This is a genomic window from Cupriavidus sp. U2, assembly GCF_009663685.2.
GTDB classification, from domain to species: domain Bacteria; phylum Pseudomonadota; class Gammaproteobacteria; order Burkholderiales; family Burkholderiaceae; genus Cupriavidus; species Cupriavidus necator_C.
The window spans coordinates 1-112,483 of sequence record NZ_RCOG02000004.1 but is presented as its reverse complement, the minus strand read 5'-3'; the positions used below and the strand labels follow the sequence as shown (position 1 = coordinate 112,483).

Below are 112,483 nucleotides of genomic sequence, written 5' to 3'. Positions count from 1 at the left end.
CCCGCGCTGAACGCGGCGATGGCCGCCGCCGTCGAGCGCCCGATGCCGGGCAGCGTGACGAGCACGGCCGGATCGGTGGGAAACACGCCGCCGTGGTCTTCCATGACGGCCTTCGCACAGCGATGCAGGTTGCGCGCACGCGAGTAGTAGCCCAGGCCGGCCCACAGCGCCATGACCTCGTCGGCCGGCGCGGCAGCCAGCGCGGCCACGGTGGGCAGCGCCGACACGAATCGCCGGAAGTACTCGATCACGGCCGCCACCTGGGTCTGCTGGAGCATGATCTCCGAGAGCCAGATGCGGTACGGGTCGCGCGTGTTCTGCCACGGCAGGTCATGCCGGCCATGCTGGCGCTGCCATGCGACCACACGCATGCCGAAATCGGCAGGTACGGCGGTTTCGTCGTGGAGCACGGGCACGGGAGCAGGCTTGCGGGGCATTGCGGGAGTCTGGAAAAGAAAAGGCGCCGCTCGAAGGCGGCGCCACATGATACCAACGATGGCGGAACGGCTATGCAGCGCGGGCCGCAGCCTGGACGGGGACCTCCACCAGCTTGCGCGTGAAGGATTCGATCCGGGTGCTGCGCTCGTCCAGGCCGTTCAGCACATCCTCCAGTTCGGCGATGCGGCTTTCCAGCGTGTCGGTGGCCTCGTGGATGCGCTCGATCGAATCCACGCGGCGGCGCAGCTGCTTCTGGTGCTCTCGCACCTGCGCTTCCAGCGGCGTCATCACCGACTTGAGCCAGATCTCGATGTCGCGGTTCAGGTCGCGGAAGTTTTCCAGCACGCGGCTGGCCATCGTCGCAAACGCATTCTGGACCAGTTGCGGACGCGAACGCGTCAGCATGTTGACGGTGCCGAAGTGCGCGTTGACCAGCGCCAGCGTCTCCTGCAGTTCGGCCGCGTAGCGCGACGTCACGAACTGCATCGGCGACGGCAGCGTGAAGCCATGCTCGGCGTTGAAGCGGCGATACATGCTGTCCACCAGCTGGTGCAGGCCGGCGATCTTCTGGTCGGCGTCCTGGATCAGCCCGGCAAGCTGGCCGAACAGCGCCTCCATGTCTTCGCGCAGGCCGCGCGAGAAGAATCGCTCCTTCATCTGCTCGCGCTTGTCCCGCATGGTGCGGCGCACGTCGCGCAACTGCAGGCTCTTGATGATGTCGGCGCTGTGGCGGCCGAACACCAGGCGCAGCGCCTGGAATTTGGCGATGCTCTGCTCGAACTCTTCCTTTTCGCTCTGCACGCGCATCAGCATGTGCTTGACCATCGCGTGGTTCTTGCCGCGCAGGCCGCGCAGTTCGAACAGCTGCTCGACGATATCGCGCCGGCGGCTCTGCAGCAGCTGCTGCGCACCGCGCGACATCTCCTGCACCAGGCGATGCACCTGGTCTGACACGATCTCGCGCCGCCGCGGAATCAGCTGGTCGGACAGCACGTTCTCGAACTGCATCAGGTTGCTGCGCACCAGCATGGGCTGATCGTGCGTGACCTTGGCCACCAGGCCCTTCTGCGCCGACACCGGATACACGCGGCGCTCCTCGATGCCGAGCGTCTGCGCCGTGGTGCGAACCTGGCGCGCGATCTCGCCCGCGATCTCGGGCGACGACTTCAGCGGGTCCCACAGGCCGTCGATCTTGTTGAGCACGGCCAGGCAGCCCCGGCGATGGCCTGCGCCCACGTGGCTGCGCCACAGCGCAAGGTCGCTCTTGGTCACGCCGGCATCGGCGGCCAGCACGAACACCACCACGTGCGCATCGGGAATCAGCCGCAGCGTCAGTTCCGGCTCGGTACCGATCGCGTTCAGGCCCGGCGTGTCCAGGATCACCAGGCCCTGGCGCAGCAGCGGATGCGGGAAGTTGATCACCGCATGGCGCCAGCGCGAGATCTCGACCATGCCGTCGGCATCGACCGAATAGGCGGCATCGGGGTCGTTCTCGTTGTACAGGCCAAGCGATTCGGCCATGGCCGGCGTCACGCGCGTGGTTTCCACCACGTGCTGGAAAGCGGCCAGCATGCCCTCGGGCGACGACGGGTCCAGCGGCACCGTGGTCCAGTGCGAATTGGACGAGCCGGGCTCCATGAAGTCGGCCGTCGAGGCGTCCTGCAGGCGCGTTTCGATCGGCAACAGCCGGATGCAGGGCGGCTCGTGCTCGTCGTAGCGCAGCTCGGTCGGGCACATCGTCGTCCGTCCGGCGGACGAAGGCAGGATGCGGCGACCGTAGTCGGCAAAGAAGATGGCGTTGATCAGCTCGCTCTTGCCGCGCGAAAACTCGGCAATGAACGCCACCTTGAGGCGGTCGCTCTTGAGCACGCTCTGGATGCGCTGGGCGCGGTCGTCCGCGGTGGCGTCATGCAAGTCGTACTGTTGCAGCCAGGACTGGAATTCGGCGAGTGACTGAAGGACCCCGGTTCTCCAGGCGCCATATTGTTCGAATTGTTGGGCGAGGCTCGTCATGAGTGATTCGCTGTGTCGGCTTGGATTTATGGTGTTGGGCGCGTACTGCACGACTGGCACCGGGCTTGTCCGTTGACCCGCGGACCCGAAGCCACTCGTCTTCGCCGGACGCCGTTGTCATGGGGGCGAATCCGGCCGTTTTTGTAACTTTTTATGACTGGGCACACGATACAGGTTTCCGGACACATTTTGTGGAATTCACGTCCCTTGTTACGGTTCTGTGCACGGAGTGTTGCGCCGACCCATCGGCAATGTATTGCGACAAGGTTTCGCCATCGGATTGCCATGGTCGGCGCCGTGCCAGCCAGCGCCGGCCGTTGCCGGCTCAACAACGCCGGACGGCAGTTCCGGGGGACAGTTTCAGTGCTGGCAATGCGGGCAGTAGAAGGTGGAACGCTGGCCCTGGACGATCTGCCGGATTGGTGTGCCGCAAACGCGACATGGCTCGCCTGCGCGGTCATAAACCAGGCAGTCGAGCTGGAAGTAACCGCTGCTGCCGTCGCTGCCCACGAAGTCGCGCAGCGTGCTGCCGCCCCGCGCAATGGCTTCGGTCAGCGTTTCCCGCACGGCGGCGGCCAGCTTGTCGTACCGCGCCAGGCTGATCTTGCCCGCCGGCGTGGTGGGACGGATACCCGCGCGGAACAGGCTTTCCGAGCAGTAGATGTTGCCCACGCCGACGACGATCTCACCGGCCAGCAGCGCCTGCTTGATCGCCACCGAGCGGCCGCGCGTGAGCCGGTGGAACCACCCGCCGTCGAAACGCGGGTCGAAGGGCTCGATGCCGAGGCGCCGCAGCAGCGGGTGTTCGGACAGCGCCGCTTCGGCCAGCGGGGTCCAGATGATCGCGCCGAAGCGGCGCGGGTCGCGGAAGCGCAGCACCATGAGGGAGCCGTCTTGCACGCCACCCGGGGCGCTGGCCGGTGCCAGTGCGATGTCGAGGTGGTCGTGGGGGCCTGCCGGCGGCGCGTCGGGGTACACACGCAGCGTGCCGGTCATGCCCAGGTGGACAAGCAGCCAGCCGGGCGAATCGTTTTCGGGCCCCGGGCTTCGCCCGCCAGCAGGCGCCGGCAGGCATTCCAGCAGCAGGTATTTGCCCCGCCGTTCGATGCGGCCGATCACGCGGCCGGTCAGGCGCGCCTCGAGTTCGGGCTCCACGGGCCAGCGCAGTCCGCGATGACGCACGGTCACCTGGACGATGCGGCGCCCCACCACGTGCGGCAGCAAACCGCGCCGCGTGACTTCGACTTCCGGTAGTTCTGGCATGGCACCCCGTGATTTTCGGCCGGAATCCGGCCCCGCTTTCCCAACCTCGCAGAACCTATGGACGGCTTTTGCGCTCCAATGACGCAGGGAATTCCCTGCCGCCAGGCCTGCATGTGCGGGTTCCCATACGTAATCGCCCCGCGGGGCAAGCAGCGCATTGTAGCGGCAGGCTACAATGCCCCCATCCATTCCCACGCCCCGTGCGCCGGAGCTTTGCTTTCATGCCGGACAAAATCTTGCCCTCTCAAGCCATGCGCCCGGAACCCATCCAGATGAACACTTTCCGTTTCCGTCGCCATGCGCGCGCCCTGGGCGTGGCCGCGTGCCTGGCGTTTGCATCGCTGGCCCACGCCGCCCCGGCAACGGTCGCGCAGGACGATGACGAAGTCATCGAAGTGCCTGCGCCGTCCACCGGCGCCAAGGCCCCACGCACGCCGCTGCCGAACGTCGCGTTGACCCCGGACATCCTGTACCGCGTGCTGGCTGCCGAAATCTCGATGCAGCGCGGGCTGGTGGGACCGGCCTACCGCACCTACATGGACCTGGCGCGCGAAACGCGCGATCCGCGCCTGGCGCAACGGGCCACGGAAATCGCCTTCAATGCGCGCGTCGCGCAGCAGGCACTCGACGGGGCGCGCCTCTGGGCCGACCTGGCACCGAAGTCGCCCGCGGCGCGACAGGTCCTGTCCACGCTGCTGGTGCTCAATGGTCGCTGGGAAGACGCCGAACCGCTGCTGGTGCAGCAACTGGCAGCCGCCCCGGCCAACCATCGCGGCGAAGCGATCCTGTTGATGCAGCAGCAGATGGCCCGCACCAGCGATCCGGCTGGCGCAGTGGGCGTGCTCCAGCGCATCACGGCCAACGACGCGAAGCTGGCCGAAACGCATCTGGCCCTGGCGCGTGCGCGCGAGGCCGCCGGCGACAATGCCGGCGCGCTGGCCGAACTGGACCAGGCGCTGCGCATCAAGCCCGACCTGGAGCCCGCCGCACTGATGGCGGCCGAACTGCAGGCCGAGTCGGCCACCGACAAGTCGATCGAGGTGCTCAAGCGGTTCCTGGCCAAGTCGCCTTCGTCGGTCAATGGTCACATCACGCTGGCGCGACTGTATCTGCAGAAGAACGACATGGAAGCCGCCCGCGCCGAATTCGAGGTGCTGCGCAAGGTGGCCCCGAACGACCCCCGCGTGCCGCTGGCGCTGGGACTGACCAGCCTGCAGGCCCGCAACTACGACGACGCCGAACGCTATCTGAAGGAATACCTGCAGATGGCCGAGAAGTCGCCGGCTGCCAGCCCCGACATCGCGTACCAGTACCTGGCCCAGATCGCCGAGGAAAAGAAGGACTACCCGGCGGCCATCGGATGGCTCGACAGGATCGAGGACGGCCGCCTGGCCACCGCGGCGCAGGCCAAGCGCGGCCAGCTGCTGGCGCGCATGGGCAAGCTCGACGACGCCCAGGCCGTGTTCGGCGACCTGCTGGCCGATGCCGAGGATATTTCCGATCCATTGCAGCGCGCCCAGCGCATGACCGCGATCCGCCAGGCCGAAGTGGGCGCACTGCTCGAAGCCAAGGCCTACGATCGCGCGCGCAAGGTGCTGAACGAACGGGTGAAGGTCGAGCCCGAGAATGCCGACTGGCTCTATGAGCTGGCCATGCTCGACGAACGCGAAAAGCGTTACGACAGCATGGAAAAGGGCCTGCGCAAGGTCATCGCACTGCAGCCCGAGCAGAAGCAGGGCTACAACGCGCTTGGCTATTCGCTGGCCGATCGCAACGAGCGCCTGCCCGAGGCGCGCAAGCTGCTTGAACGCGCATCGGAACTGGGGCCCGACGATCCGTACATCATGGACAGCCTGGCGTGGGTCAAGTATCGCCAGGGTGAACTGCAGCCCGCCGCCGACCTGCTGAAGACCGCCTACAGCAAGGCGCCCGAAGCCGAGATCGGCGCGCACCTGGGTGAAGTGCTCTGGCAACTGGGCCAGCACGAGGAAGCGCGCAAGACGTGGACCGAGGCGGCCAAGGTGGAGCCCGAGAACCCCACGCTGGTCGACACGCTGCGCCGCTACAACCAGAGCGTATCGCTGTCGAAGTAGCCCGCATTTGGTATCTTGTCTGGCTGCCCGGGCCCCGCGCCCGGGCGCTGCTTTCTGGCGATCCATCCGGTGCCAGGCCATCGCCCCGGCCACCGCGTTGTGTCGCCAGCGAACATCGAACGCCGTCCAACTCCCGACATCTTGCACATGCTCCGATCCCGACGCCTGGCCCTGCTCTGCGTGGCCGCCCCGCTCTGGCTTGCCGCGTGCAGCACCATCACGCCATCCCGCAGTTTCGACGCCAGCGAGACCGCGCGCAGCGAGCACTACACCGGGCGCTTCGCCGCCAACTACACGCGCTACGGCCGCAGCGAGGGCGTGCAAGGCAGCTTTCGCTGGCAGGAACAGGGCCGCAACGTGCGGCTCGACCTGATCTCGCCGCTGGGTCAGACGCTGGCCGTGGTGACCAGCACCCCGTCCGGCGCCACGCTCGACCTGCCCAACGAAAAACCGCGCAATGCCCCCGAGGTGGACAGCCTGATGGAGCAGGCGCTGGGCTTCTCGCTGCCGGTCTCCGGCATGCGCGACTGGCTGCATGCGCGGCCCGCGCCCGGCGCGCCATCCAGCGTCACGCGCGACACCAGCGGACGGCCCGATACGCTCAAGCAAAGCGGCTGGACGGTGCGCTACGTGACCTGGCAGGACGCGCCCGAAGGCACCCCTGCCCCTCCCGCCCAGCCGCGCCGCATCGACATGGCGCGCGACGGCAACGAAGCGCCGCTGTCCGTGCGGCTGGTGATCGATCCCAAATCCGAACAATGACGCAAGCCATGACCGCAGGCACCGCCCTGCCACCCACCGAACTGCGCAACTGCCCCGCGCCGGCCAAGCTCAACCTGTTCCTGCATGTGACGGGCCGCCGCCCTGACGGCTACCACACGCTGCAAACGGTGTTCCAGCTGATCGACTGGTCGGACACCCTGCACTTTCACCGCCGCGACGACGGCGTGATCGCGCGGGTCACGGACATCCCCGGCGTGCCCGCCGATACCGACCTGGTGGTGCGCGCGGCACGCGCGCTGCAGCAGGCCTGCGGCACGCGCTTCGGCGCGGACATCGCCATCGACAAGATCCTGCCGATGGGCGGCGGCATCGGTGGCGGATCGTCAGACGCGGCCACCACGCTGCTGGCGCTGAACCATCTCTGGGGCGCGGGCGTGCCGCGCGAAGAACTGATGCGCATCGGTCTTGCGCTGGGCGCCGACGTGCCCGTTTTCGTGTTCGGCCAGAACGCCTTCGCCGAAGGCGTGGGCGAGGAACTGACGCCCGTGGCACTGCCCGAGAGCTGGTTCGTGGTTATCCATCCGCGCCAGCATGTACCGACTGCCGCAATTTTTTCGGATGAACGCTTGACAAGGGATTCCCCGATCTCTATAGTTGCGGACTTCGCTGCTTGCACAAACAAATTCGCTTTCGGTCGCAACGACTTGCAAGCGATAGCAACAGCGAAGTTCGGCGAAGTTGCCCGAGCCCTTGAATGGCTGAGACAATATAGTCCGCATGCAAGGATGACCGGTTCCGGAGCCTGCGTATTTGCCCGTTTCGAAGACGAGCAGGATGCGCGGAAGGTGATGGAAAGGTTGCCGTCCGATTGGGATGGCAGGTGTGTGAAAAGTTTGTCTCACCACCCGCTCGCAACGTTCGCATAGCAGGTTTTCGTTTGGCGAAGTACTGAAGTAAAGTTCGGTTCGGCGACAGACGTTAAAGGTTGTGTAGGGGAGTCGCCAAGTTGGTCAAGGCACCGGATTTTGATTCCGGCATTCGAAGGTTCGAATCCTTCTTCCCCTGCCATTACTTCCTATAGTGTCCAGACGGACATGCAGATATCGCTACCGGCGCTGGCCGGTGGCGCAAAGCTCCCCCAGCAGCAAGACAGGTGCCCCGAATGAGCGTCGAAGGCTTGATGGTATTTACCGGCAATGCCAACCCTAAACTCGCGGAGGCTGTCGTACAGCACCTCGGCATTCCGCTGGGCAAAGCTCTGGTCGGCCGTTTCTCCGACGGTGAAGTCCAGGTAGAAATCCAGGAAAACGTTCGCGGCAAGCACGTCATCGTGCTGCAGTCCACCTGCGCGCCGACCAACGACAACCTGATGGAACTGATGGTGATGGTCGATGCGCTCAAGCGCGCCTCGGCACGCAGCATCACCGCCGCCATGCCTTACTTTGGCTATGCGCGCCAGGATCGCCGTCCGCGTTCCGCCCGCGTGGCCATCTCGGCCAAGATCGTGGCCAACATGCTGGAAGTCGCCGGTGTGGAGCGCGTCCTGACGATGGACCTGCACGCCGACCAGATCCAGGGCTTCTTCGATATCCCCGTCGACAACATCTACGCTTCGCCGGTTCTGCTGGGCGACCTGCGCGAGAAGAACTACGGCGACCTGCTGGTGGTTTCGCCGGACGTCGGCGGCGTGGTGCGTGCCCGTGCGCTGGCCAAGCAGCTCGACTGCGACCTGGCCATCATCGACAAGCGTCGTCCCAAGGCCAATGTGTCCGAGGTGATGAACATCATCGGTGAAGTGGCCGGCCGCAACTGCGTGATCATGGACGACATGATCGATACCGGCGGCACGCTGTGCAAGGCCGCCCAGGTGCTGAAGGAACGTGGCGCGCTGAAGGTGTTTGCCTACTGTACGCACCCGGTGCTGTCGGGCGGCGCCGCTGCCCGCATCGCCGCTTCGGAGCTGGACGAAGTGGTGGTCTGCGACACGATTCCACTGTCCGACGAAGCCCGCCAGTCCGGCAAGATCCGCCAGGTTTCGACCGCCCCGCTGTTGGCCGAGACCTTCACCCGGATCGTCAAGGGTGACTCGATCATGTCGCTGTTTGCCGACCACTGATCGGTAAGCAAGCGCAGGACGGGCAAAAGCCTGCTAGAATTTTGGGTTTACCGCATTGGCCACCTCAGGGTGGCCAATGTGATTCATGCGGTACGGTTTGAGTGTCGTATCGTCAGTCGAGGCTGTCTGGTCGCGGACAGCCTTCTTCACATCTGGAGTTGAACATGAAAGTAGTAGCTTTCGAGCGTAGCGTACAGGGAACGGGTGCGAGCCGCCGCCTGCGCAATTCGGGCAAGACCCCCGGCATCATCTACGGCGGCGCCGCCGAGCCGAAGATGATCGAACTGGATCACAACGCCCTGTGGCACGCCCTGAAGAAGGAAGCGTTCCACTCGTCGATCCTGGACCTGGAAGTGGCTGGCAAGGCTGAAAAGGCTCTGCTGCGCGCATTCCAGATGCACCCGTTCAAGCCGCTGGTGCTGCACGTTGACTTCCAGCGCGTGTCGGCCACGGAAAAGATCCACGTGAAGGTGCCCCTGCACTTCATGAACCAGGAAACCGCTCCTGGCGTGAAGCTGGGCCACGGCATCGTGAACCACATCCTGAACGACCTGGAAGTGTCGTGCCTGCCGGCCGACCTGCCCGAGTTCATCGAAGTGGATCTGGCCGCAGCCGAACTGAACCAGACCATCCACCTGTCGGACCTGAAGCTGCCGAAGGGCGTGACCGCCATCACCCACGGTGACGACAACCCGGCCGTGGCCAGCATCTCGCTGCCGGCTGGCGCCCAGTCGTCGGAAGCCGCTGAAGGCGAAGGCGAAACGCCGGCTGCCTAAGCTGCCCGCGCTTCACGAAAAGACCGCCGGTTCGCCGGCGGTTTTTTTTCGTACGCGGTTTTCGCGTATCCTTTCACGCCTGCTTTTTCGCTTTTTTCAGCCCATGATCAAGCTCATCGTCGGCCTCGGCAATCCCGGGGCGGAATACGAGGCCACCCGCCACAACGCCGGTTTCTGGCTGGTCGACCAGCTCGCCCGCGTGGGCAGCACCACGCTGCGCGTGGAAGGCCGCTTCCACGGCCTGGCCGGCCGCGCCCGGCTGTGGGACCAGGACATCTGGCTGCTCAAGCCGTCCACGTTCATGAACCGCTCGGGCCTGTCCGTGGTGTCGCTGGCGCGCTTCTACAAGATCCTGCCCGACGAGATCCTGGTGGCGCACGACGAGATGGACCTGCCGGCCGGCTCGGTCAAGCTCAAGCGCGGCGGCGGTTCGGGCGGCCATAACGGCCTGAAGGACATCTCCGCCCATCTGACCACGCAGGACTACTGGCGCCTGCGCCTTGGGGTGGGCCATCCCCGCAACACACCGGGCGGCTCCGCCGGGGGGCGCGAGGACGTGGTCAATTATGTGCTGAAGCCGCCACGCAAGGAAGAACAACAGGCGATCGATGAAGCGATCGACCGCTGCATGGGCCCGCTCGGCGTCCTGGCGCGCGGCGAGAGCGAGCGCGCGATGATGGAACTGCACACGAACCGCTAGACCGGCGCGCGCCAAGGCGCCATGAAAAAACCCCGCCGACCTTGCGGTCGTGCGGGGTTTTTCGTTTCTGCCTGTCTGCTTTGTGGGGCCGGAACGAAGTGGCCGGATGTGTCTCCGGCTTCAGGCCACATGCTTGGCCGCTGTCAGCAGCCGGTAGCGTTGCATCAGCACCTCGTGCGTCTCGATGCGGTTCGGATCCTTCGGAATGCAGGCCACAGGACAGACCTGCTGGCATTGCGGTTCGTCGAAGTGGCCGACGCACTCGGTGCACTTGTTGGGGTCGATCTCATAGATCTCGGGCCCCATCGAGATGGCTTCGTTCGGGCACTCGGGTTCACAAACGTCGCAATTGATGCAGTCGTCGGTGATCAGTAGCGCCATGATGGTTCCTTCCAGCGATCCCACCCGCACCCGGACTGGCCACGTCGGCGGAATCGAAGCCCGTATTTTATTCCGGTTTGCCGATCTTCTCCTGAAGCCAGCGTTCCACTGAGGGGAAGACAAACTTGCTGACATCACCGCCGAGCACGGCGATCTCGCGCACGAACGTGCCGGAGATGAACTGGTACTGGTCGGACGGCGTCAGGAACATCGTCTCGACATCGGGCAGCAGGTAGCGGTTCATGCCTGCCATCTGGAATTCGTATTCGAAATCCGACACCGCGCGCAGGCCCCTTACGATCACGCGCGCATTGTTCTTGCGCACGAAATCCTTGAGCAGGCCCGAAAAGCCTTCGACCCTGACATTCGGATAATGGCCAAGCACCTCGCGGGCAATGCCGATGCGCTCTTCGAGCGAGAAGAACGGGCGCTTGTTGGGGCTGTGCGCCACGCCGACCACGAGTTCGTCGAAGATATTCGACGCACGACGGACGAGATCCTCGTGTCCCCGGGTCATGGGATCAAAAGTACCGGGATAGACGGCGACGACCATGTTTCCTCCTTTGGGGCTGCCCGTTGCCGGCCCGCGATGCCGGGGCCGCTCTCGAATACTGCCTGCGTGACGGGCGTTGGACAAACAGCAGCGGCGTAGTGTAACCCCAAACGCAGCTTTTGGAAGTCCGGCCGGCCGGCCTTTTTGCCGCATCGCAGCAGGCCGCAAACGCTTGCCCGGCGCGGCACCCCGCCAGGCAGTCGTCATATGACCCGCATCATCTGACGATGCGGGTTTACTGGTCCGCCCCGTTGCCGATACGGTGCTGCAGCAAGTGAAAATGCACGGCGCCGGCGCGGGCCTGGCGAATGATTTCCAGCGACGCCGGCACGGGCGCATCGGCGCCGATCAGTGCCTTGTCCGACTCGACATAGACTACGCCGCCCGGCCTGGTCAGGCGCGCCGCGTGCTCCAGAGCGGGTCCGATCCAGTCCTCGGCAAACGGGGGATCCAGGAACACCACGTCGAAACCGCTGGCCGGCATCTGTGCGGCCGCGGCGAATGCATCGGCCTGGACGATCCGCACCTGCGAAGCGTCGAGCTTGTACTGGTTGTCGCGCAGTTGCTTGGCCACGCGCGGATTGGCTTCGACCATCGTCACCGCGGCCGCGCCGCGCGAGGCGGCTTCGAATCCCAGCGCGCCCGAGCCTGCGAACAGGTCCAGGCACACCAGGCCGGCCAGATCCTGGCCGAGCCAGTTGAACAGCGTTTCCCGGACGCGGTCGGGCGTAGGGCGCAGCCCTTCGGCTTCCAGCACTGGCAGCAGCGATCGTTTCCAGCGGCCGCCGATGATGCGCACCTGGGCCGGTGCCTGGCGGGACAGAGAAGTTCGCCCGCGCGGTGCGGGCGAAGGTCGGGATTGCGGATTCATGCCGTGATTGTAGAGCCTGCCACGCCCCGGCACAGGGCCATGGCGTGTCCTGCCCAACGATCCGGCCCGAAGATCACTTTTCCGGGCCGCCGACGATGACCGTCGCCATGACATCGGGATGCACGTGGCGCTGGAAGGCGGCACGCACCTGGTCCCGCGTCACCTTGTTGATCTGCGCGGTCCAGGTATCCAGATAGTCGAGGGGCAGCCCGTACCAGCCGATGTTGGCCACGTTGGTCAGCAGCTTGCGGTTGCTGTCGATGCGCAGCGGGAAGCCATTGACCAGGTTGTCCTTGGCGGCCTTCAGTTCGGCATCGGTCGGGCCCTGCGCCACATACAGGGCCAGGATCTGACGCACCAGCCCCAGCGCCTCGTCGGTGTTTTCCTTCTTGGTCTGCAGCGTGATGCTGAACGGCCCCGCCTGCTTGGACGGCGCGAAGAAGCTGTCCACGCCGTAGGTAAGCCCACGCTTCTCGCGCACCTGATCGGTCAGACGCGAGCTGAAACCGCCGCCGCCCAGCACGTAGTTGCCCACCAGCAGGGCAAAGTAATCGGGGTCGCCACGCGCGATGGCTGGTGCGCCGATGGCCACGCTGGCCTGCTGCGCCGGGTGCGGAATGCGCTTCTCGCTGGCCGGAATCGACATCTGCACGTCGGGCAGCTTCGGTGCCGGGGTGCCCTCGGGCAGTCCGCGCGTCATATCCTCGGCAATCTGCTCGGCCTGCTTGCGGTCGATGGCACCGATCAGGGTCACCACCGCGCGCCTGGCCGTGTAATTGTCACGCCAGAACTTCAGCAGGTCATCGCGCGTGATGGACCCCACCGATTCCGGCGTGGCCGAAACGCCATACGGATGGCTCGGGTAGATCGCTTTCGACAGCGTCTTGTCGGCAATCACGCCGGGGCGCGTGTCGCCCTCGCGGATGGCGGTAATCAGGCGCTGCTTCTCGCGCGCCACGACGGCATCGGGATAGGCCGGTGCCTTGATCAGCTGCCCCGCCAGCCGTAGTGACTGCTCACGTTCCGGCGAAGCTGTCAGCGTACGCAAGCCGATGCCGCCCCGGTCGCCGCCGGCTGCGCCGCCAAAATCGGCGCCGGTATCGGCAAAGGCGTCGGCAATCTGCGCCTCGTTGCGGGCGGGCTGCCCATCCTGCGCGTTGGCGCCCTTGTCGAGCAGCGCCGCGGTCAGCGTGGCCAGGCCCGACTTGCCGGGCGGGTCATAGCGGCTGCCGGCGTCGAAATCGACGTCGAGCATCGGAATCGACGGGCTCGGCACGAAAAACACCTTGGCGCCGGTGGATGCCGTCCAGCTTTCGATGGGAATGGCGGCATGGGCAACCGAGCCGGCCAGCAGCGCGGCCGCCCCGCATGCGGCGGCAGCCAGGCGGCGCAGCAGACGTGGGGATGCAATGGTCATGGCGGACAGGGACATTGTTTCTCCTTGGACTCTGTCCTCAGTGGCGCAGCCCTTCGGGCGCGGCGGTCTTGGGCTTGTTGGGGTCGATCGGCTGCGGCAGCAGCGTGGCCACGGTCAGGTTGTCGTCGCTGAAATACTTCGCGGCAACCGCCTGCACCTGGGCCGGCGTGACTTCCTTGATCTTGTCGAGCATGCGGTCGATCTGGCGCCACGAGATGTTCGAAATCTCGGCCACGCCGATTTCCATGCCCTGCCCGAACACCGAATCGCGCTTGTAGATCTGTCCGGCCACCACCTGCGCCTTGACGCGCTTGAGCTCTTCCTCGGACACCCCGCTCTTTGCAATGCGCTGCAGTTCCTCGCGCAGCGCCTTCTCGATTTCCTCGGTGGTGTGGCCGCTGGCCGGCGTGCCGTCGAGCACGAACAGCGATTCGTTGCGGTTGATGCTGTCGTAGCCGACGTTCACGTCGTCGGCCAGCCGCTGCTGGCGCACCAGTTCGCGCGTCAGGCGGGCGTTGTCATAGCCGTTCAGCACAGCCGACAGTACCTCCAGCGCATACGGATCGACGTCCTTTTCCACGTCATGCAGGCGCGGCACCTTGTAGGCCAGCACGATGTACGGATTCTCGGCCGGCGCCTTGACCCAGATCCGCTTGATGCCCTGCTGGGGCGCCTCGAGCTGTGTCTTGCGCAGCGGCAGCGGGCGCGCCTTGAGCTTGCCGTAGTAGCGTTCGGCCATCGCGCGCACCTCGTCGGCCTTCACGTCGCCGGTCACCACCAGCAGCGCGTTGTTCGGCACGTACCAGGTCCTGTACCAGTCCTGCACGTCTTCCACGCGCATGTTGACCAGGTCGTCCATCCAGCCAATCACCGGGTGCCGGTACGGCATGGCCGTGTAGACCGTGGCCAGCAGCTGTTCGTAGACCTTGCCGCGCGGGGAGTCGTCGGTCCGCAGGCGGCGTTCTTCCATCACCACCTTCATCTCGCGGTCGAACTCTTCCTTCTTGATGATGAGGTTGGCCATGCGGTCGGCCTCCAGCTCCATCATCTTCGGCAGGTACTGCTTGGCGATCTGCTGGTAGTAGAGCGTGAAATCGCGGTTGGTCAGCGCATTCTCGCGGCCGCCCAGCAAGGCGATCTGACGCGAGAACTCGCCGATCGGCACCTTGGGCGTGCCTTTGAACATCATGTGTTCGAGCATGTGCGCCACGCCGGTGGTGCCGCTGACTTCGTCGCTGCCGCCGGCCCGGTAATAGATCTGGTGCGCCACCGTGGGCGCGCGATGGTCTTCCTTGACGATCACGCGCATGCCGTTGGACAGCCGGAATTCCGTGGTGCCGGCCTCGGTCTGGCCCACCTGGCCAGCGGTGGCCATGCCGGAAGGCGGCCCCTGCGGGGTGGTTGCGCGAGCGGTCTCGCCCTTGGCCTGCGCCCAGGCGGTGCCCGCCAGCGGGGCGGCAAGCGAGGCGACGATCAGGGTGGAAAGAAGGCGCCGCGAGAATCTGGCGGTGCCGGTGGACGGCGATGCAATGCGGGCGGCGCCCGCCTGGGACAAGTCAGCGCAATGGTTCATGCGACCCCGTCTGCTAGAATTTTGGCGATTGATTCTACCGGGGTATTGACCCCTTTCCCAATGTTTAGTTTCTGGAAGAAGCGCAAGGCCGAGCCGGCTCCCGCGCCCGTCGAGCCGCCCGCGGCTGCGCCTTCGCCCGCACCCTCGCCCGCGCCGGTACCCTCGCCGGCCCCTGCGCCCGCACCACTTCCTGCCCCCGCTCCTGCGCCCGCTCCTGTGCCGGCGCCTGTTCCCATCCCGGTGCCGGTTCCGGTCCCCGTGCCGATGCCCACGCCCGCACCGGCGCCTGCACCAGCCCCGGTGCCCGTGCCGGTGCCTGTGCCCGTGCCGGCCCAGGTGCCGCCGCCCCCGCCCGCCCCGGTTGCCTATGAGCCGCCCGTGGTCGAGGAATTGGAACTGGTGCCGCCGCCCGCGCAGACGGCCGAGGCCAAGCGCGGCTGGATGTCACGCCTGAAAGCCGGGCTGTCGAAGACCAGCCGCAACATCGGCGTGCTGTTCGTCGGCGTGAAGGTCGACGAAGCCCTTTTCGAGGAACTGGAAACCGCGCTGCTGATGTCGGATGCCGGCGTGGAAGCCACCGAGTACCTGCTGGGCGAACTGCGCCGCCGCGTGAAGAGCGATCGCATCGAGACCGCCGAAGGCGTCAAGGCCGCGCTGAAGGATCTGCTGGTGCAACTGCTCAAGCCGCTGGAAAAGACCATGGAGCTGGGCCGCGAGCAGCCGCTGGTGATGATGATTGCCGGCGTGAACGGCGCGGGCAAGACCACCAGCATCGGCAAGCTCTGCAAGCACTTCCAGAGCTACCACCAGTCGGTGCTGCTGGCCGCCGGCGACACCTTCCGCGCCGCCGCGCGCGAACAGCTGACCATCTGGGGCGAGCGCAACAACGTGACCGTGGTGGCCCAGGAAAGCGGCGATCCGGCGGCCGTGATCTTCGACGCCGTGAACGCCGCCCGCGCCCGCAAGATCGACATCGTGATGGCCGACACCGCCGGCCGCCTGCCCACGCAGCTGCACCTGATGGAAGAACTCAAGAAGGTCAAGCGCGTGATCGGCAAGGCCATGCCCACGGCCCCGCACGAATGCCTGCTGGTGATCGACGCCAACACGGGCCAGAACGCCCTGGCACAAACCCGCGCCTTCGACGACGCGCTGGGCCTGACCGGCCTGATCGTGACCAAGCTCGACGGCACGGCCAAGGGCGGCATCCTGGCCGCCATCGCCCGCCAGCGCCCGGTGCCGGTGTACTTCATCGGCGTGGGCGAGAAAGTGGAAGACCTGCAGCCGTTCAAGGCCGAGGAGTTCGCGGAGGCGCTGCTGGGGTGATACCCAGCCGGCGTTCCGGCCCTGCAAAGGCAAAGCCCCGCTGACGCGGGGCTCCTCCTCAAAATACAAGGGCACGACCAATTGCTTGGAAAACCCCTGTCTCGCTGGCGAGTATAGTGACAGGGAAGAAGAAAAGCAATTTGGGGTCTGGATGCTGCACCACTTCGCCGTACCGCGACTCTCGGCGGTCGAGAGATTTTTTTCCACACGCTCGTACAAGGACCTGATTGGCGCTTACTGCTGGAATCAGGCCGTCTCCGCGGCACTGCTGCCTATCCTCGGCGATTTCGAAGTCGCGCTCCGCAATGCACTGCATCGCGCGTTGTCACAGTACTGCGGGGGTACGGACAGCGCCCCCTGGATGACAAGACGCGATTGCATGGCGAGTTCTGGCGACCGCAAGCTTGATGCATATCATCGATTGTCCCCGCGAACCCAGCAGGATATAGAAGCGGCTATCGCGAAGAAGAAAGGTAGCCGGGGGGGCGATACCGCCGTCACGCCAGACGATATCGTGGCGGGCCTTTCCTTCGGCTTTTGGGAGCAGCTGGTCAAGGGTCTGGGGCATCCATCGCATCCCCCCGACCTCCAGGCGATCGTGCTTCGGCAGGCATTTCCCTATGCGCCCGAGACCGCGCTCACACCGCATGGTTCGAAGAACTTTCGTGAACGCCTCGTGAGATTGCTGGCGCGCGTCCGGGATATCCGAAACAGGATTGGCCACCACGAGGCCCTCTGGGCATGTCCAGAGTTCGACCTTCATGGCAACGTAGGCTTTATTCCCCGCCGACCTCGGCATACCGTTGCAAGTCTGAGTGCGGCAATGGAAAGGGTCAGTTGGATCGCCGGCTGGATATCTCCCAAGGTCGCCAACCATATCCGCGCCACCGATCACTGGTGCAAGCTTCGCTCCTTGCTGAGCCGACATGCGCTGGCCACGTACAGAACGATGGGCGGCACTGCAGGCACATATCGGAGAGTGCTCGATGCGCTATCCGAGGCAAGCGAAGTCTCGAACCACCGTTCCCGGCGATATCCCTCTCCTGCAAGCAAGCGAAGGCGGCAGCTCGCAGCGTTCCACTTCTGACAAGAAAAACCCCGGCATCTACGCCGGGGTTTTTCTTTGCTGGCCAAAACGAACCGCCGAAGCCTACTCGCTATCGGGCTGCGCGGCCGGTGCCGCCTTCTGGAACGCTTCCAGTTCCATGCAGTTGGCGTGGATCTTCGCGATGGTCGGGAACGGGGTCAGGTCCACGTTGAATCGCTGCGAGTTGAACACCTGCGGCACCAGGCACAGGTCCACCAGCGTCGGCGTATCGCCAAATGCGTAGCGGCCCACACGGCCCAGCTGCTGCAGGTTGATCTCCAGCGAGGCGAAGCCCTGCTCGATCCAGTGCCGGTACCAGCCGTCCTTGGCCTCGTCCGATACCTTCAGTTCGTGCTTCAGGTACTTGAGCACCCGCAGGTTGTTCAGCGGATGGATCTCGCAGGCGATTTCCTGGGCCAGGCCGCGCACCACGGCGCGCTCGAACGGGTCTTTCGGCAGCAGTGCCGGCTCGGGATGGGTCTCGTCGAGGTATTCGATGATGGCCATCGACTGGATCAGCGGACGGCCGTCGACCACCAGCGTCGGCACCACGCCGTCGGCGTTCAGCGCGCGGTACTCGGGCTTGAGCTGCATGCCGCCGCCCTTGAGCAGGTGCACGCCCTTGTAGTCGTAGGGCAGCCCCTTCAGGTTCAAGGCGATGCGTACGCGAAACGAGGCCGAGCTGCGGAAGTAGCTGTGGAGCGCAAGCATGGCCTCAGACCACCTTGACGGTCAGGTCGCCCACGCCGGCCACGTGGCACTGCATGACGTCGCCCCTGACCACCGGGCCCACGCCTTCGGGCGTGCCGCTGTAGATCAGGTCGCCCGGCTGCAGTTCGAACAGTTTCGACAGGTACGACACCATTTCCGGCACCGACCAGATCAGGTCCGACAAGTCGCCGCGCTGCTTTTCCACGCCGTTCACGGCCAGCGTCACGGCGCCCTTTTCCGGGTGGCCGATGGCGGACACCGGCACGATCGGGCCGATCGGTGCCGACTTGTCGAACGCCTTGCCGGTTTCCCAGGGGCGGCCGGTCTTCTTCGACTCGTTCTGCAGGTCGCGGCGCGTCATGTCCAGGCCGATGGCGTAGCCGTAGACGTGGCTGGCGGCCTGTTCCACGGGGATGTCCTTGCCGCCCTTGCCGATGGCCACCACCAGCTCCACCTCGTAGTGGCAGTTGCCGGTGCCCGGCGGGTACGGGAACGTGCCTTCGGTGTTGTCGGGCACGTAGCTGACCGCGTCGGACGGCTTGCAGAAGAAGAACGGCGGTTCGCGGTCGGGGTCCGAGCCCATTTCACGTGCATGCGCGGCATAATTGCGGCCCACGCAATAGACCCGGCGCACGGGGAAGCTAGCGCTGCTGCCACGGACCGGCACCCCGACGGGGGCCTGCGGGGCGAATACGAACTCGGTCATCCAAACTCTCCTGCTTTCTCTTTTTGATGGGACGCCGCGCCGGTGCATTCGGCGTGCCCCGGTTTCGATGCGGAAACCGGGGGCGCGGCAGGGGCAAAGCATACACCCGGCGTACGGTGGCATACAGTGCAGGCAACCCCGGCGCGAATCTTGCATATTGCAGTGCAACCAAGCGACCGTCATGAACCGCCGCACCTCGCCCCCACCTGCCAGTCCACCGCCGGCCGCAGGCTCCCGCACCCTGAGCATCCTGCTGGTGCGCGACCCGCACGACGCCGATCCGCTCAATGTGGAGACGATCCGCGCCGGATTGGCGCAGGCCGGCTTCACGACGGTGCAGACCGTGGACGCCGACCTGCGGCTGCCCGATGTGATCGCGGCCACGCTGCCCGACCTGGTCATCATCGCGTCCGAATCGGCCGCCCGCGACACCATCGAGCATGTCTGCGTGTCCACCCAGCACGCGCCGCGCCCGATCGTGCTGTTCACCGACAACGACGATTCCCAGCGCATCAAGGCCGCGCTGTCGGCCGGCATCACGGCCTATATCGTCGACGGCCTGCGCGCCGAGCGCGTCAAGACCGTGCTGGACGTGGCCTATGCGCGGTTCGAGCTCGACCAGCAGCTGCGCGCCGAGCTGGACGCCACCAAACTCAAGCTGGCCGAGCGCAAGACCGTGGAGCGCGCCAAGGGCCTGCTGATGGAGTCGCGCGGCATCACCGAGGACGAGGCCTACAAGCGGCTGCGTTCGATGGCGATGGAGCGTGGCATCAAGCTCGTGGAAGCCGCCCAGCGCGTGATCGACGTGATGGGCTGACGCCTGTCCAGACCTTCCGCCATACGTTCCGCCACACCTTCCTCCCGCTTCCCTCCCCCACACCAGCCCGGTGCATGCGCGGGCGCGGCGCTGCACCAGTTCCGCCACCCGCCGCCTTCCCCGCACGGTTTCGCGCTGACTTTCCGCTCCCGGGGACCTGCGCCGCAGGCCCCCGCGTGCACCGTCCGCACGCGTGGCGCCTCGGCCTGGTGAAAAGCGCCGCCGGCCGCACGGTGTTGTGCACCGCAACGGGCATGGCATGACGCTTGCGTAATGGCTGGCAAGGCCAACGACGGCCGGCATCACCCTGTAGTGCCCGGTATCAACCACAACATGCATGCACGCGCGCCAACGACGGCCCGCGCGGCATCGGACAACGGCGTCCTGCACCGCACCTCCCGGCTTCTGTTGAAGCCTGGGGCTGCGGTCGGGACGCCTTTTTTCTTCTCGGAGCCATCGCAATGCCCTCTCGCCTCAAGATTGCCAAGCCCAACGTCGCCGACAACGCGGCCGCCGACCGCGCTCCGGCCAGCCACGGCCGCCGGCGCGCGCTGGCCACCCTTGCCGGCGCCAGCGTGATGACGCTGGTCGATCCGCTGGTGCGCAGCGGTGCCTGGGCAGCCGGCTCCGATGCGCCCGAGAAGGCCGAAGTCAGGATCGGCTTCATCCCGCTGACCGACTGCGCGTCGGTGGTCATGGCGTCGACGCTGGGCCTGGACAAGAAGTACGGCATCAAGATCACGCCGAGCAAGGAGGCGTCGTGGGCGGCCGTGCGAGACAAGCTGGTCAATGGCGAACTCGATGCCGCGCACGTGCTCTACGGCCTGGTCTACGGCGTGCAGCTTGGCATCGGCGGGCCCCGGAAGGACATGGCGGTGCTGATGAACCTGAACCACAACGGCCAGGCCATCACGCTGTCGCAGAAGCTGGCGGAAAAGGGCGTCAAGGACGGTGCCAGCCTGAAGGCGCTGATGACCCGCGAAAAGCGCGAGTACGTGTTCGCGCAGACCTTCCCCACCGGCACGCATGCGATGTGGCTCTACTACTGGCTGGCCGCCAACGGCATCAACCCGATGCAGGACGCCAAGGCCATCACCGTGCCGCCGCCGCAGATGGTAGCCAACATGCGCGTGGGCAACATGGACGGCTTCTGCGTGGGCGAACCGTGGGGCGCGCGTGCCATCGCCGACAAGATCGGCTTCACGGCCGAAACCACCCAGGCCATCTGGAAGGATCATCCCGAGAAGGTGCTGGGCACCACATCGGATTTCGTCCAGAAAAATCCGAACACGGCCCGCGCGATGGTGGCGGCCGTCCTCGAAGCATCGAAGTTCATCGATGCATCGGCCTCGAACCGCCGCAAGACCGCCGAGACCATCGCGGCCAAGTCCTATGTCAACACCGACATGGACATCATCCTGGACCGCATGCTGGGCCGCTACAGCAACGGCCTGGGCAAGACCTGGGACGACCCCGATTCGATGAAGTTCTATCAGGACGGCCTGGCCAACTACCCGTTCCTGTCGGACGGCATGTGGTTCCTGACGCAGCAGAAGCGCTGGGGCCTGCTGAAGGACCACCCCGACTACCTGGCCGTGGCCAGGCAGGTGAACCGCATCGACGTGTTCAAGCAGGCCGCCGCCGCCGCGCAGGTGCCGCTGCCCAAGAGCGATTTCCGGACCGCGAAGCTGATCGACGGCGTGACCTGGGACGCCGCCAAGGACCCGAAGGCCTACGCCGACGGCTTCAAGATCAAAGCCGGCGCCCTCTGACCCCGCACGCGTTATTCGCGACCTGATCGCCCTCTGGAAAGGAGCCTGCCGTGAATGCCCTCGCCCCTGCCGTTACCCCCACTACTCCGCAAGGAGCCGCCATGGATGCCGATGTCCTCGATACGGAAGCCAAGGAACAGACGCGCCGCCGCGCCCAGGAGCTTGCCATCCAGGCGAAGCAGGCCGCGCGGCGCGAGGCCGTAGCCGGCTTCGTGCTCAAGTGCGTGCCGCCGCTGGCCGGCTTCGTGCTGTTCCTGCTGGTCTGGCACGGCATCGCCACGCTGATCCCGGCATTGCCGACGCCCGGTGCCACGTGGAATGCCGCCGTGCCGCTGTTTGCCGATCCGTTCTATCGCAACGGCCCGAACGACCAGGGTATCGGCTGGAACGTGCTGGCGTCGCTGGCGCGCGTGGCGGCGGGCTTCGGCCTGGCGGCGGTAATCGGCATTCCGGCCGGCTTCCTGCTGGGGCGTTTCGCCTTCCTGAACGCGATGGCGGCGCCGGTCATCAGCCTGCTGCGGCCCGTGTCGCCGCTAGCCTGGCTGCCCATCGGCCTGCTGCTGTTCAAGGCCGCCAACCCGGCCGCCATCTGGGCCATCTTCATCTGCTCGATCTGGCCGATGATCATCAACACGGCGGTGGGCGTGACGCGCGTGCCGCAGGACTACCTGAACGTGGCGCGCGTGCTGGACCTGTCCGAATGGAAGATCTTCCGCAGCGTGCTGTTCCCGGCCGTGCTGCCGTACATGCTGACCGGCGTGCGGCTATCCATCGGCACCGCGTGGCTGGTGATCGTGGCCGCCGAGATGTTGACCGGCGGCACCGGCATCGGCTTCTGGCTGTGGGACGAGTGGAACAACCTGAAGGTCGAGCACATCGTCATCGCCATCTTCATCATCGGCGTGGTCGGCCTGGTGCTGGAGCACCTGCTGCTGGCCCTGGCGCGCCGCTTCAGCTACGGCAACACCTGATCGGAGCCCCGTCATGGAAAAATTCGTCAGCATCGAACACGTCGGCCAGACGTTCAAGACGCGCAAGGGCCCGTTTGTGGCATTGCGCGACATCAACCTGTCGGTTGCGGAAGGCGAGTTCATCACGCTGATCGGGCATTCGGGCTGCGGCAAGTCCACGCTGCTGAACCTGATCGCCGGGCTGACCACGCCCACCGCCGGCGCGCTGATCTGCGCCGGGCGCGAGATCGCCGGGCCCGGGCCGGAGCGCGCCGTGGTCTTCCAGAACCATTCGCTGCTGCCCTGGCTGACGTGCTTCGAAAACGTCCACCTGGGCGTGGAGCGCGTGTTCGGCGCCACGGAGAGCAAGGCGCAGCTGAAGGCCCGCACGCACGACACGCTGGCGCTGGTGGGCCTGACCCACGCCGAAGGCAAGTATCCGCACGAGATCTCGGGCGGCATGAAGCAGCGCGTGGGCATCGCCCGGGCGCTGGCGATGCAGCCCAAGGTGCTGCTGATGGACGAGCCGTTCGGTGCGCTCGATGCGCTGACCCGTGCCCATCTGCAGGACGAACTGATCAAGATCGTGGCGCGTACGAAGAGCACCGTCGTCATGGTCACGCACGATGTGGACGAGGCCGTGCTGCTGGCTGACCGCATCGTCATGATGACCAACGGCCCGGCGGCCACCATCGGCGAGATCGTCAGCGTCGATATCCGGCGACCGCGCGACCGCGTGGCGCTGGCCGACGACAAGACCTATCACGCCTGCCGCACGGCCGTGCTGGACTTCCTGTACCGCAAGCAGCGCAACCCGGCGCTGCAGGAAGCCGCCTGAGGCCCGGTGGGACCCATTGCCGGCGGCAATCGTGGGCTATCATGAACCCCACCCCCACGATTCCGGCAGTCATCATGACCACAGCAGCAGATTCGCCATTTTTGGCGGCAAAGTACATCAAGGAAATCGGCCGCGGCGTCAACGGCGCCCGCGCGCTGCCGCGCGAGGATGTCCAGGCGCTGTTCGACGCCATGCTGGCAGGCCGCGTTTCCGACATTGAACTGGGCGCGGTGCTGATGGCGTACCGCATCAAGGGCGAGGCCCCGCACGAACTGGCCGGCATGCTTGAAGCCGCGCACCAGCATTGCCAGCCGCTGGCGGCGCCGCCCGACAAGCCCGTGGTGGTGATCCCCAGCTACAACGGCGCGCGCAAGCAGCCCAACCTGGTGCCGCTGCTGGCGATGCTGCTGGCGCGCGATGGCGTGCCGACGCTGGTGCATGGCGTGCGCGCGTTCCACGGCCGCGTGACCAGCATGGCCCTGTTCGACGCGCTGGGCGTGCCGCTGTGCGCCACCACCCAGGCCGCGCAGGACCAGCTGCGTGCGGCAACGAACCCGCTGGCCGTGCTGCCTATCGACGTGCTGTCGCCCGCGCTGTCGGCCCTGCTCGACAAGCGCGCCATCATCGGCCTGCGCAATTCGTCGCACACGATCGTCAAGATGCTGCAGCCGGTGGGCGCCCATACGCCGGCCGAAGCCCTGCGTCTGTACAGCTACACCCACCCCGAATATCGCGAAACACTGACCGATTATTTCTCGCACGAGCCGGCCAACGTGCTGCTGGGCCGGGGCACCGAGGGCGAGGTGGTGGCCGATGCCCGCCGCACCACGCGCATCGACTGGCTGCACGACGGGCATCAGCGCACGATGGTGGACCCGGTGGGCGGTTCCATCGCCGAAGTGCCGGCGCTACCGGCCGGCACCGACGTGGCCGACACGGCGGCCTGGATCCGCAAGGTGCTCGATGGCGCCGAGCCGGTGCCCGCCCCCATCGCCACCCAGATCGCCACGATCAAGGATTGCCTGCGGCAGGCCACGCGCGTGGCCTGGGCCAGCCCGCTCTGATCGCCCAACCCGGCCAGCGCGCTGATAGGCGGCGGGGGCAAGTCGGCCGCGCTGCGGCCTAACGCCGCACCGGCAGCGGGATGCGCTCCGTTTCGCCGGGCACGTGGGGGAACTGGTCGTCCTGCCAACGCTGGCTGGCTTGCTCGATGGCCTCCTTGCTGCTCGCCACGAAGTTCCAGAAGATAAAGCGGCGGCCGTCGGTCGGGTCGCCGCCAAGCAGCATCACGCGCGACGGCATGGTCGCCGTGATGGTCACCGGCTCGCCCGGCGTCAACACCACCAGATGCTCGGCGGGCAGCGTCTCGCCATCCATTTCCAGGTTGCCGTCCACCGGATAGACGCCGCGTTGCACATGTTCCGCCGGAATCACCAGGCTGGCGCCGGCATCCATCTCGATGGCCACGTAGAGCGTGCGGCTGTATACCCGCACCGGGGATTCAGCGCCGAAGGCATCGCCGGCAATCACCGTCATCCGAACGCCGGGCAGTTCCAGCTTGGGCAGCGTTGCGCCCGGATGGTGGTGGAACGACGGCGGATCGTTCTCATGGGCCAGCGGCAGTGCCACCCAGGTCTGGATGCCATGCAGGCGCGGGCCTGCCTCGCGGGCCGCATCCGGCGAACGTTCCGAATGGACGATGCCGGTGCCAGCCGTCATCCAGTTCACGTCGCCCGGCCGGATCACCTGTTCGCTACCCAGGCTGTCCCGGTGCATGATCTCGCCTTCGAAAAGGTATGTCACCGTGGCCAGACCGATATGCGGATGCGGGCGCACATCCATGCCCTGCCCCGGCGCCATTTCCACGGGGCCCATGTGGTCGAAGAAAATGAACGGCCCGACGGTCTGGGTCGTGGCGGCGGGCAGCAGGCGGCGGACGGTGAACTCGCCGATATCCCGCACGTGCGGCTTCAGCAAGTGTTCGATAGCAGACATGGAAACGTCTCCAAGGAATGGTGCAATGCGGCTGGAAAACAACTTCAGTGTAGCGAATGCCGCAATTCACCATCCCGAATTTGCAGTGAATTCGTCGGAAACCGATTGACCTTCGCCTTCTCTAATATTCCTGTCGGGCGCACGCTACCCGCCAGGCCTTGTGGGGACTCGGGCGCGAACCGAAGCCAACGACGATCGGATGCTATCGGGATTGCGGCCTCGATGTGACGGAACTATCAACCCTATCGGCCCTCTAACTTAGCACTCGTCCGGTTCGAGTGCTAATATGCGTTGCAATGCGGTGTCCTTCCGGGACACACCGGCAACCCACCGCCGGATGCGAAAGGAGTCATAGTGAACGCAGTCCTGTCTGCCGATCAAAACCAAGTTTCCCGCCGTCTGCCGACGGCGCCCCAGAGTGCTGCCGCGAACAGCCTTGCGCTGACGTTCCCGGGCACGCTGGGCAATCTGGACAGCTATATCCAGGCGGTTCATCGCATTCCGATGCTTACCCCCGAGGAAGAGCTGAGGCTGGCCCGCGACCTTCGTGACAACGATTCCGTCGATGCCGCCCGCCGTCTGGTGATGTCGCACCTGCGCCTGGTCGTGTCGATCGCCCGCCAGTACCTGGGCTACGGCCTGCCGCACGCCGATCTGATCCAGGAAGGCAATATCGGCCTGATGAAGGCCGTGAAGCGCTTCGACCCCGAGCAGGGCGTGCGTCTGGTGTCGTACGCGATGCACTGGATCAAGGCCGAGATCCACGAATACGTGCTGAAGAACTGGCGCATGGTCAAGGTGGCCACCACCAAGGCCCAGCGCAAGCTGTTCTTCAACCTGCGCAGCCACAAGCAGGGTGCGCATACCTTCACGCCCGAGCAGATCGAAGCCGTTGCACGCGAGCTGAACGTGAAGCCCGAGGAAGTGATGGAGATGGAAACCCGCATGTCGGGCGGCGACATGGCGCTCGAAGGCCAGATCGACGATGGCGAGGAAGAATTCGCCCCCATCGCCTACCTTGCGGACAACCACAACGAGCCGACCAAGGTCATCGAGGCCAAGCACAACGACCGGCTGCAGGTTGAAGGCCTGGAAGAGGCGCTGAGCAAGCTCGACCCGCGCAGCCGCCGCATCATCGAAGCGCGCTGGCTGGACGTGAACGACGACGGCTCGGGCGGCTCCACGCTGCATGAGCTGGCCGACGAATTCGGCGTGTCGGCCGAGCGCATCCGCCAGATCGAGACGGCCGCGATGAAGAAGATGAAGGGTGCGCTGGCGGCATTTGCGTGATCTGCGCCCATTTGGTAACACGCTGCAAGCGCAACAAGCAAAAGGCCGGTCGATTGACCGGCCTTTTTGTTTCCCGGCGTGCCGGCATCGCCGCCGCACGCCCGGCACGTCCGTCAGGACATCAGGACATCAGCGCCTTCAGGTCGTGGGCGATCGGCTCCGGGCCCTGGCCGTGGCGGATGAACAGCCGCAGCTGGCCGTTCTGGTCGAATACGTAGCTGCCGGCCGAGTGATCCATCGTGTAGTTGTTCGGCGAGGAACCCGGCACCTTGGCGTAGTACACCTTGAAGTCCTTGGTCACCTGCTTGAGCGCGGCCTCGTCAGCCGGGCGCAGGCCCAGGAAGCGCGCGTCGAAGGCCGGCACGTACTGGCCCAGCAGCGCGCCGGTATCGCGGTCCGGGTCCACCGTGACGAACAGCACCTGCACCTTGTCGGCATCGGGACCCAGTTGCTCCATCACCTGCTTGAGCTCGACCATGGTGGTCGGGCAGACGTCCGGGCAATGCGTGTAACCGAAGAACATCAGCACCACCTTGCCCTTGAAGTCGCCCAGCGTGCGGGTCTTGCCGGCGGGGTCCTGCAGCGCGAAATCCTTGCCGAAGTCGCTGGCGCCCGAGATATCGACGTTCTTGAACGACGGCTTCGGCTGCCCGCAGGCGGCCAGGAGCGCGGTGCACAGGGCGAGCAGGCAAAAGCGGCGAAATGTGGCGAAAAAGCCAGAGGCGGAGGTCGGCATGCGTCGGAGCGATGGGAAGCAAGATACGCCCGGAAGTATCGCCGATCACGCCGGCCGTGGACTCCGGGCGCGGCAAGATGCCGCAGGCAGACCGGTCAGACCTGCGGCACGAACTTGAAGTAGTGGTCCACCAGCAGCGCCGCGAACAGCAGCGACAGGTACAGGATCGAATAGCGGAAGGTGCGCTGCGCGAGCTGGTCCGAGTAGTTGCGGAACAGCTTCCAGGCGTAGCCCAGGAACACCAGGCCCAGTGCCAGCGCGGCCACCAGGTAGATGACGCCACTCATGCCGTAGACGAACGGCAGCAGCGTGGCCGCGATCATCACCAGCGTGTACAGCAGGATATGCAGCAGCGTGTAGCGCTCGCCGTGGGTAATGGGCAGCATCGGCAGGCCGGACTTGGCATAGTCCGCGCGGCGATATAGCGCCAGCGCCCAGAAGTGCGGTGGCGTCCACGTGAAGATGATCAGCACCAGGAACCAGGCCTCGGCCGGCACGGTGCCCGCCACGGCGGCCCAGCCCAGCGCCGGCGGCATGGCGCCCGACAGCCCGCCGATCACGATGTTCTGCGGCGTGGCCGGCTTCAGCAGGATCGTGTAGACCACCGCGTAGCCCAGGAACGTGGCGAAGGTCAGCCACATCGTCAGGTCGTTGGCGAACACGTGCAGCAGCCACATGCCCGCGCCCCCGAGGATGGCCGAGAAGATCAGCGTCTGCGTGGTGGTGATCTCGCCGGTGGCGGACGGGCGCCAGGCCGTGCGGCGCATCAGCGCGTCGATCTTCTGTTCCACCAGGCAGTTGATGGCGAAGGCCGCGCCGGCCAGCAGCCAGATACCGGCGGCGCCGCCGATCAGGACCGACCAGGGCACCATGCCCGGCGTGGCCAGGAACATGCCGATGACCGAGCAGAACACGGCCAGTTGCGTCACGCGCGGCTTGGTCAGTGCGGCGTATTGGCGGGCCAGGTGACGAATCCGGCCCACGGAAGAGTGGGGGTGGGTAGCGGTAACCACGGGGGGCATCTTGTCCTTCATGTGGCGCGCGCCGCTATTGCGGACTGGGCGGCGGCGCCTGCGGAGCGGGTCGCGAGGCCGATATTGTAGTTGAGACGGAGCAACAGCATCAGCAACAGGGCTGCTCCGCCGTTATGTGCCACCGCCGCCACCAGCGGCCAGTCGAACACGATGTTCGACATCCCGGTGGCCAGTTGCAGCGCCAGCACGGCCAGCAGCCACTTGCCGTGGCGCGCCAGCCCTTCCAGCCGGCGGGCGCGCAGGCCGAACCACAGCAGGTAGCCCAGCACCACGAACGCAAAGCCGCGATGCACCCAGTGGATGGCCACCAGCGCCGTGTGCGGGATGTAGTCGCCATCGGCCGTCATGCCCAGCTGGCGCCACAGCGTGAAGCCATGGCGGAAGTCCATCTCGGGCACCAGCTGGCCGTTGCAGAGCGGGAAGTCGGTGCAGGCCAGCACTGCGTAGTTGGTGCTGACCCAGCCGCCCAGGAAGATCTGGACCCCCAGCAGCACGATGGCCAGCAGGCCCGCCCAGCGCAGGGACGCCGCCTGCGGTGCCACCACGTGCGGCTGGTCGTTGCGCGAGCCCAGCCAGATCAGCGATGCCAGCAGCAGCATGGCCAGCATCAGGTGCGTGACCACGATGATCGGCTGCAGCTTCATGGTGACCGTGAGCATGCCGAAGGCACCCTGCACACAGACCAGCACGAAGACGCCCGTGGCAAACCATGGCGACTGCCTGAGTTCGCGCCGCCTCACCCAGGCCAGTACCATCAGCGAGATGATCAGCACACCCACCGCCATGGCGAAATAGCGATGAATCATCTCGATCCAGGCCTTGACCAGCGTGACCGGGCCGCTCGGCAGCGCCGTCTCGGCCGCGCGGATCGGCTCCATCGCCGCATGCGGGTTCGAATGGCCATAGCAACCCGGCCAGTCCGGGCAGCCCAGGCCCGAGTCGGTCAGCCGCGTAAAGCTGCCGAACATGATCAGGTCCAGCGTCAGGAACGCCGTGATCCACACGAGCTTGCGGTATTTGTCACGGCTGCCGCGCACCATCACATAGGACAGTGGCAGCAGGGCGATCAGGATGCCGATGATGGCGAGCTGGAGCAGCATTTGGGTACAGCCGGTAATTCAACGAAAAAACGATCGGGATGGGATCGGTCGGTGCGCCAGGATGGTTCCGGCGCGCGTCAGCCGATGCGCGAATACTTGAGCAGCTTCTTCAGGTCGCCGCTCACCTTCTTCGGGTCGGGGTCCTTCGGCCAGCGCATCATCAGATTGCCCAGCGGATCGACCAGGAACAGCGTGTCCTCGACGCGGCCGCCTTCCTGGGCCGGCAGCCATTGCGCGATGGCCGCACGGTCCATGCGCAGGAAGCGCACGCCGGCATAGGGTTCGTTGTAGGCGGTAGATAGCCGATCGTCCACTTTACCGGCGTCCTGGATGAGCCAGACCGGCACGATCCGCTCGCGGTCCTCGCCCTGCCCCGCGCGGATCTGGCGCATCGTGAACAGCTTGCGCGCGCAGGCTTCGTCGCAGGCGGACGGATCGGTCATCAGCATCAGCCACTTGCCGCGCATCGACGTCAGCGGCACGGCCTCGCCGCGCTCGTTGACCAGTTCGACGGCCGGCATCGGGCGCTGCGGGTCCACCAGTGCGCCATAGTTGGTGCTGCCGCCGGTCGGCTTGATCACGTAATAGGTGAAATACGAGAACAGCACCGGCGATGCGCACACCAGCAGCAGCATCAGCATTTGCAGACGGCCACGGCGCGTGCGGGCATCGATGCGGGGGTCGGGCGTGGCCGAGGGATCTTGCTGCGGCATGGAGGATGTCTGTACGTTCATCGTTCGATCAATCTGATCACTCTCGGGTCATTCGGTGGCCGTGGCCGGTCCTGCCTCGCGCCGGGCACGGCGCCACCCCAGCACGGCCACCAGCACCACGGTCAGGGCGGCCAGGCCGAACCACTGCGCGGCGTAGCCATAGTGGCGGTCGGCGCCGGAATCGGCGGGCGCCCAGTCGCGCGCCAGCCCGTCGCCCGTATCGCTCGACTGTTCCAGCACCACTGGCAGCAGTGGCGTACCGATCTCACGCGCATACGCGGCAAGGTCGATATTCTGACGTATCTTGCGGCCGGCTTCCGCGGCGGGGTCCTGGCCGAGGCTGTACACGCGCGGCACGGCGGCCAGCGCGGTGCCTTCGAGGGTGACCTCGCCGGCCGGCGTCGGGAAAGGCGCGATGCGCGTGCGGTCCTGCGCGTCGCGTGGCAGCCAGCCGCGCAGCACCAGCACCTGCCCACCCGTGGCCAGCCGCAGCGGCGTCAGCACCAGAAATCCGGCACGGCTGTCGGTGCCGTTGCCATGCGGCCGGTTGTCCAGCAGCACGGTGCGGCTGTCGTCGAAGCTGCCGCGTGCGCGCACGTGGCGATCGACCAAAGCCGCGGGATTCCCCTGCCCTGCTGTCAGATCGACCGGCGCCTGCGCCGCTGCCGCCGCCAGCCGCGCGGCGCGGCCGGTCTTCTCGTGCGCACGGCCCAGCTGCCAGTTGCCCAGCGCGCAGGTCACCGCGATCACCACCAGCGCGGCAATCGTCGGCACCGCGCCCGGCGCGCGCCACCGCCTGCGGGTCGTCACGGGTTTCCTCCGGCGGCGGCGATGCCATAATGGGCGCTTGCCGAAAAGAGCCCCCACATGCGCTTTGTCATCATCGTCGCCTTTATCCTGATCATCGGCAGCCTGGCGTCCGCGCTGTTCTTCATGATGCGCGACCGCGGCCGCACGCCCAACATGATGCGCTCGCTGATGCTGCGCGTTGGCTTCTCGATTGCACTGTTCCTGTTCATCCTGTTCTCGCACTGGATGGGCTGGATTCAGAGCACCGGCATCCACATGTCCCCCTGAGCCGTCCGGATGCCAAACAAAAAGCGCCGCTGAGTCTGACCTCACGCGGCGCTTTTCGTTTGTGGCTGGCTGGCTTCGCTCTCCCGCCGCGCGGGAGAGCGGCTGGGGGAGCGCGCAGACACCACCCGGTGTTACAACCAGTACACGACCACGTACAGACCCAGCCAGACCACGTCCACGAAGTGCCAGTACCAGGCGGCGCCTTCGAACGCGAAGTGGTGGTCCGGCGTGAAGTGGCCCTTGAGCACGCGGCCCAGCACCACCGCCAGCATGATCGCGCCCATCGTCACGTGGAAGCCGTGAAAGCCCGTGAGCAGGAAGAACGTCGAACCATAGACACCCGACGTGAGCTTCAGGTTCAGCTCGTGGTAGGCGTGCATGTATTCGTAGACCTGCAGGCACATGAAGATCGCGCCCAGCAGGATGGTCAGCACCAGGCCCTGGATCAGCTGGTTGCGCTTGCCGGCCAGCAGCGCGTGGTGCGCCCAGGTCAGCGTCACGCCCGAGGTCAGCAGCAGCGCCGTGTTGATCGTCGGGATCGGCCACGGACCCATGGTCTGGAAGGTTTCCACGGTGCCCGCCGGGCCCGTGTTCGGCCACACGGCCGAGAAGTCCGGCCAGATGATCTTGTTGTTCAGGTCGCCCAGCCACGGCATGGCGATGGTGCGGGCGTAGAACAGCGCACCGAAGAACGCCGCGAAGAACATCACTTCCGAGAAGATGAACCAGCCCATCGACCAGCGGAACGACACGTCGATGTTCTTGCCGTACAGCCCGCCCTCGGATTCGCCGATGGCGTCGCCGAACCAGCTCTTGAGCACGAACAGGAACCAGATCAGCCCGAAGCCGCACAGGTACGGCGCCCACGGCTGCCCGTTGACCCAACCGGCCGCTCCCGCGCCGGTCATCAGCAGGCCGAACGCCGCCGTGATCGGATGGCGCGACGGGCCCGGCACGAAGTAGTACGGGGCGTTTGCGCGATTCGCACTCATTCTTCTATCTCCAGCTCAAAGTCTCGATTCATGTTATCCGCCCGTCCGGCCCCGACATCTGGCCGGCGGCGTGCTTGCTTTGTATCTGCTGCCTTGCTATGCCTGGCTGACCACGACGCGCACGATGGCGATCAGTACCGCCACGAACACCGCTGCCGCAATCAGCCCGGCGATGATCACATGCACCGGGTTCAGGCGCGCCATGTCGGATTCATGCTCCGACCCCTTGCGCAGCCCGATGAACGACCACAGCACCGCGCGCACCGTCTGTACGAATGACGCCTTGCGATGCACCGGATCGTCCGTCGCCATGCCCAGCCTCCTCAGCTGCCCTGCTGCGTTGCCGTCACCCCGGCTTCCGGGGCCTGCGCCACCGGCGTGCCGATCTCGAAGAACGTGTACGACAGCGTGATGACCTTCACATCCTTCGGCAGCTTCGGATCGACCACGAAGACCACCGGCATCTCGCGCGCCTCGTTCGCCTTGAGCGTCTGCTGCTTGAAGCAGAAGCACTCCACCTTCTTGAAATACTCCGTGGCCTGCTTCGGCGCGTAGCTCGGGATCGCCTGCGCCGAGATGTCGCGCGACTGGCCATTGGCCACTTCGTAGACGATCGTCGTCAGCTCGCCCGGGTGCACCTCCATCGAATGCCTGACCGGCCGGAACGCAAACGGGCCGCGCGCATTCGAATCGAACTCCACGGTAATCGTGCGGGTCGTGTCGACCTGGGTATTTTTTACCGCCGCGCCGGCGCCATACAGGTCGCGCGTGGTCACCACGTTCAGCCCGGTGATGTCGCAGATGGCCTTGTACAGCGGCACCAGCGCGTAGCCAAAGCCGAACATCAGCGTCACCACGACCAGCAGCCGCATCATCATGCCGCGGTTGAAACGCTTCTCGAGGGCTTTGTCCTGCGCGTCCACTGCCTTGTCTCCGGCGATTGCCTTGTTCTTATCGGATCAGCCGCCCAGGAACTTCATCTTGGCGACAAATCCCAGGAAAAAAACCAGCGCCACCGACAACAGGATCCATCCCAGGCGCCGGTTGGCGGCTTTCTGGCTGGCCTGGCGTTCCAGTTGCGACGGGCTTTTTGCTGAGGGCTGCATGATTCGGATCTCGCTGGCCGGACGCCCGTGGGCATCCGGCCGGTTCGCGCTACTTCGCAATATTTCGTAAAACTACGACGTCCCTGCGCTTACTTCACCACCGGCGGCTCTTCGAAGGTGTGGAACGGGGCCGGCGACGGCACGGTCCACTCCAGGCCTTCGGCGCCATCCCACGGCTTGTCGCCGGCAGCCTGGCCGCCACGGTACGATGGCAGCACCACGGCGAAGAAGAAGTACACCTGCATCAGGCCGAAGCCCAGCGCACCCAGCGACGCCACGGCGTTGAAGTCCGTGAACTGGGTCGGGTAGTCGGCATAGCGACGCGGCATGCCGGCCAGGCCCAGGAAGTGCATCGGGAAGAAGGTCACGTTGAAGAAGATCAGCGAGCCCCAGAAATGGATCTTGCCGCGCATCTCGTCGTACATGAACCCGCTCCACTTCGGACCCCAGTAGTAGAAGCCCGCGAACAGCGCGAACAGCGAGCCGGCCACCAGCACATAGTGGAAGTGCGCCACGATGAAGTATGTGTCCTGCAGCTGGATGTCGATCGGCGCCACGGCCGGCATCAGGCCCGTGAAGCCGCCGATCGTGAACACGAAGATGAAGCCGATCGCGAACAGCATCGGGGTCTCGAACGTCATCGAGCCGCGCCACATCGTGGCAATCCAGTTGAAGATCTTCACGGCCGTGGGCACCGCGATCAGCATCGTCGCATACATGAAGAACAGCTGGCCCGTCACCGGCATGCCCGTGGTGAACATGTGGTGGGCCCACACGATGAACGACAGGATGGCGATCGACGCCGTGGCGTACACCATCGAGCTGTAGCCGAACAGGCGCTTGCGCGCGAAGGCCGGCACCACGTGCGAGATGATGCCGAACGCCGGCAGGATCATGATGTACACCTCGGGGTGCCCGAAGAACCAGAAGATGTGCTGGTACATCACCGGGTCACCGCCGCCGGCGGCCGAGAAGAAGCTCGTGCCGAAGTGGCGGTCTGTCAGCACCATCGTGATGGCGCCAGCCAGCACCGGCATCACGGCGATCAGCAGGTAGGCGGTGATCAGCCACGTCCAGCAGAACATCGGCATCTTCATCAGCGTCATGCCGGGGGCGCGCATGTTGAGGATGGTCACGATGATGTTGATCGAGCCCATGATCGACGACGCGCCCATGATGTGCATGGCGAAGATGGCCATGTCCATGCCCGGGCCCATCTGCACCGACAGCGGCGCGTAGAGCGTCCAGCCGGCGGCGGTGGCGCCGCCCGGTGCGAAGAAAGAGCCCACCAGCAGCAGCGCGGCCGGCGGCATCAGCCAGAAGCTGAAGTTGTTCATGCGCGCGAACGCCATGTCCGAGGCGCCGATCTGCAGCGGGATCATCCAGTTAGCAAAGCCCACGAACGCCGGCATGATCGCGCCGAACACCATGATCAGGCCGTGCATCGTGGTGAACTGGTTGAACAGTTCGGGGCGGAAGAACTGCAGGCCCGGCTCGAACAGCTCCAGGCGGATCAGCAGTGCCAGCGCGCCGCCCGACAGCAGCATCGTGAACGAGAACAGCAGGTACAGCGTGCCGATGTCCTTGTGGTTGGTCGCGAACAGCCAGCGGCGCCAGCCATGCGGATGATCGTGCGCGTGATCGTCATGGCCGTGACCATGGTCGTGATCGTGCGCGTGGTCGTGCGGATGGCCCAGTGTCTCCGGGGTAGCGGTACTCATCGCAATGACTCCATCAATTCCTGAATGCGGGGCTGCCGCGGGTCAGCCTGCGACGCGGTTGCCCGCGAGGCTGGCCTGCTTGTCGTTGGTCGGCGTGGCGGCCTTCCTCGGGGCCGTGTCGCCGGCTGCGGCCTGTGCGCCGCCGCCTTCCGGGAACTTGCCGGCGCGGGCTTGCGAGAAGTCCGCCGGCTGGATCACTTCGCCGGTCTTGTTGCTCCAGCTGTTACGCGTGTACGTCATGACCGCGGCCAGCTCGGTATCCGAGAGCTGCTTCCACGACGGCATGCCGCCCTTGCCTTCCAGCAGGATGTGCATCTGGCCGGCCTTCGGGCCGTTGACGACCTTCGAGCCGTCCAGCGCCGGGAACGCGCCCGCGCCCTTGCCGGTCGGCTGGTGGCAGACCGCGCAGTTCGCGGCGTAGACCTTCTCGCCGCGCACCTTGATTTCGTCGAGCGTCCAGGTCTTGTTGGGATCGTCGGCCGCCGCGGCCATCAGCTTCTTCTTGTCGTCGACCCACTTGGCGTATTCGCCATCGGACACCACGCGCACCACGATCGGCATGAACGCGTGTTCCTTGCCGCACAGCTCGGCGCACTGGCCACGGTAGACGCCGGTCTTCTCGGCGCGGAACCACGTGTCGCGCACGAAGCCAGGGATCGCATCCTGCTTGACGCCGAACGCCGGGATCATCCAGGCGTGGATCACGTCATTGGCGGTCGTGACGATGCGGATCTTCTTGTTGACCGGCACCACCAGCTCGTTGTCCACCTCCATCAGGTAGGTGTTCGACTTTTCCTGCTGGTTGTTGATCTGCTCGCGCGGCGTGGTCAACGTGGACACGAACGAGATGCCCTCGCCCTGGCCCTTGAGGTAGTCGTACCCCCATTTCCACTGGTAGCCGGTGGCCTTGATCGTGATGTCGGAGTTCGTGGTGTCCTTCATCGCCACCACGGTCTTGGTCGCCGGCAGCGCCATGGCGATCACGATCAGGAACGGCACGATGGTCCAGACCACTTCCACGGTGATGCTTTCGTGGAACGAGGCCGACTTCGCGCCCTTGCTCTTGCGGTGCTTGAAGATGGAATAGAACATCACGCCGAACACGGCGATGAAGATCACCGTGCAGATGATCAGCATCATCCAGTTCAGCCAGTGAATCTGTTCGGCGATCTTTGTAACGGGTTCGGCCAGGTTCAGCTGTCGGACGGCTGGGCCACCCGGCATGTCACTGACCGCGGAGGCCGCCTGGCTGACAAGCAGGGACGTGCCTGCAAGACATGCTGCGGATGCCTTCTTCCACATTTTCATTGTTTATCTACCCAATTTACAGATTCAAATCTGTCCCCGCCCTGCGCCGCACCCCGTCCGGTCCGGACGTCATGCAGGGCCGCTGCGAGTTCCTGCGCGAACTTGCGCCGCCGGTGCGGGTCCAGATACGACCCCACCCGCACGGTGCGCTTGCCCGACCGCAGAACCACGAGCGCCCGGAACGATTCACCCAGTTCAATCCGCACCCACTGTGGATTGAAGACTTCCCGCGTGACCCGACTGGCGCTGGCTGTCTCCACGACCAGCATGCCGTCGGTCACACTCACGCGTTCATGATCCGTCGCATGGCGCGCATACGCCAGCAGGGCAATCCCCAGCCCGGTCAGTTCCAGGCCAGCAAACGGCAGCACGAGCCAGGCCCCATGCCACACGGTCAGAAACGCCGCGATGGCAATGGAAAAACATGCGATGGAGAAGTAGAACCAGCCGACCTGGCGCGGAGAGAGCGAACAATTCCGCTTCATCAGCCAGTCGTTGGCCGGCAAGGGGGTACGTCCGCCGGGATTTCCGCCGGAGTCACCTACTGCCGTCTGGAATGCGATACCCAAGTCTTGCATCGCCAACCACTCTGCATCGGATGCACGCCCGGGACGAAATCCGCCCCAGGAGCGCACGTGCGGAGTGCCTTCCAGGAACGTTCTTGTGCCAGGGGACCACTGCGACAAACCGGCCCATTATATGGCGCTTCGCATACTCGAACAACATAGGATTTGACCGAAGTGCTTGCCATCGGCACAAATTTGTGCATGAGCTTTTTAGCCCCGATAGGCAACACAAACGGCAAGCCCCGATTGTCGGGCAACCGTCCTGCTGGCGCGCCTCAGCGGCGCGCCTGGGCGCGGCCGATCTTGTCGACGGGGATGATCGCGCGGCCCTGATCGTCGGTGGCCTGTTTGCCGCGGGCCGGGATTTTCCATGCATGGCCGTAGACAATCTCGAACGTCAGCGGGATCACGCCATCCTCGTTGCGCATGCGATGCAGGGCAGCAATCACGGCGCGGTGCCACTTGCGCCCGCGCAGCCCGACCGGGCCCGGCCGGCGCATGCCGCCGAAGGCGCGCACTTCGTCCAGCAGCTTTTCGGGCGATTCGTAGGTGACGGTCAGCGTCTCCATGTCCATCACGGGCGTGGACCAGCCGCTGTGCACGAGCATGTCGCCGATGTCGTGCATGTCGACGAAGCGCAGTGTGTGCGCGTCGAGGTCCACGTCGGCGAATGCGGCACGCAGTTCCTTCAAGGTGTCGGGGCCAAACAACGAGAACATGACGAGCCCGTCGTCGGCGGTGACCCGATGCCATTCCGGGAACACGCGGTGCGGCTCGGGATGCCAGTGCAGCGCCAGATTCGACCACAGCAGGTCGAAGCTGGCCGCGCCAAAGGGCAGTGTGGCAAGATCGCCCTGCACCAGGTCGAACATCGGGCGCTTGCCCAGCAGCCGCCCCACCCAGCCGGGCCGGCGCTGTGGGTCTCGCCCGGCGGCCTGCTGCAGCATCGCGCCGGAGATATCGATCCCGGCAATCTGCGCATCGGGAAACCGCGCGCGCAAACCCGCCAGACCCTGGCCATGGCCGCAGCCGATATCGAGCGCGCGGCCCGGCGACAGCTTGACCACTTCCATCCGCTCCTGCATGCGCTGGCCTATCTCGCCAAGCAGGAAATCGAGCTGGCCGAAGCGCGGGCTACGGCGATCGAAGGCAAGCCGGGTCAGCCGCGCGGGCGGCAACCAGGCATCTGGGGAGTCGGAGGCATGCAGGGACACGGACAGGCGAGGCAGCAAGGGTCGAATCAGCAGGTGCGGCAAAGTGTCGCACCCTCGGAGACCGCACGGGGCGGGCCGGCGGAAGTATACGCGCCGGGACCCATGCGTGCCCGAAGGGTCTTTGCCGGACCGGCCGCGCGGTTGTGGCGCGCGCTGTTGCCATCGGCCTGCCTGGTCTGCGCGGCCGTGCAGCGCGACGTGGTGTGCGCCGCATGCGCCGATGGGTTGACGCGGCCCGTATCGCGCTGCCCCCGGTGTGCCACGCCGGGCAGCCACGGGGCTTGCGGGCTGTGCGCGGACGACGATCCGCTCGATGCCACGCTGACGCTTGGCGACTACGCCGCACCGTTCGACCAATTGATCCTCCAGCTTAAATTCGGCGGCCGGCTGCCCGCTGCGGGATGGATCGCGGACCGCCTGGCCACGGTGGCCCGCACCGGCCACGCCACCGACCTTCCCAACCTGCTGGTGCCGATCCCGCTGTCACCGGCCCGCCTGGCAGAACGCGGCTTCAACCAGGCCTGGGAAATCGCCCGCCCGCTGGCGCGTCACCTGGGCGTCCGCGCATCGGCCACGCTGCTGTCGCGTCGTCGCGACACAATCAGCCAGCGCACGCTGGACCTGGCCGCGCGCCAGGCCAATTTGCGACAGGCGTTTGTCGTCAGCCACAACACGTCACCGCACGGGCTGCATGTCGGCCTGATCGACGATGTGATGACCACCGGCGCCACGTTGCGCGAAGCCGCGCGGGTGCTGAAAGCGCACGGCGCGGCCCGCGTCACCGCGCTGGTGGCCTTGCGCACGCCGTGACACGACGGGGCGCACGCGGTAAGCTGCGCTCCGGTTTTCTGCTGCCATCCCATGTTCAACGTCGTCCTTGTCGAACCCGAAATCCCGCCGAATACCGGCAATGTGATCCGCCTGTGCGCCAATACGGGCGCACAGCTGCATCTGGTCAAACCGCTGGGATTTCCGCTGGAAGACGCGCGCATGCGGCGCGCGGGGCTGGACTATCACGAGTACGCGACGATGCGCGTGCACGAAAGCTGGGACGCGCTGATGGCGGCCGAACAGCCCGACCCCACCCGCATGTTCGCGCTGACCACGCACGGGTCCACGCCGTTCGGCCAGGTCAGCTTCCAGCCGGGCGACTGGTTCGTGTTCGGATCGGAAACGCGCGGCCTGGCGCCCCAGCGGCGCGAGTGGTTTCCCGCCGCGCAGCGCATCCGCCTGCCGATGCGCCCCAACAACCGCAGCCTCAACCTGTCGAACACGGTCGCCGTGGTCGTGTTCGAGGCCTGGCGCCAGAACGGCTTCGCGGGCGGCGCCTGAGCGCGCCCACGCCAGACGCGTCCGGCGTCAGTCCTCCGGCTGCACGTTGGCCGCGCGGATCACCTTGTCCCAGCGTGCCTTCTCGCTGACCATCGTCTGCCGCAGCGATGCCGGCGCCGTACCGGCCGGCACGAAATACTGCGCGCGCATCTTGTCGCGCACGTCGGCGCTGCCGATGATCGTGACCAGTTCGCGATAGAGTCGGTCCACGATCGGCGCCGGCGTCCCGGCCGGCGCAAGAATGGCCTGCCACGAGATCGCCTCGAAGCCCGGATAACCCGACTCCGCCACCGTCGGCACCGAAGGCAGCAAGCCGGTGCGCCCCGACGACGTCACCGCCAGCAGCCGCAGCTTGCCGGCCGTCACGAGCGGCATGGCAATCGCCGGCACCATGAAGCCCGCCTGCACCTGGCCGCCGACGATTGCCGTCGTGATCTGCGGAAATCCCGCATAGGGCACGTGCTGCAGGTCGATGCCGGCCATCGCCTTGAGCTGCTCCATCGCCAGGTGCGCCGCGCTGCCGTTACCGACCGATCCATAGTTCATCACGCCCGGCTTCGACTTCGCCAGCGCCACGAACTCGCGCAGGCTGTGCACGGGCAGCCGGGCATCGATGACCAGCACGTTGGGCGACGTGGCCACCAGCGTCACCGGGGCCAGCTGCTTCATCGGGTCATAGCTCAAATGGCGATACAGCGACGGCGCCGTCACCAGCGGGCCATTGATCGTGAACAGCAGCGTGTAGCCATCGGGCGCGGCCTTGGCCACCAGCCCCGTGCCGATATTGCCGCCCGCGCCGGGCCGGTTCTCGACCACCACGGCCTGCCCGAGCACGGCAGCCAGTTTCTCGGTGACGATGCGGGCGATCAGATCCGGCGACGAGCCGGCCGGAAACGGCACGATCATGCGGATCGGCTTGGCGGGCCAGGTGTCGGCCTGCGCCAGCGCGGGCCACGCGAGCGCGGCGGCGCAGGTGGTCAGGGCCTGAAGCGCCCGGCGGCGAGTGAATATGTCCATGCGGTTCTCGATGCGCTGGCCCTCTCCCCCGGCCCCTCTCCCGCCAGGCGGGAGAGGGGAGCCAACCGGCAGCCTTTGCTATGCGTCCTGTGTGCTCCCCTCTCCCGCGCGCGGGAGAGGGGCGGGGGAGAGGGCCGGCCGTTCCATCACCCGATGCGTTACTCGTCCCGGGCGTCGCGCTGCAACAAGCGGTCGACGGCATCGGCCGCCGGCAAGCCGTCGAACAGCACCGCGCACACCGCCCGCGTGATCGGCATCTCCACGCCCTTGCGCGCGGCCAGTTCGGCCACCGCCCGCGCGCAGCGCACGCCTTCGGCCACGTGGCCCAGGTCATGCAGGATCTGTTCGAGCGTCTTGCCGCTGGCCAGTTGCTGGCCCACCTTGCGGTTGCGCGACAGGTCGCCCGTGGCGGTCAGGATCAGGTCGCCCATGCCCGCCAGACCCATGAAGGTCTCCATGCGGCCGCCGAGCGCCAGGCCCAGGCGCGTCATTTCAGCCAGGCCCCGCGTCACCAGCGCCGCGCGCGCATTGAGGCCCAGTCCCAGCCCGTCGCTGGCGCCCGTGGCGATGGCCAGCACGTTCTTGACCGCACCGCCGACCTCGACGCCGATCAGGTCGTCGCTGCCATAGATGCGCATCGCGTGATGGTGGAACGCCGCCTGGGCCCGATCCGCCAGCGCGTGCGTCGAGCCCGCCACGGTCAGCGCGCACGGCAATCCCTGCGCCACCTCCCTGGCAAAGCTCGGCCCGGTCAGCACGCCGTATTCGATCTCGCCGGGCGCCACGCCCAGCGCGTCGAGTTCCTCGCGCACCATCTGGTGTGGCAGCGCGTGGGTATCGGCCTCGAAGCCCTTGCACAGCCACAGCATGGCCAGCGGCCCGCGGCGGCGCGCCGCCAGCCGGCGCGTCATCTCGCGCAGGCCCGATACCGGCGTGGCCACCACCAGCAGGCCCTGTGCGTCGGCCAGCGCATGGTCGACGGCGCGGTCGAAATCGGCTTCGCAGGCCAGCCGGGGTGACAGCGTCACGCCGGACAGGTAGGTCGCGTTGGTACCTGTGGCGGTGATGTCGGCCAGCTGGTCCGCATCGCGCCCCCAGAGCACCACGTCGTGGCGGGTATCGGCGGCAGCGTGGCTGGCCAGAGCGGTGCCCCATGCTCCGGCGCCCAGGATGGTCAGTTTCATGGCAGATCGAGGATCGGGCCGCACGGATGCGCGGTCATGCAGACAGTATGGATGTCACGGGACCGTGGGCCATCAGAAAGCGCAAACGGGGCCGAAGCCCCGTTTTTCGTCTAATCCGGCCGTGGCGCGGATCAGTGGCGAGCCTGGCTGCCGTCCGGCAGCACGATGCCCGAGTTGCCGCCCTGGGCTTGTGCCTCTTCCATGGCAGCCTGCAGGCGTTGCTCGTACAGCGCCTGGAAGTTGATTTCCGACAGGTGGATGGCCTGGAAACCGGCACGCGTGATCACGTCGGCGATGTTGCCGCGCAGGTACGGGTACAGGATGGTCGGGCAGGCGATGCCCAGCAGCGGGTCCAGCTGCTCGGCCGGCACGTTGCGGATATCGAAGATGCCGGCCTGATGGGCTTCCACCAGGAATGCCACCTTGTCCTGCACCTTGGTCGTCACGGTGCCCGTCACCACCACTTCGAAAATGCCTTCCTGCAGCTGAGCCGCGCCGACGTTGACCTGCACTTCCACCGACGGGGCTTCCGATTCGAGGAAGATGGCCGGCGAGTTCGGCTGCTCGAGCGACATGTCCTTCAGGTACACGCGCTGGATGTTGAAGAAGGGCTGGTCGTCCTGCTGGGTGGCTTGTTGCTGGTCGCTCATGAAAGGCTTCCGGATGGATCGGTTTGGGCGCGCTGCGCCATGCGCAGCCGGATGCCGAAGCCCCGGCTGTTTGGAAAGCGCATATGGTACATGACGCCGATGGCGAATTCACCGTGCTGCGGCATTATCAGATTTATCGCTTGATCTGCTGCAGCGCAGCGAAGCCGGCGCCCCTGCACCCCGCCGCGAGCTTCCGGCCGGCTCAGGCGGCCAGCAGCGGGACGAGGCCGCCCTGGCGATCCAGCGCGGACAGGTCGTCGAAGCCGCCCACATGGGTTTCGTCGATATAGATCTGCGGCACGGTACGACGGCCCGTACGGGTCATCATTTCCTCACGCCGGCCCGGCTCGCGGTCGATCAGGATCTTCTCGATCGTTTCCACGCCACGCTGCTTGAGCAGGCGCTCTGCCATCTGGCAATAGGGGCACACAACCGTGCTGTACATGACGACGCGGGCCATGCGGATTCTCCTTGACTAAAAAACAGCGGCGCGGACCGCCCAGGGCAGTACCGCGCCGCGTGCTGCATGTTGAAGGGGGCTGTTGAATTACTTGATCACCGGCAGGCCGGCCTGCTGCCACGCAGCCATGCCGCCTTCCAGCGCATATACCTCACTGTAACCGGCTTCCTTGAGGGCTGCTTGCGCCTTGCTCGAACGCTGGCCGTTCTGGCACACCACGATGATGGGGACCGCCTTGTCCTTTGCAAGGCCGGCCGCGCGGTTGCCGATATCGGCAAGTGGCGCACTCTTGGCCTGGGGCAGATGGCCCTTGGCAAATTCGGCGGCGTCGCGGATGTCCACCACCACCGCGTTGCGCTTGTTGATCAGCTGCGTGGCGGCAGCCGTATTGACGCGCTTGCCGCCCGTGCCGGCCTTGATTTGCGGCCAGGCCAGCAGGCCGCCCGAGACCACGGCGATCGCGATCAGGGCCAGGTTGTTGTAATCGGCGAAGAAATTCACGTTGGCATTCCGTTGGGTTGGGTCGGCGGCATTATAAAATACGCGGTTTCGCGCCAGCGCCGATTATTTCGGGCGGCGCCTGCCACGCCCGGGCGTGACGCAGGCGCCGCGCGCCGCAGGTTACTTACTACCCTGGAAGCTGCAATGTACAAGCTCGTCCTCATCCGCCACGGCGAATCCACGTGGAATCTCGAAAACCGCTTCACCGGCTGGGTTGACGTCGACCTGACCGATACCGGCGTGGCGCAGGCCAAACAGGGCGGCCAGCTCCTGAAGGAAGCCGGCTTCACCTTTGACGTGGCCTACACGTCGGTGCTCAAGCGCGCCATCCGCACGCTCTGGCACGTCCAGGACGAAATGGACCTGATGTGGATTCCGGTGCGCAACGAATGGCGCCTGAACGAACGCCATTACGGCGCCCTGGCCGGCCTGAACAAGGCGGAAACCGCCAAGAAGTATGGCGACGAGCAGGTGCTGGTGTGGCGCCGCAGCTACGACACGCCGCCGCCCGCGCTGGAGCCGACCGACGAACGCGCCTCGTTCAACGACCCGCGCTACGCCAATGTGCCGCGCGAGCAGGTGCCGCTGACCGAATGCCTGAAGGATACGGTCGCCCGCGTCATGCCGCTGTGGAACGAATCCATCGCTCCAGACATCAAATCCGGCAAGCGCGTCGTGATTGCCGCCCACGGCAACAGCATTCGCGCGCTCGTGAAGTACCTGGATCAGATTTCGGATGACGATATCGTCGGCCTCAATATCCCCAACGGCACCCCGCGCGTCTACGAGCTGGACGCCGACCTGCGCCCCCTGCGCCACTACTACCTGGGCGACCAGGAAGCGATTGCCGCTTCGCTGGCCGCCGTGGCCAACCAGGGCAAGTCCCGCTGACCGCCGCTGGTGCGCGCACGCGCCGGCCCGGGCAGCATCCGGGTAGGCGCGACACGGCCTTGTGTGGCCGCCCCCACCATGGTGTGGTGGCCCGCGGGTCTTTTTCTGCGCACCCTCTTATACTGTCGGTCAATCCGCGCCGGGCGTAACCCCTCCGGCCACGGATTTCCCTTTCGCATCATCCACAAAAGCTCAGGCAGCCCTCATGCGTAAGACGCTCAAGAACATTAGCCTCGTCTCAGTCGGCGTCGTCGCCGGCGTGCTGGCCACGCTGCAAATCTCGGCCACCGCGCAGAACAGCTCGGGGCCGCTGCCGCTCGACCAGTTGCGGCTGATGTCCGACATCTTCGGGCAGATCAAGCGCGAGTACGTGGAGCCGGTCGACGACAAGAAGCTGCTGACCGAAGCCATCAAGGGCATGGTCGCCAGCCTCGACCCGCACTCGGCCTACCTGGACGAGAAGGACTTCAAGGAACTGCAGGAAGGCACCCGCGGCCGCTTTGCCGGCCTGGGCATCGAGATTTCGCAGGAAGAAGGCCTGGTCAAGGTCATCAACCCGATCGAGGACACCCCCGCCTTCCGCGCCGGCATCCAGCCGGGCGACCTGATCACGCGTATCGACGACAAGCCCGTGCGCGGCCTGCCGCTGGAACAGGCGGTCAAGCGCATGCGCGGCGAGCCGGGCACCAAGGTCACGCTGACCATCTATCGCAAGAGCGAGGAACGCACGTTCCCGGTCTCGATCACGCGCGCCGAAATCCGCGTGCAGTCGGTCAAGACCAAGATGCTCGACAACAACACCATCGGCTGGGTGCGCCTGACGAGCTTCCAGGAACGCACCGTGGCCGACCTGGGCCGCCGCCTGAAGGACATGGCGGACAAGAACCCGAACCTGAAGGGCATCATCCTGGACCTGCGCAACAACGGCGGCGGCGTGCTGCAGGGCGCGGTGGGCGTGGCGGCAGCGTTCCTGCAGGACGACGCGACAGTGGTGTCCACCAACGGACAGGTGCCCGATGCCAAGCGCGTCTACAAGGCCACGTTCAACAACTACCGCCTGTCGTCGCTCGAGGACGATCCGCTCAAGGACCTGCCCGCGCAGTTCAAGAAGCTGCCGATGATCGTGCTGACCAATGCCTACTCGGCATCGGCCTCGGAAATCGTGGCCGGCGCGCTGCAGGATCACAAGCGCGCGCTGATCATGGGCAAGACCACGTTCGGCAAGGGTTCGGTGCAGACCGTGCGCCCGCTGACCAACGACACCGGCATCAAGCTGACGATTGCGTACTACTACACGCCGTCGGGCAAGTCGATCCAGGCCAAGGGCATCCGCCCGGACATCCCGGTCGACCAGAACCCGGAAGGCGATCCGGATGATGCACTGATCACGCGCGAGATCGACACCGAGCGCCACCTGCACAACAAGCAGGAGTCGGAAGAGCCGGAAATGAACGAGCGCGAACAGCGCCGCGTGGACGAGCTGCGCCGCCTGGAAGAGGAAAACGCGAAGAAGACGCCGGAAGAACGCGAGAAGGATCGCAAGAAGAAGCCGGTGGAATTCGGTTCGGCCGAGGACTTCATGCTGCAGCAGGCCATCGCCCAGCTCGACGGCAAGCCGGTGCAGAAGTCGAAGTCGCGCCTGGAAGCCACGGGCACGGCCGGCAAGCCCGACACCAAGGAAGAAAAGGCAGGCACGGCCCCGGCCAAGCCGGCCGCCAAGCCCGCTCCGGCCCCGGCCAAGCCCGCGCCGGCCAGCCAGCCGCCCGCGAGCGCGCCGATCGGCCAGCCCTTGGGCACGCCGACCGGTCAGAAGTAACGGACCCGCGCCGCCCGCGCTGGGCGCGCGGCGCGCTTTCCCCTCATCCTGCGGCCCGCGGCATGCCACCGTCGGGCCGTTTTTCATTTGCCGCCAAACCATGAACGACGATCAGCTGCTGCGCTATTCGCGCCATATCCTGCTGGATGAAGTGGGCATCGAGGGCCAGGAGCGCCTGCTGGCTGGCCATGCGCTGGTGATCGGCGCAGGTGGCCTCGGTGCGGCCGCCCTGCCCTACCTGGCGTCGGCCGGCGTGGGCCGCATCACGATCGTCGACGACGACGATGTGGACCTGACCAACCTGCAGCGCCAGATCCTGCATACCACTGCCAACGTGGGGCGGCCCAAGGTGGAGTCCGCCCGGGAAGGGCTGCTGCGCATCAATCCGGACGTCGATATCCGGCTGGTGGCGCAACGCGTCGGCGATGTGGAGCTTGATGCACTGGTAGCACAGGCCGATGTCGTGCTCGATTGCTGCGACAACTTCGCCACGCGCCAGGCCGTCAACCGGGCCTGCCTGAAGCATCGCCGGCCGCTGGTTTCCGGCGCGGCGCTGCGCTTCGACGGCCAGGTCAGTGTGTACGACCTGCGCAACCCCGACGCGCCGTGCTACGGGTGCCTGTTTCCGCCATCCGAACCCGCCCCGGAAGCGGCCTGCGCCACGATGGGCGTGTTCGCGCCGCTGGTCGGCATGGTCGGCACCGTGCAGGCGGCCGAGGCGCTGAAGCTGCTGACCGGCGTAGGCGAAACGCTGGCCGGCCGGCTGCTGATGGTCAATGCCATGACGATGGAATGGACCACGATGCGCCTGGCGCGTACGCCCAGTTGCGAGGTCTGCGGACAGGCGCACTAGGACCAAGCGAGGCCGAACCGCGCAGGAAAACGGAAAAACGCAGGAATGTTGCCTGGAAACCTGGCGACCCGCGGTGGAGCCCCCTCCCCGCCGGGTCGCCATTTTTTTGGCGCAATGTGACTGGATGGAGACAAGAATCCGAATGAGAAGGGTTACCAACCCGCTCCACACCGGGGCGTGGCGCCATCCCGCGCCACGCGCTTGCCCGGCCGCGCCCGCCGGTGATCGGTCAGGCCGCGGCTGGGTCGGAAGCCAGCGCGCTTATTGCTCGCCCGGTTCCAGCTGCGACTGCAGGTAGTTCTGCAGGCCGACCTTGTCGATCAGGTCCAGCTGCGTCTCCAGGTACTCGATATGCTCTTCGGTGTCCGTGAGGATATCGACCAGGAGTTCGCGGCTGACGTAGTCGCCAACGGATTCACAGTACGCAATGCCTTCCTTGACCGTGGCGTGCGCGGTCTGCTCCAGCTTCAGGTCGCACTTGAGCATTTCGGGCGTGTCTTCGCCGATCAGCAGCTTGTGCAGGTCCTGCAGGTTGGGCAGCCCGTCGAGCATCAGGATGCGGTCGATCAGCCGATCGGCGTGCTTCATTTCGCCGATCGACTCCTTGTACTCGACATCACCGAGCTTCTTCAGGCCCCAGTGGCGGTACATGCGTGCGTGGAGGAAATACTGGTTGATCGCGGTCAGCTCGTTCTTGAGCTGTGCGTTCAGATGCTGGATGACCTTCTTGTCACCTTTCATTCGGGGCTCCTGATGCGGATGTTGCAGACAACAAACGAACCCGGCGAATGGACGAAGGCGACGAAATGCAGCGAGATGCAACGGTCTGGAACGACAAAACGCGCCGCGGACGAATCCGTGGGCGCGCTTTTCAATTCACGCGTTGTTCGGTGTGAACGCTTCCTGAATCAGGCAACCAGCGCGTTACGCTGGTCGTTCGCGACTGCCGGGTCACGAGCGTCCATTATGGCATGTGACGCAGCCGGCGAACAGGCTGAAATGTCAACGATCTGGATGGTCTTCACGGCGGCAACGCCTTCGCAAAGCACTTGCTGCGCGCAGTCGCGGCAGCGGCCGCAGCAGGTTCCCACGCCTAGCGTTTCGGCCAGCTCGTCGAGCGTGGTCACGCCAAGATGAGCGGCACCATGAATCTCATGGTCGGTAACCTGATTGCAGATGCAGACGTACACAACTTGCCTCCTGAGGGCTGGCGGCACCGGCATGCCGCACGCGATGAGAGGCAGAATAACAGAGATCGAAAATGATAACAATTCCCATTAATCCACATGGGAAGCGTCGTGCACAGCGCCATTGAAATGACCGGAAAAGGCATCCGGCACGCCACTTTTCGTATGGAAAAGTGGCGTAATATCCGCCAAGACGGCGGCAAAAACCCTAAGGATTTAAGGGTTGTGCTATGCCGACAAGAGCTTCAGGGCCGCCGCCTGTTCCTCGGGCTCGTAGCAGGTCAGGATCTGGTCCACGACCTTGCACAGCCGCCCGCAATCGGCGTGGATGACTTCCTGCTTCACCCGCAGCAGCTGGGCCGGATGCATCGAGAATTCGCGCAGGCCCATGCCCAGCAGCAGGCGGGTCATCGCCGGATCGCCTGCCATTTCGCCGCAGACCGCCACCGGCACGCCGGCGTGGTTGGCGTCACGGATGGTGCGTGCAATCAGCTGCAGCACCGCCGGATGCAGGGGGTCGTACAGGTGGGCCACGGCGTTGTCGGCGCGGTCGATCGCCAGCGTGTACTGAATCAGGTCGTTGGTGCCGATCGACAGGAAATCCATCCGCTTGAGAAACAGCGGCAGCAGCAGCACGGCAGCGGGGATCTCGATCATGGCCCCGATCTTGATGCCAGGATCGTACGGCTGGCTGCGCTCGTCCAGCTGGCGCTTGGCCTGCTCGATCAGGTCCAGCGTCTGGTCGATCTCGCTGGCGTGGGCCAGCATCGGGATCAGCAGCCGCACCGGCCCGAACGCCGACGCCCGCAGCAACGCGCGCAACTGGGTCAGGAACATCGCCGGTTCCGACAGCGACCAGCGGATGGCCCGCAGCCCCAGCGCCGGGTTCAGCGCGGTCTCGAAGTCTTCGCCCAGGCCGTCCAGCGGCTTGTCGGCCCCCACGTCGATCGTGCGGATCGTCACGGGCAGGCCGTGCATGGCCTCCACGGCATTGCGGTAGGCCAGGAACTGTTCGTCCTCGTCGGGCATTTCGTTCCGGCGGTTCATGAACAGGAATTCCGAGCGGAACAGGCCCACGCCGACCGCACCGGCGGCCAGCGCGGCACCGGCATCCTCGGCCAGTTCGATATTGGCCAGCAGCTCGATTTCCAGCCCGTCCAGCGTGACGGCCGGCATGTGCCGCAGCCGCTGCAGCCGCTTTTTCTCCAGCGCGCGTTCGCTCTGGCGGTGGCGGTATTCCTCCAGAATGATGGCCGACGGATCAACGATGACCAGGCCGGCATCGCCGTCGATGATGATCCAGTCGTCCTGGCGGATCAGCTCGCTGGCGCTCTTGACGCCCACGGCGGCCGGGATGTCCAGGCTGCGCGCCACGATCGCGGTATGCGACGTGCGCCCGCCCAGATCGGTCACGAACCCGTGGAACACCGTGTGCTTGAACTGAAGCATGTCGGCCGGGCCGATGTCGTGCGCCACCACGATCACGCCGGGCGCGGCTTCGCCATCGGGGGCCAGGGCCGGCACCGGCGCGGGGGCCAGCACGGGCGCGCCGGCCAGCACCTTCAGGATCCGTTCCACCACCTGCTGGATGTCGGCCTTGCGCTCGCGCAGGTACTCGTCCTCGATTTCATCGAACTGGCGCATCAGTTCTTCAAGCCGCGTGGTCAGCGCCCACTCGGCGTTGTACCGGCGCTGGAGGATCAGTTCCTCGGGCTCGCGCGACAACGCCTCGTCGTCGAGGATCATCGCGTGGACGTCCAGGAACGCGCCCATTTCCTCGGGCGCGTCGCGCGGCAGGTCGCGCTTCAGGGTCACCAGTTCCGCCCGCACGGCCGCGCGCGCCGCGCGTAATCGCTCCACCTCGGCGTCGAGACGGTCTTCGTCGACCAGGTAGTGCGAAACATCCAGCGCAGCCGGCGCCAGGATATGGGCCCGCCCGATGGCGACCCCACGAGAAACCGGAATGCCGTGCAAGGCAAAGGGCATGACCCGCTCCGTCAGGAACGTTAAGGAATTCTGGGTGTGGCGCCAGGCCTCACTCGCCTTCGCCGAAGCGGTTGGCAATCAGCGCCAGCACGGCGTCCATCGCCTCCTGCTCGTCGGGGCCGTCGATTTCGATCGTGACCGTCGAGCCAATGCCGGCAGCCAGCATCATGACGCCCATGATGCTCTTGGCATCCACCTGGCGGCCGTTCCGGGACATCTTGACCTGGCTTTTGAAATTGCCCGCCAGCTGCGTCAGCTTGGCGGATGCGCGGGCATGGAGCCCGAGCTTATTGATGATGGTGGTGTCCCTCTGCAGCATATTTGTCGGGATGATTTGCGGTTTGATTCTGGACGGCGGTCGTGCCAATCTGCAGCACCCCTTGCGAGCCGCCGGCCAATGCCTTGGTGGCCAGCTGGTCAAGCTTTTCGGCGCGATAGCAGATCGCGCGCACGAGCATCGGCAGGTTCACGCCAGCCAGCACCTTGACGCGGCCCGGCTCGGCCAGGCGCGCGGCAATGTTGGCGGGCGTGGCACCAAAGATATCGGTCAGCACCAGGGCACCGTTTTCTTCGCATACCGCGGCCAGGCTGCGCTGGGCCTCGGCCAGCACCGCGGCCGGATCGGCGTCGGCGACGACGTCGATGGCTGCCAGCCGGGGCGGCTGGCCACAGTAGACGTGGGCAGCGCAATCGCGCAGCGCCGAAGCTAGCGGCGCGTGCGCGATGATCAGAATTCCTGCCATGATGGTGAATCCGTTGGACTGCCCAAATTGTAGCAGGCAGCCTTGCGGCCTCTCCCGTGTTTATGTGCGCCCCCGCGACTGTGGCGCCTTCGCATCAACCCCGGCGTACCGCGCCCTGCCGGCTCAACGGCGGTCGCTGGCCACGGCCTCTTCCAGCGCGTCGATGAACATCGCCCCCACGTTGAAGCCGGTCTGCTGGGTGATTTCCTGAAAACAGGTCGGACTCGTCACATTTACCTCGGTCAGGTAGTCGCCGATCACATCCAGGCCCACCAGAAGCAGGCCCTGCTTGAACAGCCCCGGCGCCAGCGTCTCGGCGATCTCGCGGTCGCGCGCGCTCAGCTCCTGGGCCCGGCCCACGCCGCCGGCGGCCAGATTGCCGCGAATCTCGCTACCTTGCGGAATGCGCGCCAGCGAGTACGGCACCGGCTTGCCGCCGATCAGCAGGATGCGCTTGTCGCCCGCCTTGATTTCGGGGATGTACCGCTGGACCATCAGCGTGCGGGCGCCGTTGTCGCTGAGCGTCTCGACGATCGAGCCCAGGTTCATGCCGTCGGCCCCCACGCGGAAGATGCCCATCCCGCCCATGCCATCGAGCGGCTTGACGATGATGTCCTTGTGCTCGGCGTGGAAGGCGCGGATGCGGCCCGCGTCGCGCGTGACCAGCGTCGGCGTGACGAACTGCGGAAACTGGGCAATCGCCAGCTTCTCGGAGTGGTCGCGGATGGCCTGTGGCTTGTTGAACGCGCGCGCGCCCTGCTTTTCCGCCAGTTCCAGCAGCCAGGTGCTGGTCACGTATTCCATGTCGAACGGCGGGTCCTTGCGCATCAGCACCGCATCGAAGGTGGCCAGCGGCAGCAGCGCGGCCTCGCCCAGGCGGAACCAGTCGTGCGCATCGTCAAGCAGCGTCAGCGGCCGCGCCACGGCCTCGACCACGCCGGCCGACAGCGACACCTGCGACTGCAGGCAGAAGAACAGCTCGTGCCCGCGCGCCGCCGCCTCGGTCATCATGGCGTAGGTGGAATCCTTGTACGTCTTGAAGGTTTCCAGCGGGTCGGTGATGAAAAGGATGCGCATGATGGCTCGTCGCGTTGGCGTCAGGTGAAAAGCGTCCGGCGGGTTCGGATCGACCGCGCCGGACCGGGGGCGTGCGTGACAGGCGGCGGGCGCCGCAGGTCAGAGGATCGGGTTGGGATCGGTCTTCTCGAGCTCCACCGAGGCTGCCAGCAGCGCCAGGCGAGCCACCACGCCATACATGTAGAAGCGGTTCGGCACCGCCGCGCCGGGCTTGGCGTGGCTGTCCGGAATACCGTTCGGGGCAAACGCCAGCGGCACGAAATGCATGCCCGGCGCATTCAGGTTCTCGTCGTTGCCGCGGCCCGTGTGCACGCGGTAGAAACCGCCCACCACGTAGCGGTCGATCATGTAGACCACCGGCTCGGCCACGGCCTCGTTGACCTTCTCGAACGTGTGCACGCCTTCCTGGATGATGACGTCGGAGACCTCCAGGCCTTCCTTCACCACGCTCATCTTGTTGCGTTCCTTGCGGTTCAGGCCCTTGATCTCAGACGGGTCGCGCACGGTCATGATGCCCATGCCGTACGTGCCCGCATCGGCCTTGACCACCACGTACGGCGTTTCCTTGATGCCGTACTCGCGGTATTTCTTGGCGATCTTCTTGAGCACGCCTTCGACGGAATCGGCCAGTTCTTCCTCGCCGATGCGCTCGTGGAAGTTCACGCCCGACTGGCGCGCGAAGTACGGATTCACCATCCACGGGTCGATGTCGATCAGCTTGGCGAACTTCTTGGCCACTTCGTCGTAGGCGGCAAAGTGGCTGCTCTTGCGGCGCGTGGACCAGCCGGCATGCAGCGGCGGCAGCAGGTACTGCTCGTTGATGTTCTCCAGGATCGGCGGAATGCCGGCCGAGAGGTCGTTGTTGAGCAGGATCGAGCAGGGATCGAAATCCTTGAGCCCCAGGCGGCGGCCCTTGGTGCCCAGCCGCGCCAGCGGCTCGACCACCAGCGTCTGGCCGTCGGGCAGTTCGATCGGGGTCGGTTCGGTGATTTCCTCGGACAGCGAGCCCAGCCGCACGTTCAGGCCGGCCTGGCGCATGATGAGCGACAGCCGCGCCACGTTCTGCAGGTAGAACATGTTGCGCGTGTGGCGTTCCGGGATCAGCAGCAGGTTCTTGGCGTCCGGGCAGATCTTCTCGATCGCGGCCATGGCGGCCTGCACGGCCAGCGGCAGCATCTCGGGCGCCAGGTTGTTGAAGCCGCCCGGGAACAGGTTCGTGTCGACCGGGGCCAGCTTGAAGCCGGCATTGCGCAGGTCGACGGAACAGTAGAACGGCGGAGTATGTTCCTGCCATTCCAGCCTGAACCAACGCTCGATGGACGGGGTAGCGTCCAGGATCTTCTTTTCCAGTTCGAGCAGCGGACCGTTCAGCGCGGTGATGAGATGCGGGACCATATCCATCCTAAGGAATCAGCTTTATTGTCCGCCCCGATTGTAAGGGAACGGCTATCTGGCTGCAGGCTCGCCTTGCATAACCTTATGCGGAACCTGGCCAGGGATGGGGATATGGGGCTGATCGGCGGTTTTCAAACCCCGGGGCCCCAAAGGGCCGCAGGCAAAAAAAAAGCGCGGCGTGGTGCCGCGCTTTCAAATGGCCTGACAGATACGGGGAGCGTTCTGCAGGTGGAGGAAACTGCCTCACTGGCACTCTATGCGCGCACCCCATTAAATACAATTGAGACTTTTTAAGATCCGATTTAAGCACCCTGCGAATAGGGCCGGCAGCCCTTGTCCCGCTTGAGGTCTGCACATCGGGCGGTTCCGCAACGCGGAATGTCGGCCGGCAATCACACACCAGTTGCGCACCTGCCAATAAAAAAGCCCCGGCGCAAGGCCGGGGCAAAACTCCTGAGAGAAGATTCCCAATCAGCTCTCCAGCACAACTCTGTTGTGGATATCAGCCTTCATAGGCGGTTTCGCCGTGCGAAGTGATATCCAGGCCTTCGCGCTCTTCCTCTTCCGGCACGCGCAGACCAATCAGCATGTCCACCAGCTTGTAGGCCACCAGCGACACCACACCCGACCACACGATCGTGGTCAGCACGCCTTCGAACTGGATCCACAGCTGGCCGGCGATCGAATAGTCGTCGGCCACCTTGTTGGCCACGTAGTCGTAGATGCCCACGCCGCCCAGGCTCGGTGCCGCGAACACGCCGGTCAGCAGCGCGCCGACGATACCGCCCACGCCGTGCACGCCGAACACATCCAGCGAGTCGTCCATGCCCAGCATGCGCTTCAGGCCGGTCACGCCCCACAGGCACAGCAGGCCAGCCACCAGGCCCATCACGATGGAACCCATCGGGCCGACGAAGCCGGCTGCCGGGGTAATGGCCACCAGGCCCGCCACGGCGCCCGAGGCACCGCCCAGCATCGACGGCTTGCCCTTGCCAATCCACTCACCGAAGGTCCAGGCCAGCACGGCGGCGCAGGTGGCCAGCAGCGTGTTGACGAAGGCCAGCGCGGCACCGCCGTTGGCTTCCAGGCCCGAACCGGCGTTGAAGCCGAACCAGCCGAACCACAGCAGCGACGCACCCACCATCGTGAAGGTCAGGCTGTGCGGGCGGATTGCCTCGCGGCCGAAGCCGATACGCTTGCCGAACATGAAGGCACCCACCAGGCCCGCCACGGCGGCGTTGATGTGCACCACGGTACCGCCGGCGTAATCCAGCGCGCCCTTCTGGAACAGCCAGCCCGACTTGGCCGTGGCTGCGGTTGCGGCAGCGGCGTCGGTGTAGGCGTCCGGGCCCGGCCAGAACCAGACCATGTGAGCCATCGGGATGTAGGCGAACGAGAACCAGAGCACCACGAACACCAGTACGGCCGAGAACTTGGCGCGCTCGGCGAAGGCGCCGATGATCAGGCCGCAGGTGATGCAGGCGAACGCGCACTGGAACGCGAAGAACACCAGTTCCGGGATCACCACGCCCTTGCTGAAGGTGGCCGCCACGGCATCGACGTTCAGGCCCTTCATGAACAGCCGGTCCGTGCCGCCGAAGAACGCGTTGCCCTCGGTGAACGCGAAGCTGTAGCCGTAGATGGCCCACAGGATGGCCACCAGCGAGAAGATCACCAGGCACTGCATCAGCACCGACAGCATGTTCTTGGACCGGACCAGGCCGCCGTAGAACAGCGCCAGGCCGGGCAGCGTCATCAGGATCACGAACGCCGTGGCCACCAGCAGCCAGGCGGTATCGCCCTTGTTGGGAACAGGGGCCGGCGCGGCGGCGGGCGCGGCTTCGGCCGGCGCGGCGGCGGCCGGAGCCGCTGCCGCCGCAGCCGGGGCCGCTGCGGGCGCGGTGGCCGCTGCCGGGGCCGAAGCCTCGGCGGCGGGCTTGTCCTGCGCCGCGGCATGGGTGGACAGGCCGAGGCCGGCCGTGCCGAGCGCCAGCGTCATCGCGCCAGCCGTCAGGAATCGCTTGAACCAGGTTTTCATGGGTCTAACCTCTGTCTCTCGTAGTTCTGTTGTCACAGCGCATCGCCGCCGGTCTCGCCGGTGCGGATGCGGATGACCTGTTCAACGGGGGCGACAAAGATCTTGCCGTCGCCGATCTTGCCGGTGCGGGCCGACTTCTCGATGGCCTCGATGGCGCGTTCCACCACATCGTCGGGCACCGCCACCTCGATCTTCACCTTGGGCAGGAAGTCGACGATGTACTCGGCGCCCCGATAGAGTTCGGTGTGGCCCTTCTGGCGGCCAAAGCCCTTGACCTCGGTAACCGTGATGCCCGATACGCCCACGTCCGAGAGGGCTTCGCGCACCTCGTCGAGCTTGAACGGCTTGATGACTGCAATGATCAGTTTCATTGGGGTTCTCCTTGAGGCAGCCCGATGGGCTCGGGCTGCCCGGCTGGGATGTGTGCTGTTTGCGTTAGAACGTCTTGGTGATCGATGCCCAGGCGGCTGCCTTGCCCAGGTAGCGGCCACGGTTGGCGCTGGTGTAGAACGACTCCTTGGCGTTGGTGTCCACATAGGCCACCGACAGCGCAAAGCCCTTGCCCAGGTCCTTGGTCAGGCCGATCTTCCAGTCCGTGTACGACGCATCGCTGTGATGCGTCACGCCCTGGTAGCCCACGTGCGCGTTCAGGGTCAGATCCCAGAAATTCAGCGGCACGTTGGCGGACAGGTCGACGTAGTAGCTGTTCTTGCTGTCGTCGATGCCGAACAGGTTGGTCACCGCGTGCGAGTACTTCAGGAACACCGGGCCCCAGCCGATGCCGGCGTAGAGTTCGGTCGTGTACGGGCGGGTGGTCGTGTAGCCGCCCGGGTAGTAGTACTGCAGCACGCCGACGTCGTAGTTGAATTCCTCGCCGCCGACGCCGAACTTGTTCTTGTAGCCGCCGTAGAAGTCCATTTCCACGGGCGCCGAAACCGACGAGTCCGCATCCTCGAGCCAGCTGATGCTCGAGTTCCAGTTGCCGACGTAGAAGCCGCTCTCGTGCGAATAGTCGAACCCGCCCTGGATGGCCGGACGCAGGTTGGTCTGGCTGATACCGCGATAGCGGTAGTCAGACACCAGCGACACGTTGGCACTGAATGTGTGGGGCGATGCCGGCTCGGCGGCGGGTGCGGCTGCGGGCGCGGCGGTGTCCGGGGCGGTCTGCGCGAACGCCATCGGGGCTGCCAGGCTCAACAGGACCGCAGCGGCGCTGACTGCGAGGCTCGACGTCTTCATCTGGTTCTCTCCTTTTCCTTGAAATCTTCGCGGGCTCGTTTTGAGGATCTGCTGCTTTATTGCTTTGTGGTGTTGACGCTCCTGGCAATCGGTACTGCAACTGCCGTGCCAGCTATCGTCGCCCTGCTGCAGCGCATGCCGGCCGCGGCGTTGGCGCGGCTCTGGAACCACATGGAAGGCGACCGGGCAGTGCCCTCGGCCGCGCCCGGAAAGCGTTAAAAGATGTGACCAGCCCTTGTCAGAGCTTTCATGGCGGGCGCCGAAGCGCCATAATCCGCGTCATGACGGGTCAAGTGCTGCGTGCGTGGCGTTCCGGTGAGACAGCAGGGCCAGCCCGGCGGGCAAGCGGCGCGATACGCCCCAGTCGGGTGCATCGGCCTGCTGGTCCCGTGTGCCAGGCGCCCCGCGCCTCCGCCCCAATGCGGTGCATGGCTGGCCGATTCGCCACTGCCGGGCGCGTGGGCCATTGCCTGCCCGGCGCGGCCTGACCCGAACGATCCATTGGTCACAACAGGAGCTTCACCATGAAACCGACCGATCTCTTCAACGACCTGCAGCAAAAGGTCAGCGAGGCGCTGCGCAATTCGCCGGCCAAGGACATCGAGAAAAACGTGCGCAGCATGATGACCCAGGGCTTTGCGCGGCTGGACCTGGTCACGCGCGAGGAATTCGACGTGCAATCGCAGGTACTGGCACGTACGCGCGCCCGGCTGGAGGAACTGGAGGCCCGCGTGGCCGCCCTGGAAGCCCGCGCCGGCGTCAATCCGCCACCTTCTACCGGGGTATGACCCCAAGGCGCCAGCCGCCTGCCCCGCATCGCCAGAAAGGCCACCGTCACCCGGTGGCCTTTTTCTTTAACAAATCCGCAAACGTATGAGCCTTGCAGTCCTGCGCAGCCGCGCGCTGAGCGGCATCGACGCGCCGCCGGTGTCGGTGGAGATCCATCTTGCCAATGGCCTGCCCGCATTCAATATCGTCGGGCTGGCCGATACCGAAGTCCGCGAAAGCCGCGAGCGCGTACGGGCGGCGCTGCTCAACAGCGATTTCGAGTTTCCGAACCGGCGCATCACGGTCAACCTTGCGCCCGCCGACCTGCCGAAGGAGTCGGGGCGCTTCGACCTGGCCATCGCGCTGGGCATTCTGGCCGCTGGCGGACAGTTGCCGGTGGAAGGGCTCGATGCGTTCGAGTTTGCCGGCGAGTTGTCCCTGGCTGGCGATCTGCGCCCCGTGCGCGGCGCCCTGGCCATGGCGATGGGCCTGGCGCGCGACAACCGGGCACGGGTGGCCGCCGGCCAGCCCCCGCGCGCGTTCATCGTGGCCATGGAAAACGGCCCGGAGGCTGCGCTGGTGGAGGATCTGACGGTCCATGCCGGCGCCACGCTGCGCGAGGTGTGCCATCACGTGGGGCTGCCGCCGGAACAGGCACTACGGCGCGCCCGTCCGCCGCAACGGGTGGCCGATACGGGCGATGCGCCCGACCTGCGCGACGTGCGCGGGCAACTGCAGGCCCGGCGTGCCATGGAAGTGGCTGCGGCGGGCCAGCATTCCGTGCTTCTGGTGTGGCAAAATCCCCCACATGACACCGAAAGCCTACAGCTACATTAGATTCAGCTCTCCCGAGCAAGCACGCGGGCATTCCAAGCAGCGCCAGATTGACGCCTGCGATGCCTATTGCGCGAAGCATGGCCTTGCTCTGGCACGCGAGCAGGAATACTCATTCTTTGATGAAGGCAAATCCGGCTTCAAAGGCGATCATGTTGGGAGTAACGGTCAGCTTGCTCGTTTCCTCAGCATGGTCGAGCAAGGCAAGATCAAAAAGGGCTCCTACCTAATCGTTGAGAGTTTGGACCGGCTCAGCCGCGAGCACGTCATGACGGCGCTACCACGCTTCATCGACCTACTCAACGCGGGTATTAATGTTGTCACCTTGGCAGATGACCGTGCCTACGTCAGCGGGAAGGTCAACGAGATGGAGATCATGTATTCGCTCATGATCATGGGCCGAGCGCATGAGGAAAGCACCACCAAACAAATGCGCGTAGGTGCTGCGTGGAGGGCCAAGCAAGATAAGGCGCGGGAAGGCATTGCGGTTGCCAAAACGCTTCCGTCTTGGATCAGCTACAAGGATGGCGAATACCAAATCATCCCTGACCGTGCGGCGACAGTGCGGCGAATTTTCGACCTTGCCCTAGATGGCTACGGTAAAGGTAGGATTGCGATGATGCTCAATGCTGAAGGCATCCCGTCCTTCAAAGCTGGCTTGGGTAAGTTCTCCGGCACATGGGGCACGAGCAGCATAGACAAAGTGCTAAGCAATAAGGCCGTCTTCGGTGTGTACCAGCCAAAGTCCCGTAATGGCGGTGAAGGCAAGTTGGAGGCCACCGGCGATGCTGTGGAGAACTACTTCCCTGTCGTTGTACCCGCCAACACCTACTATGCCGCTCGTGATGCCATTGAAGCGCGTAGGACCACAAGGGCGACCAAACAGTCCGACAACTTTAACGTTTGGCAAGGAATTGCACGGTGCGCCCTATGCGGGGCTGCCCTGCACATGACAGACAAGGGTAGGCCACCAAAGGGCAGTAAGTACCTTAGCTGCGCCAACAAGCGCAAGGGCACCTGCAGCGCCTCTCTCATCCGCCTAGACCAGTCTGAGCAACTGTTGCCGCTGATCCTGGCTCGTCTGGATTCGATGGCGCTGGTAAAGGACTCTGGTGGGAAGCTGACCAAAGATTTGGCAGAGATCGATGGGCGAATTTCTGAGCAGCAGGCGAAGCTGGACAAAGCTGTGAAAGCCTTCGAGTCAGAGCCGTCCCCTGACATTGCCGCGTCCGTTCGCCGTATGCGCGATGCCATCAACGAACTTGGAAGCCAGCGTGAGCACGTCCAAGGGGAGTTGGCAGCAGAGGATGCCATCGGGTTCGATACGTTCATGCAACGACTTGACCTAGCTAGCCGGAATGGTCGCCACCGGGCTAATTCGCTACTGAAACGTCTGGGTGTGCAAGTGTTCGGCGCAGGCCCGCGCGCGATGGTCGCGCAGGATGGATATCTACGCTTTGGCGTTGCGTACTTCGATGGGAAGGCCGGGTATCTCGAACTTAGCGCGTGGAAGTCTCAACGCCAGTCTCCCGACGATCCTGTGCATGTGGCCGCGCTGAAGGCATTGAAAGCCATCAATACGATTCACTACATTCCTCCTTCGCAGGCTGGGGCTGGTGCGTACGGACAGGAGGAAGACGGAGACCAAGCGCGCCAAGATGCATTAGAGGACGAAGGCCAGAGACTCCAACCCGGCGAATACTGAAAAGGCGGTATTGCTACGCCTCCCATCGGCTAGGGACTGGTGGCCCGCTGCGTTAAGGAACAAACATGAATCAACAAAGAGCAACCCGACGCGCCCTGACTGGCGACCGCAACCAGTGCCCGACATGCGGCGAGTATTTCAACAGTATGTCGGCCTTCGATAAGCATCGCATCGGTGAGTTCGGTACCGACCGCCGCTGCATGACGGAAACTGAGATGAATTCGGCAGGCATGGTCAAGAACGCCGAAGACTTTTGGCTGACAAGAGCCCGCACCCAGCAATCCGTTTCTAGCCTTACCCGCAAGGCAAAACAGCCACGATCAGAGGTGGGCCGGTACTACCCTACGTGCTCGGCAAATCGAGGCTCAAATGCCATGTTTGCCCACAGCATCACCCGGGCTACGGTGCAGTCTCCTGCAGACCATCTCCCGTAGTTACAACGACGCCAGATTTGACTACCTGAATTGCCTTCCATGCCTTGCCATGCTTGAGCTTCAGGGCGCTCGACCCACCCTGATTCGCCTGTAGCCCAAGGGTTCCGGCAACTCCCTGCAACCCCATATCCCACAACGGCTACCCTTCGTATGCACGTATCCGTCGCGCTGCGTCATATGGAAGAAGGCTGAGGCTTTGCTTAGGGATGTCCTAGGGCTGAGCCAAGGCTACCGCTTGAACACAACAAAGGAGAACCAGACCCACAGATGACAACAGCAGTAACCGAGAAACAGCTAGTCCACTACATACCCACCATCGAGGGGAAAAAGTGGGTAACGAGGAACACTAGGAATCACGGTGGCATCCACCGGCAGGAAGAGTTCAAGAAGGGTATTGAGATGCTGGAATACTGCGCCCACCACTGGCGCAACCCTCGCCTCTTCCATCTTTGCTTTACCGGCGCTGACCTAGCCATCTACCAGCTTGCGATGACCCGCTTCTGCCGGGTGCTCACTGCCGAAGGCATCGACTATCGCTACAAGGCCGCCGTTGAGAAGGACAGCCAGAAAGGGGAACACTTCCACGTCATGATCGTACTGGGAGCGGGAGACAGGCAAACCCACCGCTTCATCACCTCCGTCAACGAAGAAGGAAGGCACGAGAACGTATCGGCATTGCGGAAGGCCATCATGCACACGTGGAACGAGTGCCAGACGCTCAAATGCCGGGTCAATCCACCGCGAAGCTCCAGCGGTAGAACAGCCTTCCTTCAGTTCAACCAGTCAAACATGGACAAGTTCCATGAGGCTGCTGAGTGGATGAGCTACATCTACAAATCGCGGTCCAAGCCTGCCAGCGGCACGGTCTATTTCTCTGGGCGCCCGGCCCGCAGTGTCAGCCAAGCGTGATGGTGCCTCCATTGGTCACAGTCACCGGCCCGGGGGTCACAGTCACCGGCCCGGGCGAGCGGCACGTGACATTTTCTGTCACCCAGAGCCCTCGATTGTCAGACGGCAAGTGCTGAAGTGACAATTTTTGTCAGCCCCGCTCGTACAAACGGTTACAAATTGACAGAATTTGTCACCTATCCCTCAAGTTGTGGGGTGGCACATCAGTTGCTTAAGTATTCCCGACAGCGCAGTTTTGCTGTTCCAACTTAATAAAGGGGTCAATCCATATGAAAAAAGCACGGATGGGAATCAAACAACGGGTCCAGAGGGGTTTCACGCTGATCGAACTGATGATCGTGGTCGCGATCATCGGTATCTTGGCTGCCATCGCAATTCCGCAGTACCAAGACTATGTGTCAAAGTCGCAGGTTGCACGTGCCGTGAGCGAACTGTCTGCATATAAGACTGCTGTCGAAGATCGTCTAAACCAAGGTGACGTCACCATTAGCAACGATGACCTTGGCTATACGGTTTCGAACCTCACGACCGGCGCTCTTGCAACCAACATCGGCGCGTTTAACGCTGACGGCTCGGGCACTTTGGTCGTTACTCTTGGCAATCAAGCCAACAAAGCGATTTCGGCTGCTGTGATCACGCTGAGCCGCGACAAGACTGGCGCATGGACCTGCGGTATCTCGAAGAAGACCGCCGCTTCGTTCAAGGACAGCTACGGCCCGCCGAATTGCACGGTTGGCGCGTAAGTGTGAATCAGCGCGCTGCGCCAGCAGCGTGCTACCCTAAAAGAGCGCCACTATTGGCGCTCTTTTTCATTGGAGTGAAGTGTGGCATTACCGACAACGACGGAGCTTATCGAGTCACTGGACGACGAACTGGTCGACCTGCTGGCAGAGCGCATGCGCCTGGTTGCCGCTTTGCCGTCTACCCGAAGCGCAGCCGAGCTAGACGAGTTCGTTAGCCGCATGCGTAGCAAGGCGCTCGTGTACGGCGTCCCCCCTGATCTGGTTGCTTCAATTGCACGTACTCTGGCAGACCACGAACGCAATAAAAGCTGAACACGGCCAGCAAGGATGAATTCGCCAATTGGCTAAGTAACTCCGCATCCCTTTTCTTCGTGATTTTGTCCCGAGACGCGTCCACCGGACCCCAGACCGCCCGCAAACCGTTGCTACACCGTGCCTCAGGGCTGGCAAACGTGCTCGCACGTACCAAAATCATCGGTATAAAACGCCATAAAATCAATGATTTAGTGCGAAATCTAGCTGTTTTCATGACCCACAAACCCGCATTTCACGGTTAAATAACCCGGGTAAAATGGCCCATGCAGATAAATGACCCATTGGTCATTTATCGCACATCGGGTGTCAGGCTGAGGTAAAGCCTAGACAGGCGTCAGGCGTACTATCCGCACAGCGTCAGATTAGGGTCTATTTCACATTTTCTTGACACTCACGCACAAGGGTCTTAGACTCTATCCTGACAGTTCACACAGGAGATGGGACATGCAAGCACGTGTGGGGTACGTAAGGGTTAGCTCGGTGGACCAGAACACCGAACGCCAGCTAGACGGCGTACAGGTAGACAAGACCTTTACGGACAAGGCCAGCGGCAAGGACACCGACCGTCCACAACTGCAAGCTGCCCTAGAGTTTGCACGTGAGGGAGACACCCTTGTCGTACACAGCATGGACAGGCTGGCCCGTAACACTGAAGACCTGTTGCGCATGGTGCGTGAGCTAACAGGCAAGGGTGTGAGTGTGCAGTTCGTGAAGGAGAACCTAACGTTCCGTGCTGACACCGAAGACGCTATGGCTACCCTGATGCTCACCATGCTCGGTGCCTTTGCCACCTTCGAACGTGCATTGATTCGTGAGCGTCAGCGCGAAGGTATCGCCATTGCAAAGACCAAGGGTCTGTACCGTGGCCGCAAGGCTGCACTATCGGACGAGCAAGCCGCCCAGCTTCGCCAACGGGTGGCCGCTGGTGAGGCCAAGGCCGCTGTAGCCCGTGACTTTGGTATCAGCCGGGAGACGTTGTACCAGTACATCAAACAGGCCACCGCCTGATACGTGCTAGGAACGCTCTACAGCCTCGTGGAGCGTCTGTCGTGCGTGGGGGTAGGCTGGGCTAGGGCCGACGATCCTGGCCCGCCTCAAATATTCCTACGGCTTAGCCAGCCGATTTGCCCGGTGCCGGTTCGCGTTAAGTGCCGTCACGCCTCGCGCAGATATTCCCGGCCAGCCACACCAGACACACCCCCCCACCCCTAAGGAGTTCGCGTCTCGAAATTTTCAGGTTCTGCCCTTCCGGCAGGTGGCAATCAGTGCTTGCTTGTCGGGTGCGCCTTCCTTCTGCGCAAGGACACGCTCCACTCGCTGAATCTGTCCGACGCACTGGTCAAAGGCTTTGCCAATCTCGTCTGAGTTTGCTGACGACATGCCTTGGAGCACCTTGAACCTTTCGTCAAGAATCTCCCTCTGCGCGGTGGCGTACTTGCACCACTCTGCCGACAACTGATCGGCAGACATGTCCTTCAATTCTTGATAGTCCAGCGGAACGCATGATGCGGCAAACGCAGACAGCGAACTCGCAGACAGAGCAACAGCTACAGCCCACTTTCTAAACCGACGACCCATGATGTATTTGTGAGGATGATGGAGCCTCAAAGGCTACCAATACATCACATGGATTCAAACCCTACTTTGGTCGTTGGGTGTACTCGGTCAGAGCAAGCACTAATATGACTACCCAAGGGCTTTCTCTGCTTCCACCAGAAATACGATGGTTGCGGCAGCCATATGCAATACGTACGACACGATGTGCAACGGGACTTCGACAACCTCGGTCCCTTGCCCGTGCCCGCCAAGTCTATTGCGAACAGTAGGGACACCACTTTCCAACGTACTACGGATTCCAGAAAAGTGCTTAGCCCAGAATTCAGGAATCAGGCCATTCTTAATACACACCTCTATTAACGGGTTAGCCGTCGCATTCGCAGGATAATCCCATTTACGCTTATCACAAATGGCCTTCATCGTGCTTTCCAAGGACTTCAGCGCCTCCGCCAAAGCCTCCTTGGTATTCCCGTGCCGATAATGCTCGTGTGCGCCAAGAAATTCGGCCTGCGCTCCGGCGTACTCCTTCCCACGCAGCAGCGCCAGTGCAGGCTTTACTACTTCGGCGTGCAGCAGTTCAGAATCTACGCGGATTACCTCGCCGTTGTTAATCTGATAACCTACACCGTGCTCACGAAAACGGGTATTTAGTTCTTCTATCGCACCCTTTGCAATCATTGATGCGTTAGCATTCCTCAGATATTCGTACTTGGAGGTGTATCTTTCAATAATGTAAGATGCCAACTCAACGGCATCCATTATTTTCTCCGCAGTCGGTTCAACTAAAATAAAATCGATAAGCTCCTTTCGATAATTTCGATTATCGCGCTGCGCACCATTCAACGTAAATAATCCGTACTCACGGCACAGCTTTTCAACAATATTCCGGTAAACCGTTTTCACCTCATTACCATAACCATGGTAATCGTTCTGATCGCCGAGGGTTTCTTCGAAAATATGGACGATTTGTACGCGCAACGGCTTGGGAATGTCGTCATAGGTGTAGACATCGGGTGCTTCACCACGCAAACGGCTTTGACGTTTTGAGAAGAGATCGATGATCACAAGCGCCTCTTAGCTGGCTCGTTATTGATGTAGCGACTCTAGCACGCACCCCACTGCCTCATTGCCGAACGGCGTAATCCTTTACTCTAGGCTGCTGGTGGGCCCGCCCGGCACGGGGAAGTCGATGCTGGCCCAGCGATTTCCGGGGCTGCTGCCGCCCATGACCGAGGCCGAGGCGCTCGATGCCGCTGCCGTGCTGAGCCTGACGCCGGGCGGTTTCCAGCCATCGCAATGGGGCCGACGGCCGTTCCGCAGCCCGCACCACACCGCGAGCGGGCCCGCGATGGTGGGCGGCGGCGGCAATCCTCGCCCCGGAGAGATATCGCTGGCCCACCATGGCGTGCTGTTTCTGGACGAATTGCCAGAGTTCGAGCGCCGCGTGCTGGAAGTCCTGCGCGAACCGCTGGAAACCGGCCACATCACGATTTCCCGCGCGGCGGCGCAAATCGACTTCCCGGCCCGCTTCCAGTTCATCGCGGCAATGAACCCGTGTCCGTGCGGCTACCTGGGACATCCCACCCGCATGTGCCGCTGCACACCGGACCAGGTGCAACGCTATCAATCGCGGATCTCGGGCCCGCTGCTCGACCGCGTGGACCTGCAGATCGAGGTGCCCGCCCAGGGCCAGCACGACATCCTGGACGGCCCGCCCGGCGAACCGAGCGAAACGGTCCGCGCCCGCGCCGTGACCGCCCGGGACCGCCAGCTGGCGCGCCAGGGCATGCCCAACAGCGAACTGTCCGGCCGGGCCATCGACACCCACTGCCCGCTCGACAACGCCGCGCAGACCCTGCTGCGCGGCGCGATGGACAAGCTGGGCTGGTCGGCCCGCGCGTACTTCAGGGTGCTGAAAGTGGCCCGCACCATCGCCGACCTGGAATGCGCCGAAGTACTGAACGCCGCCCATGTGGCGGAGGCGATCCAGTATCGGCGGGTGTTGCGGGCGGCTTAGCTTGGGGATTGAACGATGACTACTTTCGTTGCATTCGAATGGTTTTCCGAGTTCTGGTGGTGGATCGTGTTCGCGACGATCCTGACGGCAGCGAGGTGTTTAGCTGGCTCTTCAACGCCGCGTGCTATCGCGCGCTAATCGATACACCATTTATCCAGATCAAACCCCTGCTGTTGCGAGCGTGGCACTGTGCCACGGCAAGCCAGCGCGACTGGCTTGTCGCCGCGCTCACGTCCGAGGACGATCTCGAGCGCGTGCGTCAGGATCCGGAATTCTCTGCCCTTGTCTCAATATTCAAAAGGAATGCCACATGAGCGACACCCCTCCGACCCATTAAGCATGACGTCTCCCCAGAAAAAAAGCCCGCATCGCGGGCCTTCGTCATGTCACACCGGCGGTTCCAGCGGCGGTGGGGGCGGCTCCTCGATGGGCGGCTGGTCCGCCGGGAAGCCGGGCGGGGGTGGCTCGTCGGGAGGGGGTTCGCGGTGGGCAGTCAGGGGGGCATCGTGCATCGGGGGCTCCATGTACGCCGGGTCACTCCCCATTGAAGCAAACGCTGCCGCACTACGCCAGCCATTCGGCCGCCGGGGTGGCTTCAGGTGTGATGCCGGCGCACAAAGAACAGCGCGGTGCCCACCGCCACCAGCACGCCGCCGAAAAAGCGGTTCTGCCAGCGCACGGCGCGGGCATTGCGGAACAGGCCTTGCATGCGCGACGCCAGCAGCGCGTAGCCGTGCATCACGATCAGGTCCACAAAGCACATCGTGGCGGCCAGGATGGCCAGTTGCACGCCCAGCGGATGGCCCGGATCGATGAACTGCGGCAGTACCGCCACCATGAAAATGATGCCCTTCGGATTAGTGACATTGGTCAGCAGGCCCGTGGCAAAGCGGCGCCGACGGCTCATGACCGCCGTGCGTACCGCGCCGCCCTGGCCGTTTGCGCCGTCCTGCGGGGTCGTCTCCACTTTGGATCGCCATTGCTGAATGCCCAGGTAGATCAGGTACATCGCGCCAATCGTCTTGACGACCAGGAAGGCTTCCTCGGACGCCAGCAGCAGCGCGCCAAGGCCACCGCCGGCCACCAGCAGGATGATGACCAGGCCGGTCTGCAGGCCCAGGATCGTTGTCGACGTCTTCTTCAGGCCATACGACAGGCCATGGCTCATCGACAATACCGCGCCCGATCCTGGCGAAACGGCGATCACCCAGCACGCGGCAAAATAAGCCAGCCACACTTCCCAACGCATCACTGCACTCCTGAAGGTAACAACGGTTAAAGGCAAAAGGCTCAAAGCGGTTCAATCGGATCAAGCGGTCGAGTCTGCCTCAGAACGGGTGGAATCCGGTCAGGAACTGTTCGACCTGCTCGGCCTGGCGCGTATCGCGTGCGGCATCGCCCGCTTCCAGCACCACGGCCTGGTAGACGCGGGCGCCCGACGCCACCAGCCGCGCGGTGAGGCGGCGCGGCGCCTTGTCCTGCGGCGATACGCCGGCCACCGACACTTCCACGCCAGCGAGCGACACAGGCGGCTGGGCTGCCGACATCACCGTGACGGGGTGCGCCTGGGCCGGTGCCCCGGGGTGCGCACCCAGGTTAGCCACCAGTCCCGCCTGCATGGCGTCCATGGCTTCGCGACGCATGGCGACATCGTCGCTGGGCAACGTCACCACGCCCACCGCGAACAGCGTGCCCTCGATGTTTGCGGCATCCATGGTCATCGGCAGCTTGTGGCCGGCAATCGATACATCGCGCGCGGCGCTGGTCGGCTTGGCCGGATACATGGCGGTGTACTTGCCGTCGTTCGAGACGATGGTCCGCCAGTCATAGCGCGGCGAGCAGCCAGCCAGTGCCAGCCACAGCAGGGCGAGCAGCGGCAGCAGGCACTGACCGGGGCGCAGCAGGCCGGGACGGGACGAGCTGGACGAATTCGACGAACCGGACGTACGGGGGCGGAGCGTGGATGGGGGCATCGGCATGGGCGGCGCATTCGTGCGCAAGCCGGTATTATCCGGGAAGCCGCCCGCCCGCGCATGTCCGACCCGTGGCTTTCATCGCCCATCGTCCCTTGCCGACCACCCAGGCGCCGGCCGGCCCGTTTTCCCGTGAGGTGACCATGCCCTTCCGTTCCCTGCCCCGTCTTGCCGCACCGTGGCTGGCCAGTCTGGCCGCAGTGGCCGGCTTCAGCGCCGTGGCTGGCACCGCGCACCTGCCTCCGGTGACCGATATCGGCGCCCAGTCGGCCGCAGCCGCCAGGCAGGGCGAGCCGCTGGTGGTGCTGGTCAGCCTGCCCGGCTGTACCTATTGCGAGACGGTGCGCCGCAACTATCTGGGCCCGCAGGTGGCGGCCGGCGACATTGCCGCGCGGGAAATCGACATGACGGCCGATACGCCGATCCGTGACGTCGATGGCACGATGACCACCGCCAAACGCTGGGCGCAGGCCCACAACATCTCGGTCGCCCCGACCGTGATGTTCCTGGACCCGCACGGCCGCAACCTGGCCAAGCCGCTGCGCGGCATGCAGCCCGATTTCTATGGTGCCTACCTGGAGCAGGCCATCGACGAGGCCCGCGCCAAGGTGGCCGCCCGGCCCGGCGCGCAGCAGTAGCGCCGGCGCAAGCTTCCATATTGCGGCGAATTGCCGCAGCCCCGGCGGGCTTGACCGTCCACGATGCCGGCTTCCACGCCCGGCAGTAGAATAGCCGCTGTCCGATGGCTGTCCCGGTACCGTTATCCCATGACCAATACTGCTGCTTCCGCCACTTCCCCGCGCAAACGCTGGCCGCTCGCCATCGCGGTCGTGATCGTCGCCCTGCTTGGCGTCTTTGGCTATCGCGCCATGTCGCCAGCCAGCAAGGTGCCCGATGCCACTTTCACGCTGCTGTCGGGCCAGAAAGTCAGCACGGCCGATCTGAAGGGCAAGGTCTACCTGGTCAACTTCTGGGCCACCAGCTGCGCCACCTGCGTCAAGGAAATGCCGCAGATGATCGACACCTACAAGCAGTTCAAGGACAAGGGCCTGGATTTCGTGGCCGTGGCCATGAACTATGACCCGCCGATGTACGTGGCCAACTACGCCAAGACGCGCGAACTGCCGTTCAAGGTGGCCATGGATTCGGACGGCTCCGCGGCCAAGGCGTTTGGCGACGTCCAGCTCACGCCCACCACGTTCGTGGTCGACAAGCACGGCAAGATCCTAAAACGCTACGTGGGCGAGCCCGAGTGGGATGCGCTGCACAAGCTGCTGGACGGTGCGCTGGCCAGCGCGGCCTGATTGCCTGCCGTTCCCGGTCGAAAAGGTGCCCATGCGGCACCTTTTTTGTTGCCCGAACGCCGCGCAGGCACGTCCGGCTTGCCAGTCGAAGCTGTATGGATATACAGTGGGCGCCAGATTTTTCTCAATCCTCCCCTCTGCCCTTCCCGCTGTGCTACCGGATCTCGCCCCTGAAGCCGACGTGCCCGCCGACCTCTCTCCGGAGACGGGCGACGCGGCTGCCTACCTGTCCAAGCTGAATCCGGAGCAGCGCGCCGCCGTGGAATATGCCGGCGAGGCGCCGCTGCTGATCATTGCCGGCGCGGGCTCGGGCAAGACCAATACGCTGGCGCACCGGGTCGCGCACCTGGTGGTAGGCGGCGCAGACCCGCGGCGCATCCTGCTGCTGACCTTCTCGCGCCGTGCGGCGTCCGAGATGGGCCGCCGCGTGGAGCGCATTGTCGATCAGGCACTGGGCATCCAGTCCGGCGCAGGGCGTGCGGCGCTGCAGTGGTCGGGCACCTTCCACGCCATCGGCGCCCGGCTGCTGCGCGAATACGCCGAGACGCTTGGCCTGGCGCCGAGCTTCACGATCAGCGACCGCGGCGATTCGGCCGACCTGATGCACGTGGTACGCCACGACCTGGGGCTGTCCGAGCAGGCGTCGCGCTTTCCGCGCAAGGAAACCTGCCTGGCCATCTATTCGCGCGTGGTCAACACCCAGTTGCCGATCGAGGTGGTGCTCAAGACCCAGTTTCCGCGCTACGCGATGTGGGCCGACGCGCTCAAGACGCTGTTCGCCGGCTATGTCGAGGCCAAGCAGAAGCAGCAGGTGCTCGATTACGACGACCTGCTGCTGTACTGGGCGCAGGCCATGACCGAGCCCGCGCTGGCGCAGGACATGGGCGCGCGCTTCGACCACGTGCTGGTCGACGAGTACCAGGACACCAACGCGCTGCAGGCGTCGATCCTGCTGGCGCTGAAGCCGCAGGGCCGTGGCCTGACCGTGGTGGGGGATGACGCGCAGTCGATCTACGCCTTCCGTGGCGCCACGGTGCGCAACATCCTCGATTTCCCGACGCAGTTCACGCCGGCGGCCGAACAGGTCACGCTGTCGCAGAACTACCGTTCCACGCAGTCGATCCTGCAAGCCGCCAACGCAGTGATCGGCCTGGCGGCCGAACGCTTCACCAAGGACCTCTGGTCGCTGCGCGAGTCGGCCGAAAAGCCCGGCGTGGTGGTGGTCAACGACGAAGCCGACCAGGCGCGTTTTGTGGTCGAGCAGGTGCTGGCGCGACGCGAATCGGGCCTGGCGCTGATGCAGCAGGCGGTGCTGTTCCGCGCGGCCGACCACAGTGCGCAGGTCGAAATCGAACTGGCCCGGCGCAACATCCCGTTCGTGAAGTTCGGCGGCCTGAAATTTCTGGAATCGACGCACGTGAAGGACGTGATGGCCGTGGTGCGCTGGCTGGAAAACCCGCGCGACCGCATGGCCGGCTTCCGCACGCTGCAGCTGCTGCCCGGTATCGGGCCGAAGACCGCCGCGCGCGTGCTCGAAGGGCTGGAGGCGGCCACCGAGCCCCTGCTGGCGCTGGAGGCGTTCGAGGCCCCGCCCGCTGCCGCGCCCGCGTGGGACGACCTGCTGACGCTGGCCCGCACGCTGATGGCCCCCACGTCGCCGTGGCCGTCAGAGTTCGAGCAGGTGGTGGCGTGGTACGCGCCGCATCTGGAGCGCATGCACGACGATGCCGCCGCGCGCCAGGCCGACCTGCAGCAGATCGAGCGCATCGCGGCCACCTATGCGTCGCGCGAGCGTTTTCTGACCGAACTGACGCTGGACCCGCCCAGCGCGTCCAGTGACGAATCGGGCGTGCCGTCGCGTGACGAGGACTACCTGATCCTGTCCACCATCCATTCGGCCAAGGGCCAGGAATGGAAGGCCGTGTATGTGCTCAACGCCGTGGACGGCTGCATGCCGTCCGACCTGGCCACCGGCACCACCGAGGAAATCGAGGAAGAACGCCGCCTGCTGTACGTGGCCATGACGCGCGCGCGCGACCACCTCGACGTGATCGTCCCGCAGCGGTTCTACGTGCACAACCAGGTGGGTTTTGGCGACCGCCATGTCTACGCGTCGCGCACGCGCTTCCTGCCGAACCGCGTGATGCCGAATTTCTACAGCCGGTCGTGGCCGCCCCCGCCGATGCCGGGCGAAGGGCAGGATAAGGCATCCTTGCCGCAGGTCGATCTGGCATCCCGCATGCGCAACATGTGGAAATAGGCGGCCATCAGGCCAGCGCCACGCCCGCCTGGCGCACCACTTCCACCAGCGCCCCGTCGCGCAGCAGCGCGGCCACGCGTTCGATCTCGTCGGTCATGTAGCGGTCCATGTCCAGGAACGGCACGTGTTCGCGCACGAAGGCGAAGACCGCGCGGCCGGCAGGCGACAGGTGCTCGACCGCGCCGGCCAGTTCCGCCGCCTGGCACGCGGCCAGCAGTTCCAGCGCCAGGATGTACTGGTTGTTGTCGAGGATGCGGCGCGCGTTGCGGGCCGAGATCAGCCCCATGCTGACCACGTCCTGGTTGTCGCCGTTCGACGGCACGCTCTGGATGCTGGCCGGGCTGCAGATCGTGCGGTTCTCGGCCACCAGCGCCGTGGCCGGGTACTGGGCGCCGGCAAAGCCGCACGACAGGCCTTCGTTGGCGGCGGCCAGGAAGGCCGGCAGGCGATTGTTCAGGTGCGGGCTCAGCAGACGGTTCAGGCGGCGTTCGGCCATCACGCCCAGTTGCGTGGCGGCGATGGCCAGGAAGTCCATCGCGAAGGCCACCTGCTGGCCGTGGAAATTGCCGCCGTGGAACAGCGCGTCATCGTCAAAGAACAGCGGGTTGTCGTTCGATGAATTGAGTTCGCGCGTCACCACGTTGGCACAGTGATCCAGCGTATCGCGCACGGCACCGAGCACCTGGGGGATGCAGCGCAGCGTGTAGGCCTTCTGGATGAACACGCCCGTGCCGGTGTTCTTTTCGTCGCCGGCGCGATGCTTCATCTCCGCGCTGAGCGTGTCGTGCCCGGCCAGCCGCGTCGAGCCGGCCAGCAGCGCGCGCAGGTTCGCGGCGGAGCTGACCTGGCCCGGGTGTGGCTTGGCGATGTCGTGGCCGTGCGCCATGAACGCATCGGCCGATGCCGACAGCCCTTCCAGCGCCAGCGCCGCAATCGCTTCGGCCTGCCGGACCTGCGCGCGCAGCGTCTCCAGCAGCAGGCACGACACCCCGGTCATGGCCGAAGTGCCATTGATCAGCGCCAGCCCTTCCTTGTACGCCAGCGTGATCGGGGCAATGCCGTGCTGTCGCAGCACGTCGGCAGTGGGCGCCGTGCCGCCATCGGCGGTCAGCACCTTGCCTTCGCCGATCAGCGTGATGGCCACGTGCGACAGCGGCGCAAGGTCGCCGCTGGCACCGAGCGATCCCACCTGCGGCACGGCCGGCGTGATGCCGGCGGCCAGGTATTTGAGCAGCTGTTCGATCACCACCGGGCGCACCGCCGAATAGCCACGCGACAGCGCGTTGGCGCGCGCCACCATCATGGCCCGCACTTCATTGCGCGAGAACAGCGGCCCCACGCCGGCGCAGTGGCTGCGCAGCAGGTTTTCCTGCAGCGCGCGGCCGTGCTCGATATCGACCCAGTTGTGGACCAGTTCGCCAAACCCGGTGGACACGCCGTAGATCGGCACATTGGTGGCAGCGACCTGCTCGAAGCGGGCCCGGGCGTCGCGCACCTTGTCGAGGACGCCGGCAGGAACTTGCGCGGTCAACTTGCCTTGGGCGATGGCGGCGACGGCTTCGGGGCGGAGCTGGTAGCCGTCGATGGCGGCTTGGGATGCGGTGTGGGTCATGGGGCGTGCGGTAGGGATCAAGGCCGGGCGAGAGTGTACCGCGCCCGATTCGCCCTGCTGCAGCCGTTACAGTCCGTAGCGTTTGATCTTGTCGTAGAGCGTCGCCTTGCCCACCTGCAACAGATCGGCAGCCTGGCTGACGGCGCCGCCCGTGCGCGCGAGCGTATCGGCGATCACGGCGCGCTCGTAGCGTTCCATCCGCTCGCGCAGCGGAATCGATTCGTCGCCGCCTTCGGCCTTGCCGGCATGGCCACCCTCGGGCACGCCCAGCACCAGGCGGTCTGCCGCGTTGCGCAGCTCGCGCACGTTGCCGGGCCACGGGCGTTGCATCAGCTGCTGGCGCTGCATCTCGGACAGGATCGGCGCAGGCCGCTGGTAGCGCACGGCGGCCACAAGCATGAAGTGCTCGAACAGCGGCACGATATCCTCGCGACGCTCGCGCAGCGGCGGCAGCGGAATCGTCACCACATTGAGGCGGTACAGCAGATCCTGCCGGAACGCGCCCTGCGCCACCAGCGATTCCATGTCGCCCTTGGCGGCGGCGATGATGCGCACATCGATCGGCAGCGATGCGTTGGAGCCCAGCCGCTCCAGCGTGCCCTCCTGCAGCACGCGCAGCAGCTTCACCTGCAGCGCCAGCGGCATGCTCTCGATCTCGTCCAGGAACAGCGTGCCGCCCGACGCATGTTCGAGCTTGCCGATGCGGCGCTTGCCCGCGCCCGTGAACGCGCCCGCCTCGTGGCCGAACATCTCGCTTTCGAAGATCGATTCCGGCACCGCGCCGCAGTTCAGCGCGATAAACGGCGCGTCGCGGCGCGTGGACAGCGCGTGCAGGCTGCGCGCCACCAGTTCCTTGCCGGTGCCGGTCTCGCCGTTGATCATCACCGGCACATCGGTTTCGGCCACATTGGCGATCAGCCCGCGCACCTGGCCAATGGCCGGCGACCGGCCGATGATGCGCGTGCCGGCCGCCGGGCCGGCCAGTTCACGGCGCAGCGCCACGTTTTCGAGTTCCAGTGCGCGGCGCTCCAGCGCCCGGCGCACGGTATCGGTCAGGCGGTCCGCGCCGAACGGTTTCTCGATGAAGTCGTAGGCGCCCTCGCGCATCGCCTGCACCGCCATCGTAATATCACCATGCCCGGTCACCAGGATCACCGGCAGGCCCGGCGCCACGTTGCGGCAGTGGTGCAGCAGGTCCAGCCCCGACGCGCCGCCCAGGCGCACGTCGGTCACCAGCACGCCCGGGAAGTCGGCGCTCAGGTGCGGCATCGCCGCCTCGGCCGACGGCAGCGCCAGCACCGCGAATCCGGCCAGTTCCAGGCTCTGCGCCGTGGCCTGGCGCACCAGCGGTTCGTCTTCGACAAACAGCACGCGCAGCCCGTCTTGCATCGCAATCATTTCGCTTTTCCTCATCACGCCGCCACGGGCTGGCGCGCCCGCCGCAGCGTCACCACAAATTCCGCGCCGCCACCTTCGGCATTGCCGGCCACCAGCTGGCCGCCGAACTCGCGCACGATCGACGACGAGATGGCCAACCCGAGTCCCAGGCCCTGGCCGATTTCCTTGGTCGTGTAGAACGGCTCGAACAGGCGCGGCAACGCGTCCGGCGCAATGCCGGTGCCATTGTCGCGCACCGCGATACGTACCTGCTCCTCGGTGGCGGCGACGTCGATGTCCACCCGGCCATCGGGCCGGCCCACGGCGGTAATGGCGTCGAGCGCGTTGCCCACCAGGTTCAGCAGCACCTGTTCAAGCTTCAGCTCGTCGGCCCACACGGCCAGGTCGGCGGATTCGCCATCCAGCCCGCGTATGCGCAGCATCACCTGGCCCAGGCGCGGGGCGATCAACTGCAGCACATGGTCCAGCGCGGCACGCACCCGCACGGCATTGCGGCGCTGGCGCGCCTTGCCGGCAAACAGCTTGAGCTGGCCCGTGATCTTGCCCATGCGCTCGGTCAGGTCGGCGATGGCCGACAGGTTGCCCGTCGCGGCATCGAGCTGCCCACGCTCCAGCAGCACCCTGGTGTTGTCGGAGAACGTGCGCAGCGCCGCCAGCGGCTGGTTGAGTTCGTGCGTGATGCCCGCCGCCATCTGGCCCAGCGCGGCCAGCTTGCTGGCCTGCACCAGTTCGTCCTGGGTCGCGCGCAATTCGCCTTCGGCGCGCGTGCGCTCGGCCACCTCGCCTTCGAGCTGCTCGTTGATGGCCATCAGGTCGGCGGTACGGGCCTCGACGCGGCGTTCCAGTTCGTCGTAGGCCGCTTCCAGCAGGCGGCGGCTGTACAGCATGTCGCGCGCGCGCTGGCGGCGCTGGCGCAGGTTCACCAGCAGCAGGCAGATGCACGCGTACGCCAGCGCGGCGCCGATGGTTGCGCTGCGGGCATTGGCCAGCACCGGGTCCAGCGGCGCCATGACCTGCATGTTCCATCCGGCCGGGCCCACCGCGCGGTTGATTTCAAGGTAGCGGTCGCCCCCGGTGTCGGCCAGGCCGAAGCCCAGGCCCGCACCCTCCCCGCCATCGGACGCGCCCTCGCCATCGCGCCGGCCGGTCGGGCCTACCCGCACCAGGCGCTGGCCATCGGACAGCGTGTTGTCGGCCAGCCAGCGCATGACGGGCGACGTCAGCGACTGCATCGGCAGCGGCGTGACGTCCACATCGTGGTACTGCCGCGTGCGATGCAGTTCGGCCTGCAGCGCCGGCGGCAGCGGGCGCAGCGTGCGGTACTGCCAGCCGGGCACCGACGACAGGAAGATCACGCCGTGGTCGTCGGACACCATCAGCGGCTCGCCCCGGCCCGAGCCGGCGCGCTGGAACCATTCCAGGTTCAGCTTGACCACCGTCACGCCGATCACCTTGCCGCCGGACTCGATCGGCTGGGCGATGTAGTAGCCCGGTTCGTCGCTGGTGACGCCGATGGCGTAGAAGCGGCCCACCTCGCCGCGCGAGGCCATCTGGAAATACGGACGGAAGCGATAGTCGGTGCCGACAAAGCTGCCCGGCTCGCCATGGTTGCTGGCGGCCAGCGCCAGGCCGTTCGCGGCGATCACGTAGGTGGCCGATGCCCGGGCGCGCCGGTTGACCTCCACCAGGTAGTCATTGACGGCCGCGATGCGTGCCGGGTCTTGCGGCGAGGCCAGCAGCGCACGCACGGACGGGTGCAGCGACACCAGCGCAGGCAGGAATTCGTAGCGGTCGAGCGTGGATTCGAGAGTGCCCGCGTACCGGTCGGCACGCATGGCCGTGGACTGCTGCAATGCGACGATGCCGCGCTGCACCGACAGCAGCCAGGTCAGCGTGCACAGCACCAGCAGGCCGGCCAGCAGCGCAACGGCAAAGCCCCACCAGCGCGAACTGTGCTCCGGCGCGTGCACGGAGTCAGGCGGTGCGGGGTCATGCACGGCAAGGAAGTCGTCGGAATGGGGCATCGGCGCGGGCGAAAGCTCTCGCACCGATGATACCCGCTGGCCGCCCTGAGGCGCTCCCGAGCCAGCGGAGGGATGCTGCGGGGTGCCCGCGACGCCGTTCAGCGGGTCGGCGGGCACCTGGCCAGACATGTCAGGCGCTGGCGTCGGCGAGTTCGACGTTGTCATCGCCACCACCGCGCAGCACGCGGTTCAGGCGGGCGCGGTCAAGCTCGCGTTCCCAGGCCGACACCACCACGGTGGCCACGCCATTGCCGATGATGTTGGTCAGCGCGCGGCATTCGCTCATGAACCGGTCGATGCCCAGGATCAGCACCATGCCGGCCACCGGGATGGTCGGCACCACGGCCAGCGTGGCCGCCAGCGTGATGAAACCCGAACCGGTCACGCCGCTGGCGCCCTTGGACGTCACCATTGCCACGGCCAGGATGGTCAGCTGCTGCATCAGGGTCAGCTCGATGTTCGTCGCCTGGGCGATGAAGATCACGGCCATCGTCATGTAGATGTTGGTGCCGTCCAGGTTGAACGAGTAACCGGTAGGCACCACCAGGCCGACCACCGACTTCGAGCAGCCCAGCTTTTCCATCTTCTCCATCAGGTGCGGCAGCGCGGCCTCCGACGAGCTGGTACCCAGCACGATCAGCAGCTCTTCCTTGATGTACGCGACGAAGCGGATGATCGAGAAGCCGGTCAGGCGCGCCACGGTGCCCAGCACCACCAGCACGAACACGATGGCGGTGAAGTAGAACGTGCCGATCAGCTTCAGCAGCGGGATCAGCGAACCCAGGCCGTACTTGCCGATCGTGAAGGCCATGGCGCCGAACGCGCCGATCGGGGCCACCTTGGTGATCACGTGCACGATGTGGAAGAACACCTTCGACACCTGGTCGACCATGTCGTGGATGATCTGCGCGCGGTCGCCGATGATGGCCAGGGCCGAGCCGAAGAACAGCGAGACCAGCAGGATCTGCAGGATGTCGCCATTGGCGAACGCGCTGAAGATCGTGTCCGGGATGATGTGCATGAAGAACTCGACCGTGCTCTGGCCGTGGGCCTTCGACACGTACTGCGAGATCGTCTTGGTGTCCAGCGTGGCCGGATCGATGTTGAAGCCCACGCCGGGCTTCAGCACGTGCGATGCGATCAGGCCGATCAGCAGCGCGAACGTGGACACGATCTCGAAGTACAGCAGCGCCTTGCCGCCCACGCGGCCCACCTTCTTCATGTCGCGCATGCCGGCAATGCCGGACACCACGGTACAGAAGATGATCGGCCCGATGATCATCTTGATCAGCTTGATGAACGCGTCACCCAGCGATTTCATTTCCACGCCGGTGGCCGGCGCGAAATGTCCCAGCAGGATGCCCACGGCAATCGCGAACAGGACCTGCACGTACAGGATCTTGTAAAAGGGTTTCCTCATGATGTCGTCCTCGGTGTTTTGACCGGTGCCGGGCGCTCGGAAGGCGCCCACGTTGCACGCCTGGCCCGCGATGAGCGGGCGGCGCGTCTGGAAGTAACTATTTGCAACAGCCGTGCCACGCACGCCGGTGCCGCCAAGTCCTTGATTTGCAAGGGAAGACATCCGTACCGGCGGGCGGATCGATCCGGGAGTCCGGAAATCCGGAATCGGCGCCTCCGGGAATTCGGACGGCTACCGGCCGATTTCGGCCCACAAAGTGGCGCGTCAGGCACGCGAGAGGCGGTCTCTGGCCGCCGGAGCCCTCGCCGGGCGGCCACGCGCATCGCGATTTCCGGCATTCCGGGCAGCGCCGCCGCGCGGAACGGCGCGCGCGACCACGTATAATTCCGAGCTTCCTCGATTCATGCCGCGCCAGGCGCCCGCGTTACCGCGGTCCGGCGCCACGCAGTCCAGTTCGCCGCCATGAGCAGCTACTACAAGCACCACGTTTTCTTCTGCCTGAACCAGCGCGACGACGGCAAGGCCTGCTGTGCCGACCATAATGCCAAGGCCATGCAGGAATACGCCAAGAAGCGCTGCAAGGAACTGGGCATCGCCGGCGCCGAAGGCCGCGTGCGCATCAACAAGGCCGGCTGCCTGAACCGGTGTGAACTTGGTCCTGTGCTGGTGGTCTACCCCGAGGCAGTCTGGTACACCTTCGTCGACGAGCAGGACATCGACGAGATCATCGACAGCCATCTGATTCACGGCAAGCCCGTCGAACGCCTGATGGTCGATCGCTGATCCGGTACCCGCCGCGCCGCGCCGGGCCGCCTGCCCGGTTTTTTGTTGTGCTGCTTTTGTCGTGCCGCTTTTGTCGTGCTGTTGTTGTCGCCGAACCTTCCTGCCCCCTCGCCATGAACGCGCATACCCAGGTCACCACCATCGCCGGCCCCGTCGGCGCCATCGACATCTCGATCGATCTGCCGCAGAACGAGCCGGTGCGTGGCCTGGCGCTGGTGGCGCATCCGCACCCGCTGTTCGCCGGCACCAAGGACAACAAGGTGGCGCAGACGCTGGCACGCACGTTCGTGGCGCTGGGCTATGCCACGGTGCGGCCGAACTTTCGCGGCGTGGGCGGCACGGCCGGGGAGCATGACCAGGGCATCGGCGAGCAGGACGACCTGCTGGCCGTGATCGACTGGATGCGCACCCAGACCGCGTGGTCGCCGGACGTGGCCGCGCTGCCGCTGGCGCTGGGCGGCTTCTCGTTCGGCAGCTTCGTGCAGACGCACGTGGCACGCCGCCTGGCCGAAGCGGGCACGCCGGCGCAGCGGCTGGTGCTGGTGGGCACGGCCACCAGCCGCTGGGACGTGGCCACCGTGCCGGCCGACACCATCGTGATCCACGGCGAACAGGACGACACCGTGCCGCTGGCCAGCGTGCTCGACTGGGCCCGTCCGCAGGAACTGCCGGTCATCGTCATTCCCGGCGCCGACCACTTTTTTCACCGCAAGCTGCACCTGATCAAGCAGCTTGTCGTCAACGCGTGGGAACGGTGAACCGTCCCGCCCGCGCCATCCCTTTATCGTTGGAACACTACCCATGCTGAACAGAGCCACGCCGCATTTCGCATCCGCCCTTGCTCCCGTTGCCGTCGCCGCGACGCTTGCCACCGTGCTTGCCGCCGCCCCCGCCGCCGTCCTGGCGCAGGGCGTGCCGATGCCGCAGGTGGCCGCCAAGTCGTGGATGCTGTACGACGTGACCAGCGGCCAGGCCCTGGCGTCGCAGAATGCCGACCTGCGCATCGAGCCCGCGTCGCTGACCAAGCTGATGACCGCCTACCTGGTGTTCGAGGCGCTCAAGGAAAAGCGCCTGACGCTGGACCAGACCGTCACACCGACCGAGATCGTGCGCAAGGTCAAAAGCGATGAGTCGCGCATGTTCATCGAGGCCGGCAAGCCGGTCAGCGTGAACGACCTGCTGATGGGCCTGATCGTGCAGTCGGGCAACGACGCGTCGCTGGCGCTGGCCGAGGCCGTGGGCGGCTCGGAAGAAGGTTTCGTGGCGATGATGAACCGCGAAGCGCAGCGCATGGGCATGAAGGGCACGCACTTCACGAACACCGACGGGGTGCCCGATCCGAACCACTACACCACGGCGGTCGACCTGGCCACGCTGTCCACGCGCCTGATCAAGGACTTCCCCGAGTACTACGGAATGTACTCGCAGAAGGAGTTCACCTATAACAAGATCAGGCAGCCCAACCGCAACCGCCTGCTGTACATCGACCCGACCGTGGACGGTCTGAAGACGGGGCACACCAAGTCCGCCGGCTACTGCCTGATCTCGTCGGCCCAGCGCCCGCTGGCCAATGTGCCGAATGGCACGCGCCGGCTGGTGTCGATCGTGATCGGCACGGCCACCGAGCAGATCCGCACCCAGGAAAGCCTGAAGATCCTGAACTACGGCTTCCAGTTCTTCGACACGCTGCGCCTGTACGACAAGGGTCAGGTGCTGGCCACGCCCGACATCTACAAGGGCCGTGCCAGCACGGTCAAGATCGGTGTGGCCAACGAGACGTTCGTGACGGTGCCCAAGGGCACGGGCGGCCGCCTGAAGCCGGTGCTGGAGCGCCAGGAACTGCTGATCGCCCCGATCGCGGCGGGCCAGCAGGTGGGCACGGTCAAGCTGATGGACGGCACCAACAAGGTGGGCGAATTCCCGGTGGTGGCACTGGAGGAAGTGCCCGAGGCAGGCTTCTTCGGCCGGCTGTGGGATACGATCCGCCTCTGGTTCAAGCGCAAGTAAGCGCAAGCAGGCGCAATGAAGCGCGCACAAGGTTACGCAAGATGACGACAGATTCCAGCAACGGTCCGCTGATCCCGGGTGACATCCCGCCCGAGCAGTCGCTGATCGAATACCCGAGCGAATTTCCGATCAAGGTCATGGGCGCCATGCAGGACGGCTTTGCCGAGGCCATCGTGACGCTGATCCAGGAATTCGACCCGAACTTCCACGCCGGCAAGATGGAGATGCGTCCGTCGCGCAATGGCAATTACCTGGGGCTGACCGTGACCGTGTACGTCACGAGCCGCGAGCATCTGGACAGCGTGTACCGTGCGCTGACGTCGCACCCGATGGTCAAGGTGGTGCTGTAACCACATGAACGTCATCACCCTGAAGCCCGGCAAGGAAAAATCCCTGCTGCGGCGCCACCCGTGGGTCTACGCCACGGGCATCGCCTCCACCGAAGGCCGCTGCGAGGCCGGCTCGACCGTGGTCATCCGCAGCGCGGACGGCCGCTTCCTGGCGCGCGGCGCCTACAGCCCCGAATCGCAGATCCGGGTGCGCGTATGGACATTCGACGAAAACGAGCCGGTCGACCACGCCATGTTCAAGCGCCGCGTGTCGGCCGCGCTGGCCCATCGTCAGCGTTGGGTCAGCGACACCAGCGCGGTACGCCTGATCTTCGGCGAATCCGACCGCCTGCCGGGTCTGATCGTCGACTACTACGGCCAGGGCGAGACCGGCCAGCTGGTCTGCCAGTTCAACGCCGCGGGCGTGGAGCAATGGAAGGACGCGCTGGTCCAGGCGCTCATCAAGGAAACCGGCTGCCCGAACGTCTATGAACGCTCCGACGCGGCCGTGCGCCAGCGCGAAGGGCTGGAACTGGTCACTGGCGTGCTGGCCGGTGCCGAGCCCGATCCGCAGCTGTCGGTGACCGAACACGGCGTGCGCTACTACGTGGACGTGCGCAACGGCCACAAGACCGGCTTCTACGTCGATCAGCGCGACAACCGCAAGCTCGTGGGCGACCTGGCCGAGGGCCGCGACGTGCTGAACTGCTTCTGCTACACGGGCGGCTTCTCGCTGGCCGCGCTGCGTGGCGGTGCGAAGTCGGTGACGTCGATCGATTCGTCGGGCGAGGCGCTCAAGATCGCGGCCAGCAACGTGACGCTGAACGGCTTCGACGCCGGGCGCGCCACCTGGCTCGATGCCGACGTGTTCAAGATGCTGCGCGAGTTCCGCGCCGAAGGCCGCCAGTTCGACCTGATCGTGCTGGACCCGCCCAAGTTCGCGCCGTCGGCCCAGCACATCGACCGTGCCGCGCGCGCCTACAAGGAAATCAACCTGGTCGGCATGCAGCTGCTGCGGCCGGGCGGCCTGCTGTTCACGTACTCGTGCTCGGGTGCCATCAGCATGGAGCTGTTCCAGAAGATCGTGGCCGGCGCCGCCACCGATGCCCGCGCCGACGCCCGCATCCTGCGCCGCCTGTCGGCCGGCACCGATCACCCGATGTCGGCGGCCTTCCCCGAAGGCGAATACCTGAAGGGTCTGCTGCTGGAGAAGATCTAGTCAGGGCCGGGAAACGCGTCCGGTTACGGGTTTTCCGGAATTGCCTCGGAACTGTCTTCCGGTGGTCATATTCACCCTCTAAGATTCGTCTCACGGTAAGGCATTGGCAGGTGTCTGACCGTCTCTTCTTATCAGTCTTCGTGGTAATCGCCCCGCTAACCCAGCGGGGCTTTTTTTGCCCGTCGCCCTTCTTTCTCCCCTCTCCCGCTGCACGGGAGAGGGAGCGCATAGCTGCCGGCATCGCATAGACTGGAGCCTCTACCCCGACTCCGCGCCCCGCGAAACTCCCTATAATCGAACGACCGTGCATTTCGCACCGCTTGTCCGCGTCATTTCATCAGACGGATTCGAGGAGACACCATGCCTGCCGCCAAACACATTCCGCCAGCCCTGCAGAACCTGGCCCTGCCCGTCATCGCGTCGCCAATGTTCATCGTCAGCTATCCCGAACTGGTGCTGGCCCAGTGCAAGGCCGGCATCGTCGGATCGTTTCCGGCGCTCAACGCGCGCCCGGCCGAGTTGCTCGACGAATGGCTGACGCAGATCCAGGAAGAACTGGCGGCATTCCGGGCGGCCAATCCCGGCAAGCCCGTCGGCCCGCTGGCCGTGAACCAGATCGTGCACGCGTCCAACGCGCGGCTGGAACATGACGTGAAGGTGTGCGTGGAGCACAAGGTGCCGATCTTCATCACGTCGCTGCGGGCGCCGCCCAAGGAAATGATCGACGCCGTGCACAGCTACGGCGGCATCGTGCTGCACGACGTCATCAATATCCGCCACGCCGAAAAGGCCATCGAGGCCGGCGTGGACGGGCTGATCCTGGTCGCGGCCGGCGCCGGCGGCCATGCCGGTACGCTGTCGCCATTCGCGCTGGTCGGCGAAGTGCGCAAGATCTTCGACGGTCCGATCGCGCTGTCCGGATCGATTGCCACCGGCGATGCGGTGCTGGCCGCCCAGGCCATGGGCGCGGACTTCGCCTACGTGGGCACGCGCTTCATCGCGTCGCAGGAAGGCCATGCCAGCGCCGAGTACAAGCAGTCGATCACCAGTTCGGCCGCTTCGGACATCATCTACACGAACCTGTTCACGGGCGTGCACGGCAACTACATCCGCGAAAGCATCGTCAACTCGGGCCTGGACCCCGAAGACCTGCCCGTGGCCGACAAGAGCAAGATGGATTTTTCGAGCGGCAGCTCGAAGGCCAAGGCCTGGAAGGACATCTGGGGCGCCGGCCAGGGCGTGGGCCAGATCCACGACATTCCCACCGCCGGCGAGATCGTGGCGCGCATGAAGGCCGAGTACGATGCGGCGCGCGCCCGGCTGGGGCTGGTAGCATAAGGGCGTTTTGGCGCCCCTTTTCCTGAACCGTTGCCCTCTTCCGACCCCGAAACACCGACCGGCCCCGCCGACCTGCCCGGCACGCTCACGCACCGGGAGCGCGTGATCCGCGCATTCTGGGTCACGCTGGGCGTCATCAGCCTGGTGCTCGGCTTTATCGGCATCTTCCTGCCGCTGCTGCCGACCACGCCGTTCGTGCTGCTGGCGGCGGCGTGCTTTGCGCGCGGGTCGGAAAAATTCCACAACTGGCTGATCACGCACGAGCGATTCGGGCCGCTGGTGCGTGACTGGCAGGCCCATCGCAGCATACCGTTCCGTGCCAAGTGCCTGGCGCTGTCGATGATGTGGACGTCGATGAGCATCACGGCCTGGCTGCTGCGCGCACGGCCCGTGTCGTCGCTCACGCTGATCGCCATCGGCATCGCCGTGACGGTCTGGATGGTACGGCTGCCCACACGGCCGCGCGGCGGCTATCCCGAGGCCAGCGACGGCCCTTCGTCGCAAGCGTAGGGCCGCCGTCGGCCTTGCCCCACGGTAATCAGTCGTAGCTGCGCGCGTCCTCGATCGATTTGCCGTCCTGCGGCAGCGACCCCGGCGGGACGAAGCGCACGTCTCCCCGCAGCCGCATTACCTCGCGCATCGAGTCGGCCACGGCAAGCGCCAGGCCCTCGTCAATGCGCGTGGCATCGCAATGGAGCGTCATCACGTCGGCGCCAATCGTGCCGGTTACCACCAGCCGCGCCGCGCGGATTTCGGGGTGGCGCCGCACCACTTCGGCCACCTGCCCCGGATGCACGAACATGCCCTTGACCTTGGTGGTCTGGTCGGCGCGCCCCAGCCAGCCCCTCAGCCGGATATTGGTCCGCCCGCACGGGCTGGCGCGGTGCGACGATTCGGCCACGATGGCCGACAGATCGCCGGTGCCGAAACGGATCAGCGGGTAGTCGCTGTTGCCCAGCACGGTGACCACCACCTCGCCCACCTCGCCCTCGGGCATCGGCTTCGTGCCGCCCGGCTCGACAATCTCGACCAGTACGCCCTCGTCCACCACCCAGCCGTCGCCGCCGTCGGTCTCGAAGGCGATCAGTCCGACATCGGCCGTGCCGTACATCTGGCGCGCCGTGACGCCGTGGTCCTGCAGCCAGCCCCGCAGCGCGGGCGGGCAGGCCTCGCCCGACACCAGTGCCTTGGACAGGCTGGCGCACGGCAGCCCCATCTCGTCACCTTTCTCGATCAGCAGCTTCAGGAACGAGGGCGTGCCCGCGTAGGCGGTGGGCTGCAGGCTTGCCAGCGCCTGCACCTGCGATTCGGTCTGGCCGACGCCCGCCGGGAACACGCAGCACCCCAGCTTGTGGGCGCCCGATTCCATCATCATCCCGGCCGGCGTGAAGTGATACGAAAACGTGTTGTAGACCAGCTCGCCGGACCGGAAGCCGGCCGCGAACATCGCGCGCGCCGTGCGCCACCAGTCGGCGGCAAAGCCATCGGGCTCGTGGATCGGCCCCGGCGACTGGAACACATGGCGCAGGCCACCCAGCGCCGTGGCATTGAGCCCGCCCAGCGGCGGCACCACGCGCTGGCGCGCACTCAGTTCGGACTTGCGCGTGACCGGCAGCAGCGCCAGCGCATCGCGCGAGGTGATCTCGCGTGCCTCGAAGTCGCACAGGATTTCGGCAAAATACGGTGCATGTGCCTGCGCATGCGCGACCTGGCGCGCCACGGCGGCAAGCAGCGCGGCCTCGCGCTCCGCAGGCGCGCGCGTCTCCAGCGAATCGAAGTATTCAGCCATATCGGTGTCCAGGGGAGATTCAGGCCAGCCAGCGTTTGCGGCGGCGATAGCTTTTCACGTCGCGGAACGATTTGCGCGCGCCGCCTTCGGGGTCGTTGGCGGCCACGCCCAGGTAGAACTCCTTGACGTCCTCGTTCGTGCGCAGCGATTCGGCTTCGCCGTCCATCACCACGCGGCCGTTTTCGAGGATGTAGCCGTAGTCGGCATAGCGCAGCGCCACCATCGTGTTCTGCTCGGCCAGCAGGAAGCTCACGCGCTCGCGCGAGTTCAGGTCGCGCACGATCTCGAAGATCTCCTCCACGATCTGCGGCGCCAGGCCCATCGACGGCTCGTCGAGCAGGATCATCGACGGCTTGGCCATCATGGCCCGCCCAATCGCGCACATCTGCTGCTCGCCCCCCGAGGTATAGCCAGCCTGCGACTTGCGGCGCGTCTTCAGGCGCGGAAAGTAGTCGTAGATCTTCTCCAGCGCGTCGCGCGTCTCGCCACGCGACAGGCCGCGCGTATAGGCCCCGGTCAGCAGGTTTTCCTCGATGGTCAGGTGCGCGAAGCAGTGGCGGCCTTCCATCACCTGGATCACGCCGCGCTTGACCAGGTCGTTGGGCGTGAGCTGGTCCACGCGCTGGCCGCGGTACTCGATCGATCCCTTGGTGACATCGCCGCGCTCGGCATGCAGCAGGTTCGAGATGGCCTTGAGCGTGGTGGTCTTGCCCGCGCCGTTGGCGCCCAGCAGCGCCACGATGCGGCCCTCTGGCACATCGAGCGACACGCCCTTGAGCACCAGGATCACGTGGTCGTAGATGACTTCGATGTTGTTGACGGATAGAAGGGTCATGTCTCGTCCCTGTACTGTTTTTCCCCCTCTCCCGCGCAGCGGGAGAGGGGAGAAAACCGATGGTGCTTCAGATGCTGCTGATTCCACTCCCCTCTCCCACTTGTGGGAGAGGGGTTGGGGGAGAGGGCCCGGCGCATCAAGACTCGGCACGTCGCAATTTGAGCCTCAATGCCCTCTCCCCCGGCCCCTCTCCCGCGCGGCGGGAGAGGGGAGAAAACCGAAGGTGCTTCAGATGCTGCTGATCCATTCCCTCCTCCCGCTTTGCGGGAGAGGCGAGAAAACCGTCGGCAAGCCGACACTACGACTTCATGCAGGCCGGCGTGATGCCCTTCTCCTTCGCGTACTGCGCGGCCGTGGCCTTGAACAGCGGGTGGATCAGGTTCTTGTTGCCTTCGATCCAGTCCGACACCACCACCCACTTGGTGCCGTCCCACTGCTGGATCTTCACCTTGCCCGATCCCTCGTGGTTATCGCAGCTGGTCTTGATCTCGGGCAGCAGGCCTGTGGCGCCCAGTTGCTGCAGGCGCGCGCTGGTCAGGTTCAGATTCTCGAAGGCCCAGCGCATCTCGTCGCCGGTCATGACCTTGCCCTTGCCGAACTTGGCCTGCGCCACGCGGATCGCCTCCACCGTCACCACCGCCGCCGACACGCCGCGGTTATAGAGCACCGAGCCCACCTTGTTGCGGTCCTGCATGTTGCCCTTGTTGGCGCCGTAGACCACCTTCTCGATATCGGCGATCAGCGGCACGCTCTTGCCGGCCACATTCCATGTGGCGCTCATGTAGCCCTTGGCAGCGTCGCCGGCCGGCGTGGTGTCTTCCTCGGAGCCGGCCCACCACGACCCGATCATCTTTTCCCGGGGGTAGCCCACCTTCTGGGCCGCCTTCAGCGCGGTCTGGTTCATCACGCCCCAGCCCCAGAAGATCACGTAGTCGGGATTTTCCTGACGGATCTTCAGCCACTGCGCACCCTGCTCGTTGCCCGGGTGCGCCACCGGAATCTCCACCAGGTTGAACTTGCCGAGCCGGGCCTCGGCCTCCAGCGCGACGATCGGTTCCTTGCCGTAGGCCGAGTCGTGATACAGGTAGACGATCTTCTTGCCAGCCAGCGACCCGCCGTTCTTCGACGCCAGATACTTGACGATGGCCGACACCTGCATCTGGTACGTGGTGACCAGCGGGAACGCGTACGGGAACACCGAGCCATCGACGGCATCGGTGCGGCCGTAGCCCATCATCACCAGCGGCACCTTGTCGGCGGCGGTCTTGTCGACCAGCGCGTACGAAATGCCGGTAGACATCGTGTGGTACGCAGTGCCCTTGCTCTGGCCGTTCTTGGCCTTCAGGCGCTCGTAGCACTCCACGCCCTTGGCGTTGTTGTACTCGGTCTCGCACTCTTCCCACGACAGCTTCACGCCATTGACGCCCCCCTCCTTGAGGTTGACGTAGTTCAGGTAATCGACAAATCCGCCGTAGAACGATTGCCCGTTCGAGCCATACGGGCCGACGCGGTAGCTGGGCAGCGCCACGAACTGGTCATTGGCCTGGGCCAGTGCCGGCAGGGCCGGCGCCAGCAGCGCAGCCGCGACGCTGACCACCAGGGCGGCGCGCTGCACATTGCGGAATACGGTTGTCATCACAGTCTCCTTCACCTCGAACGGGCGTTGTTATGGGAACGACTAATGCGGGAATGGCCAGAGGCGGAGCTTCTCCTTGGCAATCTGCCAGAGCCGGGCCAGGCCATGTGGCTCGACGATCAGGAAGAAGATGATCAGCGCGCCGAATACCATGAGCTGGATATGCGACACCGTGGCGTTGGTGAACGGCAGGTGCAGCAGCGCGGCCAGCGTCGGCAGCACGTTATCGAGAAAGATCGGCAGCAGCAGGATGAATGCCGCGCCCAGGAACGACCCCAGGATGCTGCCCACCCCGCCGATGATGATCATGAACAGGATGCGGAACGACAGGTCCAGCGAGAAGCCGTCCGGCTCCACCGATCCCAGGTAGCAGAACGCGTACAGTGCCCCGGCCACGCCGCAGTAGAACGAGCTGACGGCGAAGGCCAGCAGCTTGGTGCGCATCAACGGGATGCCGATGACCTCGGCGGCCACGTCCATGTCGCGCACGGCCATCCAGGCGCGGCCCGTGGCCGAGCGCACCAGGTTCTTGGCCAGCAGCGCCAGCACCGTGACGATGGCCAGCACGAACAGATACTTCCTGATCGGGGTATCGATCGCCACGCCGAACAGGTCCAGCCGCTGCGCCGTGATCACGCCCGACGAGCTGTTGTTCGAGAACCAGGGAAACTTGGTCAGCGCCCACACCACGAAGAACTGCGCGGCCAGCGTGGCCACGGCCAGGTAGAAGCCCTTGATCCGCAGCGACGGCAGCCCGAATGCCACCCCCACCAGCGCCGACGACAGTCCGGCCAGGATGAACGTCAGCACCACCGGAATGCCTTCGATCCGCAGCTGGAAGTTGTAGGCGGCATAGGCCCCCACGGCCATGAAGGCCGCCGTGCCCAGCGACAGCTGTCCGGCATAGCCGGTCAGGATGTTCAGGCCCAGCGCCGCCAGCGAGAAGATCAGGAACGGCGTCAGGATGGCGTTGAACCAGTATTCGCTGCCCGCGAACGGGATGACCACGAACGCCACCACCATCAGCAAAGCAAAGAAAATACGATCTTGCCGGATCGGGAAGATCTGGCTGTCGGCGACGTAGCTGGTCTTGAACTGTCCGGATTCGCGGTAGAGCATGAAATTCTCCGATCTCGGCATGCGTGACGGCAACGCGGATGCTTTGGCTTCCGGCCGTCGCGGCGCGACTTCAATTTGCTACGCAGAGCCGGCCTTCGCCGGCAACACATGGCCCGCTATACGCGGTCGATGTGTTTTTCCCCGAACAGCCCCTCTGGCCGCACGAGCAGGAACAGCAACGCAAACACATACGGGAACCAGCCTTCGATCCCGCCGAAGTTGCCCCCGAACGCCGACTGGAACACGGGCGGGATATAGATCTCGGCCAGTTTTTCCGATGCGCCGATGATCAGCCCGCCGACGATGGCGCCCGGCACCGACGTAAAGCCGCCCAGGATCAGCACCGGCAGCGCCTTGAGCGCGGTCAGCGTCAGCGCGAACTGCACCCCGTTGCGCGATCCCCACAGCATGCCCGCCACCAGCGCGACAAAGCCGGCCACGCCCCAGACGATGGCCCAGATGTTCTGCAGCGGAATGCCCAGCGACAGCGCCGCCTGGTGATCGTCGGCCACCGCGCGCAGCGCGCGGCCCACCTTGGTGTACTGGAAGAACAGCGCCAGCACCGCCACCAGCACGGCGGCAATCAGCGCGGCGGCCAGGTCGAACTTCGACACCACGATATTGAAGTGGGTCAGGATCGATTCGATGGGCTCATCGACGATACCCAGCTGGATCGGCCGCACCTCGTTGCCGAACAGCAGCGGTCCCAGGCCTTCCAGAAAAAACGACAGGCCGATGGTGGCCATGAACAGCGTGATCGGCGGCTGGTTCACCAGCTTGCGCAGCACCAGCCGCTCGGTGCTCATGCCGACCACGATCATGACGATAAAGGCGCCGATCACGGCCGCCCACATCGGCAGGCCCTTGTCCATCAGCCCCACCACCGCCAGCGCGGCAAAGTACACCATCGCCCCCTGCGCGAAGTTGAACACGCCCGACGCCTTGTAGATCAGCACGAAGCCCAGCGCCACCAGCGAGTACATCAGCCCCGAGAGCAGCCCGCCGATCAGGATTTCGAAGAAGAATGTCATCGTAGTTTCCTGATTTCTTCAGTGGGAAGTACCCAGGTAGGCCTTGATCACGTCGGGGTTGGCCTTGACCTCGGCCGGCGTGCCGTCGCCGATCTTCTTGCCGTAGTCGAGCACCACCACGCGGTCGGAGATATCCATGACCACGCCCATGTCGTGCTCGATCAGTACGATGGTGGTGCCGAACTGCTGGTTCACGTCCAGGATGAAGCGGCACATGTCCTGCTTCTCTTCCACGTTCATGCCGGCCATCGGCTCGTCCAGCAGCAGCATCGACGGTTCCGCCGCCAGCGCGCGCGCCAGCTCCACCCGCTTCTGCAGCCCGTACGGCAGGCGCCCCACCGGCGTCTTGCGGATGGCCTGGATTTCCAGGAAGTCGATCACTTCCTCGACCTTGCGGCGATGCCGCATTTCCTCGGCGCGCGCCGGGCCCCACCACAGCGCATGCGCCAGCAGGCCGGTGCGGAACTGTGTGTTGCGGCCCGTCATGATGTTGTCGAGCACCGTCATGCCCTTGAACAGCGCGATGTTCTGGAACGTGCGCGCGATGCCCTGGCGGGCGGCGGCCGTCGGATGCATCTTGCGGCGCTCCTGCCCCCGGAACACGATGCGGCCCTGCTGCGGGTGATACACGCCGTTGATCACGTTCAGCATCGAACTCTTGCCGGCGCCGTTCGGGCCGATGATGGCGCGGATCTCGTGCTCGCAGACATCGAACGAGATATCGGTCAGCGCCTTCACGCCGCCAAACGACAGCGAGATGTTCTGCAGGTCCAGAATCACGTCGCCGCGCGTGCTGGCGTGGGCCGGGGCGTCGGGCCGATGGGCGTCGCCGGTGCGCGGGCTGTCGCCGTGGAGCGTGTCCGCTTGGCCGGGCGGGGCGAGGGTGCCGGGCGACGCCATGGCGCCCGTGGCATCGACGCGGGTCATGCCGCCCTGCCACGCTGTCTGGGTTGCCGTCATCTGTGCGTCTCCCTGTCTCACGCCGCGCGCGCCCCGCCCACGGGCGGGAATCGCTTGACGTCCACCAGCTTCAGCGTGGCCGACACACTGCCCTCGCGGCCATCCTCGAACTTCACGCGCGTGTCGATGAACTGCTCCGGCTTGCCCGCGAACAGCGCGTCCACCAGCGCCGCGTATTTCTCGGCGATAAAGCCACGCCGCACCTTGCGCGTACGCGTCAGTTCGTCGTCATCGGGGTCCAGCTCCTTGTGCAGGATCAGGAAGCGCGCCACCTGCGAGCCGGCCAGCATCGCGTCGGCGGCCAGGTCGGCGTTCACCTGCTCCACGCATTCGGCAATCATGGCGATGACATCGGGCTGGCCCGCCAGGTCCACGTAGCCGGCGTATGGCAGGTGGCGGCGCTCGGCCCAGTTGCCCACCGCATCGAAGTCGATATTGATGAACGCGCAGACGCGGTCGCGGCCGGTGCCAAACGCCACCGCCTCCTTGATGTACGGGAAGAACTTGAGCTTGTTCTCGATGTACTTGGGCGCGAACATCGACCCGTCGGCCAGCTTGCCCACGTCCTTGGCGCGGTCGATGATCTTCAGGTGCCCGTCGGCATCGATCACGCCGGCGTCGCCGGTCATGAAGTAGCCCTCGTCGTTGATGGCCTCGCGCGTGGCATCGTCGCGCTTGTAATAGGCCTTGAGCAGCCCTACCCCGCGCACCAGCACCTCGCCGTTGTCGGCGATGCGGATCTCCATGCCCGGCGCGGCCGGCCCCACCGAATCGAACTTCACCTGCCCGTCCGGCTGCAGGCACACATAGGCGCAGGTCTCGGTCTGGCCGTAGAACTGCTTCAGGTTGATGCCGATCGACCGGTAGAAGCGGAACAGGTCCGGCCCGATGGCCTCGCCCGCCGTGTAGCCCACGCGGATACGGCTCATGCCCAGCACATTGCGCAACGGGCCGTAGATCAGAATTTCGCCAATTCCGTAGCGCAGGCGATCCAGCAGCGGCACGGGGCGCTTGTCCAGGATGTCCGACCCGCACCGGCGCGCCACGCCCATGGCCCAGTGGAACAGGCGGCGCTTCACCCAACCCGCGTCTTCCATGCGGATCATGACCTGCGTGAGCAGCCCCTCATAGATCCGTGGCGGTGCAAAGTAGTAAGTGGGCCCGATCTCGCGCAGGTCGGTCATCACGGTTTCGCGCGATTCCGGGCAGTTCACGGTGAAGCCGGCCACCATGGCCTGCGCGTACGAGAACAGGTTGTCGCCTACCCAGGCCATCGGCAGGTACGACAACACGTCGTCATCGGCGCCGAGCCCGTCGAACTGGCAGCCGTTGCGCGCGGCACCAATCAGGCCCGCATGCGCATGGCAGACCCCTTTCGGCTTGCCAGTGGTGCCCGACGTATAGAGGATGATCGCGGTGTCATCGGGCGCGCCCGCCTGCACCTGCGCATCGTAAAACCCTGGATTTGCCTGATCGAATTCGCGGCCGATTTCCTGCACGCGTGCGTACGACAGCAACGACGGATGATCGTAGTCGCGCAGCCCGCGCGGGTCTTCGTAGATGACGTGGCGCACGGCGCGGCCGCGCGACGCCAGTTGCGATTCCACTTCCAGCAGCTTGTCGACCTGTTCCTGGTCTTCGACGATGGCGAACTCGATCTCGGCGTCGTCGAGCACGTAGACCATCTCGCCCGCGATGGCGTCCTGGTAGAGCGGCACGGGCACCCCACCCAGCGCCTGGGCGGCGGTCATCGCCCAGTACAGGCGCGGACGGTTGTCGCCAACCACGGCCAGGTTCATGCCCCGGCGAAAGCCCAGCGCCGCCAGGCCGCAGGCCAGCGCGCGCACCTCGGCCGCTGCCTGCTGCCAGCTGTAGGTCTGCCAGATACCGAGATCCTTCTCGCGATAAGCCGGATGATCGGGCCGCTGCCGGGCATGCGCCAGCAGCCATCGCGGAAAGGTCGTTGCCGACGATTCCTGCATCGCTGTCTCCTCTCCCCTTCGAATGGCCTAGGGACCATGCCGGGTATCAAGCCGCCAGACCGGTCGCTATACTGGGCGCCTTGTCCGGTGCGACGATTGCCGCACCGCATCACGCCCGCCTTGCCTTGTTGGGTGAGGAATGCTGGCAGGGGCGGTTCCGGGTGATCGTAAGATAGCCGATGCCATTCCGCCGGGTTGTCGCGCCGGCGACAATTCCGGGTTAATCCCTACGGGAGCGCAATGCCTGCCGCCGACCCCTTCTCGTTCATCGACCGCTGCGCCTGGGCCGCCGACCTGAGCCCGGAACAGCGCGACCGTGTCAAACGTGTGATGACCGTGCGCGAATACGCACAAGGTGATTACGTCTGTCACAAAGGTGAAATGGCCGAGCACTGGCTGGGCGTGGTGGAAGGCATCGTCAAGATCACCACCGTGTCGCCGTCGGGCAAGTCGGTCACCTTCACCGGCGTGCCAACCGGCGGCTGGTTCGGCGAAGGGGCCGTGCTCAAGCAGGAAATCCGCAAGTACGACGTGATGGCGCTGCGGCGCTCACGTATCGCTTTCGTCCCACGCGAGACTTTTCAGTGGTTGCTGGATACCAGCCTGCCGTTCACGCGCTTCCTGCTGATGCAGTTCAACGAGCGGCTCGGCCAGTTCATCGCGGCGGTCGAATACGAACGGCTGCTGGACATCGATTCGCGCGTGGCCCGCGCGGTGTCATCGCTGTTCAACGAACACCTATATCCCAGCATCGGCTCGACACTGGAAATTTCGCAGGAAGAGATCGGCCTGCTGGCCGGCATTTCGCGCCAGCGTGCCAACCAGGCCCTGAAGGTGCTGGAACAGCAGGGCCTGGTGCGCGTGGACTATGGCGTGATCGACGTGCTCGACCTGGAGGGGCTGCGACAGTACGGGGAGTAGTGGTTTCTCCCTTTCCCGCAAGGCGGGAAAGGGGAGCAAACAATCGGTGAACGACGCCTACTTGCTGTACACGTACACGCCGCGGCCGGTCTTGCGGCCCAGGTAGCCGGCGGCCACCATTTCGCGCATCAGCATCGCCGGGCGGTACTTCGGATCGGCGAACTCGGTGTACAGCACTTCCATCACCGCCAGCATCGTATCCAGGCCAATCATGTCGGCCAGGGCCAGCGGGCCGATCGGATGGTTGCAGCCCAGCTTCATGCCTTCGTCGATTTCTTCCGGCGACGCCAGGCCTTCGCCCAGCACGCAGAACGCCTCGTTGATCATCGGGCACAGGATGCGGTTGACCACGAAGCCGGGGCTGTTCTTCACCGTGATCGGGTACTTGCCCAGTTGCTTCGCCAAGGCTTCGACATCGGCGTGCGCGGCGTCGCTGGTCTGCAGGCCGCGAATCAGTTCCACCAGGGCCATCATCGGCACCGGGTTGAAGAAGTGCATGCCAATGAAGCGGTCGGCGCGCGACGTCACGGCGGCCAGCTTCGTGATCGAGATCGACGACGTGTTCGACGCAATGATCACGTCCGGGCCGACGAGGCCGTCGATCTGCTTCAGGATCTTGACCTTCAGGTCGAAGTTTTCGGTGGCGGCCTCGATCACGATGTCGGCGCGCTTCAGATCGTCGTACGACGTGCTGCCGTGGATGCGCGCGAGCGCGGCCGCCTTGTCGGCCTCGGTGGCCTTTTCCTTCTTGATCAGGCGGTCCATGCTGCCGGCCACCGTGGCGATGCCCTTCTGCACGGCGGCATCGCTGATATCGACCATCACCACGTCCAGGCCCGCCACCGCGCAAGCCTGCGCAATGCCGTTGCCCATCGTGCCGGCACCCACGATGCCCACTGTCTTGATTGCCATGTCTCGCTTCCTTGCTATTTCACTGATTGGATTGGTCTGCTTGATTCGGTGCGGCCGAAGGGCGCCGTTCAGCCCTGCAGCTTCGCCAGGGCCGCCACCACGCGTGCGGCATGCTGCTTGAGCAATTCCATGTCCTGCTGCTGGCGGGCATGGCCGCGCAGGGACTGGTCCGCATAGCGCGGCACGATATGGAAATGCACGTGCGGCACGGTCTGGCCGGCCGCCGCGCCGTTGAACTGGCTGATCACCACGCCGTCGGGCTGGAAGGCCTCGCGCACGGCGCGCGCCACGATCTGGGTGGCGCGGATCGCCGCGGCCGCGCCCTTTTCGGAAAGCCCGAACAGATCCACGGCAGCCTCCTTCGGCACCACCAGTGCGTGGCCGTCGGACTGCGGCATGATGTCCATGAACGCGATGGCGTCGGCGTCCTCGTAGATCTTGAAGCACGGGAGTTCGCCACGCAGGATGCGGGCGAAGATGTTGTTGCTGTCGTACTCGGCTTGCATGGGTGTCTCGGGAATGGATGGCCTGACGGCGACGGAGCAAAGAGTGTAGCCCCAGTGCTCCGTGCCGTGAACCGGCCGCCCGCCATTCACGGCGGCTTTTTCACATGTTGCGACGGTACTGGCCGCCTACCTCGAACAGCGCATGCGTGATCTGCCCCAGCGAGCACACGCGCACCGCATCCATCAACACCGAGAATACATTGGCATTGTCGATCACGGCCTGGCGCAGCCGGTCAAGCATGGCCTGGGCATCCCCGGCATGGCGGCGGTGAAATTCCGCCAGGCGGGTCAGCTGGCTCTGCTTTTCCGCCTCGCTCGACCGCGCCAGTTCCAGCGTTTGTGGCGTCGGGTCGCCATTCGGGTTCCGGAAGGTATTCACGCCGATGATGGGCAGCGTGCCGTCGTGCTTGAGCTGCTCGTAGTACAGCGATTCCTCCTGGATCTTGCCGCGCTGGTAGCCCGTTTCCATCGCGCCCAGCACGCCGCCGCGCTCGGCGATGCGCTCGAACTCCTGCAGCACCGCCTCTTCCACCAGGTCGGTCAGCTCTTCGGTCAGGAAGCTGCCCTGGTTGGGGTTCTCGCACTTGGCCACGCCCCATTCGCGGTTGATGATCAGCTGGATGGCCAGCGCCCGGCGCACCGATTCGGCCGTGGGCGTGGTGATCGCTTCGTCATAGGCGTTGGTGTGCAGCGAGTTGCAGTTGTCGTAGATGGCGATCAGCGCCTGCAGCGTGGTGCGGATGTCGTTGAAGTCGATCTCCTGCGCGTGCAGCGACCGGCCCGACGTCTGGATGTGGTACTTGAGCTTCTGGCTGCGCTCGTTGGCGCCGTACCTGTCGCGCATCGTCACGGCCCAGATGCGGCGCGCCACGCGGCCCAGCACGCTGTACTCGGGGTCCATGCCGTTCGAGAAGAAGAACGACAGGTTCGGCGCGAAGTCGTCGATATGCATGCCGCGCGCCAGGTAGGCTTCCACGAAGGTGAAGCCGTTGGCCAGCGTGAAGGCCAGCTGCGAGATCGGGTTGGCGCCGGCCTCGGCAATGTGATACCCCGAGATCGACACCGAATAGAAGTTGCGCACCTGGTGGTGGACGAAATATTCCTGGATATCGCCCATCACCTTCAGCGAGAACTCGGTGCTGAAGATGCAGGTGTTCTGCCCCTGGTCTTCCTTGAGGATGTCCGCCTGCACCGTGCCGCGCACATTCTGCAGCACCCAGGCGCGAATCTTGGCCTCTTCGTCGGCGGTCGGCTCGCGCTGGTTATCGGCTCGGAATTTGTCCAGATTCTGGTCGATGGCCGTGTTCATGAACATGGCCAGGATGGTTGGCGCCGGGCCGTTGATGGTCATCGACACCGACGTGCTGGGGCTGGTCAGGTCAAAGCCCTCGTACAGCACCTTCATGTCGTCGAGCGTGGCGATCGACACGCCCGAGTTGCCCACCTTGCCGTAGATGTCTGGGCGCTCGTGCGGGTCTTCGCCGTAGAGCGTGACCGAATCAAACGCGGTGGACAGGCGCTTGGCGTCCATGCCTTCGGACACCAGCTTGAAGCGGCGGTTGGTACGGAATGCGTCGCCCTCGCCCGCGAACATGCGCGTGGGGTCTTCCCCCTCGCGCTTGAACGCGAAGACGCCGGCCGTGTACGGGAAGCTGCCCGGCACGTTCTCGCGCATCAGCCATTTCAGGATCTCGCCTTCGTCCTCGAAACGCGGCAGCACGACCTTGCGAATCTTCGTACCGGACAGCGTGGTCGTCACCAGGCCGGTGCGGATTTCCTTGTCCCGGATCTTGACCACGTACTCGTCGCCGCTGTAGGCGGCCTGCATCTGCGGCCACATCGCCAGCAGCTTGCGCTCCACGCTGCCCAGCGACGCCTCGCGCTCGGCGGCCAGCGATTCCAGCGCCTGCCCGTCGGCATCGCTATTCGACGATTTCAGCATCGCACCGGCTGCGCGCAGTTGCTGACGTTCGCGCGCCAGCCGGCTCTGTTCGGCCACGCGCCGATGGTAGGCGCGCACCGTATCGGCAAGCTCGGCCAGATAGCGGTTGCGCGCCGGCGGCACGATGACGTTCTGGCCCGTCGAAATTCGGCCGTCCAGCTTCGGCAGCACGCCCGGCCCGACATGCAGGCCGCGCCCGGCCAGCGACGCCACCAGGCCCTGGTAGAGCATGGTCACGCCGTCGTCGTTGAAGCGCGATGCCTGCGTGCCGTAGACCGGCATCTCGTCGGGCCGGGCGTGCCACTGCTCGCGGTTGCGCTGCACCTGCTTGGCCACGTCGCGCCAGGCGTCCTGCGCGCCCTTGCGGTCGAACTTGTTGATCGCGACGAAATCGGCAAAGTCGAGCATGTCGATCTTTTCGAGCTGGCTTGCCGCGCCAAACTCGGGCGTCATCACGTAGAGCGACAGGTCCACATGCGGCACGATGGCCGCGTCGCCCTGGCCGATCCCGGACGTTTCGACGATCACCAGATCGAACGCGGCCGCCTTGCAGGCCGCGATCACATCCGGCAGCGCCTGCGAGATCTCCGAGCCGGCATCGCGCGTGGCCAGAGACCGCATGAAGATGTTCGGATGGTTGATCGCATTCATGCGAATGCGGTCGCCCAGCAGCGCGCCGCCGGACTTGCGCCGCGACGGGTCGATCGAGATCACGGCAATGGAAAGCGCGTCCTGCTGGTCCAGTCGGAAGCGGCGGATCAGTTCGTCGGTCAGCGACGACTTGCCCGCGCCGCCCGTGCCGGTAATACCCAGCACCGGCGTGGTGGATGCCCCGGCCCGCTCCTGCAGCGCGCCGACCAGCGCCGGCGCGGCCTTGCCGTTTTCCAGCGCGGTGATCAGTTGTGCCAGCGCGCGACGGTCGCCAGCGGTCACCGCATCGAGCGTGGACGGCGCGTAGCGCGTCAGGTCGATATCGCACCGCTGGACCATGTCGGCGATCATGCCGGCCAGGCCCATGCGCTGGCCGTCTTCGGGGCTGTAGATGCGCGCCACGCCGTAGGCCTGCAGTTCGCGGATCTCGTCGGGCACGATCACGCCGCCCCCGCCGCCGAACACCTGGATGTGTTCGCCGCCGTGCTGGCGCAGCAGGTCGATCATGTACTTGAAGTATTCGACGTGGCCGCCCTGGTAGCTGGAGATGGCAATGCCCTGCACGTCTTCCTGCAAGGCGGCGGTCACCACCTCGTGGACAGAGCGGTTGTGACCCAGATGGATCACTTCGCAGCCATGCGACTGCAGGATGCGCCGCATGATGTTGATCGATGCGTCATGGCCGTCGAACAGCGACGCGGCGGTGACAAAGCGCACCTTGTTGGCCGGGCCCTGCCCCTGGGTCGCCGGGGTCGCCCGCGGCCGGGCGGCCGCCGTCCTGCTCACATCCGAAAGATCAGTCATGGTCTCCACCGCTCTGTTATGTGGCTGGCTGCCCATGCTGGCGATGCGCCGGCGGTTCTGCGACCGCGCTGACAGGGGCCGGACGATTATATGACGTTTACGTTAACGTAAGTCCAGGGGCGCGGGAAAGCACCGATGGCATGGCTGGCATCGTCGCACAGCGTCAGGGACGGAAAAAGGGGGAAGGCGTGGAATACAGGGGAAGAATGCGCAAGAAGGGCCCGGAAGCCGCCGCTTCGCCGCGGGAGGTCGGCGAAGGTGACGATGGCGGCTCCGGATCCCAGGAGAGCGTGCCTGACGCCCGGTCAGGCGTGGATTTGCGGGCAGTCGCCGAAGGCGTCGGTCTTGCGGGCGTCCCAGCGGCGCTTGAACTGGCGGAGGACGCACCAGGCGCGGCGCAGCGACCATGGCGCCGGCGTCTCGGCCAGCAGGAAGCGGGACACCGGCGCCTCGCCGGACAGCCAGACGCGCTCGCCTTCGACCAGTGCGTACACATCGCCGGGGCGCAGCCAGATGTCGGCCCTCTGCCCTTCCAGGGTCAGCCACAGGCAGCCTTCCAGCGCGGTCACGCTCTGGCCGTGGCGCGCACGCCAGCTGACGGGCCGGCCCGGTTCGTCGAGTTCGAAAGTCCTGAGTTCACGCATGGGTGTCTCCTTGTCTTGCCGGTGCAGCCGCTCTGGATCAAGGGATCGGAGGCAAAAAGGGGGCGCCGCACCACGCTTCCATTATTCATGGCGGGGACTACAATCCCATGCACAGTTCCGAACAGTTTTCGTTGAACTGTTCAGTAGTTTTGACTGACAGTTGCCGTCCTCGTCACCCATGAAACTCGTCATCGATTCCTCTACCGGCGTGCCCCTGACCGAGCAGATCGTGCTCGGGGTGAAGGACTGGATCCGCTCGCGCGAGGCCGCGCCGGGCGCCCGCCTGCCGTCGATCCGCGCACTGGCCGCCGAACACGGCATCAGCCGCTTTCCGGTGATCGAGGCGTACGACCGGCTGGTTTCGCAAGGTCTGGTCGATTCGCGCCAGGGTTCGGGCTTCTACGTGGCCGAAAGCGCGCTGACGGGGCGCCGTGGGCGCGGATGGTCCGACCCGAGCCTGGCCGAAGACCTGTCGCTGCATATCATCGACCAGTTCCACCATCCCAGCGGCACGCTGAAGCTGGCGGGCGGCTTCGTGCCCGAGGAATGGCGCGATGTGGAGGGGCTGACGCAGGCCATCCGCCATATCACCCGGCACGACATCGACAGCGTGATCCACTACGCCACGCCGCTGGGCCACCCGGCGCTGCGCAAGCATGTGCTGACCCGCGCGCGGCAGGTGGGGATCGAAGCGGAACTGTCGCAGGTGCTGATCACGTCGGGCGCCAGCCAGGCGCTGGACCTGATCGTGCGCCACCTGCTCAAGCCCGGCGATACGGTTTTCGTCGAGGACCCGGGCTACTACAACCTGTTCGGGCTGCTGCGCATGCATGGCGTGCAGCTGGTGGGGGTGCCGCACACGCCGAACGGCCCCGACCCCGAGGCCTGCGAGCGGCTGCTGCGCGACCACAAGCCCAAGCTGTTCTTCACCAACAGCGTGCTGCAGAACCCCACCGGCTCCACACTGGCGCCGCCCGTGGCGTTCCGCCTGCTCGAACTGGCGCGCCGGCACAACTTCCGCTTCGTCGAGGACGACATCTTTTCGGACTTCCAGCTCAATTTCACCGACCGGCTGGCCACGCTGGACCAGCTCGAACACGTGATCTACATCGGCGGATTTTCGAAGACGGTGTCGGCCGCGCTGCGCGTGGGCTATATCGTCGCGGACAAGGCGCTGATCAAGGACCTGATCGACGTGAAGGTGCTGACCAGCGTGGCGGGATCGCATTTTGCCGAAGCCGTGACGGCGACGATGCTGGAGCGCGGCGCCTATCGCAAGTACGTGGAGCGGCTGCGCGTGCGCACGCGCGAGGTAACGGCCGATGCCGTGAAGATCCTGGGCCAGTACGGCTGGGAGGTGTTCTGCGAGCCGGCCGGCGGCAACTTCCTGTGGGCCCGCTCGCCCGCGATCGAGGACTCGCGCGACCTCGTGGCGATGGCCGAGACCCATGGCATCTCGCTGGCACCAGGGCATTTCTTCCGCCCCGGCGGCGAGACATCGGCCTGGGTGCGCATCAACTCGGCCTACGCCGGCGAGCCGCGCTCGCGCGCCTTCTTCGAGCAGGCCGGCGCGCGCTGATCAGCCCTGCGCGTCGCCGCCGTGGTTGTGCAGCACGGCGTTGCGGCGCGAATAGGCGAAATAGATCACCAGGCCCAGCGCGAGCCAGCAGAGGAACGCCATCCACGTCAGCGTCTGCAGGTGCGCCATCAGAAATAGACAAAACGCCACGGACAGCAGCGGCACCACGGGCACGCCGGGGCAGCGGAACGTACGCGGCAGGTGCGGCTGCGTACGGCGCAGGACCAGCGTGGCGATCGAGATCAGCGTGAAGGCCGACAGCGTGCCGATGTTGATCAGCTCCGCCAGCACGTTCAGCGGCACGAACCCGGCGATGGCCGAGAACACGATGCCCACCGTCCACGTGGCCGTGAACGGCGTGGCATGAACGGGGTGGACGGCCGACAGCGCCTCGGGCAGCAGGCCGTCGCGCGACATCGCAAAGATGATGCGCGTCTGGCCGTAGGTCATGACCAGGATCACCGTGGTCATGCCCAGGATGGCGCCCAGGTCCACAAACCCGGCCACCCAGTTCTGCCCCGCGTACTGCAGCGCCAGCGACACCGGATGATCGACGCCCTCGAATTTCATGAACGGCACGATGCCGGTCATGATGGCCGCCACCGCCACGTACAGGATGGTGCAGACCGCCAGCGATCCGATGATGCCGATCGGCAGGTCGCGGCCCGGGTTGCGCACTTCCTCGGCCGCCGAGGTCACGGCATCGAAGCCGATGAACGCGAAGAACACCAGCGCCGCCGCATTGAAGATGCCCGTGAAGCCGAACGGCGCGAACGGCTGCCAGTTGGCCGGCTTCACATGCCAGATGCCCACCACGATGAACAGCAGCACCACGGTGATCTTGATGGCCACCATCACGTTGTTGAGCCGCGCCGACTCGCGCACGCCGTACGACACCACCCACGTGATCGCCAGCATGATCAGGATGGCGGGCAGGTTCACCAGCGTATGGACGCCCGGCACCGAGCCCGGCGCGGCCGTGATCGCGGCCGGCAGGTGCAGCCCGAAGCCGGCCATCAGCGACTGGAAGTAGCCCGACCACCCCACCGACACCGCCGAGGTCGCCAGCCCGTATTCGAGCAGCAGGTCCCAGCCGATCATCCACGCGATGATCTCGCCCAGCGTGGCGTAGCTGTAGGTGTAGATCGATCCGGAAACCGGAATCGCGGACGCAAACTCTGCGTAGCACAGCGCTGCAAAGCCACAGGCCATGGCCGCAATCACGAACGACACGGTCAATGCCGGCCCGGCCGTCAGCGCGCCGGTGCCGGTCAGCACGAAGATGCCCGTGCCGATGATGGCGCCAATGCCCATCAACACCAGATCCACCGGCCCCAGCACCTTGCGCAATCCATCATGCTCGCTGACATCCAGCATGGATTCGATGTTCTTGGTGCGGAAGAGACTCATGGGCGGCTCCGGGCGAAAGTCCGTGCATTGACTATAGGTTGTACAAGTCGCACCGGCGGCCTGGACCGCACATCTTTTGGATCGTGGGAAGACAGGGGCGCCGGCGGAAGGGCGCGATGATACGCGCCGGCGGCCGCGTTGTCATGGCGGACCGGCCTCACCGCGATGCCCGCCACCGTGCCCGAGCACGAAAAAAAAGCGCCCTGTTCAGGGCGCCTTCAGGACGACGATGCCAGCCGGCATCGGGAAATCAGAGAAATCAGGAATCTGCGATCTACTTCGCCACCGGCATGGTGAATTCCGCGCCCTTGGCGATGCTGTCGGGCCAACGCTGCATCACGCTCTTGTAGCGCGTGTAGAAGCGCACGCCTTCCTCGCCGTAGGCGTGGTGGTCGCCGAACAGCGAACGCTTCCAGCCGCCGAACGAATGCCAGGCCATCGGCACCGGAATCGGCACGTTGATGCCGACCATGCCCACCTGGATCTGGCGCGCGAACGCGCGGGCGATGCCGCCGTCGCTGGTGTAGCACGACACACCGTTGCCAAACTCGTGACGATTGATCAGGTCCACCGCCTCGGCAAAGTCGTGCACGCGTACCACCGACAGCACCGGGCCGAAGATCTCTTCCTTGTAGATCGTCATGTCCGGCTTGACGTTGTCGAACAGCGTGCCGCCGACGAAGAAGCCGTTCTCGTGGCCGTCCACCTTGTGGCCGCGGCCGTCGGTGACCAGCTTCGCGCCCTCGGCCACGCCCTTGGCGATATAGCCCTCGACCTTGGCCTTGTGCGCGGCCGTGACCAGCGGACCCATCTCGGCGTCGCCTTCCATGCCGTTGCGGATCTTCAGCGATGCGGCACGTTCGGCCAGGCGCGGCACGAGCTTGTCGGCGACCTCGCCCACCGCCACGGCCACCGAGATCGCCATGCAGCGTTCGCCGGCCGAACCGTAGGCGGCACCGATCAGCGCATCGACGGCCTGGTCCAGATCGGCATCGGGCATCACCACCAGGTGGTTCTTGGCGCCGCCCAGTGCCTGTACCCGCTTGCCGTGCCTCGTGCCTTCGGTGTAGATGTATTCGGCGATCGGCGTGGAGCCCACGAACGACAGCGCCTGCACGTCGGGGTGCGCCAGCAGTGCGTCCACGGCCACCTTGTCCCCCTGCACCACGTTGAACACGCCATCGGGCAGGCCCGCCTGCTTGAGCAGGTCGGCGATCAGCAGGCTCGGCGACGGGTCGCGCTCCGACGGCTTGAGCACGAACGTGTTGCCGCACGCCAGCGCCACCGGGAACATCCACATCGGCACCATCACCGGGAAGTTGAACGGCGTGATGCCGGCCACCACGCCCAGCGGCTGGCGCAGGTTCCAGTTGTCGATGCCACCGCCGATGTTGTCGGTGAAATCGGTCTTGAGCAGGTTCGGAATGCCGCAGGCGAACTCCACCACCTCGATGCCGCGCGTGACTTCGCCCTTGGCATCGGAAAACACCTTGCCGTGCTCGCGCGTGATCAGCGCGGCCAGGTCGTCGTGGTGGCGGTCCAGCAGTTCCTTGAACTTGAACAGGATGCGCGCGCGGCGCAGCGGCGGCATCTCGGCCCAGGCAGGCCAGGCCGCCTTGGCGGCGGCCACGGCGGCGGCCACGTCATCAGGCGTGCCCAGGGCCACGCGGGCAGCCACGTCGCCGGTGGCCGGGTTGAAGACATCGGCAAAGCGGTCCGTGCCGGCGCGCTGCACGGTGCCGCCGATGTAGTGATGGATTTCGGCAATCTGCCGGTTTTCTGCGATGTTCACTGCGGTCTTCCTCTATGTCTCGGGCGGGTCTTACTGGATGCTCTGCAGGGCCTGGCGCACGGTATCGAACAACTGGTCGATCTCGGCCTCGGCAATGATCAGCGGCGGCGAGAACGCCAGGATGTCGCCGGTGTAGCGTACCAGCACACCGAGCTCCAGGCATTTCAGGAACGCCTCGTATGCGCGCGCACCCGGCGCGCCGGGGCGCGATTCCAGTTCCACGCCGGCCACCAGGCCCAGGTTGCGGATGTCCTTCACATAAGGCGCGCCCCGCAGCCCGTGCACGGCGGCCTCGAATTTCGGCGCCAGTTCGGCCGCCCGCTCGAACAGCTTGTCGCGCTTGTACAGGTCCAGCGTGGCGATACAGGCCGCCATCGCCAGCGGGTGGCCGGAATACGTGTAGCCGTGCGGCAGTTCGATGCCGCCCTGCGGCGTGGCGTTGATCACGGCGTCGTGGACTTCGCGGCGCACGGCCACGGCACCCATCGGCACGGCGGCATTGTTGATGGCCTTGGCCATCGTGATCAGGTCCGGCGTGACCTTCAGGCGCTCTGCCGCGGTGGCGGCGCCCAGGCGGCCAAAGGCGGTGATCACCTCGTCGAAGATCAGCAGGATGCCGTGCCTGCTGGTGATCTCGCGCAGTTTCTCCAGATAGCCGACCGGCGGAATCAGCACGCCGGCGGAACCCGCCATCGGCTCGACGATCACGGCGGCGATGTTCGACGCATCGTGCAGTGCGATCAGCCGCTCCAGGTCATCGGCCAGATGGGCACCCCATTGCGGCTGACCCTTCGAGAACGCCGCCTCGGCAATGTTCAGCGTGGCCGGCAGGTGGTCGGTGCCCGGCATCACGTTGGCCGACCACATCTTGCGGTTCGGGCCGATGCCGCCCACCCCCAGCCCGCCGAAGCCGACGCCGTGGTAGCCACGCTCGCGCCCGATGATGCGCGTGCGCTGGCCTTCGCCGCGGGCCCGATGGTAGGCCAGCGCGATCTTCAGCGCCGTGTCGACCGACTCCGAACCCGAATTCGTAAAGAAAATACGATCCAGCCCCTTGGGCATGAGGGCTGCCACCTTGGTGGCGGCCTCGAATTCCAGCGGATGACCCATCTGGAACGGCGGCGCATAGTCCAGCGTGGCCGCCTGCTGCGCGATCGCGTCGACGATCTCCTTGCGCGAATGGCCGGCAGCCACGCACCAGAGACCGGCGCAGCCATCGAGAACCTTGCGGCCATCGTGGGTCGTGTAGTACATGCCGCTGGCCGATGCCAGCAGGCGCGGGGCGGCCTTGTACTGGCGATTGGCGGTAAACGGCATCCACAGGGCTTCGAGATCGGGAATCACGGTCTTGGCGGCGTCCATAGGTTCTCCTGGTGCGGTATGCAGGGTGGCGCGCGAAATGCGGCGCCGAGGTTTCCGGCAACTCTACCGGCGGGGTTCGGCGTAAAGAATATACGGTCACGAGATCGCCGCCTTACCGTACAGTTTAGTCATCGGCAACCGTACAGGCATGCACGCCGCGCGCGGCACGGCCGCACTGCGGGCCGTACGCTGTGACAGCCCTGAAACCAATCAGGCACAAGGCCCGCCCGTTGCAGCGCACCAATTCGGGCATCCTGCCTGCGAGCCAGTACACTGTACAGGTTTCGCACCTTGCAGCCGTCCCATGCTGAACCTGAACCTCGCACGAAGCCGCCGTGGCGGTGAAACCCTGACCGAACAGATCGTGGCCGGCATTGCCGGGCTGGTGGACCAGCGCGCCCTGCGTGCCGGCGCCCTGCTGCCATCGGTGCGGCGCTTCGCGCAGCAGCACAACGTCAGCACCTTCACGGTGGCCGAGGCCTATGGCCGCCTGACCGCGCTGGGCTACCTGACCGCGCGGCCTGGCTCGGGCTACACCGTGGCGCATCGGCATACGCCGGCCGGCCAGGCGCGCACGTCGCAGTGGGAGGCCCCGGCGCTCAACGCCGCCTGGCTGCTGTCCGATGTCTTCGCCGACCATTCCGTGCCGATCAAGGCCGGCGCCGGCTGGCTGCCCGGCGACTGGCTCAACGAAGAAGGCCTGCACCAGGCCATGCGCAGCGCGGCGCGCGTGCCGGCCGCGCAGGTGTCCGGATACGGCCACCCGTACGGCTTCGGCGCCTTGCGCGAACACATCGCCACGCATCTGAGCCAGTACGGCATGCCCGTGCAGGCACAACAGGTGGTGCTGACGCAGGGCGCCACGCAGGCGCTGGACCTGGTGGTGCGCACCCTGCTACGGCCCGGCGACACGGTGCTCGTGGAATCGCCGTGCTATTGCAATCTGTTGCAGATCTTGCGGCTGGCCGGCCTGCGCGCCGTCGGCGTCAATCGTACCGAGGCCGGCCTGGACACCGATGCGCTCGAAGACGCCATCCGCCAGCACGCGCCGCGCGCCCTGTTCGTCAACACGGTGCTGCAGAATCCGACCGGCGCCAGCCTGACCAGCATGAACGCGTTCCGGGTGCTGCAACTGGCAGAGCAGCACCGGCTGCTGGTGGTGGAAGACGATATCTATCGCGAACTGGCGCCGGCCGGGTCGCCGATGCTGGCGGCCATGGATGGCCTGTCGCAGGTGATCTACGTCAACGGGTTTTCGAAGACGATCACGCCGTCGCTGCGGGTGGGCTACCTGGCGGCCAGTCCGGACCTGGCCAAGGCGTTTGCGCAGACCAAGATGGCGGTGGGCCTGACTTCATCGGAAGTCACCGAACGGCTCGTGTATTCGGTGCTGACCAGCGGCCACTACGGCCGGCACGTGGCCGCACTGGCCGAACGGCTGCGCGCGCAACAGGATCGCGTGGGGGAAAGGATGGAAGCGCATGGTCTGGAGATCATGCTGCGGCCCGACGGCGGCATGTTCGCCTGGGCCCGCCTGGCGCACGAAGATGGCGCGCCGGCACTGACTGGCAACCAGCTGGCAACGCTGGCGCTGGAGCACGGCATCTGGCTGGCGCCCGGTTCGTACTTCGAACCCGATGAAACCGATTCGCCGTGGATCCGCTTCAACGTGGCCACTGGCGATGCGCCCCAGCTGTGGGCGTTTTTCGACGCGCTGCGCGGCGGCCGGGCCCGCACCCGGGCCGCCTGACGCAGGCAATCAGAAGCGATAGCGCACGTAGCCGGTGTAGAAGTTGCTGCCCGGGTTCGGTTCCTTGATGCCGGCATTGGAAATGTGCTGGAACCGGAAACCGACTTCGGTATTGGCGTTCTTGCCAAAGCCCACGCCCACGCCAAGCATGTCGGAGAACTGGAACGCGCTGCCCATGCGATGCTCGTCCGACGTACCGGTGTGCGTCAGCACGCGCACGCCCACCGAGGCCTCGGCGAACGGCACGAAGTAGCCACCGCGCTTTTCGACGCGCAGGATCGGCGAAATGCCAAATTCGAACAGGTTTTGCTGGTTGGTGCCCCCACGCGCGTCCCAGCCGGCCACGTTGAACTCGGCCTGCAGCCTGAACAGCCAGCCTTGCGGGTTGCCGTACTGGATCGGCGTGTTGAAGTTGACGCCCAACTCGTACTTGTTGACGTCGTGGCTGGTATCGCGGCCATAGGCCACGTGCACGGCCGGATGGGCCCAGCCCACCAGCTCTTCGGCGCTGGCGGCCGAACTGGCACCAGCGACGGCTGCGGCAACGGCCAGGGTACGGAGGACGAACAGGGATCGGGGTGACTTGGCGAGATGCATGCGGCGTTCTTGTTGTGCTGTCTTCATGGTGAAGACATCGAAGAGAGTGACTCGGCAACTAGACGAAATCGACTGCCGGCCCCGCCGAAGCACCTTGGCGCCAGGGACGGGTCAGGCCCAGAGCCGCTCCACCACCCAGCTCGCGGCAACACAGATCCCGAGCCAGATGGCGAGGCAGCTTGCAATAAATCGGTACGTCATTGTGGGAATTAACAGCTGAGGAGAAGTTTTAACTGGAATTTTTGCGACGGATTATACATACATTCACGAATGCATGTAAATCGCCCAGCAGGCTGCCGATGTGCGGGCAACGCGGCAATTCCACTAAAAACATCCTCCAGCTCGCGATGATGCCAGCACATGGCCATCCGTGCAGACCGAAGGTGAAACAGGCGTATCGACGCATACGGCATCGCAACGCTGCCGGATGTGCCGCGAGCACCTCATCAGCGGGTCGCGCAGAGGCCGGCGAATGAGGCCTGTCCTGGTCCGCGCACGCAGCCGGGCGGCCGCGGCGCGCAAAGAAATCTCTGAGAAATCAGAGAGTTGCCGATCGTCAGTCGCGCAGGAACGGCAACACTTCGGCCAGCAACAGCTCCGGCGCTTCCTCGGCGATGTAGTGCCCGCACGGCATGGCGTGACCCGTCACCTTGCGTGCGACCTTGCGCCATTCTTCCAAAGGTGAAAAACACTGTTCCACGGCACCGTTGGCGCCCCACAACGCCAGCATGTCGCATTCGACCTTTCGGCCCGCCTCGATGTCGGCGCGGTCGTGCTCCAGATCGATGCCCGCGCTGGCCCGATAGTCCTCGCACAGGCCATGCGCGGCGCCCGGCAGCTTCAGGCAGCGCAGATATTCGGCCAGTGCGGCGTCGGTAAATGGCGTCATGCCCGCACTGCGGCCGCCCATGGTCTGGCGCAGGTACAGCGCCGGATCGGCCTCGATCAGCGTTTCGGGGAACGGCGCCGGGCGGATCAGGAAGAACCAGTGGTAGTAGGCCCGCGCAAAGGCCTCGGTGGTCTGGTTGTACATGGCCAGCGTCGGCGCGATGTCCAGCGTGACCAGCTTTTCCACGGCCTGCGGATGATCGACCGCCAGCCGGTGCGCCACGCGGGCGCCCCGGTCGTGCGCCAGCACCCGGAACCGCTCGAAGCCAAGCTGGCGCATGACGGCCAGCTGGTCGGCCGCCATCACGCGCTTGCTGTAGTTGCTGTGGTCCGGCAGCCCGGCTGGCTTGCCGCTGTCGCCATAGCCGCGCAGGTCGGTGGCTACCACCGTGAAATGGCGCGCAAGTTCGCCCGCCACCTTGTGCCAGATCACGTGCGTCTGCGGGTGCCCGTGCAACAGCAGCAGCGGCGGCCCCTCCCCGCCCACCACGGCGTGGATCTGCACGCCATCCTGGTCGATCCGTTGCGTCTTGAAACCTTCGAACATCGTCCTGTCTCCTTAGCCCGCCAGTCGCGCCATGGTAGTGCGGGCCACATCGCGAAGCCAAGGGCTGGCCGCATGGTGGCGGCCTGCGAATGCCGCAATGGCGTCGGCGTGGGTCAGCGACATGCCAATGATGTCCAGGCCGCGCCGGAACATGTCGAGGTGCCGGTCCGACAGCGTGAACGGTGCAGTGAAGTCGCCCGCGGCCACGGTCATCGTGTCCAGATCGATGCGGATCGATGCCGGTGCCGCCGGGTCGCTCACGGCGCGCATCAGCACATCCACCTGGGCCTGCGGCAGCATCACCAGCAACAGGCGGTTGTTCATGGCGTTCGAGTAGAAGATCTCGCCGAAGCTCGGCGCGATGACCGCGCGGATGCCGTACTGCTGCAGCCCCCAGACCGCGTGCTCACGGCTGGAACCGCAGCCGAAGTTGGGGCCGGCCACCAGCACGCCGGTATTGCGCCAGGCCGGCTGGTTCAGCACGAAATCCGGGCGCGGCACGCCATGCTCGTCGAAGCGCATGTCGTAGAGCAGGCCACGGTCCAGCCCGGCCTTGTCGATGCCCCGCAGGAACTGCTTGGGCATGATCTGGTCGGTGTCCAGGTTCGGCAGCGGCAGCGGCGCGCCGGTGCCTTCGATCAGGGTGAATGCGGACATTGTGGGTCTCCGGTCAGCGGGAATGGCCAAGCTGGCGCACGTCGGTGATGCAGCCCGTGATGGCGGCCGCGGCGGCCATGGCCGGGCTCATCAGGTGGGTGCGGCCCGCCCGGCCCTGGCGGCCCTCGAAATTGCGGTTGGTGGTGGATGCGCAGCGTTCGCCCGGCGCCAGCACGTCGTCGTTCATGGCCAGGCACATCGAGCAGCCGGGCTTGCGCCATTCGAAACCGGCTTCCCGCAGCAGCGCGGCAATGCCCTCGGCCTCGGCCTGCTCGCGCACGGCACCCGACCCTGGCACCACCATCGCCCGTACGCCGTCCGCCACCTTGTGCCCGCGTACCACATCGGCCACGGCGCGCAGGTCTTCGATCCGCCCGTTGGTGCACGAGCCGATGAACACGCGCTGCACCGGCAGGCCCTGCAGCCGACTGCCGGGCGCCAGGCCGATATAGTCGAGCGCACGCTCGGCCGAAGCCCGTGCGATGTCGTCCGCGGCGTCCGCCGGATGCGGCACGGCGGCGCTGACGGGGATGGCCTGGTCCGGGCTCGTGCCCCAGGTCACATAGGGTTCCACTACCGAGGCATCGAACACCAGTTCGGCGTCGAAGCCGGCATCGGCATCGGATACCAGTTGCGCCCAGGCCGTGCGCGCGGCCTGCGCCATGGCCCCGTCGATATCGGCGGCGCGCTCCAGCACATAGCTCACCGAGGTGGCGTCCGGCGCGATCAGCGCGCCACGCGCGCCGGCCTCGACCGTCATGTTGCACAGGGTCATGCGCGCCTCCATCGACAGGGCGTGGATGGCGCTGCCCGTGAACTCCACCACGTAGCCGCGCGCTCCCTGGGCGCTGATGCGCGAGATGATGTGCAGGATCAGGTCCTTCGACGTGGTACCGGGCGGCAGCAGGCCGTCCACGCGGATGCGCATGTCGCGCGCCAGGCGGTAGACCAGCGTCTGCGTGGCCAGCACGTGCTCCACTTCGGACGTGCCGATGCCAAACCCGAGCGCGCCAAAGGCGCCATACGTGGTGGTATGGCTGTCGCCGCACAACACGACCATGCCGGGGCGGATCATGCCGTGCTCGGGCGTGATGACGTGCTCGATGCCCTGCAGCGGGTCATTGGTATCGAACAGCGGAATGCCGTGCAGATCGCAGTTGCGCTTGAGGTTGCGCGCCTGCAGCGCCGACGCCGGGTCCTGGATCACGCGCGGCGACTCCGCATGCGTGGGGATGATGTGGTCGACCACGGCCAGCTGCTGGCCCGGCGCCAGTACCTTGCGGCCGTGCTCCGCCAGCCCCGCGAAAGCCTGCGGGCTGGTGTACTCGTTCATGATGTGCAGATCGGCGTAGAGCAGCACGTTGTCAGCGTCCAGCGTGACCACGGTGTGCGACTCCACGAGCTTGCGATACAGCGTGCGTCCGGCCATGTTGCTTGCCTGCCTGTTGTGGGGATGGAATGACAGGCAGTCTAATCGCGGAATCCATCGCTATAATTTCGCGAATCGCATTTCATTCGTGCCATAAATTCACCAGTCTTGCGGATGGATTTCCAGCACGATCCCCGCCATGGACACCTTTTCGGACCTCGCCTTCTTCATCCTGCTGGTCAAGCGCGGCAGCCTGGCCGGCGCCGCGCAGCAGCTTGGCCTGACGCCCTCGGCCGCCAGCAAGCGGCTAGCTGCGCTGGAGGCCCGCCTCGGCGTGCGGCTGCTGAATCGCACCACCCGGCGCCTGTCGGTGACGCCCGAGGGCGAGGCCTACCTGGACCAGGGCGCGCGCATCCTGGCCGAACTGGAGGAACTGGAACAGGGGCTGGGCGGCAGCCGGGTGGCGCCGCGCGGGCTGCTGCGGGTGAATGCCACGCTGGGCTTCGGCCGCCGGCATATTGCGCCGGCCGTGGGAGATTTCCTGCAGGCGTATCCCGATGTCGAAGTCCAGCTGCAGCTGACCGACCGCGCGCTGAACCTGGCCGAGGAAGGATTCGATGTCGGCATCCTGGTGGGCGACCTGCCCGATGCCCGGCTCAATGCGCGCAAACTGGCGCCGAACAGTCGGCTGCTGTGCGCCGCGCCGGCCTACCTGGCGCGCCATGGCGAGCCCGCGTCGCCGCGCGCCCTGCAGCAGCACCGCTGCATCGTCATCCGCGAAAGCGAAACCGCGTACGGCACCTGGCACCTGCAGGCGGCGGGCCGTCAGGAGACGGTCAAGGTGCGCGGGCCGGCGGCCACCAACGATGGCGAGGTGGCCGTGAACTGGGCGCTCCAGGGGCACGGGATCGTGCTGCGGTCCGAATGGGAGGTGGCGCCGCTGCTGCGCTCCGGGCGGCTGCGGCAGGTGCTGCCCGAGTGGTCGGCGCCGTCGGCCGATATCTACGCGGTGTACCTCTCGCGCGACAAGCTGTCGGCCCGCGTGCGCGCCTTTGTCGACTTCATGGCCGACCACTTTGGCGGGTACGACACGGCGGCCGATTATCACGGCTGGTAGCAGGCCCCCGCGCCGCGCACAACAACCCCCGCGCCCCCATGGTTGTCAGATGACTGTCGGGATGCGGCTGCTACCCTAGGGACAATACTGTTCAGATAGTATTTTTAAAGCCATAATCCTCATCCATCGAAGCTTCAATGGATGAGGGTGATGGCCAGAACACGCAAGACGCTGCCGTCGAGAGTTGACGTTGCGCATTTGATCAGCGCCGGGGTGCTGGCCAGCGTGTGTCCACGGACGTTGATCGAAGAAGTGTTGGCCGAGACCGGCAAGGCCAGCCAGCGGGAGCGGCTGCTGCCCGCGCCGGCAGTGGTGTATTACGTGATGGCGCTGGCGCTGTGGCGCGAAGCGCCGCTGGAGGAAGTGCTGCGCGTGGTGTGCGAAGGCCT

108 protein-coding genes, 1 tRNA gene and 2 pseudogenes (1 of these 111 cut by a window edge) are annotated in these 112,483 nt (G+C 65.5%); 45 read left to right on the top strand and 66 right to left on the bottom strand.

Features of this window, described 5'->3' with window-relative positions; all coding sequences use genetic code 11:
• The 3 genes from mutY to mutM form a co-directional block, all read right to left on the bottom strand.
• A protein-coding gene (gene mutY / locus D9X30_RS05625; RefSeq protein WP_153948991.1) for an A/G-specific adenine glycosylase crosses the window boundary here: on the bottom strand, positions 1–437 show its 5' portion. 727 nt of this gene lie to the left of the window's left edge; the window shows 437 of its 1,164 coding nt (coding positions 1–437); the start codon lies at positions 435–437; its stop codon lies off the left edge, out of view.
• 70 nt (positions 438–507) lie between these two features.
• Positions 508–2,451, bottom strand: coding sequence for a dynamin family protein (locus tag D9X30_RS05620; protein ID WP_153948992.1), 1,944 nt, complete (start codon positions 2,449–2,451; stop codon positions 508–510).
• Positions 2,452–2,811: 360 nt separating this feature from the next.
• Entirely contained in the window at positions 2,812–3,714 is a 903-nt protein-coding gene (gene mutM, locus D9X30_RS05615) for a bifunctional DNA-formamidopyrimidine glycosylase/DNA-(apurinic or apyrimidinic site) lyase (RefSeq protein ID WP_153948993.1), read from the bottom strand.
• 272 nt (positions 3,715–3,986) lie between these two features.
• Here mutM and D9X30_RS05610 point away from each other — a divergent pair, with 272 nt between their 5' ends.
• The 7 genes from D9X30_RS05610 (at position 3,987) to pth (ending at position 10,122) form a co-directional block, all read left to right on the top strand.
• Positions 3,987–5,807, top strand: coding sequence for a tetratricopeptide repeat protein (locus D9X30_RS05610; RefSeq protein WP_228771001.1), 1,821 nt, complete (start codon positions 3,987–3,989; stop codon positions 5,805–5,807).
• A 147-nt stretch (positions 5,808–5,954) separates the two neighbouring features.
• Positions 5,955–6,569, top strand: coding sequence for a lipoprotein insertase outer membrane protein LolB (lolB, locus tag D9X30_RS05605; protein ID WP_153948995.1), 615 nt, complete (start codon positions 5,955–5,957; stop codon positions 6,567–6,569).
• Positions 6,570–6,577: 8 nt separating this feature from the next.
• Complete coding sequence (ispE, locus tag D9X30_RS05600; protein WP_153948996.1) at positions 6,578–7,456, top strand: 4-(cytidine 5'-diphospho)-2-C-methyl-D-erythritol kinase; 879 nt, start codon at positions 6,578–6,580, stop codon at positions 7,454–7,456.
• 65 nt (positions 7,457–7,521) lie between these two features.
• Positions 7,522–7,598 (top strand) — tRNA-Gln (locus D9X30_RS05595).
• Between the two features lie 94 nt (positions 7,599–7,692).
• Positions 7,693–8,646: a ribose-phosphate pyrophosphokinase gene (locus D9X30_RS05590; protein WP_153948997.1), complete on the top strand. Its 954-nt coding sequence runs from the start codon at positions 7,693–7,695 to the stop codon at positions 8,644–8,646.
• A gap of 164 nt (positions 8,647–8,810) precedes the next feature.
• On the top strand, positions 8,811–9,422 hold the full coding sequence (locus D9X30_RS05585) for a 50S ribosomal protein L25/general stress protein Ctc (protein ID WP_153948998.1): 612 nt from the start codon (positions 8,811–8,813) through the stop codon (positions 9,420–9,422).
• Positions 9,423–9,525: 103 nt separating this feature from the next.
• Positions 9,526–10,122, top strand: coding sequence for an aminoacyl-tRNA hydrolase (pth, locus tag D9X30_RS05580; protein WP_153948999.1), 597 nt, complete (start codon positions 9,526–9,528; stop codon positions 10,120–10,122).
• A 120-nt stretch (positions 10,123–10,242) separates the two neighbouring features.
• Here pth and D9X30_RS05575 read toward each other — a convergent pair whose 3' ends face one another.
• The 5 genes from D9X30_RS05575 to D9X30_RS05555 all read right to left on the bottom strand — a co-directional run bounded on the left by D9X30_RS05575 (position 10,243) and on the right by D9X30_RS05555 (position 14,917).
• Positions 10,243–10,503, bottom strand: coding sequence for a YfhL family 4Fe-4S dicluster ferredoxin (locus tag D9X30_RS05575; RefSeq protein WP_153949000.1), 261 nt, complete (start codon positions 10,501–10,503; stop codon positions 10,243–10,245).
• Between the two features lie 67 nt (positions 10,504–10,570).
• On the bottom strand, positions 10,571–11,056 hold the full coding sequence (coaD, locus tag D9X30_RS05570; RefSeq protein ID WP_066739714.1) for a pantetheine-phosphate adenylyltransferase: 486 nt from the start codon (positions 11,054–11,056) through the stop codon (positions 10,571–10,573).
• A 235-nt stretch (positions 11,057–11,291) separates the two neighbouring features.
• Positions 11,292–11,927, bottom strand: coding sequence for a 16S rRNA (guanine(966)-N(2))-methyltransferase RsmD (gene rsmD, locus D9X30_RS05565; RefSeq protein ID WP_153949001.1), 636 nt, complete (start codon positions 11,925–11,927; stop codon positions 11,292–11,294).
• A gap of 73 nt (positions 11,928–12,000) precedes the next feature.
• Positions 12,001–13,359, bottom strand: coding sequence for a M16 family metallopeptidase (locus D9X30_RS05560; protein WP_153949002.1), 1,359 nt, complete (start codon positions 13,357–13,359; stop codon positions 12,001–12,003).
• Positions 13,360–13,381: 22 nt separating this feature from the next.
• Positions 13,382–14,917 carry a M16 family metallopeptidase gene (locus D9X30_RS05555; protein ID WP_153949003.1) on the bottom strand — a complete coding sequence of 512 codons (1,536 nt, stop codon included), beginning with the start codon at positions 14,915–14,917 and terminating at the stop codon, positions 13,382–13,384.
• Positions 14,918–14,977: 60 nt separating this feature from the next.
• Between D9X30_RS05555 and ftsY the strand changes: the two genes are divergently transcribed.
• Both ftsY and D9X30_RS05545 read left to right on the top strand, forming a co-directional pair.
• Entirely contained in the window at positions 14,978–16,243 is a 1,266-nt protein-coding gene (ftsY, locus tag D9X30_RS05550; RefSeq protein WP_153949004.1) for a signal recognition particle-docking protein FtsY, read from the top strand.
• Between the two features lie 151 nt (positions 16,244–16,394).
• On the top strand, positions 16,395–17,330 hold the full coding sequence (locus tag D9X30_RS05545; protein ID WP_153949005.1) for an Abi family protein: 936 nt from the start codon (positions 16,395–16,397) through the stop codon (positions 17,328–17,330).
• 63 nt (positions 17,331–17,393) lie between these two features.
• Here D9X30_RS05545 and maiA read toward each other — a convergent pair whose 3' ends face one another.
• A complete protein-coding gene (maiA, locus tag D9X30_RS05540; RefSeq protein WP_153949006.1) occupies positions 17,394–18,041 on the bottom strand; it encodes a maleylacetoacetate isomerase in 648 nt (215 codons plus the stop codon).
• 4 nt (positions 18,042–18,045) lie between these two features.
• Positions 18,046–18,747, bottom strand: a complete 702-nt coding sequence (locus D9X30_RS05535; protein ID WP_153949007.1) for a fumarylacetoacetate hydrolase family protein — start codon at positions 18,745–18,747, stop codon at positions 18,046–18,048.
• Positions 18,748–18,928: 181 nt separating this feature from the next.
• On the opposite strand from D9X30_RS05535, the gene D9X30_RS05530 reads away from it, so the two are divergent.
• From D9X30_RS05530 to ybiB, 5 genes are all read left to right on the top strand, one after another.
• On the top strand, positions 18,929–19,564 hold the full coding sequence (locus tag D9X30_RS05530) for an ANTAR domain-containing response regulator (protein WP_153949008.1): 636 nt from the start codon (positions 18,929–18,931) through the stop codon (positions 19,562–19,564).
• Positions 19,565–20,025: 461 nt separating this feature from the next.
• The gene (locus D9X30_RS05525; protein ID WP_153949009.1) at positions 20,026–21,336 is read left to right on the top strand and encodes a CmpA/NrtA family ABC transporter substrate-binding protein; all 1,311 of its coding nucleotides are present in this window, start codon (positions 20,026–20,028) and stop codon (positions 21,334–21,336) included.
• Positions 21,337–21,437: 101 nt separating this feature from the next.
• Positions 21,438–22,307, top strand: coding sequence for a nitrate ABC transporter permease (ntrB, locus tag D9X30_RS05520; protein ID WP_153949010.1), 870 nt, complete (start codon positions 21,438–21,440; stop codon positions 22,305–22,307).
• Positions 22,308–22,320: 13 nt separating this feature from the next.
• The gene (locus D9X30_RS05515) at positions 22,321–23,124 is read left to right on the top strand and encodes an ABC transporter ATP-binding protein (RefSeq protein WP_153949011.1); all 804 of its coding nucleotides are present in this window, start codon (positions 22,321–22,323) and stop codon (positions 23,122–23,124) included.
• 74 nt (positions 23,125–23,198) lie between these two features.
• Positions 23,199–24,188, top strand: coding sequence for a DNA-binding protein YbiB (gene ybiB / locus D9X30_RS05510; RefSeq protein WP_153949012.1), 990 nt, complete (start codon positions 23,199–23,201; stop codon positions 24,186–24,188).
• A gap of 58 nt (positions 24,189–24,246) precedes the next feature.
• Here the strand turns inward: ybiB and D9X30_RS05505 are convergent, their stop codons facing one another.
• Positions 24,247–25,119: a pirin family protein gene (locus D9X30_RS05505; protein ID WP_153949013.1), complete on the bottom strand. Its 873-nt coding sequence runs from the start codon at positions 25,117–25,119 to the stop codon at positions 24,247–24,249.
• Between the two features lie 354 nt (positions 25,120–25,473).
• Between D9X30_RS05505 and rpoH the strand changes: the two genes are divergently transcribed.
• A complete protein-coding gene (gene rpoH, locus D9X30_RS05500; protein ID WP_249640895.1) occupies positions 25,474–26,409 on the top strand; it encodes an RNA polymerase sigma factor RpoH in 936 nt (311 codons plus the stop codon).
• Positions 26,410–26,530: 121 nt separating this feature from the next.
• Here the strand turns inward: rpoH and D9X30_RS05495 are convergent, their stop codons facing one another.
• The 5 genes from D9X30_RS05495 to D9X30_RS05475 form a co-directional block, all read right to left on the bottom strand.
• Positions 26,531–27,145: an SCO family protein gene (locus tag D9X30_RS05495; protein ID WP_153949014.1), complete on the bottom strand. Its 615-nt coding sequence runs from the start codon at positions 27,143–27,145 to the stop codon at positions 26,531–26,533.
• A 95-nt stretch (positions 27,146–27,240) separates the two neighbouring features.
• Positions 27,241–28,167, bottom strand: a complete 927-nt coding sequence (cyoE, locus tag D9X30_RS05490) for a heme o synthase (RefSeq protein WP_194946565.1) — start codon at positions 28,165–28,167, stop codon at positions 27,241–27,243.
• A gap of 8 nt (positions 28,168–28,175) precedes the next feature.
• Positions 28,176–29,279 (bottom strand): COX15/CtaA family protein, encoded by a 1,104-nt coding sequence (locus tag D9X30_RS05485; protein WP_153949016.1) that lies wholly within the window; start codon positions 29,277–29,279, stop codon positions 28,176–28,178.
• A 77-nt stretch (positions 29,280–29,356) separates the two neighbouring features.
• A complete protein-coding gene (locus D9X30_RS05480; protein WP_228771002.1) occupies positions 29,357–29,992 on the bottom strand; it encodes an SCO family protein in 636 nt (211 codons plus the stop codon).
• A gap of 48 nt (positions 29,993–30,040) precedes the next feature.
• Positions 30,041–30,802, bottom strand: coding sequence for an SURF1 family protein (locus D9X30_RS05475; RefSeq protein ID WP_249640894.1), 762 nt, complete (start codon positions 30,800–30,802; stop codon positions 30,041–30,043).
• Between the two features lie 57 nt (positions 30,803–30,859).
• On the opposite strand from D9X30_RS05475, the gene D9X30_RS05470 reads away from it, so the two are divergent.
• Complete coding sequence (locus D9X30_RS05470; protein ID WP_092603143.1) at positions 30,860–31,069, top strand: twin transmembrane helix small protein; 210 nt, start codon at positions 30,860–30,862, stop codon at positions 31,067–31,069.
• Between the two features lie 131 nt (positions 31,070–31,200).
• On the opposite strand, the gene D9X30_RS05465 is transcribed toward D9X30_RS05470, so the two are convergent.
• From D9X30_RS05465 to D9X30_RS05430, 8 genes are all read right to left on the bottom strand, one after another.
• Positions 31,201–32,061 carry a cytochrome c oxidase subunit 3 gene (locus D9X30_RS05465; RefSeq protein ID WP_092603141.1) on the bottom strand — a complete coding sequence of 287 codons (861 nt, stop codon included), beginning with the start codon at positions 32,059–32,061 and terminating at the stop codon, positions 31,201–31,203.
• A 96-nt stretch (positions 32,062–32,157) separates the two neighbouring features.
• Positions 32,158–32,373, bottom strand: coding sequence for a DUF2970 domain-containing protein (locus D9X30_RS05460; RefSeq protein ID WP_092603139.1), 216 nt, complete (start codon positions 32,371–32,373; stop codon positions 32,158–32,160).
• A gap of 11 nt (positions 32,374–32,384) precedes the next feature.
• Positions 32,385–32,984, bottom strand: coding sequence for a cytochrome c oxidase assembly protein (locus D9X30_RS05455; RefSeq protein ID WP_092603137.1), 600 nt, complete (start codon positions 32,982–32,984; stop codon positions 32,385–32,387).
• A gap of 36 nt (positions 32,985–33,020) precedes the next feature.
• On the bottom strand, positions 33,021–33,167 hold the full coding sequence (locus D9X30_RS05450; protein ID WP_175460007.1) for a cytochrome oxidase small assembly protein: 147 nt from the start codon (positions 33,165–33,167) through the stop codon (positions 33,021–33,023).
• Between the two features lie 89 nt (positions 33,168–33,256).
• Positions 33,257–34,888: a cytochrome c oxidase subunit I gene (gene ctaD, locus D9X30_RS05445; protein ID WP_092603135.1), complete on the bottom strand. Its 1,632-nt coding sequence runs from the start codon at positions 34,886–34,888 to the stop codon at positions 33,257–33,259.
• Between the two features lie 42 nt (positions 34,889–34,930).
• Complete coding sequence (gene coxB / locus D9X30_RS05440; protein ID WP_153949018.1) at positions 34,931–36,196, bottom strand: cytochrome c oxidase subunit II; 1,266 nt, start codon at positions 36,194–36,196, stop codon at positions 34,931–34,933.
• The gene (locus tag D9X30_RS05435; protein WP_153949072.1) at positions 36,193–36,774 is read right to left on the bottom strand and encodes a DUF2244 domain-containing protein; all 582 of its coding nucleotides are present in this window, start codon (positions 36,772–36,774) and stop codon (positions 36,193–36,195) included. The genes coxB and D9X30_RS05435 overlap by 4 nt, the downstream gene beginning before the upstream one ends.
• A gap of 263 nt (positions 36,775–37,037) precedes the next feature.
• Entirely contained in the window at positions 37,038–37,976 is a 939-nt protein-coding gene (locus D9X30_RS05430; protein WP_249640893.1) for a methyltransferase domain-containing protein, read from the bottom strand.
• A gap of 102 nt (positions 37,977–38,078) precedes the next feature.
• Between D9X30_RS05430 and D9X30_RS05425 the strand changes: the two genes are divergently transcribed.
• Positions 38,079–38,786: a ComFC family protein gene (locus D9X30_RS05425; RefSeq protein ID WP_153949019.1), complete on the top strand. Its 708-nt coding sequence runs from the start codon at positions 38,079–38,081 to the stop codon at positions 38,784–38,786.
• 51 nt (positions 38,787–38,837) lie between these two features.
• Positions 38,838–39,308, top strand: a complete 471-nt coding sequence (gene trmL / locus D9X30_RS05420) for a tRNA (uridine(34)/cytosine(34)/5-carboxymethylaminomethyluridine(34)-2'-O)-methyltransferase TrmL (RefSeq protein ID WP_153949020.1) — start codon at positions 38,838–38,840, stop codon at positions 39,306–39,308.
• 27 nt (positions 39,309–39,335) lie between these two features.
• On the opposite strand, the gene D9X30_RS05415 is transcribed toward trmL, so the two are convergent.
• The 5 genes from D9X30_RS05415 to D9X30_RS05395 form a co-directional block, all read right to left on the bottom strand.
• Entirely contained in the window at positions 39,336–40,319 is a 984-nt protein-coding gene (locus tag D9X30_RS05415) for a Bug family tripartite tricarboxylate transporter substrate binding protein (protein ID WP_249640897.1), read from the bottom strand.
• A gap of 164 nt (positions 40,320–40,483) precedes the next feature.
• On the bottom strand, positions 40,484–41,509 hold the full coding sequence (locus D9X30_RS05410; protein ID WP_153949022.1) for an NAD(P)H-dependent glycerol-3-phosphate dehydrogenase: 1,026 nt from the start codon (positions 41,507–41,509) through the stop codon (positions 40,484–40,486).
• A gap of 131 nt (positions 41,510–41,640) precedes the next feature.
• Positions 41,641–42,159 carry a protein-export chaperone SecB gene (gene secB / locus D9X30_RS05405; RefSeq protein WP_153949023.1) on the bottom strand — a complete coding sequence of 173 codons (519 nt, stop codon included), beginning with the start codon at positions 42,157–42,159 and terminating at the stop codon, positions 41,641–41,643.
• 202 nt (positions 42,160–42,361) lie between these two features.
• A complete protein-coding gene (gene grxC, locus D9X30_RS05400; protein ID WP_066739793.1) occupies positions 42,362–42,619 on the bottom strand; it encodes a glutaredoxin 3 in 258 nt (85 codons plus the stop codon).
• Positions 42,620–42,706: 87 nt separating this feature from the next.
• A complete protein-coding gene (locus D9X30_RS05395; RefSeq protein WP_249640892.1) occupies positions 42,707–43,120 on the bottom strand; it encodes a rhodanese-like domain-containing protein in 414 nt (137 codons plus the stop codon).
• 144 nt (positions 43,121–43,264) lie between these two features.
• Between D9X30_RS05395 and gpmA the strand changes: the two genes are divergently transcribed.
• The 3 genes from gpmA to D9X30_RS05380 all read left to right on the top strand — a co-directional run bounded on the left by gpmA (position 43,265) and on the right by D9X30_RS05380 (position 46,680).
• Positions 43,265–44,011, top strand: coding sequence for a 2,3-diphosphoglycerate-dependent phosphoglycerate mutase (gpmA, locus tag D9X30_RS05390; RefSeq protein WP_153949025.1), 747 nt, complete (start codon positions 43,265–43,267; stop codon positions 44,009–44,011).
• Between the two features lie 205 nt (positions 44,012–44,216).
• Entirely contained in the window at positions 44,217–45,827 is a 1,611-nt protein-coding gene (locus D9X30_RS05385) for a S41 family peptidase (protein WP_153949026.1), read from the top strand.
• A gap of 100 nt (positions 45,828–45,927) precedes the next feature.
• A complete protein-coding gene (locus D9X30_RS05380; RefSeq protein WP_153949027.1) occupies positions 45,928–46,680 on the top strand; it encodes a HesA/MoeB/ThiF family protein in 753 nt (250 codons plus the stop codon).
• Between the two features lie 261 nt (positions 46,681–46,941).
• On the opposite strand, the gene bfr is transcribed toward D9X30_RS05380, so the two are convergent.
• From bfr to D9X30_RS05330, 10 genes are all read right to left on the bottom strand, one after another.
• Positions 46,942–47,421 carry a bacterioferritin gene (gene bfr / locus D9X30_RS05375; RefSeq protein WP_092603115.1) on the bottom strand — a complete coding sequence of 160 codons (480 nt, stop codon included), beginning with the start codon at positions 47,419–47,421 and terminating at the stop codon, positions 46,942–46,944.
• Positions 47,422–47,588: 167 nt separating this feature from the next.
• Positions 47,589–47,870 (bottom strand): (2Fe-2S)-binding protein, encoded by a 282-nt coding sequence (locus D9X30_RS05370; protein ID WP_249640891.1) that lies wholly within the window; start codon positions 47,868–47,870, stop codon positions 47,589–47,591.
• 225 nt (positions 47,871–48,095) lie between these two features.
• Positions 48,096–49,853 (bottom strand): phosphoenolpyruvate--protein phosphotransferase, encoded by a 1,758-nt coding sequence (ptsP, locus tag D9X30_RS05365; protein ID WP_153949028.1) that lies wholly within the window; start codon positions 49,851–49,853, stop codon positions 48,096–48,098.
• Between the two features lie 49 nt (positions 49,854–49,902).
• Positions 49,903–50,172: an HPr family phosphocarrier protein gene (locus D9X30_RS05360; protein WP_092603109.1), complete on the bottom strand. Its 270-nt coding sequence runs from the start codon at positions 50,170–50,172 to the stop codon at positions 49,903–49,905.
• Positions 50,141–50,596, bottom strand: coding sequence for a PTS sugar transporter subunit IIA (locus D9X30_RS05355; RefSeq protein ID WP_153949029.1), 456 nt, complete (start codon positions 50,594–50,596; stop codon positions 50,141–50,143). The genes D9X30_RS05360 and D9X30_RS05355 overlap by 32 nt, the downstream gene beginning before the upstream one ends.
• 123 nt (positions 50,597–50,719) lie before the next feature.
• Positions 50,720–51,673, bottom strand: a complete 954-nt coding sequence (gshB, locus tag D9X30_RS05350; RefSeq protein ID WP_153949030.1) for a glutathione synthase — start codon at positions 51,671–51,673, stop codon at positions 50,720–50,722.
• A gap of 99 nt (positions 51,674–51,772) precedes the next feature.
• The gene (gene gshA, locus D9X30_RS05345) at positions 51,773–53,068 is read right to left on the bottom strand and encodes a glutamate--cysteine ligase (protein WP_066739913.1); all 1,296 of its coding nucleotides are present in this window, start codon (positions 53,066–53,068) and stop codon (positions 51,773–51,775) included.
• 502 nt (positions 53,069–53,570) lie between these two features.
• Positions 53,571–55,106: an ammonium transporter gene (locus D9X30_RS05340; protein WP_153949031.1), complete on the bottom strand. Its 1,536-nt coding sequence runs from the start codon at positions 55,104–55,106 to the stop codon at positions 53,571–53,573.
• A gap of 32 nt (positions 55,107–55,138) precedes the next feature.
• Complete coding sequence (locus tag D9X30_RS05335; protein ID WP_066739826.1) at positions 55,139–55,477, bottom strand: P-II family nitrogen regulator; 339 nt, start codon at positions 55,475–55,477, stop codon at positions 55,139–55,141.
• Positions 55,478–55,541: 64 nt separating this feature from the next.
• Positions 55,542–56,345, bottom strand: coding sequence for a TorF family putative porin (locus D9X30_RS05330; protein WP_153949032.1), 804 nt, complete (start codon positions 56,343–56,345; stop codon positions 55,542–55,544).
• A 524-nt stretch (positions 56,346–56,869) separates the two neighbouring features.
• On the opposite strand from D9X30_RS05330, the gene D9X30_RS05325 reads away from it, so the two are divergent.
• From D9X30_RS05325 to D9X30_RS05295, 7 genes and pseudogenes are all read left to right on the top strand, one after another.
• Positions 56,870–57,133: an accessory factor UbiK family protein gene (locus D9X30_RS05325; protein WP_066739835.1), complete on the top strand. Its 264-nt coding sequence runs from the start codon at positions 56,870–56,872 to the stop codon at positions 57,131–57,133.
• Between the two features lie 85 nt (positions 57,134–57,218).
• Positions 57,219–57,938 (top strand): annotated as a pseudogene (locus D9X30_RS05320) (magnesium chelatase domain-containing protein); the annotation flags it as partial.
• The gene (locus D9X30_RS05315; protein WP_194946562.1) at positions 57,922–59,652 is read left to right on the top strand and encodes a recombinase family protein; all 1,731 of its coding nucleotides are present in this window, start codon (positions 57,922–57,924) and stop codon (positions 59,650–59,652) included. The pseudogene D9X30_RS05320 and the gene D9X30_RS05315, both read left to right, overlap by 17 nt.
• A gap of 65 nt (positions 59,653–59,717) precedes the next feature.
• Positions 59,718–60,086: a hypothetical protein gene (locus tag D9X30_RS05310; RefSeq protein ID WP_153949034.1), complete on the top strand. Its 369-nt coding sequence runs from the start codon at positions 59,718–59,720 to the stop codon at positions 60,084–60,086.
• A 267-nt stretch (positions 60,087–60,353) separates the two neighbouring features.
• Positions 60,354–60,995, top strand: a complete 642-nt coding sequence (locus D9X30_RS05305; RefSeq protein WP_153949035.1) for a hypothetical protein — start codon at positions 60,354–60,356, stop codon at positions 60,993–60,995.
• 269 nt (positions 60,996–61,264) lie between these two features.
• The gene (locus D9X30_RS05300) at positions 61,265–61,738 is read left to right on the top strand and encodes a pilin (protein ID WP_153949036.1); all 474 of its coding nucleotides are present in this window, start codon (positions 61,265–61,267) and stop codon (positions 61,736–61,738) included.
• Between the two features lie 759 nt (positions 61,739–62,497).
• Positions 62,498–63,061 (top strand): recombinase family protein, encoded by a 564-nt coding sequence (locus tag D9X30_RS05295; protein WP_153949038.1) that lies wholly within the window; start codon positions 62,498–62,500, stop codon positions 63,059–63,061.
• Positions 63,062–63,286: 225 nt separating this feature from the next.
• Here D9X30_RS05295 and D9X30_RS05290 read toward each other — a convergent pair whose 3' ends face one another.
• Positions 63,287–63,523 (bottom strand): hypothetical protein, encoded by a 237-nt coding sequence (locus D9X30_RS05290; RefSeq protein WP_153949039.1) that lies wholly within the window; start codon positions 63,521–63,523, stop codon positions 63,287–63,289.
• Positions 63,524–63,739: 216 nt separating this feature from the next.
• A complete protein-coding gene (locus D9X30_RS05285; protein ID WP_249640890.1) occupies positions 63,740–64,675 on the bottom strand; it encodes an abortive infection family protein in 936 nt (311 codons plus the stop codon).
• 82 nt (positions 64,676–64,757) lie between these two features.
• Here D9X30_RS05285 and D9X30_RS05280 point away from each other — a divergent pair.
• Positions 64,758–65,627 (top strand): annotated as a pseudogene (locus D9X30_RS05280) (YifB family Mg chelatase-like AAA ATPase); the annotation flags it as partial.
• A gap of 8 nt (positions 65,628–65,635) precedes the next feature.
• A complete protein-coding gene (locus tag D9X30_RS05275) occupies positions 65,636–65,941 on the top strand; it encodes a hypothetical protein (protein ID WP_194946563.1) in 306 nt (101 codons plus the stop codon).
• Positions 65,942–66,013: 72 nt separating this feature from the next.
• On the opposite strand, the gene D9X30_RS29685 is transcribed toward D9X30_RS05275, so the two are convergent.
• The 3 genes from D9X30_RS29685 to D9X30_RS05265 all read right to left on the bottom strand — a co-directional run bounded on the left by D9X30_RS29685 (position 66,014) and on the right by D9X30_RS05265 (position 67,606).
• Positions 66,014–66,139 carry a hypothetical protein gene (locus D9X30_RS29685; protein ID WP_283780736.1) on the bottom strand — a complete coding sequence of 42 codons (126 nt, stop codon included), beginning with the start codon at positions 66,137–66,139 and terminating at the stop codon, positions 66,014–66,016.
• An 83-nt stretch (positions 66,140–66,222) separates the two neighbouring features.
• On the bottom strand, positions 66,223–66,876 hold the full coding sequence (locus D9X30_RS05270) for a LysE family transporter (RefSeq protein ID WP_153949041.1): 654 nt from the start codon (positions 66,874–66,876) through the stop codon (positions 66,223–66,225).
• A 79-nt stretch (positions 66,877–66,955) separates the two neighbouring features.
• The gene (locus D9X30_RS05265) at positions 66,956–67,606 is read right to left on the bottom strand and encodes a hypothetical protein (RefSeq protein ID WP_228771003.1); all 651 of its coding nucleotides are present in this window, start codon (positions 67,604–67,606) and stop codon (positions 66,956–66,958) included.
• Between the two features lie 137 nt (positions 67,607–67,743).
• On the opposite strand from D9X30_RS05265, the gene D9X30_RS05260 reads away from it, so the two are divergent.
• The 3 genes from D9X30_RS05260 to D9X30_RS05250 all read left to right on the top strand — a co-directional run bounded on the left by D9X30_RS05260 (position 67,744) and on the right by D9X30_RS05250 (position 71,164).
• Complete coding sequence (locus D9X30_RS05260) at positions 67,744–68,238, top strand: thioredoxin fold domain-containing protein (RefSeq protein WP_153949042.1); 495 nt, start codon at positions 67,744–67,746, stop codon at positions 68,236–68,238.
• Between the two features lie 129 nt (positions 68,239–68,367).
• Complete coding sequence (locus D9X30_RS05255; protein ID WP_153949043.1) at positions 68,368–68,904, top strand: TlpA disulfide reductase family protein; 537 nt, start codon at positions 68,368–68,370, stop codon at positions 68,902–68,904.
• Positions 68,905–69,055: 151 nt separating this feature from the next.
• Positions 69,056–71,164: an ATP-dependent helicase gene (locus D9X30_RS05250; RefSeq protein WP_249640889.1), complete on the top strand. Its 2,109-nt coding sequence runs from the start codon at positions 69,056–69,058 to the stop codon at positions 71,162–71,164.
• A 7-nt stretch (positions 71,165–71,171) separates the two neighbouring features.
• On the opposite strand, the gene cmdF is transcribed toward D9X30_RS05250, so the two are convergent.
• The 4 genes from cmdF to D9X30_RS05230 all read right to left on the bottom strand — a co-directional run bounded on the left by cmdF (position 71,172) and on the right by D9X30_RS05230 (position 77,618).
• On the bottom strand, positions 71,172–72,776 hold the full coding sequence (gene cmdF / locus D9X30_RS05245; RefSeq protein WP_153949044.1) for a tyrosine 2,3-aminomutase: 1,605 nt from the start codon (positions 72,774–72,776) through the stop codon (positions 71,172–71,174).
• 66 nt (positions 72,777–72,842) lie between these two features.
• A complete protein-coding gene (locus tag D9X30_RS05240; RefSeq protein ID WP_153949078.1) occupies positions 72,843–74,165 on the bottom strand; it encodes a sigma-54-dependent transcriptional regulator in 1,323 nt (440 codons plus the stop codon).
• Between the two features lie 23 nt (positions 74,166–74,188).
• Positions 74,189–76,198 (bottom strand): sensor histidine kinase, encoded by a 2,010-nt coding sequence (locus D9X30_RS05235; RefSeq protein WP_153949079.1) that lies wholly within the window; start codon positions 76,196–76,198, stop codon positions 74,189–74,191.
• Between the two features lie 130 nt (positions 76,199–76,328).
• Positions 76,329–77,618: a dicarboxylate/amino acid:cation symporter gene (locus D9X30_RS05230; RefSeq protein WP_153949045.1), complete on the bottom strand. Its 1,290-nt coding sequence runs from the start codon at positions 77,616–77,618 to the stop codon at positions 76,329–76,331.
• Between the two features lie 462 nt (positions 77,619–78,080).
• Between D9X30_RS05230 and D9X30_RS05225 the strand changes: the two genes are divergently transcribed.
• The 7 genes from D9X30_RS05225 (at position 78,081) to D9X30_RS05195 (ending at position 83,804) form a co-directional block, all read left to right on the top strand.
• Positions 78,081–78,401, top strand: a complete 321-nt coding sequence (locus tag D9X30_RS05225) for a (2Fe-2S) ferredoxin domain-containing protein (RefSeq protein ID WP_092603084.1) — start codon at positions 78,081–78,083, stop codon at positions 78,399–78,401.
• Positions 78,402–78,514: 113 nt separating this feature from the next.
• The gene (locus tag D9X30_RS05220) at positions 78,515–79,159 is read left to right on the top strand and encodes an alpha/beta hydrolase (RefSeq protein ID WP_153949046.1); all 645 of its coding nucleotides are present in this window, start codon (positions 78,515–78,517) and stop codon (positions 79,157–79,159) included.
• A gap of 43 nt (positions 79,160–79,202) precedes the next feature.
• Positions 79,203–80,408, top strand: a complete 1,206-nt coding sequence (locus D9X30_RS05215) for a D-alanyl-D-alanine carboxypeptidase family protein (RefSeq protein ID WP_153949047.1) — start codon at positions 79,203–79,205, stop codon at positions 80,406–80,408.
• Between the two features lie 41 nt (positions 80,409–80,449).
• The gene (locus D9X30_RS05210; RefSeq protein WP_092603078.1) at positions 80,450–80,758 is read left to right on the top strand and encodes a DUF493 family protein; all 309 of its coding nucleotides are present in this window, start codon (positions 80,450–80,452) and stop codon (positions 80,756–80,758) included.
• Between the two features lie 4 nt (positions 80,759–80,762).
• Positions 80,763–81,956, top strand: a complete 1,194-nt coding sequence (locus tag D9X30_RS05205; RefSeq protein ID WP_153949048.1) for a class I SAM-dependent rRNA methyltransferase — start codon at positions 80,763–80,765, stop codon at positions 81,954–81,956.
• 360 nt (positions 81,957–82,316) lie between these two features.
• Complete coding sequence (locus tag D9X30_RS05200) at positions 82,317–83,294, top strand: NAD(P)H-dependent flavin oxidoreductase (RefSeq protein ID WP_092603074.1); 978 nt, start codon at positions 82,317–82,319, stop codon at positions 83,292–83,294.
• Between the two features lie 30 nt (positions 83,295–83,324).
• Positions 83,325–83,804 (top strand): YbaN family protein, encoded by a 480-nt coding sequence (locus tag D9X30_RS05195; protein ID WP_228771005.1) that lies wholly within the window; start codon positions 83,325–83,327, stop codon positions 83,802–83,804.
• Positions 83,805–83,832: 28 nt separating this feature from the next.
• On the opposite strand, the gene D9X30_RS05190 is transcribed toward D9X30_RS05195, so the two are convergent.
• From D9X30_RS05190 to D9X30_RS05160, 7 genes are all read right to left on the bottom strand, one after another.
• Positions 83,833–85,083, bottom strand: coding sequence for a phenylacetate--CoA ligase family protein (locus D9X30_RS05190; RefSeq protein WP_153949049.1), 1,251 nt, complete (start codon positions 85,081–85,083; stop codon positions 83,833–83,835).
• Positions 85,084–85,102: 19 nt separating this feature from the next.
• Positions 85,103–85,918, bottom strand: a complete 816-nt coding sequence (locus D9X30_RS05185) for an ABC transporter ATP-binding protein (protein ID WP_153949050.1) — start codon at positions 85,916–85,918, stop codon at positions 85,103–85,105.
• Between the two features lie 298 nt (positions 85,919–86,216).
• Positions 86,217–87,554, bottom strand: coding sequence for an ABC transporter substrate-binding protein (locus D9X30_RS05180; RefSeq protein ID WP_153949051.1), 1,338 nt, complete (start codon positions 87,552–87,554; stop codon positions 86,217–86,219).
• Positions 87,555–87,596: 42 nt separating this feature from the next.
• Complete coding sequence (locus D9X30_RS05175; RefSeq protein ID WP_153949052.1) at positions 87,597–88,673, bottom strand: branched-chain amino acid ABC transporter permease; 1,077 nt, start codon at positions 88,671–88,673, stop codon at positions 87,597–87,599.
• A 116-nt stretch (positions 88,674–88,789) separates the two neighbouring features.
• The gene (locus D9X30_RS05170) at positions 88,790–89,704 is read right to left on the bottom strand and encodes a branched-chain amino acid ABC transporter permease (protein ID WP_092603043.1); all 915 of its coding nucleotides are present in this window, start codon (positions 89,702–89,704) and stop codon (positions 88,790–88,792) included.
• 18 nt (positions 89,705–89,722) lie between these two features.
• On the bottom strand, positions 89,723–90,664 hold the full coding sequence (locus tag D9X30_RS05165) for an ABC transporter ATP-binding protein (RefSeq protein ID WP_153949053.1): 942 nt from the start codon (positions 90,662–90,664) through the stop codon (positions 89,723–89,725).
• 17 nt (positions 90,665–90,681) lie between these two features.
• Positions 90,682–92,646, bottom strand: a complete 1,965-nt coding sequence (locus D9X30_RS05160; protein ID WP_153949054.1) for an AMP-dependent synthetase/ligase — start codon at positions 92,644–92,646, stop codon at positions 90,682–90,684.
• A gap of 240 nt (positions 92,647–92,886) precedes the next feature.
• On the opposite strand from D9X30_RS05160, the gene D9X30_RS05155 reads away from it, so the two are divergent.
• Positions 92,887–93,567: a Crp/Fnr family transcriptional regulator gene (locus D9X30_RS05155; RefSeq protein WP_153949055.1), complete on the top strand. Its 681-nt coding sequence runs from the start codon at positions 92,887–92,889 to the stop codon at positions 93,565–93,567.
• A gap of 57 nt (positions 93,568–93,624) precedes the next feature.
• Here the strand turns inward: D9X30_RS05155 and D9X30_RS05150 are convergent, their stop codons facing one another.
• From D9X30_RS05150 to D9X30_RS05135, 4 genes are all read right to left on the bottom strand, one after another.
• The gene (locus D9X30_RS05150; RefSeq protein ID WP_153949056.1) at positions 93,625–94,479 is read right to left on the bottom strand and encodes a 3-hydroxybutyryl-CoA dehydrogenase; all 855 of its coding nucleotides are present in this window, start codon (positions 94,477–94,479) and stop codon (positions 93,625–93,627) included.
• Positions 94,480–94,547: 68 nt separating this feature from the next.
• Complete coding sequence (locus D9X30_RS05145) at positions 94,548–94,985, bottom strand: HIT family protein (protein WP_153949057.1); 438 nt, start codon at positions 94,983–94,985, stop codon at positions 94,548–94,550.
• A 100-nt stretch (positions 94,986–95,085) separates the two neighbouring features.
• A complete protein-coding gene (icmF, locus tag D9X30_RS05140; protein WP_153949058.1) occupies positions 95,086–98,382 on the bottom strand; it encodes a fused isobutyryl-CoA mutase/GTPase IcmF in 3,297 nt (1,098 codons plus the stop codon).
• A gap of 305 nt (positions 98,383–98,687) precedes the next feature.
• Positions 98,688–99,026: a DUF2917 domain-containing protein gene (locus tag D9X30_RS05135; protein ID WP_153949059.1), complete on the bottom strand. Its 339-nt coding sequence runs from the start codon at positions 99,024–99,026 to the stop codon at positions 98,688–98,690.
• A gap of 178 nt (positions 99,027–99,204) precedes the next feature.
• On the opposite strand from D9X30_RS05135, the gene D9X30_RS05130 reads away from it, so the two are divergent.
• On the top strand, positions 99,205–100,605 hold the full coding sequence (locus D9X30_RS05130) for an aminotransferase-like domain-containing protein (protein ID WP_153949060.1): 1,401 nt from the start codon (positions 99,205–99,207) through the stop codon (positions 100,603–100,605).
• Here the strand turns inward: D9X30_RS05130 and bcaP are convergent, their stop codons facing one another.
• From bcaP to aptA, 3 genes are all read right to left on the bottom strand, one after another.
• Entirely contained in the window at positions 100,606–102,015 is a 1,410-nt protein-coding gene (gene bcaP / locus D9X30_RS05125) for a branched-chain amino acid transporter BcaP (RefSeq protein ID WP_153949061.1), read from the bottom strand.
• A gap of 274 nt (positions 102,016–102,289) precedes the next feature.
• Positions 102,290–103,807, bottom strand: a complete 1,518-nt coding sequence (locus D9X30_RS05120) for a CoA-acylating methylmalonate-semialdehyde dehydrogenase (protein WP_283780734.1) — start codon at positions 103,805–103,807, stop codon at positions 102,290–102,292.
• Between the two features lie 30 nt (positions 103,808–103,837).
• Positions 103,838–105,169 (bottom strand): omega-aminotransferase AptA, encoded by a 1,332-nt coding sequence (aptA, locus tag D9X30_RS05115; RefSeq protein WP_153949062.1) that lies wholly within the window; start codon positions 105,167–105,169, stop codon positions 103,838–103,840.
• A 304-nt stretch (positions 105,170–105,473) separates the two neighbouring features.
• Here aptA and D9X30_RS05110 point away from each other — a divergent pair, with 304 nt between their 5' ends.
• Positions 105,474–106,919 (top strand): aminotransferase-like domain-containing protein, encoded by a 1,446-nt coding sequence (locus D9X30_RS05110; RefSeq protein WP_153949063.1) that lies wholly within the window; start codon positions 105,474–105,476, stop codon positions 106,917–106,919.
• A gap of 9 nt (positions 106,920–106,928) precedes the next feature.
• Here the strand turns inward: D9X30_RS05110 and D9X30_RS05105 are convergent, their stop codons facing one another.
• The 4 genes from D9X30_RS05105 to leuC form a co-directional block, all read right to left on the bottom strand.
• A complete protein-coding gene (locus D9X30_RS05105) occupies positions 106,929–107,516 on the bottom strand; it encodes an acyloxyacyl hydrolase (RefSeq protein ID WP_228771006.1) in 588 nt (195 codons plus the stop codon).
• A gap of 556 nt (positions 107,517–108,072) precedes the next feature.
• Positions 108,073–108,951: an alpha/beta fold hydrolase gene (locus D9X30_RS05100; protein ID WP_153949065.1), complete on the bottom strand. Its 879-nt coding sequence runs from the start codon at positions 108,949–108,951 to the stop codon at positions 108,073–108,075.
• 12 nt (positions 108,952–108,963) lie between these two features.
• Positions 108,964–109,608, bottom strand: a complete 645-nt coding sequence (leuD, locus tag D9X30_RS05095; RefSeq protein ID WP_153949066.1) for a 3-isopropylmalate dehydratase small subunit — start codon at positions 109,606–109,608, stop codon at positions 108,964–108,966.
• A gap of 13 nt (positions 109,609–109,621) precedes the next feature.
• The gene (gene leuC / locus D9X30_RS05090; RefSeq protein WP_153949067.1) at positions 109,622–111,037 is read right to left on the bottom strand and encodes a 3-isopropylmalate dehydratase large subunit; all 1,416 of its coding nucleotides are present in this window, start codon (positions 111,035–111,037) and stop codon (positions 109,622–109,624) included.
• A gap of 139 nt (positions 111,038–111,176) precedes the next feature.
• Between leuC and D9X30_RS05085 the strand changes: the two genes are divergently transcribed.
• Together D9X30_RS05085 and D9X30_RS05080 are read left to right on the top strand one after the other, a co-directional pair.
• Positions 111,177–112,094: a LysR family transcriptional regulator gene (locus D9X30_RS05085; RefSeq protein WP_153949068.1), complete on the top strand. Its 918-nt coding sequence runs from the start codon at positions 111,177–111,179 to the stop codon at positions 112,092–112,094.
• A 141-nt stretch (positions 112,095–112,235) separates the two neighbouring features.
• A partial coding sequence (locus tag D9X30_RS05080; RefSeq protein WP_194946524.1) for a transposase domain-containing protein occupies positions 112,236–112,483 on the top strand: 248 nt, incomplete at its 3' end.

What these genes read in the sequence shown, in the direction of transcription:
- D9X30_RS05620 (WP_153948992.1), bottom strand. Translation starts at nt 2,451, where the DNA reads ATGACGAGCCTCGCCCAACAATTCGAACAATATGGCGCCTGGAGAACC.
- mutM (WP_153948993.1), bottom strand. Translation starts at nt 3,714, where the DNA reads ATGCCAGAACTACCGGAAGTCGAAGTCACGCGGCGCGGTTTGCTGCCG.
- D9X30_RS05610 (WP_228771001.1), top strand. Translation starts at nt 3,987, where the DNA reads ATGAACACTTTCCGTTTCCGTCGCCATGCGCGCGCCCTGGGCGTGGCC.
- lolB (WP_153948995.1), top strand. Translation starts at nt 5,955, where the DNA reads ATGCTCCGATCCCGACGCCTGGCCCTGCTCTGCGTGGCCGCCCCGCTC.
- ispE (WP_153948996.1), top strand. Translation starts at nt 6,578, where the DNA reads ATGACCGCAGGCACCGCCCTGCCACCCACCGAACTGCGCAACTGCCCC.
- D9X30_RS05590 (WP_153948997.1), top strand. Translation starts at nt 7,693, where the DNA reads ATGAGCGTCGAAGGCTTGATGGTATTTACCGGCAATGCCAACCCTAAA.
- D9X30_RS05585 (WP_153948998.1), top strand. Translation starts at nt 8,811, where the DNA reads ATGAAAGTAGTAGCTTTCGAGCGTAGCGTACAGGGAACGGGTGCGAGC.
- pth (WP_153948999.1), top strand. Translation starts at nt 9,526, where the DNA reads ATGATCAAGCTCATCGTCGGCCTCGGCAATCCCGGGGCGGAATACGAG.
- D9X30_RS05575 (WP_153949000.1), bottom strand. Translation starts at nt 10,503, where the DNA reads ATGGCGCTACTGATCACCGACGACTGCATCAATTGCGACGTTTGTGAA.
- coaD (WP_066739714.1), bottom strand. Translation starts at nt 11,056, where the DNA reads ATGGTCGTCGCCGTCTATCCCGGTACTTTTGATCCCATGACCCGGGGA.
- rsmD (WP_153949001.1), bottom strand. Translation starts at nt 11,927, where the DNA reads ATGAATCCGCAATCCCGACCTTCGCCCGCACCGCGCGGGCGAACTTCT.
- D9X30_RS05560 (WP_153949002.1), bottom strand. Translation starts at nt 13,359, where the DNA reads ATGTCCCTGTCCGCCATGACCATTGCATCCCCACGTCTGCTGCGCCGC.
- D9X30_RS05555 (WP_153949003.1), bottom strand. Translation starts at nt 14,917, where the DNA reads ATGAACCATTGCGCTGACTTGTCCCAGGCGGGCGCCGCCCGCATTGCA.
- ftsY (WP_153949004.1), top strand. Translation starts at nt 14,978, where the DNA reads ATGTTTAGTTTCTGGAAGAAGCGCAAGGCCGAGCCGGCTCCCGCGCCC.
- D9X30_RS05545 (WP_153949005.1), top strand. Translation starts at nt 16,395, where the DNA reads ATGCTGCACCACTTCGCCGTACCGCGACTCTCGGCGGTCGAGAGATTT.
- maiA (WP_153949006.1), bottom strand. Translation starts at nt 18,041, where the DNA reads ATGCTTGCGCTCCACAGCTACTTCCGCAGCTCGGCCTCGTTTCGCGTA.
- D9X30_RS05535 (WP_153949007.1), bottom strand. Translation starts at nt 18,747, where the DNA reads ATGACCGAGTTCGTATTCGCCCCGCAGGCCCCCGTCGGGGTGCCGGTC.
- D9X30_RS05530 (WP_153949008.1), top strand. Translation starts at nt 18,929, where the DNA reads ATGAACCGCCGCACCTCGCCCCCACCTGCCAGTCCACCGCCGGCCGCA.
- D9X30_RS05525 (WP_153949009.1), top strand. Translation starts at nt 20,026, where the DNA reads ATGCCCTCTCGCCTCAAGATTGCCAAGCCCAACGTCGCCGACAACGCG.
- ntrB (WP_153949010.1), top strand. Translation starts at nt 21,438, where the DNA reads ATGGATGCCGATGTCCTCGATACGGAAGCCAAGGAACAGACGCGCCGC.
- D9X30_RS05515 (WP_153949011.1), top strand. Translation starts at nt 22,321, where the DNA reads ATGGAAAAATTCGTCAGCATCGAACACGTCGGCCAGACGTTCAAGACG.
- ybiB (WP_153949012.1), top strand. Translation starts at nt 23,199, where the DNA reads ATGACCACAGCAGCAGATTCGCCATTTTTGGCGGCAAAGTACATCAAG.
- D9X30_RS05505 (WP_153949013.1), bottom strand. Translation starts at nt 25,119, where the DNA reads ATGTCTGCTATCGAACACTTGCTGAAGCCGCACGTGCGGGATATCGGC.
- D9X30_RS05495 (WP_153949014.1), bottom strand. Translation starts at nt 27,145, where the DNA reads ATGCCGACCTCCGCCTCTGGCTTTTTCGCCACATTTCGCCGCTTTTGC.
- cyoE (WP_194946565.1), bottom strand. Translation starts at nt 28,167, where the DNA reads ATGCCCCCCGTGGTTACCGCTACCCACCCCCACTCTTCCGTGGGCCGG.
- D9X30_RS05485 (WP_153949016.1), bottom strand. Translation starts at nt 29,279, where the DNA reads ATGCTGCTCCAGCTCGCCATCATCGGCATCCTGATCGCCCTGCTGCCA.
- D9X30_RS05480 (WP_228771002.1), bottom strand. Translation starts at nt 29,992, where the DNA reads ATGCCGCAGCAAGATCCCTCGGCCACGCCCGACCCCCGCATCGATGCC.
- D9X30_RS05470 (WP_092603143.1), top strand. Translation starts at nt 30,860, where the DNA reads ATGCGCTTTGTCATCATCGTCGCCTTTATCCTGATCATCGGCAGCCTG.
- D9X30_RS05465 (WP_092603141.1), bottom strand. Translation starts at nt 32,061, where the DNA reads ATGAGTGCGAATCGCGCAAACGCCCCGTACTACTTCGTGCCGGGCCCG.
- D9X30_RS05460 (WP_092603139.1), bottom strand. Translation starts at nt 32,373, where the DNA reads ATGGCGACGGACGATCCGGTGCATCGCAAGGCGTCATTCGTACAGACG.
- D9X30_RS05450 (WP_175460007.1), bottom strand. Translation starts at nt 33,167, where the DNA reads ATGCAGCCCTCAGCAAAAAGCCCGTCGCAACTGGAACGCCAGGCCAGC.
- ctaD (WP_092603135.1), bottom strand. Translation starts at nt 34,888, where the DNA reads ATGAGTACCGCTACCCCGGAGACACTGGGCCATCCGCACGACCACGCG.
- coxB (WP_153949018.1), bottom strand. Translation starts at nt 36,196, where the DNA reads ATGAAAATGTGGAAGAAGGCATCCGCAGCATGTCTTGCAGGCACGTCC.
- D9X30_RS05435 (WP_153949072.1), bottom strand. Translation starts at nt 36,774, where the DNA reads ATGCAAGACTTGGGTATCGCATTCCAGACGGCAGTAGGTGACTCCGGC.
- D9X30_RS05425 (WP_153949019.1), top strand. Translation starts at nt 38,079, where the DNA reads ATGCGTGCCCGAAGGGTCTTTGCCGGACCGGCCGCGCGGTTGTGGCGC.
- trmL (WP_153949020.1), top strand. Translation starts at nt 38,838, where the DNA reads ATGTTCAACGTCGTCCTTGTCGAACCCGAAATCCCGCCGAATACCGGC.
- D9X30_RS05410 (WP_153949022.1), bottom strand. Translation starts at nt 41,509, where the DNA reads ATGAAACTGACCATCCTGGGCGCCGGAGCATGGGGCACCGCTCTGGCC.
- secB (WP_153949023.1), bottom strand. Translation starts at nt 42,159, where the DNA reads ATGAGCGACCAGCAACAAGCCACCCAGCAGGACGACCAGCCCTTCTTC.
- grxC (WP_066739793.1), bottom strand. Translation starts at nt 42,619, where the DNA reads ATGGCCCGCGTCGTCATGTACAGCACGGTTGTGTGCCCCTATTGCCAG.
- gpmA (WP_153949025.1), top strand. Translation starts at nt 43,265, where the DNA reads ATGTACAAGCTCGTCCTCATCCGCCACGGCGAATCCACGTGGAATCTC.
- D9X30_RS05385 (WP_153949026.1), top strand. Translation starts at nt 44,217, where the DNA reads ATGCGTAAGACGCTCAAGAACATTAGCCTCGTCTCAGTCGGCGTCGTC.
- D9X30_RS05380 (WP_153949027.1), top strand. Translation starts at nt 45,928, where the DNA reads ATGAACGACGATCAGCTGCTGCGCTATTCGCGCCATATCCTGCTGGAT.
- bfr (WP_092603115.1), bottom strand. Translation starts at nt 47,421, where the DNA reads ATGAAAGGTGACAAGAAGGTCATCCAGCATCTGAACGCACAGCTCAAG.
- ptsP (WP_153949028.1), bottom strand. Translation starts at nt 49,853, where the DNA reads ATGCCCTTTGCCTTGCACGGCATTCCGGTTTCTCGTGGGGTCGCCATC.
- D9X30_RS05360 (WP_092603109.1), bottom strand. Translation starts at nt 50,172, where the DNA reads ATGCTGCAGAGGGACACCACCATCATCAATAAGCTCGGGCTCCATGCC.
- D9X30_RS05355 (WP_153949029.1), bottom strand. Translation starts at nt 50,596, where the DNA reads ATGGCAGGAATTCTGATCATCGCGCACGCGCCGCTAGCTTCGGCGCTG.
- gshB (WP_153949030.1), bottom strand. Translation starts at nt 51,673, where the DNA reads ATGCGCATCCTTTTCATCACCGACCCGCTGGAAACCTTCAAGACGTAC.
- gshA (WP_066739913.1), bottom strand. Translation starts at nt 53,068, where the DNA reads ATGGTCCCGCATCTCATCACCGCGCTGAACGGTCCGCTGCTCGAACTG.
- D9X30_RS05340 (WP_153949031.1), bottom strand. Translation starts at nt 55,106, where the DNA reads ATGAAAACCTGGTTCAAGCGATTCCTGACGGCTGGCGCGATGACGCTG.
- D9X30_RS05335 (WP_066739826.1), bottom strand. Translation starts at nt 55,477, where the DNA reads ATGAAACTGATCATTGCAGTCATCAAGCCGTTCAAGCTCGACGAGGTG.
- D9X30_RS05330 (WP_153949032.1), bottom strand. Translation starts at nt 56,345, where the DNA reads ATGAAGACGTCGAGCCTCGCAGTCAGCGCCGCTGCGGTCCTGTTGAGC.
- D9X30_RS05325 (WP_066739835.1), top strand. Translation starts at nt 56,870, where the DNA reads ATGAAACCGACCGATCTCTTCAACGACCTGCAGCAAAAGGTCAGCGAG.
- D9X30_RS05315 (WP_194946562.1), top strand. Translation starts at nt 57,922, where the DNA reads ATGACACCGAAAGCCTACAGCTACATTAGATTCAGCTCTCCCGAGCAA.
- D9X30_RS05310 (WP_153949034.1), top strand. Translation starts at nt 59,718, where the DNA reads ATGAATCAACAAAGAGCAACCCGACGCGCCCTGACTGGCGACCGCAAC.
- D9X30_RS05305 (WP_153949035.1), top strand. Translation starts at nt 60,354, where the DNA reads ATGACAACAGCAGTAACCGAGAAACAGCTAGTCCACTACATACCCACC.
- D9X30_RS05300 (WP_153949036.1), top strand. Translation starts at nt 61,265, where the DNA reads ATGAAAAAAGCACGGATGGGAATCAAACAACGGGTCCAGAGGGGTTTC.
- D9X30_RS05295 (WP_153949038.1), top strand. Translation starts at nt 62,498, where the DNA reads ATGCAAGCACGTGTGGGGTACGTAAGGGTTAGCTCGGTGGACCAGAAC.
- D9X30_RS05290 (WP_153949039.1), bottom strand. Translation starts at nt 63,523, where the DNA reads ATGTCTGCCGATCAGTTGTCGGCAGAGTGGTGCAAGTACGCCACCGCG.
- D9X30_RS29685 (WP_283780736.1), bottom strand. Translation starts at nt 66,139, where the DNA reads ATGCACGATGCCCCCCTGACTGCCCACCGCGAACCCCCTCCCGACGAG.
- D9X30_RS05270 (WP_153949041.1), bottom strand. Translation starts at nt 66,876, where the DNA reads ATGCGTTGGGAAGTGTGGCTGGCTTATTTTGCCGCGTGCTGGGTGATC.
- D9X30_RS05265 (WP_228771003.1), bottom strand. Translation starts at nt 67,606, where the DNA reads ATGCCGATGCCCCCATCCACGCTCCGCCCCCGTACGTCCGGTTCGTCG.
- D9X30_RS05260 (WP_153949042.1), top strand. Translation starts at nt 67,744, where the DNA reads ATGCCCTTCCGTTCCCTGCCCCGTCTTGCCGCACCGTGGCTGGCCAGT.
- D9X30_RS05255 (WP_153949043.1), top strand. Translation starts at nt 68,368, where the DNA reads ATGACCAATACTGCTGCTTCCGCCACTTCCCCGCGCAAACGCTGGCCG.
- cmdF (WP_153949044.1), bottom strand. Translation starts at nt 72,776, where the DNA reads ATGACCCACACCGCATCCCAAGCCGCCATCGACGGCTACCAGCTCCGC.
- D9X30_RS05240 (WP_153949078.1), bottom strand. Translation starts at nt 74,165, where the DNA reads ATGCAAGACGGGCTGCGCGTGCTGTTTGTCGAAGACGAACCGCTGGTG.
- D9X30_RS05235 (WP_153949079.1), bottom strand. Translation starts at nt 76,198, where the DNA reads ATGCCCCATTCCGACGACTTCCTTGCCGTGCATGACCCCGCACCGCCT.
- D9X30_RS05230 (WP_153949045.1), bottom strand. Translation starts at nt 77,618, where the DNA reads ATGAGGAAACCCTTTTACAAGATCCTGTACGTGCAGGTCCTGTTCGCG.
- D9X30_RS05225 (WP_092603084.1), top strand. Translation starts at nt 78,081, where the DNA reads ATGAGCAGCTACTACAAGCACCACGTTTTCTTCTGCCTGAACCAGCGC.
- D9X30_RS05220 (WP_153949046.1), top strand. Translation starts at nt 78,515, where the DNA reads ATGAACGCGCATACCCAGGTCACCACCATCGCCGGCCCCGTCGGCGCC.
- D9X30_RS05215 (WP_153949047.1), top strand. Translation starts at nt 79,203, where the DNA reads ATGCTGAACAGAGCCACGCCGCATTTCGCATCCGCCCTTGCTCCCGTT.
- D9X30_RS05210 (WP_092603078.1), top strand. Translation starts at nt 80,450, where the DNA reads ATGACGACAGATTCCAGCAACGGTCCGCTGATCCCGGGTGACATCCCG.
- D9X30_RS05205 (WP_153949048.1), top strand. Translation starts at nt 80,763, where the DNA reads ATGAACGTCATCACCCTGAAGCCCGGCAAGGAAAAATCCCTGCTGCGG.
- D9X30_RS05200 (WP_092603074.1), top strand. Translation starts at nt 82,317, where the DNA reads ATGCCTGCCGCCAAACACATTCCGCCAGCCCTGCAGAACCTGGCCCTG.
- D9X30_RS05190 (WP_153949049.1), bottom strand. Translation starts at nt 85,083, where the DNA reads ATGGCTGAATACTTCGATTCGCTGGAGACGCGCGCGCCTGCGGAGCGC.
- D9X30_RS05185 (WP_153949050.1), bottom strand. Translation starts at nt 85,918, where the DNA reads ATGACCCTTCTATCCGTCAACAACATCGAAGTCATCTACGACCACGTG.
- D9X30_RS05180 (WP_153949051.1), bottom strand. Translation starts at nt 87,554, where the DNA reads ATGACAACCGTATTCCGCAATGTGCAGCGCGCCGCCCTGGTGGTCAGC.
- D9X30_RS05175 (WP_153949052.1), bottom strand. Translation starts at nt 88,673, where the DNA reads ATGCTCTACCGCGAATCCGGACAGTTCAAGACCAGCTACGTCGCCGAC.
- D9X30_RS05170 (WP_092603043.1), bottom strand. Translation starts at nt 89,704, where the DNA reads ATGACATTCTTCTTCGAAATCCTGATCGGCGGGCTGCTCTCGGGGCTG.
- D9X30_RS05165 (WP_153949053.1), bottom strand. Translation starts at nt 90,664, where the DNA reads ATGACGGCAACCCAGACAGCGTGGCAGGGCGGCATGACCCGCGTCGAT.
- D9X30_RS05160 (WP_153949054.1), bottom strand. Translation starts at nt 92,646, where the DNA reads ATGCAGGAATCGTCGGCAACGACCTTTCCGCGATGGCTGCTGGCGCAT.
- D9X30_RS05155 (WP_153949055.1), top strand. Translation starts at nt 92,887, where the DNA reads ATGCCTGCCGCCGACCCCTTCTCGTTCATCGACCGCTGCGCCTGGGCC.
- D9X30_RS05150 (WP_153949056.1), bottom strand. Translation starts at nt 94,479, where the DNA reads ATGGCAATCAAGACAGTGGGCATCGTGGGTGCCGGCACGATGGGCAAC.
- D9X30_RS05145 (WP_153949057.1), bottom strand. Translation starts at nt 94,985, where the DNA reads ATGCAAGCCGAGTACGACAGCAACAACATCTTCGCCCGCATCCTGCGT.
- icmF (WP_153949058.1), bottom strand. Translation starts at nt 98,382, where the DNA reads ATGACTGATCTTTCGGATGTGAGCAGGACGGCGGCCGCCCGGCCGCGG.
- D9X30_RS05135 (WP_153949059.1), bottom strand. Translation starts at nt 99,026, where the DNA reads ATGCGTGAACTCAGGACTTTCGAACTCGACGAACCGGGCCGGCCCGTC.
- D9X30_RS05130 (WP_153949060.1), top strand. Translation starts at nt 99,205, where the DNA reads ATGAAACTCGTCATCGATTCCTCTACCGGCGTGCCCCTGACCGAGCAG.
- bcaP (WP_153949061.1), bottom strand. Translation starts at nt 102,015, where the DNA reads ATGAGTCTCTTCCGCACCAAGAACATCGAATCCATGCTGGATGTCAGC.
- aptA (WP_153949062.1), bottom strand. Translation starts at nt 105,169, where the DNA reads ATGGACGCCGCCAAGACCGTGATTCCCGATCTCGAAGCCCTGTGGATG.
- D9X30_RS05110 (WP_153949063.1), top strand. Translation starts at nt 105,474, where the DNA reads ATGCTGAACCTGAACCTCGCACGAAGCCGCCGTGGCGGTGAAACCCTG.
- D9X30_RS05105 (WP_228771006.1), bottom strand. Translation starts at nt 107,516, where the DNA reads ATGCATCTCGCCAAGTCACCCCGATCCCTGTTCGTCCTCCGTACCCTG.
- D9X30_RS05100 (WP_153949065.1), bottom strand. Translation starts at nt 108,951, where the DNA reads ATGTTCGAAGGTTTCAAGACGCAACGGATCGACCAGGATGGCGTGCAG.
- leuD (WP_153949066.1), bottom strand. Translation starts at nt 109,608, where the DNA reads ATGTCCGCATTCACCCTGATCGAAGGCACCGGCGCGCCGCTGCCGCTG.
- leuC (WP_153949067.1), bottom strand. Translation starts at nt 111,037, where the DNA reads ATGGCCGGACGCACGCTGTATCGCAAGCTCGTGGAGTCGCACACCGTG.
- D9X30_RS05085 (WP_153949068.1), top strand. Translation starts at nt 111,177, where the DNA reads ATGGACACCTTTTCGGACCTCGCCTTCTTCATCCTGCTGGTCAAGCGC.